This is a genomic window from Shimia sagamensis, assembly GCF_900182745.1.
In the GTDB taxonomy this organism is placed as follows: Bacteria; Pseudomonadota; Alphaproteobacteria; order Rhodobacterales; family Rhodobacteraceae; genus Shimia; species Shimia sagamensis.
In genome coordinates, this window is record NZ_FXTY01000005.1 from 170976 (window position 1) to 283791 (window position 112816).

At 57.3% G+C, this 112816-nt stretch carries 119 protein-coding genes (1 of these 119 running past the window's edge); 58 read left to right on the top strand and 61 right to left on the bottom strand.

Annotated features, from left to right (window positions below; all coding sequences use genetic code 11):
* Positions 1-43: 43 nt before the first annotated feature.
* Positions 44-790, bottom strand: a complete 747-nt coding sequence (locus tag QOL67_RS13940) for an FG-GAP repeat domain-containing protein (RefSeq protein WP_430458955.1) — start codon at positions 788-790, stop codon at positions 44-46.
* The gene (locus QOL67_RS13945) at positions 790-1113 is read right to left on the bottom strand and encodes a 2Fe-2S iron-sulfur cluster-binding protein (protein WP_283426585.1); all 324 of its coding nucleotides are present in this window, start codon (positions 1111-1113) and stop codon (positions 790-792) included. Before QOL67_RS13945 ends, QOL67_RS13940 begins: the two co-directional genes overlap by 1 nt.
* Before the next feature lie 125 nt (positions 1114-1238).
* On the opposite strand from QOL67_RS13945, the gene QOL67_RS13950 reads away from it, so the two are divergent.
* From QOL67_RS13950 to QOL67_RS13960, 3 genes are read left to right on the top strand one after another with little or no spacing between them, the layout of a single operon-like run.
* Entirely contained in the window at positions 1239-1640 is a 402-nt protein-coding gene (locus tag QOL67_RS13950) for an OB-fold nucleic acid binding domain-containing protein (protein WP_283426586.1), read from the top strand.
* A gap of 58 nt (positions 1641-1698) precedes the next feature.
* Positions 1699-2259: a peptidoglycan-binding domain-containing protein gene (locus QOL67_RS13955; RefSeq protein ID WP_283426587.1), complete on the top strand. Its 561-nt coding sequence runs from the start codon at positions 1699-1701 to the stop codon at positions 2257-2259.
* Between the two features lie 40 nt (positions 2260-2299).
* Entirely contained in the window at positions 2300-3106 is an 807-nt protein-coding gene (locus QOL67_RS13960; RefSeq protein ID WP_283426588.1) for a penicillin-binding transpeptidase domain-containing protein, read from the top strand.
* Between the two features lie 78 nt (positions 3107-3184).
* On the opposite strand, the gene QOL67_RS13965 is transcribed toward QOL67_RS13960, so the two are convergent.
* The 5 genes from QOL67_RS13965 to QOL67_RS13985 all read right to left on the bottom strand — a co-directional run bounded on the left by QOL67_RS13965 (position 3185) and on the right by QOL67_RS13985 (position 7239).
* On the bottom strand, positions 3185-4579 hold the full coding sequence (locus tag QOL67_RS13965) for a Do family serine endopeptidase (protein WP_283426852.1): 1395 nt from the start codon (positions 4577-4579) through the stop codon (positions 3185-3187).
* A gap of 246 nt (positions 4580-4825) precedes the next feature.
* A complete protein-coding gene (locus QOL67_RS13970; RefSeq protein WP_283426589.1) occupies positions 4826-5302 on the bottom strand; it encodes a hypothetical protein in 477 nt (158 codons plus the stop codon).
* The gene (hemP, locus tag QOL67_RS13975; RefSeq protein ID WP_168591412.1) at positions 5299-5457 is read right to left on the bottom strand and encodes a hemin uptake protein HemP; all 159 of its coding nucleotides are present in this window, start codon (positions 5455-5457) and stop codon (positions 5299-5301) included. Before hemP ends, QOL67_RS13970 begins: the two co-directional genes overlap by 4 nt.
* A 238-nt stretch (positions 5458-5695) precedes the next feature.
* The gene (locus QOL67_RS13980) at positions 5696-6283 is read right to left on the bottom strand and encodes a transglycosylase SLT domain-containing protein (RefSeq protein WP_283426590.1); all 588 of its coding nucleotides are present in this window, start codon (positions 6281-6283) and stop codon (positions 5696-5698) included.
* 74 nt (positions 6284-6357) lie between these two features.
* Positions 6358-7239: an AEC family transporter gene (locus tag QOL67_RS13985; protein ID WP_283426591.1), complete on the bottom strand. Its 882-nt coding sequence runs from the start codon at positions 7237-7239 to the stop codon at positions 6358-6360.
* Between the two features lie 83 nt (positions 7240-7322).
* Between QOL67_RS13985 and hspQ the strand changes: the two genes are divergently transcribed.
* Complete coding sequence (gene hspQ / locus QOL67_RS13990) at positions 7323-7649, top strand: heat shock protein HspQ (protein WP_164645364.1); 327 nt, start codon at positions 7323-7325, stop codon at positions 7647-7649.
* A gap of 59 nt (positions 7650-7708) precedes the next feature.
* Here the strand turns inward: hspQ and QOL67_RS13995 are convergent, their stop codons facing one another.
* The 4 genes from QOL67_RS13995 to QOL67_RS14010 form a co-directional block, all read right to left on the bottom strand.
* Positions 7709-8095, bottom strand: coding sequence for a rhodanese-like domain-containing protein (locus QOL67_RS13995; protein WP_283426592.1), 387 nt, complete (start codon positions 8093-8095; stop codon positions 7709-7711).
* A gap of 3 nt (positions 8096-8098) precedes the next feature.
* Positions 8099-9676: a gamma-glutamyltransferase gene (gene ggt / locus QOL67_RS14000; protein ID WP_283426593.1), complete on the bottom strand. Its 1578-nt coding sequence runs from the start codon at positions 9674-9676 to the stop codon at positions 8099-8101.
* Between the two features lie 84 nt (positions 9677-9760).
* Complete coding sequence (locus QOL67_RS14005; protein WP_283426594.1) at positions 9761-10195, bottom strand: ATP-binding protein; 435 nt, start codon at positions 10193-10195, stop codon at positions 9761-9763.
* 32 nt (positions 10196-10227) lie between these two features.
* Complete coding sequence (locus QOL67_RS14010) at positions 10228-10557, bottom strand: STAS domain-containing protein (protein ID WP_283426595.1); 330 nt, start codon at positions 10555-10557, stop codon at positions 10228-10230.
* A 195-nt stretch (positions 10558-10752) separates the two neighbouring features.
* Between QOL67_RS14010 and QOL67_RS14015 the strand changes: the two genes are divergently transcribed.
* Positions 10753-11925, top strand: coding sequence for a thiolase family protein (locus QOL67_RS14015; RefSeq protein WP_283426596.1), 1173 nt, complete (start codon positions 10753-10755; stop codon positions 11923-11925).
* Positions 11926-11990: 65 nt separating this feature from the next.
* Here the strand turns inward: QOL67_RS14015 and QOL67_RS14020 are convergent, their stop codons facing one another.
* From QOL67_RS14020 to rpiA, 5 genes are all read right to left on the bottom strand, one after another.
* Entirely contained in the window at positions 11991-12188 is a 198-nt protein-coding gene (locus QOL67_RS14020; RefSeq protein ID WP_164645370.1) for a DUF2065 domain-containing protein, read from the bottom strand.
* Complete coding sequence (hflC, locus tag QOL67_RS14025) at positions 12188-13057, bottom strand: protease modulator HflC (RefSeq protein ID WP_283426597.1); 870 nt, start codon at positions 13055-13057, stop codon at positions 12188-12190. Before hflC ends, QOL67_RS14020 begins: the two co-directional genes overlap by 1 nt.
* Before the next feature lies 1 nt (position 13058).
* The gene (gene hflK / locus QOL67_RS14030; RefSeq protein WP_283426598.1) at positions 13059-14201 is read right to left on the bottom strand and encodes an FtsH protease activity modulator HflK; all 1143 of its coding nucleotides are present in this window, start codon (positions 14199-14201) and stop codon (positions 13059-13061) included.
* A gap of 81 nt (positions 14202-14282) precedes the next feature.
* A complete protein-coding gene (gene gor / locus QOL67_RS14035; RefSeq protein ID WP_283426599.1) occupies positions 14283-15638 on the bottom strand; it encodes a glutathione-disulfide reductase in 1356 nt (451 codons plus the stop codon).
* 14 nt (positions 15639-15652) lie between these two features.
* Positions 15653-16441 carry a ribose-5-phosphate isomerase RpiA gene (gene rpiA / locus QOL67_RS14040; RefSeq protein WP_283426600.1) on the bottom strand — a complete coding sequence of 263 codons (789 nt, stop codon included), beginning with the start codon at positions 16439-16441 and terminating at the stop codon, positions 15653-15655.
* A gap of 257 nt (positions 16442-16698) precedes the next feature.
* On the opposite strand from rpiA, the gene QOL67_RS14045 reads away from it, so the two are divergent.
* Entirely contained in the window at positions 16699-18072 is a 1374-nt protein-coding gene (locus QOL67_RS14045; protein WP_283426601.1) for an L-serine ammonia-lyase, read from the top strand.
* A gap of 2 nt (positions 18073-18074) precedes the next feature.
* On the opposite strand, the gene QOL67_RS14050 is transcribed toward QOL67_RS14045, so the two are convergent.
* On the bottom strand, positions 18075-18899 hold the full coding sequence (locus QOL67_RS14050; protein ID WP_283426602.1) for a lytic transglycosylase domain-containing protein: 825 nt from the start codon (positions 18897-18899) through the stop codon (positions 18075-18077).
* 345 nt (positions 18900-19244) lie between these two features.
* Between QOL67_RS14050 and QOL67_RS14055 the strand changes: the two genes are divergently transcribed.
* The 26 genes from QOL67_RS14055 (at position 19245) to QOL67_RS14180 (ending at position 42725) form a co-directional block, all read left to right on the top strand.
* Positions 19245-19445: a hypothetical protein gene (locus QOL67_RS14055; protein ID WP_283426603.1), complete on the top strand. Its 201-nt coding sequence runs from the start codon at positions 19245-19247 to the stop codon at positions 19443-19445.
* An 83-nt stretch (positions 19446-19528) separates the two neighbouring features.
* Entirely contained in the window at positions 19529-19729 is a 201-nt protein-coding gene (locus QOL67_RS14060) for a hypothetical protein (protein ID WP_283426604.1), read from the top strand.
* 82 nt (positions 19730-19811) lie between these two features.
* A complete protein-coding gene (locus QOL67_RS14065; RefSeq protein ID WP_283426605.1) occupies positions 19812-20012 on the top strand; it encodes a hypothetical protein in 201 nt (66 codons plus the stop codon).
* Between the two features lie 86 nt (positions 20013-20098).
* Positions 20099-20299, top strand: coding sequence for a hypothetical protein (locus QOL67_RS14070; protein WP_283426606.1), 201 nt, complete (start codon positions 20099-20101; stop codon positions 20297-20299).
* A gap of 200 nt (positions 20300-20499) precedes the next feature.
* Entirely contained in the window at positions 20500-21369 is an 870-nt protein-coding gene (gene cpaB / locus QOL67_RS14075) for a Flp pilus assembly protein CpaB (RefSeq protein WP_283426607.1), read from the top strand.
* A 243-nt stretch (positions 21370-21612) separates the two neighbouring features.
* Positions 21613-23007, top strand: coding sequence for a type II and III secretion system protein family protein (locus QOL67_RS14080; protein ID WP_283426608.1), 1395 nt, complete (start codon positions 21613-21615; stop codon positions 23005-23007).
* Between the two features lie 14 nt (positions 23008-23021).
* Complete coding sequence (locus QOL67_RS14085; protein ID WP_283426609.1) at positions 23022-23675, top strand: OmpA family protein; 654 nt, start codon at positions 23022-23024, stop codon at positions 23673-23675.
* Positions 23676-23960: 285 nt separating this feature from the next.
* Positions 23961-25199, top strand: a complete 1239-nt coding sequence (locus tag QOL67_RS14090) for a CpaE/TadZ family protein (protein WP_283426610.1) — start codon at positions 23961-23963, stop codon at positions 25197-25199.
* Between the two features lie 15 nt (positions 25200-25214).
* A complete protein-coding gene (locus QOL67_RS14095; RefSeq protein WP_283426611.1) occupies positions 25215-26693 on the top strand; it encodes a TadA family conjugal transfer-associated ATPase in 1479 nt (492 codons plus the stop codon).
* 6 nt (positions 26694-26699) lie between these two features.
* Positions 26700-27668, top strand: coding sequence for a type II secretion system F family protein (locus QOL67_RS14100; RefSeq protein WP_283426612.1), 969 nt, complete (start codon positions 26700-26702; stop codon positions 27666-27668).
* A gap of 12 nt (positions 27669-27680) precedes the next feature.
* A complete protein-coding gene (locus QOL67_RS14105) occupies positions 27681-28655 on the top strand; it encodes a type II secretion system F family protein (protein ID WP_283426613.1) in 975 nt (324 codons plus the stop codon).
* A 28-nt stretch (positions 28656-28683) separates the two neighbouring features.
* A complete protein-coding gene (locus QOL67_RS14110) occupies positions 28684-29247 on the top strand; it encodes a tetratricopeptide repeat protein (protein ID WP_283426614.1) in 564 nt (187 codons plus the stop codon).
* A 31-nt stretch (positions 29248-29278) separates the two neighbouring features.
* Positions 29279-30127: a tetratricopeptide repeat protein gene (locus QOL67_RS14115; protein ID WP_283426615.1), complete on the top strand. Its 849-nt coding sequence runs from the start codon at positions 29279-29281 to the stop codon at positions 30125-30127.
* Between the two features lie 9 nt (positions 30128-30136).
* Positions 30137-30670 (top strand): A24 family peptidase, encoded by a 534-nt coding sequence (locus QOL67_RS14120; RefSeq protein ID WP_283426616.1) that lies wholly within the window; start codon positions 30137-30139, stop codon positions 30668-30670.
* Positions 30671-30785: 115 nt separating this feature from the next.
* Positions 30786-32093 carry an ATP-binding protein gene (locus QOL67_RS14125; RefSeq protein WP_283426617.1) on the top strand — a complete coding sequence of 436 codons (1308 nt, stop codon included), beginning with the start codon at positions 30786-30788 and terminating at the stop codon, positions 32091-32093.
* 59 nt (positions 32094-32152) lie between these two features.
* Positions 32153-32401 carry a membrane protein insertion efficiency factor YidD gene (gene yidD / locus QOL67_RS14130; RefSeq protein ID WP_283426618.1) on the top strand — a complete coding sequence of 83 codons (249 nt, stop codon included), beginning with the start codon at positions 32153-32155 and terminating at the stop codon, positions 32399-32401.
* Between the two features lie 90 nt (positions 32402-32491).
* Complete coding sequence (locus tag QOL67_RS14135; protein ID WP_283426619.1) at positions 32492-32995, top strand: hypothetical protein; 504 nt, start codon at positions 32492-32494, stop codon at positions 32993-32995.
* A 351-nt stretch (positions 32996-33346) separates the two neighbouring features.
* Positions 33347-34216: a tRNA 2-thiocytidine(32) synthetase TtcA gene (gene ttcA / locus QOL67_RS14140; protein WP_283426620.1), complete on the top strand. Its 870-nt coding sequence runs from the start codon at positions 33347-33349 to the stop codon at positions 34214-34216.
* A gap of 61 nt (positions 34217-34277) precedes the next feature.
* On the top strand, positions 34278-35828 hold the full coding sequence (locus QOL67_RS14145) for a putative bifunctional diguanylate cyclase/phosphodiesterase (RefSeq protein WP_283426621.1): 1551 nt from the start codon (positions 34278-34280) through the stop codon (positions 35826-35828).
* 143 nt (positions 35829-35971) lie between these two features.
* Complete coding sequence (gene yidC, locus QOL67_RS14150) at positions 35972-37795, top strand: membrane protein insertase YidC (RefSeq protein WP_283426622.1); 1824 nt, start codon at positions 35972-35974, stop codon at positions 37793-37795.
* Positions 37795-38538, top strand: coding sequence for an MOSC domain-containing protein (locus QOL67_RS14155; RefSeq protein WP_283426623.1), 744 nt, complete (start codon positions 37795-37797; stop codon positions 38536-38538). Before yidC ends, QOL67_RS14155 begins: the two co-directional genes overlap by 1 nt.
* Positions 38538-39191 carry a ribosome biogenesis GTP-binding protein YihA/YsxC gene (gene yihA / locus QOL67_RS14160; RefSeq protein WP_283426624.1) on the top strand — a complete coding sequence of 218 codons (654 nt, stop codon included), beginning with the start codon at positions 38538-38540 and terminating at the stop codon, positions 39189-39191. Before QOL67_RS14155 ends, yihA begins: the two co-directional genes overlap by 1 nt.
* Before the next feature lie 3 nt (positions 39192-39194).
* Positions 39195-39560 carry a DUF2946 domain-containing protein gene (locus QOL67_RS14165; RefSeq protein ID WP_283426625.1) on the top strand — a complete coding sequence of 122 codons (366 nt, stop codon included), beginning with the start codon at positions 39195-39197 and terminating at the stop codon, positions 39558-39560.
* Between the two features lie 74 nt (positions 39561-39634).
* Positions 39635-41047 (top strand): PepSY-associated TM helix domain-containing protein, encoded by a 1413-nt coding sequence (locus QOL67_RS14170; protein WP_283426626.1) that lies wholly within the window; start codon positions 39635-39637, stop codon positions 41045-41047.
* A 48-nt stretch (positions 41048-41095) separates the two neighbouring features.
* Entirely contained in the window at positions 41096-41908 is an 813-nt protein-coding gene (locus QOL67_RS14175; RefSeq protein ID WP_283426627.1) for an NAD(P)-dependent oxidoreductase, read from the top strand.
* 121 nt (positions 41909-42029) lie between these two features.
* Positions 42030-42725 (top strand): CDP-alcohol phosphatidyltransferase family protein, encoded by a 696-nt coding sequence (locus QOL67_RS14180; protein ID WP_283426628.1) that lies wholly within the window; start codon positions 42030-42032, stop codon positions 42723-42725.
* On the opposite strand, the gene QOL67_RS14185 is transcribed toward QOL67_RS14180, so the two are convergent.
* Complete coding sequence (locus tag QOL67_RS14185; protein WP_283426629.1) at positions 42726-43178, bottom strand: methylated-DNA--[protein]-cysteine S-methyltransferase; 453 nt, start codon at positions 43176-43178, stop codon at positions 42726-42728. It lies immediately after the preceding gene.
* A gap of 73 nt (positions 43179-43251) precedes the next feature.
* Positions 43252-46158 carry an isoleucine--tRNA ligase gene (gene ileS, locus QOL67_RS14190; RefSeq protein WP_283426630.1) on the bottom strand — a complete coding sequence of 969 codons (2907 nt, stop codon included), beginning with the start codon at positions 46156-46158 and terminating at the stop codon, positions 43252-43254.
* 231 nt (positions 46159-46389) lie between these two features.
* Between ileS and QOL67_RS14195 the strand changes: the two genes are divergently transcribed.
* Positions 46390-46797 (top strand): group III truncated hemoglobin, encoded by a 408-nt coding sequence (locus tag QOL67_RS14195; RefSeq protein WP_283426631.1) that lies wholly within the window; start codon positions 46390-46392, stop codon positions 46795-46797.
* Between the two features lie 99 nt (positions 46798-46896).
* Here QOL67_RS14195 and QOL67_RS14200 read toward each other — a convergent pair whose 3' ends face one another.
* From QOL67_RS14200 to QOL67_RS14215, 4 genes are read right to left on the bottom strand one after another with little or no spacing between them, the layout of a single operon-like run.
* Positions 46897-47613, bottom strand: coding sequence for a VIT1/CCC1 transporter family protein (locus QOL67_RS14200; RefSeq protein ID WP_283426632.1), 717 nt, complete (start codon positions 47611-47613; stop codon positions 46897-46899).
* A gap of 60 nt (positions 47614-47673) precedes the next feature.
* The gene (locus QOL67_RS14205; protein WP_283426633.1) at positions 47674-48678 is read right to left on the bottom strand and encodes a YcjF family protein; all 1005 of its coding nucleotides are present in this window, start codon (positions 48676-48678) and stop codon (positions 47674-47676) included.
* A complete protein-coding gene (locus QOL67_RS14210) occupies positions 48675-49130 on the bottom strand; it encodes a GNAT family N-acetyltransferase (protein WP_283426634.1) in 456 nt (151 codons plus the stop codon). The genes QOL67_RS14205 and QOL67_RS14210 overlap by 4 nt, the downstream gene beginning before the upstream one ends.
* Positions 49127-50539 carry a YcjX family GTP-binding protein gene (locus QOL67_RS14215; protein WP_283426635.1) on the bottom strand — a complete coding sequence of 471 codons (1413 nt, stop codon included), beginning with the start codon at positions 50537-50539 and terminating at the stop codon, positions 49127-49129. Before QOL67_RS14215 ends, QOL67_RS14210 begins: the two co-directional genes overlap by 4 nt.
* 108 nt (positions 50540-50647) lie before the next feature.
* Between QOL67_RS14215 and truA the strand changes: the two genes are divergently transcribed.
* The gene (gene truA, locus QOL67_RS14220; RefSeq protein WP_283426636.1) at positions 50648-51415 is read left to right on the top strand and encodes a tRNA pseudouridine(38-40) synthase TruA; all 768 of its coding nucleotides are present in this window, start codon (positions 50648-50650) and stop codon (positions 51413-51415) included.
* 184 nt (positions 51416-51599) lie between these two features.
* Positions 51600-52721 carry a beta-ketoacyl-ACP synthase III gene (locus QOL67_RS14225; RefSeq protein WP_283426637.1) on the top strand — a complete coding sequence of 374 codons (1122 nt, stop codon included), beginning with the start codon at positions 51600-51602 and terminating at the stop codon, positions 52719-52721.
* 399 nt (positions 52722-53120) lie between these two features.
* Here the strand turns inward: QOL67_RS14225 and QOL67_RS14230 are convergent, their stop codons facing one another.
* Complete coding sequence (locus QOL67_RS14230) at positions 53121-54002, bottom strand: helix-turn-helix transcriptional regulator (RefSeq protein ID WP_283426638.1); 882 nt, start codon at positions 54000-54002, stop codon at positions 53121-53123.
* Between the two features lie 3 nt (positions 54003-54005).
* Entirely contained in the window at positions 54006-54464 is a 459-nt protein-coding gene (locus tag QOL67_RS14235; protein ID WP_283426853.1) for a hypothetical protein, read from the bottom strand.
* Positions 54465-54884: 420 nt separating this feature from the next.
* Between QOL67_RS14235 and QOL67_RS14240 the strand changes: the two genes are divergently transcribed.
* Complete coding sequence (locus tag QOL67_RS14240) at positions 54885-55475, top strand: thymidine kinase (RefSeq protein ID WP_283426854.1); 591 nt, start codon at positions 54885-54887, stop codon at positions 55473-55475.
* A gap of 64 nt (positions 55476-55539) precedes the next feature.
* Here QOL67_RS14240 and QOL67_RS14245 read toward each other — a convergent pair whose 3' ends face one another.
* From QOL67_RS14245 to QOL67_RS14260, 4 genes are read right to left on the bottom strand one after another with little or no spacing between them, the layout of a single operon-like run.
* On the bottom strand, positions 55540-56493 hold the full coding sequence (locus tag QOL67_RS14245; RefSeq protein ID WP_283426639.1) for a 2-hydroxyacid dehydrogenase: 954 nt from the start codon (positions 56491-56493) through the stop codon (positions 55540-55542).
* Positions 56490-56831 (bottom strand): tRNA-binding protein, encoded by a 342-nt coding sequence (locus QOL67_RS14250; protein ID WP_283426640.1) that lies wholly within the window; start codon positions 56829-56831, stop codon positions 56490-56492. Before QOL67_RS14250 ends, QOL67_RS14245 begins: the two co-directional genes overlap by 4 nt.
* Positions 56824-57639, bottom strand: a complete 816-nt coding sequence (gene proC, locus QOL67_RS14255; RefSeq protein ID WP_283426641.1) for a pyrroline-5-carboxylate reductase — start codon at positions 57637-57639, stop codon at positions 56824-56826. Before proC ends, QOL67_RS14250 begins: the two co-directional genes overlap by 8 nt.
* Positions 57640-57670: 31 nt before the next feature.
* On the bottom strand, positions 57671-58171 hold the full coding sequence (locus QOL67_RS14260) for a type III secretion system chaperone family protein (protein ID WP_283426642.1): 501 nt from the start codon (positions 58169-58171) through the stop codon (positions 57671-57673).
* Positions 58172-58425: 254 nt separating this feature from the next.
* On the opposite strand from QOL67_RS14260, the gene QOL67_RS14265 reads away from it, so the two are divergent.
* Positions 58426-59259, top strand: coding sequence for a PhzF family phenazine biosynthesis protein (locus QOL67_RS14265; protein ID WP_283426643.1), 834 nt, complete (start codon positions 58426-58428; stop codon positions 59257-59259).
* Between the two features lie 3 nt (positions 59260-59262).
* On the opposite strand, the gene QOL67_RS14270 is transcribed toward QOL67_RS14265, so the two are convergent.
* The 4 genes from QOL67_RS14270 to QOL67_RS14285 form a co-directional block, all read right to left on the bottom strand.
* On the bottom strand, positions 59263-60498 hold the full coding sequence (locus QOL67_RS14270; RefSeq protein WP_283426644.1) for an efflux RND transporter periplasmic adaptor subunit: 1236 nt from the start codon (positions 60496-60498) through the stop codon (positions 59263-59265).
* A 4-nt stretch (positions 60499-60502) separates the two neighbouring features.
* The gene (locus QOL67_RS14275; RefSeq protein WP_283426645.1) at positions 60503-62908 is read right to left on the bottom strand and encodes an ABC transporter permease; all 2406 of its coding nucleotides are present in this window, start codon (positions 62906-62908) and stop codon (positions 60503-60505) included.
* Positions 62871-63596 carry an ABC transporter ATP-binding protein gene (locus tag QOL67_RS14280; RefSeq protein WP_283426646.1) on the bottom strand — a complete coding sequence of 242 codons (726 nt, stop codon included), beginning with the start codon at positions 63594-63596 and terminating at the stop codon, positions 62871-62873. Before QOL67_RS14280 ends, QOL67_RS14275 begins: the two co-directional genes overlap by 38 nt.
* 142 nt (positions 63597-63738) lie before the next feature.
* Positions 63739-63984 (bottom strand): accessory factor UbiK family protein, encoded by a 246-nt coding sequence (locus QOL67_RS14285; RefSeq protein WP_164645417.1) that lies wholly within the window; start codon positions 63982-63984, stop codon positions 63739-63741.
* A gap of 122 nt (positions 63985-64106) precedes the next feature.
* On the opposite strand from QOL67_RS14285, the gene lgt reads away from it, so the two are divergent.
* From lgt to QOL67_RS14315, 6 genes are all read left to right on the top strand, one after another.
* Entirely contained in the window at positions 64107-64979 is an 873-nt protein-coding gene (lgt, locus tag QOL67_RS14290) for a prolipoprotein diacylglyceryl transferase (RefSeq protein WP_283426855.1), read from the top strand.
* Complete coding sequence (locus tag QOL67_RS14295) at positions 64976-66043, top strand: class I SAM-dependent methyltransferase (RefSeq protein WP_283426647.1); 1068 nt, start codon at positions 64976-64978, stop codon at positions 66041-66043. Before lgt ends, QOL67_RS14295 begins: the two co-directional genes overlap by 4 nt.
* Positions 66033-66791, top strand: a complete 759-nt coding sequence (pgeF, locus tag QOL67_RS14300) for a peptidoglycan editing factor PgeF (protein ID WP_283426648.1) — start codon at positions 66033-66035, stop codon at positions 66789-66791. Before QOL67_RS14295 ends, pgeF begins: the two co-directional genes overlap by 11 nt.
* Positions 66792-66944: 153 nt before the next feature.
* Entirely contained in the window at positions 66945-67085 is a 141-nt protein-coding gene (locus tag QOL67_RS14305; protein ID WP_283426649.1) for a hypothetical protein, read from the top strand.
* A 220-nt stretch (positions 67086-67305) separates the two neighbouring features.
* On the top strand, positions 67306-67797 hold the full coding sequence (gene purE, locus QOL67_RS14310) for a 5-(carboxyamino)imidazole ribonucleotide mutase (protein WP_283426650.1): 492 nt from the start codon (positions 67306-67308) through the stop codon (positions 67795-67797).
* Positions 67790-68860: a 5-(carboxyamino)imidazole ribonucleotide synthase gene (locus QOL67_RS14315; protein ID WP_283426651.1), complete on the top strand. Its 1071-nt coding sequence runs from the start codon at positions 67790-67792 to the stop codon at positions 68858-68860. The genes purE and QOL67_RS14315 overlap by 8 nt, the downstream gene beginning before the upstream one ends.
* On the opposite strand, the gene QOL67_RS14320 is transcribed toward QOL67_RS14315, so the two are convergent.
* Entirely contained in the window at positions 68857-69327 is a 471-nt protein-coding gene (locus QOL67_RS14320; protein ID WP_283426652.1) for a GNAT family N-acetyltransferase, read from the bottom strand. The genes QOL67_RS14315 and QOL67_RS14320 overlap by 4 nt on opposite strands.
* Positions 69328-69460: 133 nt before the next feature.
* Entirely contained in the window at positions 69461-70345 is an 885-nt protein-coding gene (locus QOL67_RS14325; RefSeq protein WP_283426653.1) for an esterase/lipase family protein, read from the bottom strand.
* Positions 70346-70406: 61 nt separating this feature from the next.
* On the opposite strand from QOL67_RS14325, the gene QOL67_RS14330 reads away from it, so the two are divergent.
* Positions 70407-70874 carry an NUDIX domain-containing protein gene (locus tag QOL67_RS14330; RefSeq protein WP_283426654.1) on the top strand — a complete coding sequence of 156 codons (468 nt, stop codon included), beginning with the start codon at positions 70407-70409 and terminating at the stop codon, positions 70872-70874.
* A 2-nt stretch (positions 70875-70876) separates the two neighbouring features.
* Here the strand turns inward: QOL67_RS14330 and QOL67_RS14335 are convergent, their stop codons facing one another.
* From QOL67_RS14335 to QOL67_RS14355, 5 genes are all read right to left on the bottom strand, one after another.
* The gene (locus QOL67_RS14335) at positions 70877-71710 is read right to left on the bottom strand and encodes a DMT family transporter (RefSeq protein WP_283426655.1); all 834 of its coding nucleotides are present in this window, start codon (positions 71708-71710) and stop codon (positions 70877-70879) included.
* A gap of 185 nt (positions 71711-71895) precedes the next feature.
* Positions 71896-72459 carry a chalcone isomerase family protein gene (locus QOL67_RS14340; RefSeq protein WP_283426656.1) on the bottom strand — a complete coding sequence of 188 codons (564 nt, stop codon included), beginning with the start codon at positions 72457-72459 and terminating at the stop codon, positions 71896-71898.
* A gap of 114 nt (positions 72460-72573) precedes the next feature.
* The gene (gene rsgA, locus QOL67_RS14345) at positions 72574-73665 is read right to left on the bottom strand and encodes a ribosome small subunit-dependent GTPase A (protein WP_283426657.1); all 1092 of its coding nucleotides are present in this window, start codon (positions 73663-73665) and stop codon (positions 72574-72576) included.
* A gap of 239 nt (positions 73666-73904) precedes the next feature.
* Positions 73905-74789, bottom strand: a complete 885-nt coding sequence (locus QOL67_RS14350) for an alpha/beta fold hydrolase (protein ID WP_283426658.1) — start codon at positions 74787-74789, stop codon at positions 73905-73907.
* A 67-nt stretch (positions 74790-74856) separates the two neighbouring features.
* On the bottom strand, positions 74857-75603 hold the full coding sequence (locus QOL67_RS14355) for a hypothetical protein (RefSeq protein WP_283426659.1): 747 nt from the start codon (positions 75601-75603) through the stop codon (positions 74857-74859).
* Between the two features lie 220 nt (positions 75604-75823).
* On the opposite strand from QOL67_RS14355, the gene QOL67_RS14360 reads away from it, so the two are divergent.
* The 6 genes from QOL67_RS14360 (at position 75824) to QOL67_RS22025 (ending at position 81264) form a co-directional block, all read left to right on the top strand.
* Complete coding sequence (locus QOL67_RS14360; protein WP_283426660.1) at positions 75824-76747, top strand: homocysteine S-methyltransferase family protein; 924 nt, start codon at positions 75824-75826, stop codon at positions 76745-76747.
* A gap of 146 nt (positions 76748-76893) precedes the next feature.
* Positions 76894-78177 carry a tetratricopeptide repeat protein gene (locus QOL67_RS14365; RefSeq protein WP_283426661.1) on the top strand — a complete coding sequence of 428 codons (1284 nt, stop codon included), beginning with the start codon at positions 76894-76896 and terminating at the stop codon, positions 78175-78177.
* Between the two features lie 178 nt (positions 78178-78355).
* The gene (locus tag QOL67_RS14370) at positions 78356-78586 is read left to right on the top strand and encodes a hypothetical protein (protein WP_283426662.1); all 231 of its coding nucleotides are present in this window, start codon (positions 78356-78358) and stop codon (positions 78584-78586) included.
* Between the two features lie 173 nt (positions 78587-78759).
* The gene (locus QOL67_RS14375; RefSeq protein ID WP_283426663.1) at positions 78760-79047 is read left to right on the top strand and encodes a co-chaperone GroES; all 288 of its coding nucleotides are present in this window, start codon (positions 78760-78762) and stop codon (positions 79045-79047) included.
* Between the two features lie 35 nt (positions 79048-79082).
* Positions 79083-80735: a chaperonin GroEL gene (groL, locus tag QOL67_RS14380; protein ID WP_283426856.1), complete on the top strand. Its 1653-nt coding sequence runs from the start codon at positions 79083-79085 to the stop codon at positions 80733-80735.
* A gap of 217 nt (positions 80736-80952) precedes the next feature.
* Positions 80953-81264, top strand: a complete 312-nt coding sequence (locus QOL67_RS22025) for a phage tail protein (protein WP_346770611.1) — start codon at positions 80953-80955, stop codon at positions 81262-81264.
* Positions 81265-81301: 37 nt separating this feature from the next.
* On the opposite strand, the gene QOL67_RS14390 is transcribed toward QOL67_RS22025, so the two are convergent.
* The gene (locus QOL67_RS14390) at positions 81302-82054 is read right to left on the bottom strand and encodes an NAD(P)H-dependent oxidoreductase (RefSeq protein WP_283426664.1); all 753 of its coding nucleotides are present in this window, start codon (positions 82052-82054) and stop codon (positions 81302-81304) included.
* Positions 82055-82206: 152 nt separating this feature from the next.
* Positions 82207-82890, bottom strand: coding sequence for a DUF2161 domain-containing phosphodiesterase (locus tag QOL67_RS14395; RefSeq protein WP_283426665.1), 684 nt, complete (start codon positions 82888-82890; stop codon positions 82207-82209).
* A 119-nt stretch (positions 82891-83009) separates the two neighbouring features.
* Between QOL67_RS14395 and QOL67_RS14400 the strand changes: the two genes are divergently transcribed.
* Together QOL67_RS14400 and QOL67_RS14405 are read left to right on the top strand one after the other, a co-directional pair.
* Positions 83010-84029 (top strand): TraB/GumN family protein, encoded by a 1020-nt coding sequence (locus tag QOL67_RS14400; protein WP_283426666.1) that lies wholly within the window; start codon positions 83010-83012, stop codon positions 84027-84029.
* A gap of 110 nt (positions 84030-84139) precedes the next feature.
* Positions 84140-85054, top strand: a complete 915-nt coding sequence (locus tag QOL67_RS14405) for a manganese-dependent inorganic pyrophosphatase (RefSeq protein WP_283426667.1) — start codon at positions 84140-84142, stop codon at positions 85052-85054.
* A gap of 68 nt (positions 85055-85122) precedes the next feature.
* Here QOL67_RS14405 and QOL67_RS14410 read toward each other — a convergent pair whose 3' ends face one another.
* The 12 genes from QOL67_RS14410 to QOL67_RS14465 all read right to left on the bottom strand — a co-directional run bounded on the left by QOL67_RS14410 (position 85123) and on the right by QOL67_RS14465 (position 98623).
* Positions 85123-86052, bottom strand: a complete 930-nt coding sequence (locus QOL67_RS14410; RefSeq protein WP_283426668.1) for an alpha/beta hydrolase family protein — start codon at positions 86050-86052, stop codon at positions 85123-85125.
* On the bottom strand, positions 86052-86513 hold the full coding sequence (locus tag QOL67_RS14415) for a MarR family winged helix-turn-helix transcriptional regulator (RefSeq protein WP_283426669.1): 462 nt from the start codon (positions 86511-86513) through the stop codon (positions 86052-86054). Before QOL67_RS14415 ends, QOL67_RS14410 begins: the two co-directional genes overlap by 1 nt.
* Positions 86514-86665: 152 nt before the next feature.
* A complete protein-coding gene (locus QOL67_RS14420) occupies positions 86666-88603 on the bottom strand; it encodes a beta-galactosidase (protein ID WP_283426670.1) in 1938 nt (645 codons plus the stop codon).
* Positions 88600-89460: an SMP-30/gluconolactonase/LRE family protein gene (locus QOL67_RS14425; protein WP_283426671.1), complete on the bottom strand. Its 861-nt coding sequence runs from the start codon at positions 89458-89460 to the stop codon at positions 88600-88602. Before QOL67_RS14425 ends, QOL67_RS14420 begins: the two co-directional genes overlap by 4 nt.
* Entirely contained in the window at positions 89457-90062 is a 606-nt protein-coding gene (locus QOL67_RS14430) for a 2-dehydro-3-deoxy-6-phosphogalactonate aldolase (RefSeq protein WP_283426672.1), read from the bottom strand. The genes QOL67_RS14425 and QOL67_RS14430 overlap by 4 nt, the downstream gene beginning before the upstream one ends.
* A gap of 4 nt (positions 90063-90066) precedes the next feature.
* On the bottom strand, positions 90067-90957 hold the full coding sequence (locus tag QOL67_RS14435) for a 2-dehydro-3-deoxygalactonokinase (RefSeq protein WP_283426673.1): 891 nt from the start codon (positions 90955-90957) through the stop codon (positions 90067-90069).
* 3 nt (positions 90958-90960) lie between these two features.
* Positions 90961-91722 carry an SDR family NAD(P)-dependent oxidoreductase gene (locus QOL67_RS14440; protein ID WP_283426674.1) on the bottom strand — a complete coding sequence of 254 codons (762 nt, stop codon included), beginning with the start codon at positions 91720-91722 and terminating at the stop codon, positions 90961-90963.
* Entirely contained in the window at positions 91722-93431 is a 1710-nt protein-coding gene (locus tag QOL67_RS14445) for an IlvD/Edd family dehydratase (RefSeq protein WP_283426675.1), read from the bottom strand. The genes QOL67_RS14440 and QOL67_RS14445 overlap by 1 nt, the downstream gene beginning before the upstream one ends.
* On the bottom strand, positions 93428-95482 hold the full coding sequence (locus tag QOL67_RS14450; RefSeq protein ID WP_283426676.1) for an alpha-galactosidase: 2055 nt from the start codon (positions 95480-95482) through the stop codon (positions 93428-93430). The genes QOL67_RS14445 and QOL67_RS14450 overlap by 4 nt, the downstream gene beginning before the upstream one ends.
* Before the next feature lie 8 nt (positions 95483-95490).
* Positions 95491-96339, bottom strand: coding sequence for a carbohydrate ABC transporter permease (locus tag QOL67_RS14455; RefSeq protein ID WP_283426677.1), 849 nt, complete (start codon positions 96337-96339; stop codon positions 95491-95493).
* Position 96340: 1 nt separating this feature from the next.
* Positions 96341-97267 (bottom strand): carbohydrate ABC transporter permease, encoded by a 927-nt coding sequence (locus QOL67_RS14460; RefSeq protein WP_283426678.1) that lies wholly within the window; start codon positions 97265-97267, stop codon positions 96341-96343.
* 99 nt (positions 97268-97366) lie between these two features.
* On the bottom strand, positions 97367-98623 hold the full coding sequence (locus tag QOL67_RS14465; protein WP_283426679.1) for an ABC transporter substrate-binding protein: 1257 nt from the start codon (positions 98621-98623) through the stop codon (positions 97367-97369).
* Positions 98624-98770: 147 nt separating this feature from the next.
* Between QOL67_RS14465 and QOL67_RS14470 the strand changes: the two genes are divergently transcribed.
* Together QOL67_RS14470 and QOL67_RS14475 are read left to right on the top strand one after the other, a co-directional pair.
* Positions 98771-99565, top strand: a complete 795-nt coding sequence (locus QOL67_RS14470; protein ID WP_283426680.1) for an IclR family transcriptional regulator — start codon at positions 98771-98773, stop codon at positions 99563-99565.
* Complete coding sequence (locus QOL67_RS14475) at positions 99562-100620, top strand: ABC transporter ATP-binding protein (RefSeq protein WP_283426681.1); 1059 nt, start codon at positions 99562-99564, stop codon at positions 100618-100620. Before QOL67_RS14470 ends, QOL67_RS14475 begins: the two co-directional genes overlap by 4 nt.
* An 89-nt stretch (positions 100621-100709) precedes the next feature.
* On the opposite strand, the gene QOL67_RS14480 is transcribed toward QOL67_RS14475, so the two are convergent.
* The 6 genes from QOL67_RS14480 to QOL67_RS14505 form a co-directional block, all read right to left on the bottom strand.
* The gene (locus tag QOL67_RS14480; RefSeq protein WP_283426682.1) at positions 100710-101063 is read right to left on the bottom strand and encodes an H-type lectin domain-containing protein; all 354 of its coding nucleotides are present in this window, start codon (positions 101061-101063) and stop codon (positions 100710-100712) included.
* Between the two features lie 114 nt (positions 101064-101177).
* Positions 101178-101573: a F0F1 ATP synthase subunit epsilon gene (locus QOL67_RS14485; RefSeq protein WP_164645453.1), complete on the bottom strand. Its 396-nt coding sequence runs from the start codon at positions 101571-101573 to the stop codon at positions 101178-101180.
* An 11-nt stretch (positions 101574-101584) separates the two neighbouring features.
* Positions 101585-103009, bottom strand: a complete 1425-nt coding sequence (gene atpD, locus QOL67_RS14490; protein ID WP_283426683.1) for a F0F1 ATP synthase subunit beta — start codon at positions 103007-103009, stop codon at positions 101585-101587.
* Between the two features lie 20 nt (positions 103010-103029).
* On the bottom strand, positions 103030-103902 hold the full coding sequence (locus QOL67_RS14495) for a F0F1 ATP synthase subunit gamma (RefSeq protein ID WP_283426684.1): 873 nt from the start codon (positions 103900-103902) through the stop codon (positions 103030-103032).
* Between the two features lie 14 nt (positions 103903-103916).
* Positions 103917-105455 (bottom strand): F0F1 ATP synthase subunit alpha, encoded by a 1539-nt coding sequence (atpA, locus tag QOL67_RS14500; protein WP_283426685.1) that lies wholly within the window; start codon positions 105453-105455, stop codon positions 103917-103919.
* Positions 105455-106015, bottom strand: a complete 561-nt coding sequence (locus QOL67_RS14505) for a F0F1 ATP synthase subunit delta (protein ID WP_283426686.1) — start codon at positions 106013-106015, stop codon at positions 105455-105457. The genes atpA and QOL67_RS14505 overlap by 1 nt, the downstream gene beginning before the upstream one ends.
* A gap of 432 nt (positions 106016-106447) precedes the next feature.
* On the opposite strand from QOL67_RS14505, the gene QOL67_RS14510 reads away from it, so the two are divergent.
* Positions 106448-108046, top strand: a complete 1599-nt coding sequence (locus tag QOL67_RS14510) for a hypothetical protein (protein WP_283426687.1) — start codon at positions 106448-106450, stop codon at positions 108044-108046.
* A gap of 11 nt (positions 108047-108057) precedes the next feature.
* Here QOL67_RS14510 and QOL67_RS14515 read toward each other — a convergent pair whose 3' ends face one another.
* Entirely contained in the window at positions 108058-108804 is a 747-nt protein-coding gene (locus QOL67_RS14515; RefSeq protein ID WP_283426688.1) for a class I SAM-dependent methyltransferase, read from the bottom strand.
* Between the two features lie 61 nt (positions 108805-108865).
* Between QOL67_RS14515 and gloB the strand changes: the two genes are divergently transcribed.
* From gloB to QOL67_RS14530, 3 genes are all read left to right on the top strand, one after another.
* Positions 108866-109633, top strand: coding sequence for a hydroxyacylglutathione hydrolase (gene gloB / locus QOL67_RS14520; protein ID WP_283426689.1), 768 nt, complete (start codon positions 108866-108868; stop codon positions 109631-109633).
* Between the two features lie 224 nt (positions 109634-109857).
* The gene (gene clpA / locus QOL67_RS14525) at positions 109858-112185 is read left to right on the top strand and encodes an ATP-dependent Clp protease ATP-binding subunit ClpA (protein WP_283426690.1); all 2328 of its coding nucleotides are present in this window, start codon (positions 109858-109860) and stop codon (positions 112183-112185) included.
* Positions 112185-112816, top strand: partial view of a M23 family metallopeptidase gene (locus QOL67_RS14530; RefSeq protein WP_283426691.1) — the 5' portion only. 331 nt of this gene lie beyond the right edge of the window; 632 of the gene's 963 nt are visible here — the first part of the coding sequence; its start codon is at positions 112185-112187; its stop codon lies beyond the right edge, outside the window. The genes clpA and QOL67_RS14530 overlap by 1 nt, the downstream gene beginning before the upstream one ends.

A 112816-nucleotide genomic window follows, 5' to 3' on the forward strand; every position in this document is an offset into this window, starting at 1 on the left:
GCAGGCGCGCAATTCACCCCGGGATACTTTGGGAATGAGAAACCTAAGGCGTTTTGCACTCCAGCGCATGCTTTAGGGACGTCTGGTTTTTGAAGGGGCCAAGGGGGCGGGGTGATAAGGTATTACCATCAAAGCGGGTTGCCATGACCTCTGTCCAGTTGGCATTGACCGTGATCATCTCCGGGCCTTGGCCACAGTCGCGGATGCCACCGGAGATGAAGTCTTCGCCGATGCGGTGATTGGTCAGGCCGGTTTCTGAGGCCACTTGGGTCAGTTTGTTGTCCTGAAACCGCCAGACACGCAGGGTTTTGGCCAAATGCGGCCGGTCAATATAGGCCACCTCGATAAAACCGTCGCCATCCAGATCTGCGACCCCGATGGGCGCGAGCCAGCGGTTGCGCTGGCCGATGTGGGGTGTCGCGGCGCGCAGGCCGCTTTCGTCGTAAATGACGAGGCGAGCGCCGCCAGTTTGGCTGCTTTCAACCACAATCACTTCAGGCGCGCCATCCCCATCCATATCCACCAGACGCGGCGCGATGTCTTCAAAAACGCGGTCCTGGGGCAAGCTCAAGGCGAGGCGTTTGCCATCTATCAGGGTCAGTTCAAGGGTGCCATATTCGATGGCATCTCCAAGCACCCCATGGGCATAGCGCGTTGTCGGCGCGGAGTAACGGGCGGCGGTGATCTCCGCCACCACAGGCGCCGCCATCAGCGCCAAGCCCACCGCAAGCGTTGCGCGACGCGCGGAACAGCGCAGCGTGTGTAACAGAAGACGCTGCGCCATAATCATCAGATTTGCTTTTCTGGCAGCTTCACCACCAGACCGTCCAGCGCATCGGTGACCTTGATCTGGCAGGTCAGGCGCGAGGTGTCCGGGTTGGGCTCATAGGCAAAATCCAGCATGTCTTCTTCCATGTCGTCTTTGGCCGGAATTTTTTCCACCCAGGACGGATCCACATAGACGTGACAGGTTGAGCAGGCACAGGCGCCACCACAATCGGCTTCGATGCCGGGGACATTGTTGTCGCGTGCGCCTTCCATAACGGTCAAGCCGTTGGCTACCTCGACAACATGCTCGGTACCGTTGTGCTCGACATAGGTGATTTTGGCCATGTCTGGCTCCTTTGAGAAACTGTTCGCATTCCTAGTTAGGTCAGGGCCTGCGCCTCTTCCACCCCCATTTACGACCAGCCCCCCTTCCCCTTGCGACAAATTTCAAATGTTCTATATTTGTTCTCATGCATATTGCGACATCCCACTCAATATCGCCACGGCGTGGCCACCCCCGGCATGTGGATTGGCCGCGCCCACCGGCAGCCCTGACCGCCAGCCGATTGACGGAACCGCCCAACGGGGCACGTATCGCTGTGGCGGGTCTCGTGATTCTGCGCCAACGGCCCGGCACTGCCAAAGGGGTGATCTTTCTCACCCTGGAGGATGAGACCGGCGTGATAAATATTATTGTCTGGCGCAGCCTGTATGAGCATTTCCGCCGGGCGGTGATTGCCGGGCGGCTGTTGCGCGTGACGGGGCGCATTCAGCGGGAGAACAATGTCACCCATGTGATTGCCGAGCGCATCGAGGACCTCTCCCCCCTGTTGGACAGTTTGGTCACACCGCCAGCACCCTCGGATACATGACGAGTTTCGCTGCGGCGCAAAACGCGGTATGACAGGGCAAAACACATGAGGCGCGAGCATGCCCGCAGATTTTGCCGCACGATCGGTACTTGCCGCCACGGCGCTTTTGGCGCTGGGGAGCCTGACCGCATGTGAAGAGCAAATTGCCTCTGCACCCTATCTCGCAGCGTTCAACGAGCCGGAAATATTGCGCGCAGAAGACGCCGGCGCGCCGCCCAACGCGCGGCCTGGCAGTTGTTGGGGACGTCACGTGACGCCAGCGGTGGTGGAAACGGTCAGCGAACAGATCATGGTGCAGCCTCCAGAAGTTTTGGCGGATGGGACTGTCATTGCGCCGGGAATTTTCCGCACAGAAACGCAGCAACGCATTGTGCAGGAACGGCGGGAATTATGGTTTGAGACACCCTGTGCAGAGGTTTGGACCGAAGACTTCACCGCCTCTTTACAACGCGCCCTGAAGGTGCGCGGCCTGTTTTACGGCAGCATCACGGCAGCGCCGGATGCCCGCACCCGCGCCGCCATTCGCCGCTATCAAAGTGCCGAGGGGCTGGACAGTGCGATCCTGTCTTTGGAAAGCGCACGACGGCTTGGATTGGTCGCGGTGCCACGCGAAGAATAAGGCATAAGCAAAACGCTCTTTAACCGCTGAGGACATATCCATGTGGCACAAACTCGCTCCGCTGATGCTCTCTGTTTTGTGTTTGACAAGCGCAGCGCCAGCACAGGCAGATATTGCCTGCACGTTGGTTCACAAGGTCGGAGACAAAAATCCGGTTTTCCAACAAGGACAGCACTGCGATACCGCATTTTCCCCGGCCTCCACCTTCAAACTTCCCTTGGCGCTGATAGGGTTTGAAGAGGGAATATTACAATCCCCTGACACGCCCGCGGTCACCTATGACCCGGACCTAAACGCACCGTTCAAGAGTTGGCGGCAAACCACCACACCGCGCACTTGGCTAAAGTTCTCCGTTGTGTGGTACTCTCAATGGCTCACCCGCCGATTGGGCGCCAGCGCGTTTCAGCACCATGTCGACAGGTTGAACTACGGCAACAGGGATCTGAGAGGCACGCCGGGAAAAGACGAAGGGCTTACACATGCCTGGCTGAGCAGCTCATTAAAGATAACCCCAACACAGCAGGCCGAATTCTTGCAGAGGCTGGTGTTACAAGATCTGCCTTACACACAACGCGCCATGGAGCAAACCCTTGCCACCAGCCAGTCGTTTTCGGCATCCACAGGCCACAGGCTTAAAGGCAAAACCGGAAATGCATGGGCGGTGGATTCACAATCCAAACGCCTAAAGGAACAACATGGCTGGTTTGTCGGTTGGCTAACGCACCAGGAGGCACAATATGTGTTTGTACACCTGATCGTCGAAGACGGTGCCGCAAGCGGTTTTGCCAGCAACCGCGCCCGAAAATATGTCTTGTTCCGCCTTCCGGAGTGGCTGGAGGGCCAATAAGAGGCTCTGAAGATCTCTCCATATCAGCAAAAAGGGCGCCACACCGGGCGCCCTTCTCAATTTCATTTGAAGTGACGGTCACTCTTCGATGTTGAGCGCCACAAAACGGGGTTCCCCAGCGCGGCGCACCAGAAGCAACAGAGACTTGCGGCCCGCTTCTGTGGCCTCCGTGATCCGATCTTCCAGATCCGCGATGGAGGTCAATTTCTGCTGGCCTGCCTCAGTCAGCACATCACCAGCCCGCAGGCCTTTTTCATAAGCTTTGGACAGCTCATCTACATTGCTCACCACCAGGCCATCGGTACCTTCAGACACACCCAGCTCTTCGCGCATCTCGTCGGTAAGTTCCGTCACAGTCAGGCCGAGGATTTCTTTCTCCACCGGTTCACTAGAAGGAGCAGGCTGGCTCGCAGGAACCGCACCTTCGGCTTCTTCACGGCGACCAAGCGTGATCTGAAGCGTCACTTCACCACCTTCGCGCAACACAACCATGTCAACAGTTTTGCCCACATTGGTGTTGCCAACCGTGCGCACAAGACCACGCACATCCTTCACGGCTTGCCCATCAAAGCTCAGAATCACATCACCAGACAGGACCCCGCCTTCGAGAGCAGGCCCCTCCGGCACATCGGTGACCATGGCCCCCGCGGCGGATTTTAGTCCGTCAACCGCATCAACCATGTCTTCGGTCACGTCCTGAATACGCACACCCAGCCAACCGCGGCGGGTTTCGCCAAACTCTTTGAGCTGGTCGACCACTTTGGTGACCACGTTGGAGGCCATAGAGAAGCCAATACCAATGGAGCCGCCGTTAGGGGACAGAATTGCGGTGTTCACGCCAATCACATCGCCGTCCATGTTGAACAGGGGACCGCCAGAGTTGCCGCGGTTAATGGCAGCATCTGTTTGGATGTAGTCGTCATAGGCCCCGGACAAAGACCGGCCACGCTGGGACACGATACCAGCAGACACCGAGAAGCCTTGGCCCAATGGATTGCCCATCGCCATGACCCAATCGCCCACACGGGCCGTGTCGCTGTTGCCAAATTTTACAAAATCAAGCGGTTCATCCGACTCGACCTTCAACAGCGCGATGTCGGTGTTTTTATCAGTGCCAATGACCTTGGCAGGCAACTCGCCGCCTTCAAAAAACTCGATTAGGATCTCGTCTGCGCCTTCGATCACGTGGTTGTTGGTGACCACAAACCCATCAGCGGAGATCACAAAACCGGAGCCCAAGGCGGAAGTACGGCGTGGCTGGTCGCCCTCATTGCCTTGCCGATCCTGAAACTCCCGGAAGAAATCCTCAAAGGGGGAGCCTTCGGGCACAATGCCCTGTGGGCCGCCGGTGCGACCGGCAACAACTGTGGATGTGGTGATGTTGACAACGGCTGGGCTGATGTCTTCAGCCAGCTCAGCAAAACTGTCTGGGCGCGCTTGGGCAATCAGCGTTTGCGCCATGACAAACAACATCGCCAGAAACGTCAGCCCCGCGATGCGCCAGCTGCGCTGTTGTGCGTCGGGGTACGTAAGGGTGTCAGAAAACACTTTGGGTTCTCCTTTGGTGTACTTGAAACCTGCCGGGTGGTTCCCGGCGTCTGAGGAGAAGTGTGGGCATTTCACGCAGCGAAGGCAACCGCATGCGCGTCGCGTCGCCTAACATACGTGTGATCGTCCTGTGAAAAAAGTGAACAATCCGCCACGGTCTGGCCACAGTGATTAATGTACTGTGGCCAAAACCTGTGTCGAGACCTGAGGGCGCGCAGGTGCGGCGCGGGCTACTTTGTTCAGAGCCATGCCAAATTCGGCCGCAAGACCGGCAAAGCACATGGCCATATCAGGGCGCACAACAAGCGACGCCAACAGCGCGGCATCTTCCTGTTCGCCACATGCACCAGCTTCGATCAGATGGGCAAACACCGCCTCATCCGCACCAAGGCAGCGACAATGACATCCGTGACGACAGAGCGCGCGGCGCCCATACTGGCGGCCAACTTCCATCAGGTCTTCAAAAACACCTTTGATATTGCGCGCTTGGTCCGCGCCCAAGCCCACTGTCAGCGTGGCCTCTAAATGGGCAATCCCAACCGGATCCCGATCCCAGGACCGCAGCCAGCGCACCGCAAGACGCTCAACATCGCCCAGATCGTCAAGCAGCCCAACGCGCTGTGCCCCTCTGTTGTGGGCGCCGCTCATTTTGTCAGGATCAATTTGCCAGCGCGGGTGATGCGCAGCGTGTAGAGCTGATCGTTCAGACGAATATGGGCCAGTCCGTTGTCACCGGTCAGTTGGTTGGCGTCATGGACGGGCAGCGCGTTTGCCATTTCGGGAGCTTGCATTTGCAGGGTCATGGGACTCTCCGTTGGTCCGTATCAATGTATTGGCTTCCCTACTGGGTGGCTGCTGGCGTTATTTCTGATTGTTTTAGTCGGAATTGTCAAGTGACGAATTTTCTCCTTTTGCGCGAGGTCTCCAAGCTCATATTCGCCTTAGTTACAGGCGCGCGCCCGACACTCTCACCCTTGGTCCACGCAAAAGGCGCTCCAAATTAGGAGCGCCTCACAAAACCATCACAACATGGTGTGGGAATCACCGAAGCCGTGAGCAACTTCTGAGCTGGGATTGGTATTTGGCAGATCGACTCGCGACATCGTCAGCCACTTTTACCAGCCAGGCTTTGTTACGATAGTTGCCGCGGGCATAGCCCGTGTGGCCTTCATGGTAATTCAAATACTGCGCGCGTGCGTCACTCAGAGCCACACCATTGCGGTCCCGGGATTCATTAAAATACCAGCCCATAAAGTCGGCGGCATCTTTGACGTTATCACGTTTTGCGCTGCGGTTTCCCGTTTCCCGGCGGTATTGGTCCCATGTACCATCCAGCGCTTGCGCATAGCCGTAAGCACTGCTTTGACGCCCCATAGGCAGGATGCCCAACGCATATTTATGGGGGGTGCGTGCATCGCCAATAAACTTACTCTCCTGATAGAGCACCGCCATCTGTACATGCACAGGCACGCCCCATTTGCGCTTGGCAGAGCTAAAGGCCCGCCTAAAATGCGGTTTTTCTTTCAGGATCGCACAGGCGTTTTCCAGGTTACGGGGCGCACTGGTATCCTTCTTGCCGCAAGACGCGACAACAAGCACAACCATCAGCGCGAAGAGAACTCTGCTCATTTGCCTCTCGCTCGTTCTTTGTTTTTTGGCACTTTAGCGGATTTTCCAACAAAGGGTAAATCACAAAGCAGCAATTAGAGCAGCAATGCTAAGAGAATTGGCAAACCAATCACTGACACCAGTGTGGACACAACCACGTAGCCGGCCACTGCGCTGCTGTCAGCCTCGTATTTTTCCGCCAAAAGGTAAGCCGTTACCGCCACTGGCATTGCCATTTGCAGAACCAATACGCCAAAGAGTGTGCCTGTAAGTCCAAAGGCCAGACCAATGCCCCACCCAATGGCGGCGCAAACCAGCAATTTAACCACCGAGAGCCAAATCGCGGTCACAACCCGCCCCGGTGTCAGTCGCGCCACCGCGACCCCAAGGGTGAGCAACATCATCGGGATCGCCATCTGGCCTATCAAATCCAATGTGTTGGTGAGAACCACGGGTGTTTCCCAATCCATAATAAGGAAAACCGCACCAAGCAGCGTGGCCCAGATCATCGGCTCTTTGATCATTTTGCCAAAAGCCCCTTCCCCGGCAACTATCCAGATGCCCCAGGTGAAAGAAAGGATGGCGGACACCGCCAACATGACAACAGCCGCCTCAAGACCCGGTTGACCAAAAGCAAACAGCGCAAGAGGAATCCCTAGATTGCCGGTGTTGCCAAAAATGACCGGGGCAAGATAGGTGCGCAGGCTCAGGCCGGTGGCTTTCAGAAGCCCCCAGCCAATCACACCGACCGCAAGGTAAGCTGTGGTTCCGGCCAGTGTCAGCTTGGCCAGATCTGCGAGATCCGCCTCGGTTTTCATCAACGCAGTGAAGATCAGGCACGGCACCGCAAGCGTCATCGCCAAGCGGGTGACAAACTGAATGCGGTATTCAAACCCTGCCTTCACCCAGGCAAAACCAACGCCAGCTACAAGAAACACCGGCGCGACAATTTCCAGAACTGTTAAGATTAAGTTCACAGACTGTTTCCTGTTAAATTTCGCCTAAAGTTGGACAAAGCCCCCTTGCAGCGTCTACCCTTGGGATGTAGGGGCTGCAATACATGCTAAAAACACGCGCAAAATATTACCTCGGTCAAGTTGTCCGTCACAGAAAGCACCCGTTCCGGGGTGTTGTTTTTGATGTCGACCCTGAGTTCTCAAATACAGACGAGTGGTACGAAGCCATTCCCGAAGACAGCCGTCCGATCAAGGACCAGCCGTTTTACCACCTGCTCGCAGAGAATGATCAGAGCTACTATGTCGCGTATGTCTCTGAGCAAAACCTGATTGCCGACTATTCCGGTGAACCGGTGAGCCACCCCGATTTGGACGATATGTTTGGGCCTTTTGAAGATGGGGCCTATCCACTGCATTACGCGCTGAACTAAGCGCACATCCAGAACGGATGGGAAACGCCGGGCGGCAAGGGTCCGGCGTTTTTTGACGTCTAGTCGATCACAATCGGCGCACCGCGCTTTTTCCAGCTGGAAAATCCCCCCTCCATCTCAGCGATGTTGTCCACGCCCATATCCTGCAGTGCCTTCACGGACAAAGCCGAGCGCCACGCGCTGGCGCAGAACAGGATCAGGGTTTTGTCGGTGGCCAGCGCGCCTTTGTGATAGGGGCTATCCGGCGCGATCCAGAACTCCAACATGCCGCGCGGCGCATGAAAGGCGCCCTCGATGCGGCCCTCGCGGGTCAACTCACGTGGGTCGCGGATGTCGACAAACAGCGCTTCCCCTGCTGCAACTTTGGCTTCAGCCTCTTCTTGGTCGAGACTGGTGATCTCCGACTTTGCGGCGGAAACCAGTTCTTTGATTGGCGTAATGCCCATGGGTCAATATCCTATGGCTGCGCCGTCTTTGCGCGGATCAGAGGCGCCCTCAAGAACGCCGTTTTTGTGAATACGGATCGCCTGCGCTCCGCCAATGGGCATGTCCGGCACCACAATTTTGTGGCCTATGTCCGCCAACTCCTGTTTCACGGCATCGCTATAGCCGCGTTCCAGCTTAAGCTCTCCGTCCTCCACAAATGACCGTGGCGAATCCAACGCAGTCTGAGGATCCATGCCAAAGTCTTCCATATTGGTCAGCACACGGGCGTGACCGTTGGGCTGATAGTGACCACCCATGACACCAAAGGGCATCTCCACACGCCCCTCGCGGCGGATCATGCCGGGAATGATGGTGTGCATGGGGCGTTTGCCGCCCTGCATTTCGTTGGGATGGCCTTCTTGGAGTGTGAAGCCTCCACCGCGGTTTTGCATCAAGATGCCAAACTTGTCCGACGCAATGCCGGAGCCAAACGCATGGAAGACCGAGTAGATCATCGAGACCGCCATGCCGTCTTTGTCCACCACCGACAGATATACTGTGTCTTTGTGGACCGCTTCGGTCAGCGGTGCAGGCGCGGCCATGGCACGTTTTGGATCAATCAACGCCGCCAGTTTGTCCGCTGTGGCCTGAGACAACATATGGGCGGTGCGCGCGGTGTGATCCGGATCGGCAATCAAGCGATCCCGCGCATCATAGGCCAGTTTGGCGGCCTCGGCCTCGATGTGGGTGCGCTGCACGCCAAACGGATCCATCGAGGCGAGATCAAAGTGCTTCAGTATGTTCAGCAGCAAAATGGCGGTTGCACCCTGCCCGTTGGGCGGATGCTCCAACAGCTCCGCGCCTTTGTAAGTGCCGCTGATTGGCGTAGCTTCGTTGCCTTCGGTCGCGGCAAAATCTTCCAGGGTGTGCACGCCGCCCATGGCGCGCAAAGTGGTGACCATGTCTTCCGCTATTTCACCTGTGTAAAAGGCGTCTCGACCTTTTGCAGCCACACGGCGCAGCACCTCGGCCTGACCGGGTGCACGGAATATGTCACCTTGTTTAAGTGGCTTGCCGTCCCGCAAGTAGTGACGCCTGCCGTGACCTTGCAAATTGCTTTGAGTTTGCTGCCAATCAAAAGCGGACCGTGGTCCCACCGGAATACCGTCTTCTGCATAGTGGATCACCGGAGCGAGGCTGTCAGCGATACCAAGTTTTCCGAACTTTTCAGACAGAGCGCAGAAGCCATCAATGGCGCCAGGCAGCGTCACGGCCTCCACGCCAAAGAGCGGCACAGCGTCCAACCCTCGGGCACGCAAGTCGGCCGCGCTCGCGGCGGCGGGCGCGCGGCCAGAGCCGTTGAAGGCAAAAACCTCTTCGCTACCCGCAGGCGACACCAACGTGAAACAGTCACCACCGATGCCTGTTGAGGCTGGTTCACAAATGCCCAGCAGAACAGATCCGGCAATCGCCGCGTCCATGGCATTGCCGCCCTGGCGCAGGATGTCGACCGCCACTTGTGCAGCCAAGGGCGTAGACGTGGCGCACATACCATTGGTCGCCATCACTGGTGACCGGCCCGGAAAATGAAAATCTCGCATGATGCCTCCCTACTTCACATGTGAAGTTTATCGGGAGTTACGCTTTATGCAACCAGTTGGCCCACGCAGACCCAAAAACGTTGCTCAGTCAGGGACACGAAAGCTGAGTTCATTGTGCCCAGTTGCGTGGCGATTGTAGCCAATGTCCTGTGCCAAGGACCGCACAAGCCCCCAGCCAAACCCACCTTCAGGCATGTCCAGCAGGTCGCGATCCAAATCAGGCATAACCCCATCCGGAAGTTGGCTGTCAGGCATTTCGGCACCGTTGTCACGCACTTCCACAAACCAACATTGGTCCGCGTAGTTGCAGGCAATCACAATTTGGCCATCACTGCGCCCGGCAAGCGCGTGTTCCACAACATTGTTCAACACTTCGGCCAGCACAATTTCGAGCACACCCGCATTGCAGGCTGCAAACTCTTGTGCCGTCAACTTGTGACGCAGAGTCTCGAGCGCGTTGCGCACCTCCGTAGGAGTGCCCTTAAGCTCGATGTGGATATCAGCCTTAGGTTTAATCAATCTGGGGTGTGTCCCTAACATCAGACCAAAAGTCAGACGACAATCGCGTCATCTAAAGAATTGTGAATACGGAACACAGTGTCCATACGGGTCAACCGGAAAACTTTATCAACATTTTCGTTAAGTCCAGCCAGTTCCAACGGATTTTTCCCGCCCAGCTGCTTCATGGCCGCCACAATAGCGCCGAGGCCACTGGAGTCGATGAAATCCACCTCGGACAGGTTTAGGACCACGCGACCATCTGCCGCGTCGGTTTCTTCGCGCATGCGATCTTTGAATTGAATGGCCACGGATGCATCAATCCGTGTTTCGTGAACAGATACCACCAGGGCATCACCCTCTGCCTTACTCGACAGATTCATATGACGTCTCCTTCACCTTTCGTCCTTGGCACAGTCTAGGCCGCAATGGTTACCAATGTATGAGCACGCCCCGTGGATCTACGGAATTGCGCACCCGCCCCAATTGGCGCAAAGAACTTTGTAACATCCTTGCAAAGATTTTCGGGCAAGGCCAAGAGCAATTGATTGTGACGAGGCTGCGGAGGAGCAAAAACCATGAAAAAAGTAGTGATTGCAGGGGCGTCCAGGACGCCCATGGGTGGTTTCCAAGGAGCGTTTGACGGCGTGGAAGCGGCCGAGCTTGGCGGCACCGCGATTCGCGCAGCGCTTGCGGACGCCGGGACCACCACGGCAGACGAAGTGCTGATGGGCTGTGTTTTGCCCGCAGGTCAGGGGCAAGCGCCAGCACGGCAAGCGGGCTTCAAAGGTGGTCTGGGTGAGGACGTGCCTGCCACAACTCTTAACAAGATGTGCGGCTCTGGCATGAAGGCGGCGATGATGGCGTTTGACAGCGTCGCGCTTGGCGATCGCGACGTGATGATTGCGGGTGGTATGGAGAGCATGACCAACGCGCCTTATGTTTTGCCAAAGATGCGTGGCGGGGCGCGTATTGGGCACCAGCAAGTGGTGGACCACATGTTCCTCGATGGCCTGGAAGATGCTTACGACAAAGGCCGCCTGATGGGCACTTTTGCCGAAGATTGCGCCGAGAGTTTCCAATTCACCCGTGAAGCGCAGGACGAATATGCGCTGAAATCCCTGGCAAACGCTCTGGAAGCACAAAAATCCGGTGCCTTTGAGGGCGAGATTGCGACGGTGACACTAAAAACCCGCAAGGGTGAGCTCGAGATTGCCACGGACGAACAGCCGGGTAATGCGCGTCCGGAGAAAATCCCGCAACTGAAACCGGCCTTCCGCAAAGATGGCACAGTGACGGCTGCAAACAGCTCGTCCATCTCTGACGGTGCTGCCGCGCTTGTAGTGGCTTCCGCAGAGGCTGCTGAAGCGCAGGGTCTGAAAGTGCGCGCAGAGATTGTCGGCCATGCCAGCCACGCGCAAGCCCCCGGCCTGTTCACCACAGCGCCGGTGCCTGCCGCGCAGAAGCTGCTCGCGAAGATCGGCTGGAAGAAAGAAGACGTAGACCTTTGGGAGGTCAACGAAGCCTTTGCCGTGGTGCCCATGGCGTTCATGCATGAGATGGGCCTGAGCCGCGACATTGTAAATGTGAACGGTGGGGCCTGTGCGCTGGGTCACCCAATCGGGGCTTCTGGCGCGCGGATCATGGTCACCTTGCTGAACGCGCTGGAGAAGCGTGGCTTAAAGCGCGGCATTGCCGCGATTTGCATTGGCGGCGGCGAAGGCACCGCTATTGCCATCGAGCGGTCCTAAGCGTCACCACATTTTATCAATACAAAACGCCGCGAGACATTCTCGCGGCGTTTTTGTTTTGTGTCTTAGGCACCCAGCGCTTTGGCGATCCAAACCACCAAGACGCCCAGCGCCACTGCCATCAAGCCCATTGTACGGCGTTGGCCCTCGCTAAAGCTGCGCAGCATTTCCAACAGCTCTTCAACGATAGAAGGGGCCAGTGCGTACACCAGCCCCTCCAATACCAAGACCAGCCCGAAAGCCAGAAGTGCGGTCTCAACCATCAGCGACCTTGAGAGTCGCCGAAGTAGTTGAAAAATTCGCTGTTCGGAGACAGCACCATCGAAGAGGTGCCACCGGTCAACGAAGCACGGTAAGCATTCAGCGAGCGGTAGAATTCAAAGAACTCCGGATCCGCACCAAAGGCTTGCGCAAAGATGGCGTTGCGTTGCGCATCCGCTTCACCACGAGAGATCTCAGACTGACGTTTTGCATCAGACACAAGTTCTACCACGGTACGATCGGCTTGCGCACGTTTACGCTGCGCGGCTTCTTCACCACGGGCAATCTCATCAGCAGCTTCCCGTTCACGTTCAGCGCGCATACGAGAGAAGGTGGCCTCCAAGTTGGCTTGTGGCAGGTCGGTACGCTTCAGACGCACATCGATCACCTCAAGGCCCAGCGAACGCGCTTCGGTGATGGCATTGTCACGGATACGGTTCATCAGGCTTTCACGCTCTGTGGAGAGCACCTGATCAGACCGTACTGAACCAAGAACTTCACGGGTTTGCGCCCGCAAGATGTTGTCCAGCCGACGTTCCGCCAGCTCGACACCACCAGCACCAACGGCCTGTCGGAACTGGGTTACATCAGCAATGCGGTAGCGCGCAAAAGCGTCCACAACCAGACGTCGGTCGTCCAGCGGTGTCACCTCAAGTGGGCCAACTTCTCGGCTCAGGATGCGGTCGTCATAGGTCACCACTTCCTGAATGAGCGGAATTTTGAAGGCCAGGCCAGGATCTTCTTTCACAGTGACCACACGGCCAAACTGCAGAACCAGCGCTTTTTCACGTTCATCCACGATGAAGACTGAGGACAGGACGCCAGCCACCACGATCACCAAGATTGGCAACAGATACGTTGTCTTTTTCATATCAGTTGCTCCCCTTGCGCAGCTCGTTCAGCGGCAGATACGGCACCACACCAGAGCCCCCGGATTGTTCGTCGATGATCACCTTGTCGATGTCACCAAGAACCTCTTCCATGGTCTCAAGATACAGACGCTTTCGTGTCACTTCAGGAGCCTTTTGATATTCGGTCAAAACCGCCGAGAAACGACTGGCTTCACCTTCGGCTTCGTTCACAACCCGCGCGCGGTAGGCTTCAGCTTCTTCCAGAATTTGCGCCGCTTCACCACGGGCACCCGCGGTTACTTGGTTGGAATAGGCATCCGCCAGTTTCTCCAAACGGTCCCGTTGCTGAGAGGCCGATTGAACTTCGCGGAACGCGTCTTTTACTTCCTCGGGGGGATCGGCACCGTCAAAGTTCACCCGCACGATATTCACGCCAGAGTTATACGTGTCCAAGGTCACTTGGATGGATTCTTGCAGACGGTCGGTGATCACACCACGGTCCCGGTTAAGGATCGGCGCAAGCTCAGACTGCGCAATGATTTCACGCATCGCGGATTCAGACACAGCGCGAATGGTCTCGCGTGGGTCACGCAGGTTAAACAAGAACTGCGCTGGGTCAGAGATATTCCAAACCACCTGATAGTCGATGTCGACGATGTTCTCATCACCGGTCAGCATCAAACCGTCTGTGCCACGTCCAGGAATCTCTTCGGTCTGCTCGTTTGTGACTGGCAGCACTTCGGCGGTGACCAAAGGCCATGGCGCAAAGTTCAGACCGGGCTCACCCGTTGCGGAGTATTTTCCAAGGAACAGCTCAACAGATTTCTCTTCCGGTTTTACGGAATAGAAACTGGTGAAGCCCCAGGCCACTACGGCTAGCCCCAGGCCGGCCAGCACAGCGCCACGGCTGATGCCAGGGCCACCAGAGCCACCGGCGCCGCCGCCATTTTGACCGCCACCGCCTTGACCACCGCGACCGCCCATAAGCACGCGCAGTTGATCCTGACCTTTTTTCATCAGGTCATCGATATCGGGGATCTGTGGGCCATCGCCCTCAGGGGGACGTTGTCCACCGCCGTTGTTGCCGCGATTGCCACCACCTTGGTTGCCTCCGCCTTGGTTGTTGCCGCCCCCTCCCCAGGGGCCGCCGCTGTTTCCTGCCATTCGGGATCTTCCCTTTCTAAATCGTATGTGGCGCTCCCCTAAACCTGAGGGTTGCGCCAAAAAAATCAACCCATGTACAGCCTATAGGCTGCGCACAGGGGCTTTCATAGTGACCAACTCTTCCGACATGGTCGGATGCACCGCGACCGTCCGGTCGAAATCCTCTTTGGTGGCACCCATTTTCACGGCAATGCCCGCCAGCTGGATCATCTCACCGGCACCCGGTGCCACGATGTGACAGCCCAGCACCTTGCGCGTGGCTTTGCTGACAATCAGCTTCATCAGCACGCGCTCTGCACGGCCAGCAAAAGCTTGCTGCATCGGTTTGAAGCTGGTGGAGTATACCTCAATGGGCTCCTGCTCCGCGGCTTCCTCTTCGGAGAGGCCCACAGTGCCCATTTCCGGCTGTGTGAAAATCGCGGTTGGGATCAGCTCGTGATCCACGCGCGTCGGGTTGCCTTTGAACACAGTTTCCACAAAGGCCATGCCTTCACGGATTGCCACAGGGGTCAGGTTCACACGATCGGTGACATCGCCCACAGCATAAACAGATGGCACGCCAGTCTGGCTGTAATCATCCACAACCACTTCGCCTTTGCGGCCAAGCTTCACGCCAATCTCTTCGAGGCCCATGTCATCTGTGTTGGGTGTACGACCGGTGGCAAACATGACCTGATCAAACAGACGCTCTTCGCCGTTGGTTGCTTTCACCCAGATCTTGTCGCCCTCTTTGCGCATCTCCAGCACGTTGGTGCCACAGTGGATATCGACACCGCGCTGCTTCATCTCTTCCGCAACCAGCCCACGCGCCTCATCGTCAAAGCCCCGTAGAATTTGCGCGCCGCGATAGAATTGCGTGGTTTTCACACCAAGACCGTTCATGATGCCCGCAAACTCTGAGGCGATGTAGCCGCCGCCGACAATCAGAATGCTCTCAGGCAGCGTCTCAAGGTGGAAAATCTCATTGGAACTGATGCCCAGCTCTGCCCCAGGCATATCCGGCCAGACCGGACGCCCACCCATCGCCAACAAAATGTGCTTGGCGGTCTTCTGCGTGCCATCAGACAGCTCAACCGTGTGCGCGTCCACCATCTTGGCCCGCAGATCAAAGCTTTCGACACCGCTGTTCTTCAGCAGATTGCGATAGATGCCTTCGAGGCGGTCCAATTCGGCGTGCAATTTGCCTTTGAATGCATCCCAGTCAAACGCGCCCGGCTTGATGTCCCAGCCATAGGCCTGTGCATCCTCAACCATGCCCGCGTACTCAGAGGCAAACACCATCAGCTTCTTGGGCACACAACCGCGGATCACACAGGTGCCGCCATAACGGTCTTCTTCCGCCAGTGCGACTTTTACACCTTCGGCTGCCGCAACACGCGCAGCCCGTACACCACCGGAACCACCGCCGATGACAAAGAGATCATAATCAAAGGACATGATGTGCCTTTTTGTTAGTCCACCAGATCGGTGAACAGATTGTCTGTTTCTGCGAAGTCGAGCATCGCCTCTTCGATTGTGCCGGCGTTGATGTCGCGTACTTCCACGCGCCCATCGCCATAGCCCACAACCACCGCATCACAAATATCGATGAACAATCCGTTTTCAACCACACCCGGCATCTGGTTGATCACAAGTGCGAGTTGGCGCGCATCACCAATGCGGTTGAGATGCAGATCAAGGATATGGTTGCCCTCATCCGTGACAAAGGGTGCATCACCATTCATACGCAACGTGCTGTTGCGGCCCAAAACATCCATGCTGACAAGGGTTTCTTCAATCAAGGCCTGCGTGGTCTGCCAGCCAAATGGCACCAACTCTACTGGCAGAGGAAACGCGCCCAGCGTTTCGACCTCTTTGCCCACATCAGCAATCACAACCATTTGATCTGATGCCGTCGCCACAATCTTCTCTTGCAGAAGAGCGCCACCGCCGCCTTTGATCAGGTTGAGGTCAGCATCAAACTCGTCAGCCCCGTCAATGGTCACGTCCAACCATTTGGCTTCGTCCAAGCTGATGACTTCAATCCCGACGTCGCGGGCGAGTTGGGCCGTACGTGTGGAAGTTGGCACACCTTTGATGCGCAGACCCTGGTCACGCACCATTTCACCAAGGCAGCGTACCAGCCAAGCCGCGGTCGAGCCCGTGCCCAATCCCACGCGCATGCCATCTTCGACATAGTCGGTGGCGCGTTTGGCGGCGACAAATTTGGCCTTGTCGATGGGCGACAACTCTCCGGTCATTGCGGCAACTCCCTGCATGCTTTGAGACTTTATAAGAAAGAAGGGCGTCGGGCGCGAGGGGAGAATGTCGGAAAATGCACGACCGGAGCGCCTGATTGCCCCGCCGCTTCACAAACAAGAGCACAGGACAGGCGGTTGACCCTTCCGCCCGCGCGTGTTTCCTATCGGAAACGTCGTTTTTGCACTGCTGAAAACCCAAGAAGCAAACTAAAACGTCCCCAAGTACAGCGCGCGCAGGCCGAAGGACCACTTACCCTATGTTTCTCTCTGTCTTTGATATGTTCAAAGTGGGCGTTGGCCCGTCGTCATCACACACCATGGGGCCAATGGTAGCAGCCGCGCGTTTCCTCGACACAATGCGTGCGTCGCCATTCGAATTCCATGGGCTGCGCGGTTCTCTCCACGGATCATTGGCTTTTACCGGCGTCGGCCACGCCACCGACCGCGCGACTATTCTTGGCCTCGCCGGGTTCCTGCCCGACAGCTATGACCATGAGCAAGCGGAGGCCGCTCTGGACCATATCCGCGAGACCGAAACGGTGCAGCCAGAAGGCTTACCGGTTCTGAAGTTCAATCCGCGCGAAGATCTGAAGTTTGACTTTGGCCCCAACCTGCCAGGCCATGCCAATGGCATGATCCTGATGGCGACCGACGCGCAGGGCGACGTGACCCTACAAGAGACCTACTACTCGATTGGCGGCGGCTTTATTCTCACCGAAGCAGAACTGGCAGAAGGCAAAGCCACCGACGAAGGGGCGCCAGTGCCCTACCCGTTTAAGTCTGCGCTCGAGATGCTGGAGATGGCGGAGCATTCCGGCAAGACAATTGCCGAAATGAAAAAGACCAACGAAGTGGCTCGCGGTTGTCATGAGAGCCTATCCAAAGGCTGCGCCCGTATCTGGCAGGTGATGAATGATTGCATCGACCGCGGGCTGATCACCGACGGCACTTTGCCTGGAGGTCTGAACGTACGCCGCCGCGCCAAGGCGATCCATGATGCGCTTCAAGCCGAACGCGGCATGAACCTGAACGCACCGCACACCATAAATGACTGGATGAGCGCCTACGCTATGGCTGTGAATGAAGAGAATGCCGCGGGCGGCCAAGTGGTGACTGCGCCAACCAATGGCGCCGCGGGCGTGATGCCTGCAGTGATCCGCTATTGGCTGGATCATGTGCCCGGCGCAACGGCATCACGCGTGGATGAGTTTCTGCTCACCGCCGCCGCGATTGGCGGCTTGGTAAAGTTCAACGCGTCAATCTCAGGTGCGGAAGCAGGATGTCAGGCCGAAGTTGGCTCAGCTGCCGCCATGGCCGCCGCCGGATTATGCGCCGTGATGGGCGGCACACCGGAGCAAGTGGAAAACGCTGCCGAGATCGCATTGGAACATCACCTTGGCATGACATGTGACCCTGTGAAGGGGCTGGTTCAGGTGCCGTGTATCGAGCGTAACGGGCTGGGTGCCATTAAAGCCGTCTCCGCAGCCTCGCTGGCGTTGCGCGGGGACGGACAGCATTTTGTGCCACTGGACGCGGTTATCGAAACCATGCGTCAAACGGGTGCAGACATGCATGAGAAGTACAAAGAGACCTCTCTGGGTGGTCTCGCCGTGAACGTGCCGAACTGCTGATCTTATGGCTGCGCAAACACGCAGCCATCCGAAATCAGCTCCGGGGGTGTCATACATAAAGCCCGTGCGACCTGAAACGCGGCAAGCACTTTGGGGACATAGGCACGGGTCTCCGCGTAGGGCGGCACCCCCGCGTGCTCCGCAATGCTGTTCTCCCCGGCATTATATCCGGCCAGTACCAGAATCGGGTCGGACTCAAATTTCTCCATCAGGAAATCGAGGAACTTCGCCCCCCCGGCAATATTGTCTGACCCGGCAAAACTGTCGTCCACCCCAAAACGCGCGGCGGTATCTGGCATCAACTGCATCAGCCCCTGGGCACCGGCACCGCTGACGGCATCAGCCTCCCCCCCAGATTCGACGGCAATCACAGCCAACACCAACGCGGGCGAAACTTGCGTGCCAATCGTGCTGCGCAGTATGTCGATGCCGTGGCTTTGAACAATGGTTTGCAACGTGGTCAAGCGAGGCGTGGGCACGCCGTGCCCTGTGGGCGGCTTGGACACCTTGTTCAAGGCGTTCTCCAGACGACCCGGACCGGAGTCCTCCAGGTTCGGTGAGACCTCCTCCCAAAACCACGCCATTGCACCTACGGCTGTCTGAGACGGGGAATCCTCTGCTGATCCCGCATCCTGTGCCTCGGGCACGACCACGGTTGGCGTGATTTGGACATTGATACGGTTGCCTTGCCCTGGCTTGGGGGGCTTCACCCGTTTGGCCGAGAAGTCGGGAAAAGGCTTGGGCGCCTCGGCAAAAGCCGACTCACCGGCCGCAAAACCTACCAAAACGGACAGCGCTGCGGCCCACACACTCTTTTGTACCAACATGTTTATTGCCTGCTCGGGTCATTTTGCGCCAGTTTCGCAGATTTTGGGCGTTCAGGCCAGTTTTGCTGCCTCATTGCTGCCCAAGTCTCGCGATTCGGCCCCATTCCCCCCACAAACGAGGCCGACATTAATAAAACATGAACATTTATTATCATATCTTTCAATGCGTTATGCGGCAATCAACAACATTCCGCTTTTGATCCAAAATCGAACCACTTGCGCCCAATTCCCGCCCCATTCGAAGGGGATATTGCTGTCATACCAAGTCGAGCAGGCATGAGAGAGACACGCCAACGAGGCCCGACACGGTGACACAAATTATCTGATCCTTTGGAGGGACACATCATGATCAAGTTTTTCAAAAACTTCCGTAAAGACGAAGCTGGCGCCGTAACTGTTGACTGGGTTGTTCTGACCGCAGCCGTTGTTGGCCTGGCCGTTGCAGCTTTCACCGCGATCGAAAGCACAACTTCCACACTGACAACCGAAGCTGCCGTAGCTCTGAACGCTGCTGATGCATCTTCCGGCGCGATCGCCACAGAATAATAGCAGCCTAGATCTGCAGGGTGTGCAGGCCTGATTGGCCTGCCCCCCCATTTGCCAAACACATCTATTTCTGGAGAATTCCAATGATCAACTTCATCAAAAACTTCCGCAAAGACGAAGCTGGCGCCGTAACTGTTGACTGGGTTGTTCTGACCGCAGCCGTTGTTGGCCTGGCCGTTGCAGCTTTCACCGCAATCGAAAGCACAACTTCCACACTGACCACCGAAGCTGCCGTAGCTCTGAACGCTGCTGACGCATCTTCCGGCACCATCGCCACCGAATAATAGCAGCCTAGATCTGCAGGGTGTGCAGGCCTGATTGGCCTGCCCCCCATTTGCCAAACACATCTATTTCTGGAGAATTCCAATGATCAAATTCATCAAAAACTTCCGCAAAGACGAAGCTGGCGCCGTAACTGTTGACTGGGTTGTTCTGACCGCAGCCGTTGTTGGCCTGGCCGTTGCAGCTTTCACCGCAATCGAAAGCACAACTTCCACACTGACTACCGAAGCTGCCGTAGCTCTGAACGCTGCTGACGCATCTTCCGGCGCGATCGCCACCGAATAATTCGGATGATTTTCTAAAAAGGGCGCGATTACTGCGCCCTTTTTCCAAACCGAGGACATCCCCTCACCTATTTCTGGAGAACGCACATGAAACCGTTCATCAAAAACTTCCGCAAGGACGAAGCTGGCGCAGTCACGGTTGACTGGGTTGTGCTGACCGCGGGCATCGTGGGGCTGGCCGTCGTGGTGTTTGCCGCCATTGAATCCGCAACCGCGACACCGGTGACCGCCGCGGCCGTCACAATCAACGGCGCCGATGCGAGCACAGCTGCCTTTGCAACTGAGTAAACACCGAACTCTTGAATTTTAGAGCATTGCACAGGCGCCCAGAACGGGTCGCCTGTTTGCGTTTTGGTGGCGCTGATGTTTCCAATTGCCCTCAAACCAGCGCCGTGACTCCCAGAATTCGCCACATTTGCCACTCAGACTGACAATTGAACCATTCCCTTTGCGCCTTTGCGCGGGAATCAACAAACGAGGTGGAACCCATGCGTGCTATTTTTGCAGCCGTTATGCTTTTTGGATTGGGGATCGCTGGATTCGCAGTCTACATGGCGCAGAATTATATCAAGGGCTATGAAAACGCCCTGGAACAGCAAAAATCCGAGAGCCCAACCGTGGAGTTGGTGGACGGGTTTGTTGTCGCGCGCCCAATGAAATTTGGCGAAAAGCTCGCCCTGAAGGATGTGCGCCGCGTACAGTGGCCCAAGAAGGCCGCCCCCGAAGGCATGTTCACAGACGCCGAAGTTTTGTTCCCAGACGGCAACAACCGGCAGCGCGTGATTTTGCGCTCCCTGGAAAAAGGCGAGATCCTGCTGGCAGCCAAGGTTACAGAGCCTGACGAAGAAGCCGGTATCACTTCACGTCTGAAAAACGGCGAGCGTGCCTTTACCATCAAAGTTGACGTGACCAGCGGTGTTTCCGGCCACATCCGTCCAGGTGACCGCGTGGATATCTATTGGACCGGGCGAATTGAACGTGACGAAACCAACCGTGGTGAGTTCACCAAGCTGATCCAAGCCAATGTGAAACTGGTGGCCGTGGATCAGTCCGTGAATGAAGAGCAAGCCGAAGCTAAAGTTGCCCGCACTGTCACCGTCGCCGCCACAACCGAGCAGGTGCCAGCCTTGACCCAAGCGCAAAGCTCCGGTCGCCTGTCCCTGTCATTGGTGGGCGCAAACGACAACACTGTCGCGGAAGTCATCGAGGTGGATCAGCGCATGTTGCTTGGCATCGAAGAAGTGGAAGACGCCCCGGAAGTTCGGAAAATCGTCCAGGTTCAACAGCCAAAAGTCTGCACAATCAAGAACCGCAAAGGCGCGCAGGTTGTGGAAATTCCGATCCCCTGCACCAACTGACGAAAATTTTAACGATCTGATCGTTGTTCAGTTTTCAAAGGCGCCCACCACCTCGGGCGCCTTTGTTTGTTTGGCCAGATCCGTTTTCTTGCCTTGTGGCCTGTGACACTTGTCCCACAGGGCGGCACCTCAACAAACCGCCGGAAGCCATTGATTCTTGCAATATTTCGCCACGTGGCGCAGAGTGGCCGAAAATGTGGGCAAAAGACCCACGAACCGAGGCGTGATCGAGAGGCAGGTCACATGACACTAAAAAGTATTTTTGGGGCGGCCCTTTTGGGAGTCGCCGTTGGGGTTTTGCCAATGATGGCACCCCCGTCATTCGCGGACTCTCTGCGTGTGGTGCGAAGTGGAACATCCTCTTCGCTCAGCGTGCCGATGAACCGCGCGGTTGTGGTGGAAAGCGACGTTCCCTTTGCGGAACTGTCCATTGCCAACCCAGCCATTGCGGACATCTCGTCCCTGTCTGACCGCACAATATACGTGCTTGGCAAATCACCAGGGCTGACCACGCTGACCTTGTTGGATGCCACAGGTAAACTCATCACCAACGTGGATGTGCGCGTGGCGCCGGATCTCTCAGAGTTCAAAGAACGCCTGAAGCAAATCCTGCCCAACGAGCGGATCGACGTGCGGTCCGCCAATGACGGTATTGTCATGTCTGGGACGGTATCTTCCTCCCAACGCCTGCAACGGGCCTTGGATCTGGCAGAGCGTTACGCGCCCGAACGCGTGTCCAACTTGATGGTTGTCGGTGGTGTACAGCAGGTCATGTTGAAAGTGCGCTTTGCTGAGATGCAGCGCAGTGTCGCAAAATCCCTGAGCGCCAACTTACAGATTCAGGGGGACGGGACCTACATCGGGAGCGGCGCATTCCTACAGCCTCGCAACGACACTGGCGGTCTGGTTGTGGACGGCAGCAAGCGAACTGGCCTATTTTCCTTCGATGCTGGCGCTTTTCAAATCGAATTGCTTTTGCAAGCACTTGAGACCAAAGGCATGGTTCGCACGCTGGCAGAACCAAACTTGTCAGCATTGTCCGGGCAGGAAGCCAAATTCCTTGCCGGTGGCGAATACCCAATTCCAGTTGCACAAGATGGCGGAGAAATCTCTGTTGAATTCAAACCCTTTGGTGTTGAGCTGAATTTTGTACCGCGGGTTGTCGATGGTGATTTGATCAACCTCGAATTGGCAACGGCTGTCTCTGCGCTGGACCAAGCAAACGGTTACTCCGACGGCACCCTAACAATTGCAGCCTTCAGCCGCCGGGAAACTTCGACCACTGTCGAATTGCGCGACGGCGAGAGCTTTGCAATTGCCGGTCTGCTGCAGGACAATTTCCTGGATAACAACTCTCAACTGCCGTGGTTGGGGGATGTGCCAGTTCTGGGTTCACTTTTCCGCAGCGTGGATTACTCGCGTTCCCAATCCGAATTGGTTGTCATCGTGACCGCACATTTGGTGACGCCAACCCGTGGCGAAGCCTTGGCACTGCCAACAGATCGGATCAAACCACCTACCGAGCAGGAACTGTTCCTGTTTGGCCATGTCACCAGCGGCGCCAAAAAGCAACGCGGGGCGGCTGGCGAAGTTGCCAAACAAGACTTCACCGGCTCCTACGGCTACGTGATGGACTAAGGAAAGGCTGAGACATGTATAAAAAACTCGCCGCACTTGCCCTGTTGTTGATCACTGCTTGCTCAGACGGTGACAACAGCGCAGTGCCCTCTTGGGTCCGTGAATCTGGCTCCGTCATTGACAGTGGCACCTTTGGATCAGCAACGGCCAACAACATTGGCATTCAAAATGGCGATAAGTCATACGTGCTGAGCCTCGCAACCCGGTTTGCCGAAGAAGTGCCAACCATGGTGAACTTCGATTTCGACAGCTCCGTGCTTGATCAAAATGCGCGGACTGTTCTACGCCAACAAGCCGAATGGATCCGTCAATTCCCGGAAGTGCGCTTTAAGGTCTACGGACACACAGACGCGGTGGGCAGCAACAGCTACAACAAATCGCTTGGCATGCGCCGTGCGCGCGCTGTTGTGTCTTACCTGTCCAGCCAGGGCATTGGCCGCGATCGCCTAGAAGCCGTTGTATCTCTTGGCAAAACCCAACCCCTGATTGCAACAGGAAACCGCGAACGCCGCAATCGCCGTACAGTGACCGAAGTTACCGGCTTTGTGTCTAGACATCCAAACATCTTGGATGGACGCTATGCCTCGGTCATCTACCGCGAATATGTCGCAAGTGCTGTGCCGCCGACCAAGATTACCGGCCTGTCGATCACCAGCGGCAGCGAATAGCCATACAAATCAACGCGCTAACAAGAGCCGGCCCCTGGGTCGGCTTTTTTGCGTTTCAGAAACGATCCGTCGAATTTGAGAGGATCGTCGCACAATACCGCACAATTTCGGCTTTTTGGCCCCAATGTTGCCCAAGTTGGGGGTGATCTTCAGTCCCGAGGCAAAGTGTGTCTGACGCGAGTCGGGCTGCCGGCAATCGGGGTGATTGACCGGACAATGCCAAAAGAGGTGGGCACCTCTGCACAACAAAAGGCGCAAGATGCGCCAGAGGACTTGAGGCTGAAGATGAGTAGCGAAGCGCTGCAAACCGATCAAAATCCAATCCTGGCATGTACAATCTGCCGGGATGTGCAGAATTTTGAACTTCTGATCGTGGATATGGAAGAAGCTCTTGGGGAACAATGGGGCGATCTCGGTTTTGAGGACGCCGTGCCATTCATGGCGCAACCCGAAGCGGAGAAGCTTGAATTCATAGCCATCGCCATGGATGACATGGATGAGGATTCGCTGGATGAGCTCACCGAGATCATCACGGAGGCACGCAATCGCAACATTCGCACCCTCTTGATCGCTGAAGACGTGACCCCGGCGTCTCTGCACACATTGCTGCGCCACGGCGCTGACGAGTTTATTCCCTACCCGCTCCCACCAGGCGAGCTGCAAGCCGCCATCGAAAAAATTCGCACCGCTGCAAAGGCGGCAGAGATCCCTGCGGCGGCGCAAGTGAAGCTCGCCTCTACCGAAGATTCGCGCGAAGGCGTATTAATCGCAGTGCACGGCTTGGCCGGAGGCACAGGCGCCACCACTTTGGCGACCAACCTTGGATGGGAGCTGGCCACAACAGGCAAGGATGCCCCCAGCGTATGTCTGGTGGATTTGGACCTTCAGTTTGGCACTATGTCGACCTATCTGGATATGCCGCGGCCAGATGCTGTGTTTGAACTTTTGACAGACACCGAAAGCATGGACAGCGAGAGCTTTGGCCAGGCGTTACAAACCTACGAAGAGAAACTGCATGTTCTGACGGCCCCTGCCGAGATCATTCCCTTGGATCTTGTCAGCCCGGATGACATTGCACGCATGCTGGAGATGGCGCGCAAACATTATGACTATGTGATTGTCGACATGCCATCGACGCTGGTTCAGTGGTCTGAAGTCGTGCTGCAGGCGGCACATGTCTACTTCGCCACCATGGAAATCGACATGCGCTCGGCGCAAAACGCCATGCGCCTCAAGCGGGCGTTACAAGCTGAAGACTTGCCATTTGAAAAGCTGCGCTACGTCATGAACCGGGCGCCAAAATTCACCGATCTGGCAGGCAAAAGCCGCGTGAAACGCCTGGCGGAAAGCCTGGGCATCTCAATTGATTTGAATATGCCGGATGGCGGCAAGCAGGTGACCCAATCCTCGGATCACGGCCAACCTCTCGCCATCAGCGCCGCAAAGAACCCGCTGCGCAAAGAAATTGCCAAACTCGCCGCCAGCCTGCACGCGCTGGATCAATCCAGCGAAAAAGCCGCGTAAAAAAGGACCATCGTAATGTTTTCCCGCTACAAAAAGTCCGATGCAAAGCCTGATGCGGCAGTTGCCCAAAAAGCCGCCAAGGTTGACGCGAAGAAGGCCGAACCCGCACCAAAACCTACCGCTGCTGCCCTTGAGGCAGCTGTCGCAGAGAAAAAGGTCATGCGCCGCCCGATTGTTGAAAAAACTGCGGGTGTTGTTGTCGCCGGTGACAAGGAGCGCCGCCGCAAGGAGCGCCTGGGCGAAATCAAGCTGGAGCTGCACCGCGAGCTGCTGGACAACCTGAACCTCGCCGCCTTGGACAAAGCCTCCGAGCGTGAGCTGCGGGCGGAAATCACCGCTATTGCCACTGAGGTGCTGCAGGAAAAAGCAATTGTTCTCAATCGCGAAGAGCGCACCACGGTGTTTCAGGAACTCTACGACGAGGTCACCGGCCTAGGTCCGCTGGAAACCCTGCTGCAAGACGAAACCGTCAACGATATTTTGGTCAACGGTCCCAAACAGATCTTTGTCGAACGCGCTGGTAAGCTGGAACTCACAGACATCGTCTTCAAAGACGAGCGTCACCTGCTGCGCATCATCGACAAGATTGTGTCTGCGGTGGGCCGTCGCGTCGATGAATCCAACCCGTATGTGGACGCCCGTTTGGCAGATGGATCACGCTTCAACGCCATGGTGTCCCCCATTGCGGTGGACGGCTCGCTGGTCTCCATTCGTAAGTTTAAGAAAGACAAACTGGGCATTGATGACCTGGTGAAGTTTGGTGCGTTTTCCGAAGAAATGGCCGCCTACTTGCAGGCTGCAGTGTCCACCCGCCTCAATTTGATTGTATCCGGCGGTACCGGCTCTGGTAAAACCACAACATTGAACGCGCTGAGTTCGTTCATCGACAACGCTGAGCGCATCCTGACCATCGAGGATACGGCGGAACTCCAGCTGCAACAAACCCACGTTGGCCGCATGGAAAGCCGCCCGCCAAACGTCGAAGGCAAAGGCGAAGTGTCCCCACGCGACTGTCTGAAAAACGCCCTGCGTATGCGCCCTGACCGCATCATTGTGGGTGAGACACGTGGCGAGGAAGTGATCGACATGCTGCAGGCCATGAACACCGGCCACGATGGTTCCATGACCACAATCCACGCCAACAACGCCCGCGACGGTATTTCTCGACTGGAAAACATGATTGCCATGGCCGGGATCGAGATGCCCCTCAAGGCGGTGCGTTCTCAGATTTCTTCGGCTGTGAACCTGATTGTGCAAGCCTCCCGTTTACAAGATGGGTCGCGCCGTATGACCTCGATCACAGAAATCACCGGCATGGAGGGGGACGTAATTTCCATGCAGGAAATCTTCCGCTTCCAGCGCACCGGCCTGACACCGGAAAACAAGATTGTTGGCCATTTCACCGCGACCGGCGTGCGCTCGCACTTTTCCGAGCGTTTCCGTCTCTGGGGTTACGATCTGCCGCCTGAAATCTATGAACCGTCTGCGGGGTAATCAGACATGCCATTTTCACCCGAACTTATTGTTTATGGACTGATTTTTGTCGGCGTCTTTGTCTTGGTCGAAGGTGTCTACCTGACAGTGTTTGGCAAATCTATCAGCCTCAACAGCCGCGTGAACCGACGGTTGGAGATGCTGGATAAAGGTGCCAAACGTGACGAAGTGTTGGAACAGCTCCGCAAGGAGATGAAACAACACAGCGAGAGCAAAGGTATTCCGCTCTATTCGGCGCTCGCAGAAAAGGCACAAAAGGCGGCCATTGCGTTTACGCCCTTACAATTGATCCTCATCATGGTTGCGGTCACGATCTTTGCGTTTCTGGGCCTGACCGTGGGCACCCAAACCGGCGTGATCACACGCGCAGGTATTGCGGTGATGATGGGCGTTGGTGGTGTGTACACTTGGGTGTCGATGAAGGCGGGCAAGCGCATCTCGATGATCGAAGAACAACTGCCCGATGCCATTGAATTGATGGTGCGCTCCCTGCGGGTCGGTCACCCGTTTTCTGCCGCGCTACAGATTGTCTCTAAAGAAATCGACGATCCGCTGGCAACCGAATTTGGGGTGATCTCAGACGAGGCCGCTTATGGCCGCGATCTCGGGGAAGCACTGAAAGACATGGCGGAACGCCTCGACATGCAAGACATGCGATTTTTGTCGGTTGCCGTGACCATCCAGCAGCAATCCGGCGGTAACCTCGCCGAGATCCTCGCCGGTTTGTCCAAAGTGATCCGTGCGCGCTTCCGGTTGTTCCGTCGTGTGAAAGCGATTACGGCTGAGGCCAAATGGTCCGGCAAATTTCTATCCGCCTTCCCGGTGCTCGCGCTGATCGCGATCAACGTGATGGACCCAAATTACTATGACGAAGTGAAAGATCACTGGCTCTACATTCCAGGCTGTATCGCCGTGGGCGTGTTTCTGGGCATGAACCTCATTGTCATGAAAATTCTGACCAACATCAAAGTTTAAGGAGATCCCGCGATGACCACTTTGGAAGCCCTAAACATGATGCTGACCGATATGCTTGGACCACGTGGTCCGATGATAGCGATCCTGGTCTTGGGTTTGTTCTTTGCTCTACTTGTGGCCGCCGGCGTAATGGCGCGCCAGGACGATCCCATCTCCAAACTGAACAAATCAAAGAGCGCAAAAACCTCAGCGCGGGCCACAAAAGAAGAGCGCCTGCGCCGCAAGGCCTCTAACGCCAAGCTCGACAAATACAAAGCTTTCCTTGAACCGCAAAGCGAAGAAGAGCTGAGCTCGGTGCGCCTCAAACTGATGCAGGCCGGATACCCATCTCGCGACGCGGTCCGGGCCTTCCACCTGGCACAGATGGTGTTGGGAATTGGCGGCCTGGTTCTTGGCGTGACCTACTTTATCCTTGTAAAGCAGACCGATCAGTCCTCCACAACGGACATGTTGTTCTGGACCCTTGGCCCCGGTGGCGCTGGATATTTCCTGCCCAAATACTGGGTCACCCGCCGCGTGGAAGAACGCAAAGAGGAGATCACCTCTGGTTTCCCCGACAGCCTCGACATGATGCTGGTCTGTGTGGAAGCGGGTCAGTCATTGGATCAATCCATTGTGCGTGTGGCTGGTGAATTGCGCGCCTCTTACCCAGCCCTTGCTCAAGAGTTCGAAATTGTCGCCCACGAAATGAAGGCCGGTAAAGACAAGTCTCAGGTTTTGGCCGACATGGGCGAACGGTGCGGCGTTCAGGACGTGTCCTCCTTTGTGACCGTGCTGATCCAATCGGCCACCTTTGGTACTTCAATTGCCGAAGCGCTGCGGGTCTATGCTGGCGAGATGCGTGACAAACGTGTGATGCGCGCCGAAGAAGCGGCAAACAAGTTGCCAACAAAGATGACATTGGCCACTATGGGGCTCACTGTTCCGCCGCTGTTGATCATCTTGGTCAGCCCCTCTGTGATTGGGATCACGCAGCTTGGCCAGTGAGGCAAAAACGAGCAAAAAAGCGTCCAAAATGACACACCTCCGGGCTTTGGCCTTGATGACACTAGCTTGTGCTGTAGCCGCCTGTGACCCAGGCGGCTTTGGCGCGTCAAACGACAGCCCTTACGCCCCATCCGTGGATCACGGAGGCGAAGCGGTTGATGGGCTGGTTGTTGGCTGGCGGCTGATGGAAGCTGGCGAAAACGAGCTGGCAATGGATGCCTTTGTGCGTGCAGGACTTGAGCAGGGCCGCACCCCGGATGTGCTTGCGGCGGTGGGCACTGCGAACCTTGTGATGGGGCGATTGGGCCAAGCCGAAAACCTTTTGCGGGAAGCCATCGAAGCGGACAATTCCCAGCCTGAGACATGGAACAACCTTGGCATCACGCTCTTGGAACAGGGCAAGTTTGGCGAAGCGGAACAGATCCTGCGCCGCGCATATGCGCTGGACAATGGCGAAAGTGACGCAATCCGCGATAATTTGCGCTTGGCACTCGCAAATTCGAATCAACCCGTCTATGGTGACGTAAAAGAACAAGAATATAAATTGGTGCGGCGGGGTAGCAGCGACTACGTGATCCGCCAGACGCCATAAATTGAGAGCAAGAGCAGCAAAGGACGCAAACATGCGCCATCCTGTTTTGGGGACAATTTGTGTGGCCGGGCTAGTCGCGTTGACAGCCTGCGCTGATAAGAGTGACGAAAGCGTTGAACGCGCCATTCAGGACGTGAATGCCGTGGATGAGGCCAATCTGTCAGACGTGATGTTGACGGTTGCCGATCCCAACGAAGGCATCGCCTATTTTCATCGCACCCTAAAAGACAATCCCAACCGCATTGATCTTCAACGTGGACTGGCTGTTTCTTATGTGCGGGCCAAGCGCTTCACCGAAGCTGTGCCGGCATGGAAACAAGTGATCAAACACAAGGACAGCACCGCCAACGATCGTGTGGATATGGCGGACGCACAAATTCGCGCTGGCATGTGGGACGATGCGGAGAAAACGCTGGACGGCATTCCTCCGACCCATGAGACTTTTAAGCGCTACCGCCTTGAAGCGATGATTGCTGACAGCAACAAAGAGTGGAACCGTGCAGACAGTTTCTATGAGATCGCTGTAAGTTTGACCACGCGCCCGGCCGGCGTGATGAACAACTGGGGCTACTCCAAGCTGACCCGCGGGGATTATGCCGACGCGGAACGTCTGTTTGGCGAAGCCGTGCGTCAGGACAGCACACTGTTCACCGCCAAAAACAACATGGTTTTGGCACGTGGCGCACAGCGTCAATACACGCTGCCAGTGATCCCGATGGTACAGACCGAGCGCGCGCAACTTCTACACACTCTGGCGCTCTCTGCGATCAAGCAGGGCGACACCGAAACTGGAAAAGTGCTGTTGCGCGAGGCGGTGGAGACCCATCCGCAACACTTTGAGGCTGCGGTACGCGCCTTGGATGCGCTTGAAAGCAGCTAAGGTTTCTTGATGCAGGTTTCCAGCACATTTGCGCTCTGGGCTTTACTCCCGGCGTTGCCGCTTTGTGTCTACATTTTTTGGGTGGATATGAAGCACAAAAGGATCAGCAACGTGTCCGTCTGGGCGCTGTTTGCGATCTTTGTTGTGGTGGGTCTAGCCACTTTGCCAATCATGGAATTTGCCTGGCGTTTCGCCAATTATGGTGTGGTGTTTGCGGTGCTTTTGCTGATGTGGATGGCACGGCAAGTGGGCGCTGGCGATGTAAAAATGGCAGCCGTGGCCGCACTTTTTGTCGACAAAGGTGATGCCAGCTACATGCTGATCATCACATTTGCATCCATTGCCGTGGCCGTCTTGGCCACGTTGATTGTCCGCGCCACCCCCTTGCGCAAACTGGCACCGGATTGGGCCGCTTGGAAGCTCAAAGCCTCTGAGAACAACATCAATGTTGGCAAAGGTGATCAGATCACCATTCCGATGGGCACCGGCATTGGGTTGGCCCTTTGCACCTATCTTTTGTTGGGCGTTCTACATGGCCACTAGACAACGTCGATCTTGATACTGGCCCGATGCGGCCCAAAAATCGCCACCTTTTGATTGTTTATGAGATGGAAACAGACCGAGGACCAAACGGCCCTCTTTCAGGAGAGTTTCGTCGATGAACATGCAGACCGCCAACGTGATGGCCCCTCCACCGCCCAAGCGGATCGAGGAGATGAAACTGCCGCTGGTAATGATGCGGGATATTCTTCTGAAAACCATGTTCCGCAAAAACGTGGATATGGTCACCGACATCTCCAAAGCCATTTGCCTGCCCTCTGCGGTGACGCAAGAGTTGGTAGATATGGCACGGGAGCAAAAGCTGCTTGAGGCCACTGGCACCTTGAACGCCAATTCCGGCAATGAAATGGGTTATCAGTTGACCGACGCGGGCAAGAACCGCGCTTTAGACGCTTTGGCCCAGTCTGAGTATTTTGGCGCGATGCCGGTGCCGCTCGATGTGTACCGCGAGCAGGTGAAACGCCAGTCTATCCGCAACATCCAAATATCCCGTGATCAACTTACAGGCGCGATGGGGCATCTGATCCTGCCGCCGGACCTTCTGGACCAGCTTGGCCCGGCTGTGGGCGCAGGCCGTTCAATCTTGATGTACGGCCCTCCGGGCAACGGTAAGTCTTCGATTTCCAACGGCATTCGTGATGCCATGGGCGACAAAGTTTATGTACCACACGCCATCGAATACGCCGGTCAGGTGATCACCGTCTATGACCCGATTGTGCACTCTGCCGCTGAAGGCGATGAGCAAGACATGTCGAGCTTGCGCCGCGTTGCCCGCTTTGACAGCCGTTATGTAAAATGTGACCGCCCAACTGTGATCACCGGGGGCGAATTGTCCCTGAACATGCTGGACTTGGTCTACAATCCAACCGCGCGCACCTATCAGGCGCCTCTGCAGCTCAAATCCACCGGCGGCATCTTTATCGTGGACGATCTGGGCCGCCAGGAAGAGTCGCCTCAGGCCTTGGTAAACCGCTGGATTGTGCCGCTGGAAGAAAGCAAAGACATCCTCGCCCTGCAATCCGGCGAAAAGTTTGAAGTGCCCTTTGACACGTTGGTGATCTTCTCCACCAACTTCCATCCCAATGAGATTTTTGACCAAGCGGCCCTGCGCCGGATCTTCTACAAAATCAAAATTGATGGCCCAAGCCAGGAAAACTTCCTGAAAATTTTTGCGCTGGTCGCCAAGAAAAAAGGTTTACCACTGGATGAAACATCGCTCATTCACCTGCTCAAAACCAAATACCCCACCATCGACAATACCTACGCCAATTATCAGCCGGTGTTCCTAATCGATCAGATCATCTCAATCTGTGAGTTTGAGGGGATTCCCTTCCAAATGCGCCCCGATTTGATCGACCGTGCTTGGGCCAATATGTTTGTGAAAGACGAGCACATCGTGAAGTAATCCAAAAGGCCGCATCCCGCGGCCTTTTTTATGCGCGCCACTTCGCCTACATAACGCGCATGCCGCCGCTCGCTCATATCGCCGCCCTACCCGTTCGCTTGTATCGCTTGGTGTTCAGCCCGTGGGTTGGATTCAACTGCCGCTATCAACCGACATGTTCGGCCTACGCGCTGGAGGCGTTAGAAAAACACGGTGCCGTCAAAGGCAGTTGGTTGACCCTGCGCCGCATTGGTCGCTGTCATCCCTTTGGCAGCAGCGGATATGATCCCGTCCCCCCTTGCCGCTGCGACAGTGAAGACAAGCCATAAATCTGCGGTCGAACGCGCACGAACACATCTGGACACCCGCCATAAGAGTGCTAGCCTGATGCCATTCTATTGTCCTTCAGGAGATTTCCCATGCGCCTTTCTCACATTCTGGCCACAACGGCCGCATTGACCCTTGGCAGCACCGCCGCAATGGCCGACAAATTTGTCGGATACGGTGCGGTTGATGGCTGGAACGTGCACATCGACACCGAAAAAGGCACGTGTATGGTGGAAACCAAAGACGGCTTGGACAACGTCATCCAAATGGGCCTAACCAAAGATCGCGCCATTGGCTACATCGGCATTTTCACAAAGGCAGACACCAACATCCGCACCGACGTCAAACAGGATGTGGCACTGTTGATTGGCGAAAACCTCTATGTTGGCGAAGCCACCGGCATGCGCGGCAACATCACCAAAGGCTACAGCGGTGGCTATGTGCTGACCGACGACCCAGAAGTGTATGACGCCATCCGCCGTGCGCCCACCATGACCGTGTTCCCGGAAAAGGAATACTCCTTCATCGTCGATCTGGCCGGTACCGCCAAAGCGTTGGATCTGGCCAAGAAATGCAACGAAGACCAACTTCAGTAATCGGTAAATCATAGGCTGTGCGTGGTTTGAAAAAGCGCGCAGCCCCCCCCTCCATGGGGAAACAGACTGTTTCCCTGAGACCCTTCAAGTTCATGCAGCCAAACCTCTCCCCCCTCAGCCCCGTTTGAGAGGACAATAAAATCGGCGCTGACGCTGCGGAAGCCCAATAAAGGCAGGGTTTCGCAACACACTGTCTTTATCGAACAACCCTGCAGCTCATCGCCATGGTATCGTGTGCCTCAAATCACACGGGGTCTGGTTTTCCTTACGAGCGCTTGCGGTCCTATGCCAACCTGTGGATATCCTTGGGGATAGATTGACCCTGGACGATCCCTTCGCATAAGGCATGGCATGTTAGACGACCTCAATGATATCCATCCGCTGTTTCAGGGCGCCCCTTCTTCAACCAATTTCAAGAAGTTGCGCAAACGAATCGTGCGTCAAACGCGTGAGGCGATTGAGCAATACGGCATGATCGAACGCGGTGCGAAGTGGCTAATATGCCTCTCCGGCGGTAAGGATTCCTATACCCTGCTCGCAATTTTGCATGAGTTGAAATGGCGTGGTCTACTGCCTGTTGAACTCTTGGCCTGCAATCTGGATCAGGGACAACCCAACTTCCCAGCCACGGTTCTGCCGGCGTTTCTGGAAAAGATGCAGGTGCCGCACCGCATCGAATACCAAGACACCTACTCGATTGTGAAAGACAAGGTGCCAGAGGGACGGACCTTTTGTGCGCTGTGCTCACGCCTGCGTCGTGGCAACCTCTATCGCATCGCCCGCGAGGAAGGCTGTAGTGCGGTGGTTCTTGGACATCACCGGGATGATATCCTCGAAACCTTCTTCATGAATCTATTTCACGGTGGCCGTCTGGCCACCATGCCGCCCAAGCTTGTTAACGAAGAAGGCGATCTATTTGTCTATCGCCCGCTGGCACATGTTGCAGAAGCGGATTGTGAGAAGTTTGCCAAGGCGATGAATTACCCCATTATCCCGTGTGATCTTTGTGGATCGCAAGATGGCCTGCAGCGTCAGCAGGTCAAGCAGATCCTCGATCAGTGGGAAGCCAACAGCCCCGGCCGCCGACAGGTGATGTTCAAGGCCTTAACCAACATCCGTCCGAGCCACATGATGGATCCAAAACTGTTCGATTTTGCCGGATTAATTCGAGAATCAGTAAAATTTGAGGAAAATTCGGATACCATCCCTAAGCTACGTTAACTGAACACTTAAGAGAATCGATGACACTAAACTGAGATTTATGCGTCATAGGACACCACATATGCAGTCTCGACTGGATACATTCTTGGCTTCGTTCCGGGCTTACTGGGCTCGGGAATCTTCTGTGCGACGTGTGGTGCCTCTCTTGTTTCCTCTGGTGACGTTGGCGGCCTGGCTTGGGTTTGGCGAGATAGGTCTTTTGGTCTGTGCGTTCCTGTTGCCAGTGCCGTTTTTGATGCTCTCTCCGTTTGCGACAGGCAAACGGCGTAAAAAGAGCGAAGTGGACGGTTTGACCGGGCTGCTCACGCCGGCTGGTTTTGAGCGCCAGATGCAGGAAAAAATGGAAACCCTTGAGGAAGACGGGCGCACCACCGCTTGTTTCTCAATCAAGATCGACAATTTTGCACGCCTGCGTGAAAACCACGGGGATCAAGCCGCCGAAGAGGTGCTGCGCTATGTCGCTGAACGCCTAAAAAATGCGCTCCGGTCCGGCGATTTGGTGTCTCGTTCTGGCGATGCGTCGTTTGCCGTGGCTTTGGAGCCCATTGCCTTTTTTGACATCGAAAGCGGCATTCAGATGGCAACACGCTTTCAAACCGCAATCGAAGAGCCCATGCCGCTGCAGATGGCGTCCATTTACGTCAGCTGCTCCATTGGTTTCTGCCTGTCCTCCCGCCTAAACCGCCCCTCCGCGACGGCGATGGTTCAGGCCGCGGACATGGCCATGTGTGAAGCCCAACTAACCGGCGACAGCAACATCCGCGCCTATTCCACAGATATGGGCCGCAAGGTGATTTCCCGCCGCAAAACCCAAAGCGAAGCAGCGCGCACACTCCAACGTGACCAAATCCGCGCCTGGTTCCAACCACAGGTGTCCACGGACACAGGCCTTGTCACCGGCTTTGAGGCGCTGGCGCGCTGGGAACACCCTGAACGAGGCATTCTTGCCCCAATTCAATTCTTGGATGTGCTGCACCAAACCGGCCAAATGGGCCAATTGGCGGACCTGATGCTGCGCCAGTCGCTTGATGCGGTGCGCGCCTGGGACGACGCCGGGTTCACGGTGCCAATGGTGGGCGTGAACTTCGCTGGCGAAGAATTGCGCAGCCCCACTTTGGTGGAGCGTATCCAGTGGGAATTGGACCGCACAGAGCTCGAAGCAAAGCGCCTTGGCATCGAAGTACTTGAAAGCGTGGTTGCTGGCACACCAGATGACATGGTGGTGCGTAACGTCGAAGCGATCAGTACTTTGGGGTGCACCGTTGATCTGGACGACTTTGGTACCGGGCACGCCTCAATTTCTTCAATCCGTCGCCTGCCAGTGAAACGCATCAAAATTGACCGTTCCTTTGTGACCAACATCGACAAGGACCCCGATCAACAGCGCATGATTGCTGCAATTGTCACTATGGCGGAGCGTCTGGGCTTGGAAACCTTGGCGGAAGGTGTTGAAAACTCAGCAGAACACGCAATGCTGGCACAGCTTGGCTGTTCTCATGTGCAGGGTTATGGAATCGCCCGCCCAATGCCGTTTTATGAGACCATCAAGTGGATGACCGAGCATCGAGAAAAGATCGGTCCCGCGCTTCAGATTGGCAACAAGCCGCATTAAGCGCCACGACGCTATTGCATCCCCCATGTTCACACACGCAACGAACCGCTGCGTTTCGTGCCAATTGGGCCGAATCCCCTTGACCTTTGGTCGCCACCTCTGTTGAACCTCCCCAACCTTTCAATGACAGATGGCTTGTGGCAATGGACGATCAGAACAAGAACCTCATCCTCGCGACGGCGCTCAGTTTTGGCGTCATCCTGATCTGGTTCGTATTGTTTCCCCCTCCTGAGGCCACTCAGGACCCTAATGCGCCGCTCGCTGTCGAAAGCACTGACGCGGTCACACCGTCTACCGCACCGGCCACCGCGACCACAGATGCCGCCAACTCAGGCGCCGCCACATCTGTGGAGGCAACTGCCGTTGCCAATGCGCCGCGCGTGGATATCGACACCGCGCGCCTGTCCGGTTCTGTCTCTCTGCTGGGCGGCCGTCTGGATGATCTGAAACTCAACGACTACCGCGAGACTCAGGACCCGGAGTCACCCATCGTGACCTTCCTGTCACCCAACGGTGAACCAAACGCCTATTACGCCCTCTATGGCTGGGCACCCGGTGCCGGCCTGTCGCTGGATCAAGTTCCTGGGTCTAACACGCTTTGGGCGATCGAAAGCGGCGACACGCTGACGGTTGAAACACCCATCACTCTGAAGTGGGACAATGGCGCAGGCCTGATCTTCCGCCGCACAATTTCGGTGGACAAAGACTACATGTTCTCCGTTGAACAGACCGTGGAAAACACCGGTGCTGGCACTGTGGCTCTGGCCCCATATGGCGTTCTGGCACGGTATGGTGAGCCGGATGATCTGAAAAACTTCTTCATCTTGCACGAAGGCCTGATCTCCATGGCTGACGGTGAGTTGACCGAAACCGACTATGACGGCATGACCGACTACACCTTCGATCAGCGCGAAGGCGCGCCAGCGGAAGTGTCCCAAGTCGAAGCCAACGGCTGGATCGGTTTCACCGATCACTACTGGATGGCCACATTGATCCCTGAACAGGGCAAGCCGTTCAAATCCGTGGCAAAATACGACGCCTCCCGTGACATCTACCAAACCGAAGCTGTGATGCCGACCATCCAGCTGGCCGAAGGCGAAACAGCCTCCGCCAACTCGCGTTTGTATGCTGGTTCCAAAGACTGGGGCAAAATTCGCGCCTACCAGAACGACGAGGGTGTTGAAGGCCTGTTGGAATCCATCGATTGGGGCTGGTTCTCCTTCCTGACCAAACCGATCATGTGGCTTCTGATGTGGCTCTATGGTGTCATCGGCAACATGGGCTGGGCGATTATCGCACTGACCGTGGTTCTGAAAATCATCGTCTTCCCGCTGGCCTATAAATCTTATGCCTCCATGGCGAAGATGAAAGAGCTTCAGCCGCAGATGGAGAAGCTCAAGGAAAACGCCGGCGATGACCGTCAGAAGATGCAGCAGGCGATGATGGAGCTATATAAGAAGGAAAAGGTCAATCCGGCGGCTGGCTGTCTGCCAATCCTGATCCAGATCCCGATCTTCTTCTCGCTCTACAAAGTGATCTTTGTGACCAAAGAACTGCGGCACGCGCCATGGTTTGGCTGGATCACCGACCTCTCCGCGCCAGACCCAAGCTCGATCTTCAACCTGTTTGGCATGCTGCCTTTCGGCGTTCCAGAACTGGGCTTCTTTGAGATCTTCTCGCTTGGCATCCTGCCGATCCTGTTGGGTATCTCCATGTGGCTGCAGCAAAAGCTGAACCCGGCCCCAACCGATCCAACTCAAAAGATGATCTTTGCCTGGATGCCTTGGGTCTTCATGTTCATGCTTGGCAGCTTTGCTTCCGGCCTTGTGGTCTACTGGATCACCAACAACGTGATCACCTTTACGCAGCAGTACGGCATCATGCGCATCCACGGTTATAAACCGGATGTGTTTGGCAACATCACCTCCAGCTTCAAGAAGAAGCCACCGGAAGGGGACGCCAAGTAATGGGAACCGTCTCCGCACTCTGGCGACACCCGATAAAGGCCCACGGACGCGAGTCCGTGGGTCATATCTCTTTGGTGGAGGGACACACCTTCCCATGGGATCGTCGCTACGCCGTGGCGCATGAAAATGCCAAAACCGATGGCGGCGAATGGGCCCGCTGCGTGAACTTCTCTCGCGCTGCAAAGGCACCAGAATTGCAAGCCATCACCGCCAAGGTTGATGAGGCCACTGGTAAAATCACATTGCAGCACCCTGATCTGTGGGAACTGACCTTTGACCCAGCCACCCAAGGTGACAAGCTGATTGAGTGGGTGCGCCCGATCATGCCAAAAGACCGCGCCGCCAGTGCCAAACTGGTGCCTGCGGGTGAATATGGCATGACCGACAGCCCTTTCCCCTCCATCGCCATCCACACCACAGCCAGCCACCGCGCCATCGAAGGCCGTCTGGGCCGCACGCTCTCCACCGAGCGCTGGCGTGGCAACATCTGGCTGGACGGTTTTGCGCCTTGGGAAGAGTTTGATTGGATCGGCAAAACCCTTCGTATTGGCGACGCAGAAATCGAGGTGCGCGAGCGCATCACCCGCTGCCTTGCCACCACCGTCAACACCGACACCGGCAAACGCGACGCGGATACACTGGGCGTTCTGAACGAAGCCTTTGGCCATCAGGACTTTGGCGTCTACGGTGTGGTGACCAAATCCGGCGACATGTCTGTCGGCAACACAGCAGAGGTGCTCTGATGCAGCTTCCCTTCCCCTTTGTCGAAGATCCTGAACCCATCGCCTATGAGCGTGGCCGCAAGCTGTTTGATGGCTCCAACTCAGAGTTCCTCAAAGGTGTGGTGGCCATGGATGGCCTGCCTGCGGGGGATCGTATTGAGGTCTGCTTTGCGGGCCGCTCCAACGTGGGCAAGTCCACGTTGATCAACGCGCTGACCAACCGCAGCCGTTTGGCCCGTGCCTCCAACACGCCGGGACGGACGCAAGAGATCAACTTCTTCACTTTGACAGAGAGCCACTATCTTGTGGATTTGCCCGGCTATGGCTACGCCAATGCCCCTTTGGCAGTGGTGGAGAAATGGCAGCGTCTGCTGAAACGCTATCTCTCTGGCCGTGCCAACCTGCGCCGGGCTTTTGTGCTGATTGACACCCGTCACGGCATCAAAGATGTCGATGAAGAGATCATGTCCCTGATGGACAGCTCTGCCCTGACGTTTCAGGTGGTGATGACCAAGGCTGACAAGGTCAAAGAGAAAGACCGCGAGAAGACTTTCAAGCAGGTCCGTGAGAAGCTCTCCAAGCACCCGGCGGCCTTTCCCGAGATAGTGCTGACCAGCTCTGAAAAAGGCGACGGCATCGCCACGCTGCGCTCCATTATCGCCGGTCTTGAATAAAACATGCGTTTTCTGACGTCTTTGGTACTTCTGCTGGCCGTTTTGGCCTCAGCGGCCATCCCTGTGGGATGGATGCCAAAGACGTTGGGTGATGGCCAGATGGTGCTTGTCCTCTGTACCGGTGACGAGATGGTCGAAGTGCTTGTGGACCACACCGGGGCGCCTGTGCCACTGCATGAGCAAACCGAGGATAAGCGCAGCCCCTGTGCTTTCTCCACCATTGCCGAAGCTGTTCAGGTTCTGAACGGCCCCTTCCCAATGCCACTCGCGGCATCCCTGACCGACCGCTGGCAGCATCTGGATTTCACCCACAATAGCGCCGGCTTTCACCGCCGCTACGACGCCCGCGGTCCCCCAACTCTCTCCTGAGTTTCCAACACAATCAATCAATACATAAGCCATCCCGACGTTTCGGGTGTGGCCCATCAGGAGATGTTTATCCCATGGCCAAGGACAGCCAATTTGCCGACGTGCGCACAGAGCAACCCAGCGCAACGTCTCTTTCTCAAAAACTCTATTTCGCCGCCTGGCGCTGGCATTTCTACGCCGCGCTTTATGTGGTGCCGTTCATGATCATGCTGGCCGTGACCGGTTTGATGATGATGTTCATCACCCAGTTTGACGGGCGCGATGGCGAAAAGATCGCCGTCACCCCACAAAGCACCGCGTTAAGCGTCACGGACCAAGCCGCCGCCGCCACATCCGCGGTGCCCGGTGACGTGGTCGAATACATCGGCCCCAAATCCGATGCGCTCGCCACCGTGTTCCGCATCAACACCGGCGACACTCACCAGATGGTGGCCGTAAACCCCTACACTGGCGATGTGCTGGGCAATTGGGACCGCCGCACCGGCTGGTATGATTTTGCCGACAATGTGCACGGCTCGCTTTTGCTGGGGGATACCGGCGACCGTTTGATTGAAATCGCAGCAGGCCTTGGCCTCGTGCTGGTACTGACTGGTCTCTACCTGTGGTGGCCGCGCGGTGGCGACACCTCGGTGTTTATCCCAAACCTCAAAGCCCGTGGTCGCACACTTTGGAAAAGCCTGCACGCGGTCACCGGGTTCTGGATCTCTGCCTTGCTGGTGGTTTTCCTGATCTCTGGTTTGGCTTGGGCCGGCATCTGGGGTGGCAAATACGTTCAGGCCTGGTCCACCTTCCCGGCGGAGAAGTGGAACGACGTGCCCCTGTCAGACAGCACCCACGCCAGCATGAACCACGGCAACCAAAACGATGTGCCTTGGGCGCTGGAACAAACGCCTATGCCTGCCTCCGGCTCTGATGTGGGTGTGACCGGCACTGCGGAAGGCGCGCCAGTTGATCTTAACAGCCTCGTGGCCTTGGGCCGCGACCTGGGTCTCAAAGGCCGCTTCCGAGTCGCTTATCCACGCGATGAAACCGGCGTTTGGACCATCAACCAAGACAGCATGAGTGGCGACAGCGCGACCCCAACGATTGATGCAACCATTCACGTGGATCAATACACCGGCAAAATCCTCGCCGAAGTCCGTTTTGCAGACTATTCGGTCGCGGGCAAATCCATGGCGGTGGGCATTCCGCTGCATATGGGCCTTATGGGGCTGTGGAACCTGCTCTTGAACACCGTGTTCTGCCTCTTGGTGATCTTTGTCTGTGTCTCCGGCGTGGTCATGTGGCTCAAACGCCGCCCGTCCAAGGCTATGCGACTGGCCGCGCCTCCCGCGCCAGCGGACATGCCCCTGTTCAAAGGCGTGCTGTTGATTGCGGCCTTGCTCTCTGTGGCTTTCCCGCTGGTTGGCGTGACCCTGCTGGCTGTGCTGGCATTTGACGTGTTAGTGGTGGGCAACATCCCCGCGCTCAAACGCGCTTTGTCCTAACCCTCCCGCCCCGTCCGCACCGGTGGGCGGGGCACTTTTGGAGAGCACATGAACCTCACAGGAATTGGTGTCGCAGGTTGCGGCCGGATGGGCGCGCCAATGTTGGCTGCCCTGCGCTCTGCCGGATTTGACGCCACAGGTTTTGACGTGCGTCCACCCGCAGACTTTGGCGACCTTACCCCACATATGCGAACCCTAGAAGGCTTCCGCAACGACCTGCGCATTCTCATCACCGTAGTACGCGACATCACCCAAACCGACGACGTGCTGTTTGGTGCACAAAACCTCATCCACACCGCGCCCAACCTGCAAACCGTGATCGTCTCCTCCACACTCTCACCCAAATATGTGCGTGCCCTACGCGACCGCGTGCCAGATCACATCACCCTGATTGACGCGCCCATGTCCGGCGCTGCCATTGCCGCAGAAGAAGCCCGCCTGTCTTTCATGCTGGGCGGCGACACCGACGCGCTCAAACAACACCAACCGCTGTTTGACGCCATGGGGGCGCACTTCCACCACATGGGCAACTACGGCGCAGGCATGCAGGTCAAGGTGCTCAACAACTTGCTCGCCGCCTCCAACACCGCCATGACGCGCTTGGTACTTGACTGGGCAGATCAGGCTGGCATTGACGAAGACGCGCTGCTCAATCTGATCCACACCTCCTCAGGCCAGAACTGGCTGGCTTCCGGGTTCACCAATATCGAATTTGCCCGCGATGGCTGGGACGCGGACAACACCATTGGCATCCTGACCAAAGACGTGGCCTCCGCACTCGATGCCGCCCCTGACGATGCCGACACCACGCTGCCGGAAACTGTGCGCCAGGCAATCTTTGCGCTCAAACCACGACCCTAGCACGCACCTCTTCATTTGACCAAAAGTATCCCCGCCGGAGGCTCCCGTCCGTGCACCCCTCATTCCGCAGCAGGGGCGCACAACCGTTGCACTCATGCGGCAATTCCGGCATGACACCCCCATGAACATTCGTACCCGCGCCCTCGCCGTCCATCTCCTCACCGCCACGGGCGCAGTCTTTGCCATGTTGGCCATGCTGGCCGCTGTAGACGGCAAATGGAGCCTGATGTTCCTTTGGCTGGTGGTGGCCTTTTTTGTGGATGGCATCGACGGGCCTTTGGCGCGTCACTACCACGTGAAGAAAAACGCGCCGGAGTTTGACGGGGTTCTGCTCGACCTGATCATCGACTATCTGACCTATGTTTTCATCCCGGCCTATGCGCTGTTCAAATCCGGGCTTATGGACGGCTGGACCGGCTGGTTTGCGATCATCATCATCACCTTTGCCTCCGCGCTCTACTTCGCGGATACGCGCATGAAAACCAAAGACAATTCCTTCTCCGGCTTCCCCGGCTGCTGGAACATGCTGGTGATTGTGATCTTTGCGGTGGAGCCCAACTTCTGGGTCAGCCTCGCGCTTGTGACCGTGCTTGCTGTCACCATGTTCCTGCCGATCAAATTTGTGCACCCCACCCGCACCGAACGCTGGCGGTTTGTCACCTTCCCAATGGCCTTGGGCTGGACCTTCTTTGCCGGTTGGGCCGCCTGGGTGGATTTCCATCCGGAAAGCTGGGCGCATTGGGGGCTGGTTGCCACCTCGGTCTACCTGACGCTCGCAGGTGCCGCGCAGCAGCTCATCTACCGCGAAACGCTTTGATTAGATTAGCAAGCCGCCAGCCCGCTCGTGTTTGAGCAACCAAACCTTGGTCTCCACACCGCCAAGACCGGAAAATCCACCGAGCCCGTTTGCGCCTAACACACGGTGGCAGGGAATGATCACCGGGATGGGATTGCCGCCACAGCCTTGCCCTATCGCTTGCGCCGGCACACCCAGGTCTTTGGACAACTCGCCATAGGTGCGGGTTTCCCCAAGCGGGATCGCCAACATGGCGTCACAGACACGTTGTTGAAACGCGGACGCCTCCACCTTCAGGGGCAGATCAAATCCCTGCACGGGGTCGTCAAAATACGCCAGCAACTGCGTAGCGGCTTCGCGCAACAGAGGCGTATCATCAACACCGCCGCTCTCCCATTCGGCGCGCACAATCGCGCCGTCCTTCTCGCAAAGGGTCATCGGGCCGGTCGGCGTGTCTACGGTCAACTTCAACATGACGCCACACTGCCCAAGCAAAAGGCGCCCCGCAAGCGGGACGCCTCAGAATGCGCATCATTTGGAGCGCAAATTAGCTCAATGCGTCGTTACACCGACCACAGACACCGGCGTGGCTGTGCTGGCCCACATCCGGCAGGATTTTCCAGCACCGCTGGCATTTCTCACCATCGGCTTTTTCAAACACCACACCCACACCTTCAATTTCCGGCAGGCGGAAAGCTTCGGCAGGCATCGGGTCGTTGCTCACCTCGATGGTGGAAGTGATACAGATGTCGGCAAAGTTCACCGATTTCAGCGCCGCAACCACATCCGCGTCACGCACGTGCACAACTGGTGCCGCCTCAAGCGACGCGCCAATCACTTTGTCCGTCCGCTGGATTTCCAATGCGGCGGTCACAACACGGCGCACATCGCGCACCCCAGCCCATTTTGCGGCCAACGGCTCGTTGAGCCAATCCGCAGGAGTCTCAGGGAAGTCGATCAGGTGCACAGAGCTGTCATCACCCGGGAAGCGCTCCAGCCAGACCTCTTCCATAGTGAACACCATCACCGGCGCCAACCAAGTGGTCAGACGGTGGAACAGGATGTCGAGCACGGTACGCGTCGCGCGGCGGTTCAGCGTGTCGCCGTCACAATAGAGCGCGTCTTTGCGCACATCGAAGTAGAAGGCTGACAGCTCTACCGTGGCAAAGTTCAAGACCGACGACACAACCCCTTGGAAGTTGAACTCCGCATAGCCTTTGCGCACTTGCTGATCGAGCTCTGCCAAACGGTGCAGCACCCAACGTTCCAACTCCGGCATATCGGCCGCGTCCACACGGTCGGCTTCGGTGAACTCAGAGAGCGATCCGAGCATAAACCGCATGGTGTTGCGCAGACGGCGATAGCTGTCCGCCACACCTTTCAGGATCTCCGGACCAATGCGCTGATCTGCGGTGTAGTCGGTTTGCGCCACCCACAGGCGCAGGATATCTGCACCGTACTGCTGCACGATCTTCTCTGGCACAATGGTGTTGCCCAAGGACTTGGACATCTTGTTGCCTTTGGCGTCCAGCGTGAAGCCGTGCGTCACAACATTGCGGTAGGGCGCGTGGCCTTTGGTGCCACAGGCCTGCAGCAGCGAGCTGTGGAACCAACCCCGGTGCTGATCGGTGCCTTCCATGTAGACGTCGGCAATGCCGTCGGCCACGCCGTCCTCACGGTCGCGCAGCACAAACGCGTGGGTGGAACCTGAATCGAACCACACGTCGAGCACGTCAAACACCTGCTCCCATTCATCGGCACTGTAGCCGTCGCCCAGGAAGCGCTCTTTGGCACCATCCATGTACCAGCAATCCGCACCCTCTTCTTCAAAGGCCGCTTTCACACGGGCGTTCACCTCAGGATCACGCAGCAGAAAGCCTTCGTCGGTTGGCAGCAGGCCCTTTTTGACAAAACAGGTCAGCGGCACGCCCCAGGCACGTTGACGCGACAGCACCCAATCCGGGCGGTCTTCGATCATCGAGTACAGACGGTTGCGACCCTTTTGCGGAGTCCATTTCACCAGCTCATCAATCGAGCGCAGCGCGCGTTCGCGGATGCTGTCGCCCATCTCGCTTTTGCCGTCATCCAGCTTGCGATCTACAGACGCAAACCACTGGGGCGTGTTGCGATAGATGATCGGCGCTTTGGAACGCCAGCTGTGCGGATAGCTGTGCTTGATCTTGCCACGCGCCAGCAGGCCGCCAACTTCGACCAGCTTTTCGATAATCTTTTTGTTGGCGTCGCCTTCCTTGCCCTTGCGGTTCAGGATGTAAGTGCCACCAAAGAACGGCAGCTCTTTACGGAAGCCCCCATCGTCCATGACGTTGTATGTCAGAACCTGCTCCAGCATGCCCAGATCACGGTAGAGTTCAAATTCCTCCATACCGTGAGACGGCGCACAATGCACAAAACCGGTGCCTTCAGTGTCGGTCACAAACGACGCCGCGCGGAAATCGCGCAGATCATCCCATTCGCCTTCGCCACCCTCTGCGCCATGCAGCGGGTGCTTCAAGTCCAGACCGGACAGTTCGTCAGCAGAAACATCACGCACGCGGGTCCACATGTCTGCGTCCAGACGCGCGCGTGTCATCACATCGCCGGCAAGATTGTCAGCCAGCAAGAAGCGGTCACCAACATTGGCCCAGCTTTCTTCTGGCGTGCCAGTGACTTCATAGAGGCCATACGCAATGTCCGCACCATACACGACCGCCTTGTTGGACGGGATTGTCCAAGGCGTCGTGGTCCAGATCACAACCTGCGCATCTTTCAGATCGCTGTCTTCGTTGGCGACCTTAAACTTCACCCAAATCGTGAAGCTCTCTTTGTCGTGGTATTCCACCTCAGCCTCGGCCAGCGCGGTTTTCTCCACCGGCGACCACATCACAGGCTTGGAACCCTGATAGAGCGTGCCGTTCATCAGGAACTTCATGAACTCATCGGCAATGACGGCCTCGGCGTGATAGTCCATGGTGATGTAGGGATCAGGCCAGTTGCCGGTGATGCCCAGGCGTTTGAATTCCTCACGCTGGATGTCGATCCAGCCTTCCGCAAACTTGCGGCATTCCTGGCGGAACTCAACAATATCAACCGCGTCTTTGTCTTTGCCTTTTTTGCGGTACTGCTCCTCGATCTTCCACTCGATTGGAAGCCCGTGACAGTCCCAGCCCGGCACATAGCGCGCATCGCGGCCCATCATCTGATGGGAGCGTACAATCATGTCTTTGATGGTTTTGTTCAGCGCGTGACCGATATGCAGGTGGCCGTTGGCATAGGGCGGACCGTCATGCAGGATAAACGGCTCGCGGCCTTCTTTCTCACGCAGGCGGTCATACACGCCCATCTTTTCCCAACGCTCCAGCCACGCGGGCTCGCGCTTGGGCAACCCAGCGCGCATTGGAAAATCGGTTTTAGGCAGGTTCAAGGTTTGTTTGTATTCAGGTGTTTCGGCACACATCTGTCCGGTCCTTCTCGGGCGGTCTTAGCGGAAAATCGAGGGGCGGCGCGGCAGTCCATGCGCCTTGTCCCGGCGGCTCGTAGGTTCAGAGCGCCGGGCTGATAATTCGAATAATAATTGCGAATATCTGCGTCATAAGCGCCTTATAGGGCGCTCTGTGCATATGGTAAAGCGGCGATGCTTGTCGCCGGCGCACCGATCCCCTATCTCTCCCGCAACAGGGAGAGACCTATGGCACCACTGCCCCCCAAATTTGATGTGACCCGCGACGAGATCGCTCGGGTTGTGGCCGCGTTTTACGAAATGGTGCGGCAGCATCCCGGCTTGGGGCCGGTCTTTGCTGTGCATATTGAAGATTGGCCCAAGCATGAGGCTAAAATTGTGAATTTCTGGGCCAACGCGATCCTGTATGAGCGCTCCTATGATGGCAATCCGCTGAAGGTACACCGCGACGCAGGCAATGTGCGGCCGGGTATGTTTGATGCGTGGTTGGGGTTGTTTGATCTGACCCTGCGCACTGAGCTGCGCCCGGATCAGGCCGCCGCATGGTCCGCGCTGGCGCATCGCATCGGACGTAGCCTACGCGCGGGTGTTGTGGAACAGATGAAGGGCCCCGGCGGCGTGCCGATTCTAAGATAACAAATGGTGCCGTGCTGCAAGCACGGAACGCGCCCGACCCTCCCCACGGGAGGGCGCTTTCAGCCCCCACCCAGGGTCAGGCGCCTCCCTCAGCGATTTTCATCCTCCGTTGAACAAACTGCCCACCCCATAGGCGATCGCCGCTGCCACACCGCCAATCGCAAGTGTCTCCAACCCAGAGCGCCACCACGGATCCAGCGACCACTTGGCTTTCATTGCACCGATGCAAAAGAAGGTGGCGCAGGTCAGTACAGCTGACACCCGAAACGCCTCGGGCACACCAAACAAAAACGGCAAAAGCGGGATCAGCCCCGCAACCAGGAACGCCAGAAACGTTGCAATCGCCGCCCGATTTGGGTGCGGATCAACTCCTGCCAGCCCGTATTCGCCCTCCAGCATCAACTGAACCGCCGCTTCTTCCTTGGCAAGAATGGCATCAGTCGCCGCTTCCAGCACTGCGCCGTCTAACCCCTTCAGCCGCAAAATCTCGCGGATTTCCCGCCGCTCGCCGCGCGGATGCTCCAGCAGATGCCGCTTCTCCACCGCCCGCAAACGCTTGGCGTCGTCCAGTTCCGCCTTGGTCCCCAGAAAGTTGCCCGCCGCCATGGAAAACCCGTCCGCAAGCACATTGGCAATGCCAAGCGCCACAATCACAAACGGCGACAATCCAGCCCCGGCCACACCCGCCACAATCGCAAAGGTCGTCACCGACCCGTCAATGCCGCCATAAACGACGTCACGCAAAAGCCCCCGCCCCGGCGGGTTTGCGATCCGATTTTCGATCTCTTTCTGGCTATGCCCATGGGACTGGCTCATACCGCAAGCCTATCAGGTGCCGCCCCCCATGTATTTGCGCCCAATCAAATGGCGGCCGGTTTACACCCCGCTTTCACTCTTTGAAAACAGCCCGGTCAGCGCCCGCTTCACCAAGCCCGCCACCGAGGGCCGACGCCCCACACCAAACGGCAGTGGACGGCATACCTCCATCGCGGCGACGCCAACCCGCGCGGTCAATGCGCCATTGACCAGTCCTTCCCCAAAGCGACGGCTCAGCTTCGCCAAAGCCCCGCCACCTGCGATGGTCCCAATCAGGTCATCGCCCGCGGCCACAGCGCCGGTGGCCACCAAATGTGTCATCACCGCGCGAAACAGCCGCCAGCTGCCCAGTGTGCCTGAGCGCCCACCGTAAATCTCCGCAATCCGCCGGATCATGCGAATGTTGGACGTCAAAGCCGCAACCACATCCGCCAACGCCAACGGCACCAAGGCCGTAACAGCCGCCACTTGCCGCGCCGCCGCCTCGACCTCGCGCTGCGCTGCCTGATCCAGCGGTGTCATCAATTCACGCTCCGCCAAAGCCATCAACGCATCCGCATCCAGCACGTCATTGCTATGCTTGGCCAAGCTGTCCCGCCCCCAGGCGAGATCCTCGCGCCCGCGATAGAACCGCAAAAGCTCGTCAACAATGTCCCGCGCCTGCCCCATCTCGTGGCTCTGCGTTGCCGTATCCGCCCGCGCCTTCAAGCCGTCCACCCGCTTAAGCCGGGCCAGTCCGGCCAGCTCTTTCAGAATGATCAGCAGCGCCAGCAAAAGCGCCGCCCCGCCAATCGCCGTCACGGCCCAGCCGAGGTATTGATTGCGCGCCACCATGCCTGTGGCAAAATCCCAGGCCGCCATAGACACAGCGGCACTCAAAAACATCCCAACCAGCGCCCAGAACCACCGCGTCAACCGGCTTGGCTTACGCGCCGCCAACTGCGCCGCCACCTGCATGGCCTGCCCGCTTGGCGCAGGCGCATGTAGCTCCGGCACCGGCGCAGCCTCCGCCACCTCCGGCGCCGCCTGATCCTCAAGCTCAATCAAAACCGGTCCGTTGGTCATTGGCTCATCTCCTGCGCTCTGCGCCACACAAACCTTATGTCCGGCAACTTCTCATCGTTGCCTGCGCCATCGGTAACCTCTTCCACCACAAAGCCGTGACGTTCATAAAACCGCCGTGCGCCCTCATTGTTCTGAAAACACCAAAGCTGGAGCGCATCACGCCCAACGCTGGCCTCGGCCAGCAACGCACGCCCGATCCCACGGTCCCGCGCCTCCGGCGCCAAATACAACGCCGTAACCCAATCCTTGTCCCGCGCCAGAAAGCCAGTCACCTCCCCTGCCTCCTCAGCCACCCAGCAATCCGTCGCTTTCGTTAAGTGCCCACAGAACGCTTCTGTATCTGCCAGTGTATGTAGGACTGGCATCCAGGGCGTGTCCTCCAACCAGCTTTGCAGGATTGCCGCCATCTCTTTGGCATCGCCTTCTTCTGCTTCTCGCAGCGCAACACTCACAACATATCTCCAATCAAAAACTGCGCCGCACGGTCCATCCGGATATGGGGCGGCCCATCTCCAGGCCGCAACGTGTTCGCCGCAGGGGCAAACTTCATCACCTGATAGTCCTGCTCAAGCCACTTTTCCGCGCCGTCTTTGGCCGGGTTCAGCAGCGCGTTGGCATCCAGCGGCAAAGCGCCCGGATAAAACGCCGCCTGCCGCCCATCCTCCAACAAACGCCCCCGTACACAGTTCAGCTTATGCCCCTCGTGCGTCACGGTCTCCTCCACTGTGGCCCGCAACGACGCCAAGGAAAGCGCCTCAGTGCTGGCACCGGCAAACTGCGCCCGATCCGCCGCCTCTCGCGTCAACGCCTGCATGATGTTGGTCAATTGCGGGTGCTGGCTGTGGTGCAAGTGATCCGCCTTGGTCGCCGCAAACAGGATTTTCTCCACCCGCTTGCCCATCAACAACCGTCTCAGAAACGCATTCCGTCCAGGTCGGAACGCCGCCAGCGTATCCGCCAGCCCCCCGCGCATATCCTCCACCGCGCGCGGCCCCGCATGGATCGCACCCAAGACATCTACCAAAACCACCTGCCTGTCGATCCGTGCAAAATGATCGCGGAAAAACGGCTTTACGACCTGCGCCTTATAAGCCTCAAACCGCTTCTCAAAGGTCCGCCACATAGACCGCCGCACCGGCTTTCCCACCGCGGCCAAAGGCGCAAAAGTCAACACGGGCGAGCCTGCCAAGTCGCCGGGCAACAAAAACCGCCCGGGTGTGCAATCGGAATACCCCGCGCCCCGCGCCGCGTGCAGATACTCGGTAAAAGCCGCCGCCAAGGCCTGCGCTTTTGGCTCATCCAACTCCGCCGCGCCATCCATGGCTGCCACCAGCCCTAGATACTCCGCCGCCTCGTCACGCCCAGCAATGCGGTCCAAAACCTCCGCACTCCACTGCGCAAAACTTTTGTCCATCAAGCCAAGGTCCAGCAGCCACTCCCCAGGATAGTCGACAATATCCAGATGCACCGTGCGGGCGCCCTGAAGTCCGGACAACAGCCCATTGGGCCGCACCCGCAGAGACACCCGCATTTCGCTGATTGCCCGCGTACTGTCCGGCCAATGCGGCGTTTGCCCGGTCATCGCTGCCAAGTGGGTCTCAAAATCAAATCGCGGCACAAGGTCATCCGGCTGCGGCTGCAAAAACGCCGCTTCAATGCGGCCTTCGGCATTGGCCACCAGCTGCGGCATCCGCCCACGATCGAGCAAATTAGCCACCAAGGAGGTGATAAACACCGTCTTGCCGGACCGTGCCAAGCCGGTCACACCCAGCCGCACCACCGGCTCAAACACGCCCGTGACGCTGTCAGTGACCGCTTCGATTTGACGGGCCACCCCGTCTGCAAGTGTGGAAATGACCAAGCTTTTGGCCCCTTTACATGGTTCGCCTTCAACCTATGCGCGGCCCAGCGTCATTTCCAGTGGGCAGAAAGGCTTCAATTTCCCCGCCCGATGGGCTATCGCACGCCCATGCCCAGATACGCCTTGCAAGTTGAATACCACGGAGCCCCTTTTGCCGGATGGCAAAGGCAGGCAGACCAACCTTCTGTGCAAGGCGCGATTGAGGCTGCCTTGGCCAAATTGGAGCCCCGCGAGCACACCATTGCTGCTGCGGGCCGCACCGACGCAGGCGTACATGGCTTGGCGCAAGTGGCGCATTGCGACATGGAAAAGGATTGGGACCCGTTTCGCCTCTCAGAAGCGTTGAACTTTCAGCTCAAACCAGCCCCCGTGGCGATCACCAACTGCGCCAAAGTCGCCGATGACTGGCACGCGCGGTTCTCGGCCACCGAACGCCGCTACCTGTTCCGCATCCTGATGCGCCGTGCCCCGGCCACCCATCAGGCCGGATTGGTCTGGCAGGTCAAACATGATCTGGACCCCGAGGCCATGCAGGCCGGGGCGGATCGCCTGATTGGCAACCACGACTTTACCACCTTCCGCAGCTCGATCTGTCAGGCCGCCAGTCCACAAAAAACCCTCGACGCGTTGCGCATCGAGCACATCGACACCATAGGCGGTCCGGAAATCCACTTCCACGTCCGCGCCCGCTCGTTCCTGCACAATCAGGTGCGCAGCTTTGTCGGCACTTTGGAACGGGTTGGCGCGGGCACTTGGTCCCCCGACGATGTGACCGCTGCGCTGGAGGCCCGCGACCGCGCCGCTTGTGGCCCGGTCTGCCCGCCACAAGGTTTGTACCTGGCAGGCGTCACCTACCCGGACGCGCCTTTCCTTTAAGCCAATTTCTCATTCCCCAAATATCTCGGGGGTGCGCTTGCGGCTGCAAGCAAGGGGCTGGCCCCTTGCTCCCTCGCAGATCAGCGAAACAAGGCCGACGCCGGATCTGCCCTAGGGGAAACTCTTGACCTTTTGGCGTAAATACCGCCTAGCTGCGCCCCACCAGAACTTTGTGAGGCCAAGTATGTTTAAGCCTGCCATCACCGGCACCGGTGTTTTCACCCCCGAGCAGATCATCACCAACGACGAGCTTGTGGAAGCCTTCAACGCTTACGCGGACAGGATGAACGCGGAGAACGCCGAGGCGATTGCCGCAGGCGACATGGAGGCACTGCCACACTCCTCCAGCGAATTCATTTTTAAGGCCTCCGGCATCGAACAGCGCCATGTTCTGGACAAAAAAGGTGTGCTCAACCCAGAGGTCATGCACCCGCAACTACGCCAACGCAGCGATGACGAACCCGGTGTGATGACTGAAATGGCATTGGATGCCTGCACAAAAGCCCTCGCCAAAGCTGGTATTGACGCCTCCGAAATCGATCTGGTGATCTGTGCCGCCTCCAACATGGAACGCGCCTACCCGGCCGTGGCCATTGAAATTCAAAAAGAATTGGGTGCTGGCGGCTTTGCCTTTGACATGAACGTCGCCTGTTCCTCCGCCACCTTTGGTCTACAAGCTGCCGCCGACATGATCCGCTCAGGCTCCGTGCGCAAAGCTATCGTGGTGAACCCGGAAATTTGCTCCGGCCATTTGGAGTGGCGCGACCGCGATTGTCACTTCATTTTTGGCGATGTCTGCACAGCAACGGTGATTGAGCGCGATGAGGACGCCAAAGGCGACTACTTCGAGATCATCTCCACCCGTTGTGCCACACAATTCTCCAACAACATCCGCAATAACAATGGTTTCCTGCGCCGCTCCCGCCCGGATGGCGTGGTCGACCGTCGTGACATGCAGTTCATGCAAAACGGCCGCAAAGTGTTCAAAGAGGTGGTGCCCATGGTCTCTGCCCACATGTTGGCTCACATTGAGGCCGAAGGGGTGGCGCCAGACAACCTGCGTCGCCTCTGGCTGCATCAGGCCAACAAGTCGATGAACGACTTCATTGGCAAAAAGGTGCTTGGCCGCACGCCAGATGCAGATGAGCAACCAAACATCCTGCAGGACTACGCCAACACGTCGTCTGCTGGCTCTATCATCGCTTTCTCCAAGTATTCCGATGATTTGGCCCCCGGAGACTACGGTGTGATTTGCTCTTTTGGTGCCGGATATTCTGTAGGATCCGTGCTGTTGAAGCGTCATTAACAGGCGAACGATTCGAATTTCTCGGTATGCCGCGGTGCACAGACTGTAATTTTTAACAGTTAATCCAATAAAACCTATCGTAATTGGCAGCTATCGTAACGATGGTTGCTAAGTTGTGCACAAGAGACAGCCAGACCAATTTGCGCTAGCATGGTCTTTGGAGGGAGCCGTTGTCTCGTCGTGATGCTTCCCCAGGCATTCTGAGACAATGGGTTCGAGAGGTGATTTTCTACTGATCCCCTTCTACTCTGCGCTGTCCCGTGCGGAGGTTTGTATGCACACCCGTGCACTTTTTTCCCTAAAGGTCTTTTCATGACGCTAGGGTGGCCCAGATCACTGGGCCACCTTATTTTTTGGTGCCCTTGGTTTTTGATTGCACAGCCTCTTGTTTCGCGGCCTCTATTGTCTCCGATGCCGGTACCGGGTCTTGCCCATTGTCGGCACTCCCATTTCCACCAGGATGCTGCCATCATCGTCACTCATGCGATGCAATGGGTGCTCGACCAGCCCTGCGCTCATCGCCAAAGCCGCCAAATCAGCCCGATTGGACAGGCCGGTTTTACTCAGGATATTGTTCATTCGCTGCCGCACGGCGGACACAGACACGCCCAACCGCTCCGCTATCACCTTATCCTGCAACCCAGCACCAATCATCTCAAGCAGCTCACGCTGTTTGTCGGATATCTTATTCCGGTCGGTAAATTCTGCAGCAAAATGGCCATGATAGGCTTGGTGTCCCATGGTCGCGACCGCTTGTAGAACCCAGCCATGAGTCTGAATGATGTGCTTCATCTCCCGCTTGCTGTGGTCCCCACAAAAGGTGATCAGCCCCGCCTGCGGGGGCGCGTGCCATCGCAACGGGATGGAAAATCCCGCGCGTATGCCGCGCCGCGCCGCCTCTTGCAGCACAACATGGCGCGCCTCTGGCATGTGATGGTATTCGTCGACAAATTCGATCCCCACGGCAACCGGCGTGAGATGGTGCACCGCATGCGTTCGGAAGTAACTCCACTTTGAGACATCCGGGTCTTCATTCACCTTATTCAGCCAGGTGCTGTCATATGACGTGCGAATGAAGAGCGTCTTTTTCCAATCCGCAAAATTACTCGCAGAAATGAAATCAATGTAGGGCAGATTCAATGTCCGCCCCACCTCAACAATTAGGGTCCACACCTCCGCCGAGCTCTGCGTGGTTTCCAGATCCACCAGAAACCCTTGCAGCAGCTCCGGAATGTGGCGTTCGGCCTGTAAAAGTGGCCGACGCCGGGAGGGGTCGCGCATGGCTTAGACCGATTCTTCTTCCAGATGCAGCTTCATGTCCACAAGCACCTGCTGCAACGCCACGGTTTCGCGCAAAAGGCGCTTGGCTTCATTCATGGTGATAATGCCGTCTTCGATAGACTGGTTGTATTCGCCCATCAACATCGCAAACCGCTGGCTCAAAGCGATCACGTCAGAGTTGACTCCACCTTTGTCCGCAGAATTGCGCCGCCGGTTGTCATGGCTCAATGAGTTGCCCTTGAGCTCCGCCAGAGCTGCTGTGACATGTGGATAAGACGCGGCCTCTTCCAATGCGGCAACCGCGTCAATTGGCATAAACCGATCCGCGTGTTCGTCATGACTGGAATAATAACGGCCCAGCGTGGCCTTGGATTTCCCGGTCAGCTCACAAGCTGCCTCAATTCCTACGTCTTTAACCAAAGCCTCGGAGTGCTTCTTTAGATAGCTGTCCACCACGCTCATATGCTTAATTCCCAAACCGTACATTAAGTGGCCTCCCCCCAAAAATGCGCGGTCTGACGCCCGAGGGGGAAAGCGGTCTTTCTTTTCCCATACATCGCTTACCCCGAATTTGGCATTTGAGAAAGACCGGATGCATTACATCCGACTGTGAGTGACTCGGATACTTATCCGAACGTATTAGTTTCCGGCGGGTGGGGCCGGACCCAGGAAAGCGGTGTGTGATCTGTCACTCACATTCCGCTGGCCATTTGGCCACGCGACCCGGCCTCATCATCCCCATGGCAATGCCACGATGTGACGGGTCGCGTTTCACATTTAAGATGCTCAAACCGAGACCCCAATACGACGCTTCAAATTTTCCGCAACGATCTGAGCAGCACAGCCTTGATCCCCACAGCAAATGCGGATTATCACGCGGCCATGGCCAAACTTTACTACAACTACTCCACCATGAACGCCGGCAAATCGACTTTGCTTTTGCAGGCATCTTACAACTACCGCGAGCGCGGCATGGACACCTACTTGCTGACGGCTCAATTGGATAGCCGCGCGGGGGAAGGCCACATTGCCTCCCGCATCGGAATTTCTGACAAAGCGGATACGTTTGATGCCAACTCCAACCTGCTCGACACCATCAAGACCAGACTAACAAAAGGGCCTGTGGCCTGTGTGTTCATTGATGAAGCGCAGTTTTTGAACGAGGATCAGGTCTGGCAATTGGCCCGCGCAGTGGACGACCTAAAAGTGCCGGTCATGTGTTACGGGCTGCGCGTCGACTTCCAAGGCAAACTTTTTCCTGGCTCCGCCGCGCTTTTGGCTCTGGCAGATGAAATGCGCGAAGTGCGCACCATTTGTCATTGCGGCAAGAAAGCCACCATGGTTGTGCGCCAAGACGAACACGGCAATGTGCTTCAAGAAGGCGCACAGGTGCAGATTGGTGGCAATGAAAGCTATGTGTCGCTGTGCCGCCGCCATTGGCGCAAAGCCATGGGCGACACGCCTGAGGCATGATCTTTTCCGCAGGACCGGACCAGCCTCAGCCTAACGGAGAGGTTTCAGGCCACTTGACCTAAGATCAGACCAGATTGGGCGGGGTTTCCCCTTGCTCATAGGCCAACAGGTTGCCCACTGCCATCAGCCCCATTTGCGTGCGAATTTCCAAAGCTGCAGTGCCGAGATGCGGCAACAAAGTAACGTTGTCGAGCTTGCGCAGCGCATCTGGAACACGCGGCTCAAATTCATAGACGTCCAGACCCGCGCCACCAATTTCGTTGTTTTGCAACGCCGCAACCAAGGCACTTTCCTTGACCACTTCGCCGCGGGAAATATTGATGAAATGCGCATGGCTTTGCATGACGCCAAAGATCTCCGCATCAAACAAATGTTGGGTCTCCGCCCCGCCTGGCACTGCCGCAACCAGCACATCCACCTGCGCCGCCAAAGCGCTTAGGCTCTCTAGGCGTTCTGCCGCAAAGGGCAGGTCTTTTTCTGAGCGGTTCCAGTATTTCACCGCCATGCCAAAGCCATAATGACAGCGTTGCGCAATCGCCTGTCCAATGCGCCCCATGCCAGCAATGCCGACGGTTTTACCGCTCACATGCATGCCCAACATCTGGGTTGGGTGCCAGCCCTTCCACTGACCGGCGCGCACCAGACGCTCCCCTTCACCAGCCCGCCGCGCACTCATCAAGATCAAGGTCATGGCCACATCTGCCGTGGCATCGGTCACAGCCCCCGGAGTGTTGCTCACCAACACGTTGGCCTTGGCCGCCGCTTCAACATTGATGTGGTTGTAGCCCACACCAAAATTGGCAAGCAGCTTACACCGCGGCGCAGAAACATCCGCAAACACCTGCGCATCAAAGGCATCCCCCAACGAGGGCAGGACCAAATCAAAATTGCGCAGCGCATCCCGCAACTCGTCGCTCTGCATCGGCATATTATTCAGGCGCACCGTGGTCTGAAAGGCCCCACGGGCTTTCTCCAAAACCGCATCTGGCAGTGGGCGTGTGATCAAAAGGCTTTTCAATGTAGGCGTCCTCCATTTGGGACCGGCCCATCCGGGCCTATCAAAGAAATTTCACCGGTGTCATCCGGCAGTCCAAGCACCAGCACCTCGGACATGAATTTTCCGATTTGCCGCGGTGGGAAATTCACCACAGCCAGCACTTGTTTGCCCACCAAGGAGGCGGGATCGTAGTTGGCGGTGATCTGCGCGGACGTCTTGCGTGTGCCAAGCTGCTCACCAAAATCCACCCAAAGTTTGATCGCCGGTTTGCGCGCCTCTGGAAAAGGCTCCGCCTGCACAACCGTCCCGACACGCACGTCGACCTTCAAAAAATCGTCAAAGTCGATTTCATCAGTCATTGCCCAGCTCCCGGCTGCGCTCTGCGGCCGCACCCACGGTTTTGATCATCAGCGGCGGCAATCCGTCCGACGTGTCCATCAACACCTCCAACCCCGCCTGCGTGGTGCCATTTGGGCTGGTCACGTTCACACGCAACTGTTCCGGCGTTTCATCCGCCACCTCTGCCAGCGCACCCGCACCGGCCACCGTGGCTTTGGCCAATGCCATGGACAGCTCCGGGGACAAGCCCTGCGCTTCACCAGCCGCAGCCATGCATTCAATCATATGGAAAACATAGGCAGGCCCAGAGCCGCTCAAGCCAGTGACCGCGTCCATCTGACCTTCGTTGTCCAAGCGCACAACCTGCCCCACCGCTTTTAACAAGCCTTCGGATGCATCCAGCCCAGCTGCGCCCGCCGGGGCATTCCCGACAATTGCCGTGATGCCTTTGCCCACCGCTGCGGGCGTGTTGGGCATGGCACGCACAATCGGTGTCTGCGCCCCCAGAATGTCTTCATATGTGGCAATCGACACGCCCGCCGCGACAGACACAAACAACGTCTCACCATTGCCCATCGCCGCCAAAACCGGCAGCGCACCCGCCATCATCTGCGGCTTCACAGCAATCAACACAATCGCAGGAGCCGTTGGCAAATCGGCGTTCACATGCACGCCGCTGCCTTGCACCCAGTCACTTGGATAGGGGTCTTGCACCCACACGCTGCTGGCAGGCAATCCATCCGCCAACCAACCTTGCAGCATGGCAGATCCCATCTTGCCACAGCCCAAAAGTACCAGACCGCGTTTGGCCACATCTGTGATGTTCATGAAAGCCCCCTCTGTTCCTCAGGGGCAAGTGTTACGCCCGCCCGTAGGCCTCTGCAATGGCAACTTGCATTGCATCTTTCACAGTTCTCTCACCCCAGACCACAAGCTGAAACGCCGGGTAAAACCGCTCGGAATTCTGAATGGCTTCACGGATCAACGCATCAATTTGATCCGGGCTGGCAACCTGTCCGCCGGCGAGTACCAAACCATAGCGATAGATCATCAGCTGCTGTTTGCCCCAATAGGTAAACGCCCCCGCCCAGCACTCATCGTTTACGGCATTCAGGGTCTCATAAAGCGCGGGCAGCCGCTCCTTGGGCGGCTGTGCTTCGTGCGAACACACAAGCTTCAACGTCTCATCATACGCAGACCAGGCCAAGGTGATGGAATAGGTCTTCCACTGGCCTTCCACTTCCATGGCAATCTGATCGTCCGCAATGCGCTCAAAGGTCCAGTCCCGCACCCCGGCAATATGCTCGACAATGTCGATCGGGTGCAGATCTTCCTCGAGAAACTGCTCGGATAATGCCATGGCGCCACCTCTTTTTGTTATCGCGGTGAGGGAGTGGCAGCTCCCTAACGCTTGGTGTCTGCTCTAAGACCTGTGGATAAGTCCACATTCATTACAACATATGGTGGTGGGCCAAGACTCGCCTGTAAAGCAAAATATCTGTGGATAACGCAATAAGTTGTGGATTAAACTAAGTTACACACAAGTTTCCGCCCTTGGGTCGGAGACCCAAGGAGAGACTTTCTCAAATCCTCCCCAATCCAAGTGATGATGCCATGACCGCTGTATTTCCGTTTTCCCAAGTTGATGTGTTTTCTGATCACACCAGTTTCGGCAACCCATTGGCCGTGGTGGCGGATGCAGAACGGCTGGAGCAAACCCAGATGGCGCAGTTGAGCCATTGGACCAATCTCAGCGAAACCTGTTTTCTATTGCATCCGACAGACGAGGCTGCCGACTACCGCGTGCGCATTTTTACGCCACTGCAAGAACTGCCGTTTGCCGGTCATCCAACCCTTGGCGCCTGTCACGTCTGGCTGGCCCAAGGAGGGCAGCCACAGGGCGACGACGTGGTGCAACAATGCGGCGCCGGTCTGATCCACATTCGCCGCGACACCGGGCGGCTGTTTTTCTGTGCCCCACCTTTGCGACACAGCGGTCCGCTTGAGACCGACTTAAGCGCACGTGTCGCTGCTGCGCTTGATTTATCGCCGTCAGACGTTGAAGCCGCCGCATGGGTCGACAACGGCCCCGGCTGGGCTGCGCTCCTGCTGAAGGACCGCCAAACGCTGCTGCAAGCCAAACCAGACTATGCGGCCCTCAAAGGCATGCGCATTGGATTGGTGGCCCCGGTGGGCGAAACAGGTCACGGATTTGACTTCGAAGTCCGCGCCTTCTCCGCGGGGGGCTTCGAAGATCCCGTCACTGGCAGCCTCAACGCCGGCATCGCACAATGGCTGCTGGCCGACGGCATTGCCGACGGAAACTATATCGCGGCCCAGGGCACGCTTCTCGGCCGCAAAGGCCGGGTGCATGTTCATCAAGACGGCGGTGATATTTGGGTTGGCGGCGCAGTGCAGGACGGCATTACCGGCACACTCACCCTCTGAGACTTATTGCGCCACGCGCGGCGCAACCTTGGTGCCATCGATTAACCCAGCTGAAGGATACAGAACCACTTCCGTGCCAACCTCCAAACCTTGCAAAACCTCGGCCTCAATCCCATTGTTGCGCCCCGGCGTCACGGATTTCAGCACCGCCACTCCACTGTCATCGGCAACAAATACTGCCCAGCCACCATTCTGACGGAACAAAGCGCTCGATGGCACAATCAACGCGTCTTCGGCCTCCCAGACCACAATCCGCGTCTCCACCCGGAACCCGTGGCCCAGTGTTGCCCGCGCTTCTGGATCATCGGTGAACTGGATCACCGCGTTCACCCGCTGCTCTTCCACGCCCAGCGCCGAATATTTGGTAAAGCCCCACGGATCGATCCGCTCCACTTCCCCCTCCAAATCACCTGCGCCGCCCCAGTTGGTGATCAGCACCCGGTCGCCCACATCCACGCGCACCGCGTCAGTGGACAACAACTCCACAACCACCTCCAGGTCACTTTGCGTGTCACCCACTTCCAAAATCGGCGCCCCAGCACCCAAGGTGGTCTCGCTCTTCTGAATGACCCGCAGCACCCGGCCGGAAATTGGACTTGGCAAATCAATTGGCGTCGCATCCGCGCCTGTCGCCGCATCATACAGCCCTTGATCGTCAAAGCTGATCAACCGCGCCCGCGCATTTTTCAAATCCGCCACCCGCATGGAAATTGCCGCCCGCGCCGTATCGACAATAGCATTCATACTGCGGGCTGTGCCTTCCAGACGATCCAATGCCGCCTGAGAAATGGTGTCCTGCGCAAACAGTTTGCGCCCGCGCTGCACATCATCATCCGCCAGATCGCGATCCGCCATGGCTTTGTTGAGGTCCGCCTCCGCCACACGCAACGCCGCCTGCGACGCCGCAATCGCCGCGTTGGCCTGCTCCCGTGTGCGGATATCCAGCGCTGCCGGATTAGTTGGCAACATGCGCGCCACTACGGTTTTGCCTTTCTCAACAAAATCCCCCGGCTCCAGCGTCACCCGCATCAACCGGCCCGCAATGGGCGTGCTCACCACATAAGGATCACGCACCTGTGTGCGCGCTTCCTCATCCACGGTGATCATCATCGCCCCGCGTTTCACCTCTCCCATATCCACCAGCATCGGCTGCGGCCAAAACGCCGCTGCCAGCCCTGCGCCCACAACAGCTGCCGCCACAAGTGTCAGCCCTTTGCGCGATTGTCGCCGCTTTGCCATGCCCTCACTCCCTCGTCTTCAGCGTAGCCACAAGGTCCACCCTGCCAATTTCTCGTTTCACCAGCCAGCCACTGATCACAGCCGCCAACACCACCGCCGCACCGGCCACGCCATAGGCATCCGCCTTAAATTCGGTGGGGATTTGATAGAGGTCCGTGCTGAACCCTGCCGCCACCAAAAACGACAGCCCATAGCCAATCAGCACGCCCACCGGGATCGCCAAGATCACCACCAGCGCCAGTTCACCCAACAGAATGAAGCTCGCCTCACCCTGACTGAACCCCATCACCCGCAAGCTGGCCAAATCGCGGCTCTGCTCGCCAAAACTGATCCGCGCCGAGTTATACACAATGCCAAAGGTGATGATCCCGGCAATCGCCGCCATCACAAACCGCATCGTGCCCGCGCCCGCATCCATCAGCTTTTTCATCGCTGCACGCGCATCATCCTTGCGTGTCACCCCCGCCACTTTCGGCACATCCTTGAGCGCTGCAAACAAGGCCGGATAAGCCTCTGCGTCCACACGCAAAAATGCGCCAGAAATCCGCCCCGGCTCGTTCATTGCCGTATTGAGCGCCTCAAGCTGCATATAGGCTGGCGCACCCAACAGCGTGTCCGCAATCCGCGCCACATGCAGCTCCAGCACAGGCCGCCGCCCTTCGAGCACCTCCACCGTGATGGTCCCACCCGGCTGCACATTCAAAATATCGGCCAACGCCTTCGCCAACACGATGCCCCGCGTCGGCATTTCAATATCCGCGCCGTCTTTATCCAACGCACGCGACAACTTCGCGCCAGGCACCAACCCCGTGATCCCGCCACGATAGTATTCCGGCCCGTGGCGCAGCACAGCGCTGACCGCGCGTGTTGGCTCCACCTCGATAACCCCCGGCAGATGTGCCAGATCAAACGCCGTCTTTTCCGGCATCTGCTCAAAGAACGTCACCGCCACATCGCTGCGATCCACCACGCCATAGGTCTTATCCAACACGTCGTTAAATCCCGACATGACCGACAACTGTGCCGAAGAAAGCCCCATGCCCGCCGCAATCCCAATCACCGCGCCAAATACCCGCCCCGGATTGCGCATCACCCGCCGCAGCACCATGCGGCTGGGTTGATCAAGCCACCGCTTGAGTGAGTCTGAAATGGCGCCGGAGCGCGAGAAATCCGCAGGCGCCGGTGGCCGCATCGCCACCGCTGGTGTCAGGGCAAACACCCGGCGCAACACAGACGCCCCACCGACGACGGCCGCCAAGACGCTCACCAGGATACCCGCAGCAAAGCTAGATGGCTCCACGCGAAAGACCAAAAACGGGAAGTGGTACAGCGACTGATAAACCCCAGCCAACAATCGCCCGGACCAAACGCCCCCCAGACAGCCCAACAAAGCGCCAGTCAGCGCGATCACAATCACCAGCTTCACATAATGCAGCGCCACCTCCACATCGGTGTAGCCAAAGGCCTTGATCAATCCGATCTGCTCGCGCTCCGCCTGCACCATGCGACTAATCACGATGTAAAGCAGGAACGCCGCGACTCCCATGAAGATTGGCGGCACCGCCTTGGCCGTGGCATTCAATCCCTTGATTTCCTCGCTCAGGAACCGATTGCTCATCTGATCACCCACGCCATAGGCGCCCAGCCCGCCATAGCGCGCCAGAAGTGCATCCACCGCCGTCAGAACCGGCTCCACCTGCGCCCCGCGCTCAAGTGACAGCAACGCTTCATTAAACGCGCCTTTCAGGTCAAACGCCGCCTCAAGCGCCTCTTCGTTCATCCACAGAACGGCAAAACGGTTGTCATCTGGCACAAACTCCCCCGCAGGCACGTTGAACAAAAACTCCGGCGCCTGCGCAATTCCAACAACGCGAAAATCGCGCCGGTTGCCATGCATCGTTGCGGCCAATCGGTCGCCCAGCGCCAGATCATGCGCCTTGGCAAAGCTGCGCAGGATCAGCACCTCATCGTTGCGCCCCGCCTGCGGCATCTGCCCTTCGGCCAGATAGACACCGTTCAAACGCGGCTCCCGCCATTCCGGCAGCGAGACCACCTGCGCCCGCACCGGCAGGTCCTGCCCTGCCATGTCCACCAGAGCGCCACCCTGAATGCGGCCTTCCACAGCATCCACGCCGGGGATTTCCGCCAGCCGGTCCAGCATCTTCTTGGGGGCGCGCGTCACCGGTGCAAATACGTCCGCCAGCCGATAGCGCTCATAATAGGTGGTCCGCGTTTCCTCGAGCGAGGAAATCATGCCAGACATCATCACCAACAACAGCACGCCCACTGCGACAACCAAAGCAATCGCCCCGGCCTGTCCCTTGATGCGCCACAAATCGCGCAGGAGTTTCTGATCCAGCGCCCGCATCACATCACCAATGAATCTCATCAGGGCTAAGGCGCGTGTCATTTTCCACCACCTCTCGGATCGCCCCATCTGCAAAATGGATCACCCGATGCGCCATCTGCGCTGTCGCCGCGGCGTGGGTCACTATCATCACTGTGGCGCCCAAATCCCGGTTGATGTCATTGATCACATGCAGCACCTGCCGCCCTGTTTTACTATCCAGCGCCCCGGTGGGTTCATCACAAAACAGCACCGTCGGGTTTTTCGCAATTGCCCGTGCAATCGCCACACGCTGCTGCTCTCCGCCCGACATTTGCGCCGGAAAGTGATCCATACGTTCGCCCAGCCCAACCAGCCGCAACGCCTCTTCCACCTCCATCGGATCATCGGCAATCTCGGTGACCAGCTCAACATTCTCCCGCGCGGTCAGGCTTGGCATCAGATTGTAGAATTGAAACACAAACCCCACGTGGTCTCGCCGATAGAGCGTCAGCGCGCGGTCGTTCATCTCGCTCAGGTTCTGATCCTGAAAAAACGCGGCGCCATCTGTCGCCCGATCTAACCCACCGATGATATTGAGAAGCGTTGATTTCCCAGACCCCGACGGGCCCAGCAGAACCACCATTTCCCCTTTGGGAATGGTCAGGTCTACCCCACGCAAGGCATGCACAGCAGCCGCCCCCTCGCCGTAGACTTTGGTCAACCCCCGCGTGCGGAATGTCGGAAGTTGGGATGTGTCATCCTTGGCCATGGCCCTCTCCTTGCGCGCAGCCTAGCGGCACAACCAAGGGGTGTCCATGTGGTGAAATCACCGTTTTGAGGAGGTGAGCCAGGCACAAAAAAAGGCCAGCGTTTTGCGCCAGCCTCCTTCAAATCAGCACTGTCAGGGCCAATCAGCCCGCTTTGCCTTCCAGCGCCTCAATCCGCGCTTTCAGGGCTTCGTTCTCTTCGCGGGCTTTCTGCGCCATGCCCCGCACCGCATCAAACTCTTCGCGGGTGACAAAATCCCGATCCGCCAGCCAACGATCCAGCATCGACTTCATCGCGTTGTCGGCCTCATCTTTGGCGCCCTGAGCCACACCCATGGCGTTGGTCATCAACTGAGACATGTCGTCCATGAACTTGTTCCGGGTTTGCATCGCTCTCTCCGCATTGTGATCCTGACTGCCTATATGGGCACCATCCCGCTCAGACACAAGGTTGACTTTGTCGCAAGGGAAAGGCCACTTGTGGCGCAAACACACGCGCATGGAGCAGTCCCATTCAGTTCCCAAACATCTCGCCGGAAATCTTCACCATCTCCGCCTTTGGCATGGAGTTTGCTCTGCGCTGGTACGCCTTGGCCTACATCGTTGGCATCCTGATCGGCTGGCGCATTGTGGTCGCCACTGTGAACCGCCCCGCGCTTTGGCCTAATGATACCGCCCCCATCACCGCCCGTCAGATCGAAGACCTACTCACCTGGGTCATTCTTGGCGTGATCGCCGGGGGCCGCTTGGGCTATGTGCTGTTTTACAAACCCGCCTTCTACCTCGCCAATCCCGGCGACATCATCCGCATCTGGGACGGCGGCATGTCATTTCACGGCGGCATGTTGGGTGTCATCGTGGCGGGTTGGCTCTATTGCCACAAACACAGCCTGATCAAACTACAAGTTGGCGACGCGATGGCGCTTGGCGTGCCAATCGGCCTGTTCCTGGGCCGCATCGCCAACTTCATCAATGCCGAACTCTGGGGCCGCCCTACCGACCTGCCATGGGGCGTGATCTTCCCCGGCCACGCCGCACAAGACTGCGGCCAGCTTGCCGCCCTCTGCGCCCGCCACCCGTCGCAGCTGTACGAAGCCCTGATGGAAGGTCTGATCCTCGGCGTCGCCCTGCTCTACCTCGCCTATCGTCGTGGCGCTTTGAAAGCCCCCGGCACCATCACCGGCACGTTTTTTGTTGGTTACGGCCTTGCTCGTTTCATTGTCGAGTTCTTCCGCCAGCCAGACGCGCAGTTCATCTCCGAAGGCAACCCGCTTGGCCTCGCCCTGCAATTTGGCGGCTATGGCTTCACCATGGGCCAACTGCTATCCCTGCCGATGATCGCCCTTGGCGCGTATCTGATCCTACGTGCCAAGCGCCACCCATGACCGACCTCGCCCAACACCTACTGGCGCGTATCGAAGCCCACGGCCCCATGACCGTGGCCGACTTCATGGGCGAAGCGCTGCTGCATCCCACGCTGGGTTACTACACCACACGCGATCCGCTAGGTGCCGAGGGCGATTTCACCACCGCGCCAGAAATCAGCCAGATGTTTGGCGAACTTGTCGGCCTCGCGCTGGCGCAAAGCTGGCTCGACCAAGGCGCCCCCGCGCCTTTCACACTGGCCGAACTTGGCCCCGGTCGCGGCACACTTATGGCTGACATCCTACGTGCCACCCGCGCCGTGCCCAACTTTCACGCAGCGGCACAGATCCACCTTGTCGAAGTCTCGCCCACCCTGCGCGCCAAACAACGCGAGACCATCGCGGTTGACCTAACGCACCACGATACAGTGGACACCTTGCCACTGCAGCCGCTCTTTCTAGTGGCCAACGAATTCTTCGACGCACTGCCCATCCGTCAATTCCAACGCGGCCCGACCGGCTGGCACGAACGCCTGATTGCCATGCGCGATGGCGCCCTGACTTTTGCATTTGGTCCCGAACTGCCGCAGCCACAGCTCGAACACCGCCTCGCGGACACAACGCAGGACATGATTGTCGAAACCTGCGCCCCGGCCTTTTCCGTTGCCAACGAAATCGGCACCCGCATCCGCGATCATGGCGGCGCTGCGCTGCTCATCGATTACGGCGACTGGCGCTCAAGGGGCGACACCCTGCAGGCCCTGCAAAACCACGAATACGCAAACCCGCTCGCCGCCCCCGGCGACGCGGACATCACCGCCCATGTTGACTTTGAGGCCCTTGCCCAAGCCGCCCCCTGCGCCCACAGTAAACTGACCCCGCAAGGCGTGTTTCTGGAGCAGCTCGGCATCACGCCCCGCGCGCAATCCTTGGCCACCAAACTCGCAGGCCCCGCCCTGCAATCGCACATCGCCGCCCATCGCCGCTTGACGCACCCCGAGGAAATGGGAAACCTGTTCAAAGTGCTCGCGCTCTTTCCGGAAAACGGCACCCCTCCACCAGGATGCACCACACATGACGCTTGAGATTCTGACCTCGGACTTGCTTGCCCCCGTGCGCCACGGGTTCTTCACCCGTCGAGGTGGCGCGTCTTCTGGTGTTTTTGCCGGTCTCAACTGTGGTGTTGGCAGCTCTGACCAGACTGAGATTGTCACCATCAACCGCCAGCGCGTAGCCAGCGCTATGGATGTCGACCTGTCGCACCTTGCTGGCGTGCATCAAATCCACTCTGCTGACGTGGCCACGATTTCGGCGCCCATCGACGGCACGCGCCCCCGCGCTGACGCCCTTGTCACCGCCACCCCCGGCCTTGCCCTGTCGATTCTCACCGCAGATTGCCAGCCAGTGTTGTTTTGCGACGCCGAGGCCGGTGTGATTGGCGCGGCGCACGCCGGATGGCGCGGCGCTCTGGACGGCGTACTTGAGGCCACAGTGGACGCGATGGAAGCCCTCGGCGCGCATCGCGCCAATATCAGCGCGGTGATTGGCCCCTGCATCAGCCAGCCAGCCTACGAAGTGGGTCCAGAATTTCTCGACGCCTTCCTCGCAGAAGATATCTCCAACAACCGATTCTTCGCGGATGACGGCGGCGACCGCAAGTTTTTCGACCTGCCAGGCTACGGATTGCATCGTTTACGCTCTGCAAACATCGGAAACGCAGCGTGGACGCGCCATTGCACCTATTCGGATCCGGATAAATTCTACTCATACCGCCGCACAACCCATGCCAAAGAAGCTGACTACGGTCGCCTGATCGCATCTATCAGACTGTAAACAAATAACTTTCCCGGATAACTCAAATTTGACGCGCTATTTTCCTCAAATCTGACCAATCCTGCCGCATCTCCGCCCCATTTCGACACGAAACTGATCTCAAGTTGGAAACAATGGTCCACAAGAGACCAAGACATGCCAAGGAGAGCAGACATGAAAACCCAGAGCCGCTTCGTAAAATCCGTTGTTGCAGCATCCAAAAAAGACGCGCCACAAATGCCTTGGGCCCGTGGCACACGCCGCGCCGCTTTCATCGCAAAGCGCAAAGGCGCCCCGCTGAAGCAGGCGGCCTAAAAGCCCCAAAAGCGCCCGCCTTACCTCGCATTTCCGCAAAGCATCTTGCAATTTGGCAGGGTGCTTTTGCGTTTTTTAAGTAGCTAGCATTTGCACTAATACCGCAACCAAAAGCACTTCAGGTAGGTCATTTGGCATTTTTTGCAGATCCAACCCGCCGCATTGCTTAAATCCTTGAACCGTCTATAACGCGATCCAAATTCTCATCTCAGAGGCGCATATGACGGACACACCTCAAGTTGGAATCATCATGGGCAGCCAGTCTGACTGGCCCACGATGAAAGAAGCAGCCACCATCCTTGAAGAGCTGGGCATTTCTTACGAGAAAAAGATTGTCTCCGCCCACCGCACCCCGGACCGCCTCTGGACATACGGCAAGGAAGCCGCAGGTCGTGGTTTGCAGGTGATCATCGCAGGCGCAGGTGGCGCCGCCCACCTGCCGGGTATGATGGCGTCAAAAACCCGCGTGCCTGTGGTCGGTGTGCCGGTACAAACCCGCGCGCTTTCCGGTGTCGACAGCCTTTATTCCATTGTGCAGATGCCCAAGGGTTTCCCTGTTGCCACCATGGCGATCGGTGCCGCCGGTGCCGCCAATGCGGGCCTAATGGCCGCCGGCATTCTGGCGCTGCATGACGCTGACCTGGCCGAACGTCTGGACGCCTGGCGCGACGCCCTCTCCGCCTCCATCCCGGATGAGCCGCAAGATGACTGAAGCGCTTAAACTCGGCGCCACCATTGGCATCCTCGGCGGTGGCCAGCTTGGCCGCATGTTGTCCGTCGCAGCCTCCCGTCTGGGCTACAAAACCCACATCTTTGAGCCCGGTGCCAACCCGCCGGCAGGGGAAGTGGCCAATGCCGTCACCACCGCGTCTTATGAAGACGCTGACGCCCTGCGCGCCTTTGCGGCCTCTGTCGATGTCATCACCTATGAGTTTGAGAACATCCCCACGGCGGCACTGGACATTCTGGAAAGCCAGAAGCCCATCCGGCCAAACCGCGAAGCGCTGCGCATTTCTCAAGACCGCTTGACGGAAAAGGCTTTCCTGCAAGAACTTGGCCTCAAAACCGCACCTTTTGCGGATGTCACCAACGCGGACGACATGGCCAAAGCGGTTGCCGAAATTGGCGCGCCTTCGATCCTGAAAACCCGCCGCTTCGGCTATGACGGCAAAGGCCAGGCCCGCCTGAAAACCACCGCAGACGCCGACGCAGCCCTTGCCGACATGGCTGGCGCTCCAGCGCTGCTGGAAGGCTTTGTCGACTTCTCCCACGAGGTCTCGGTGATTGCCGCCCGCGGCATCGACGGTCAGGTCGCCTGCTTTGACCCCGGCGAAAACGTGCACAAAGATGGCATCCTTGCCACCACCACCGTGCCCGCCCGCCTGTCGGCTGGTCAGCGCATGGACGCAGTGCTGCTCGCCGCCAACATTCTGAACAAACTGGATTATGTCGGAGTCATGGGCGTGGAGCTGTTTGTTACCAAAGACGGCCTCATCGTGAACGAAGTGGCCCCTCGGGTGCACAACTCCGGCCACTGGACCCAAAATGGCTGCGCTGTCGATCAGTTTGAACAGCACATTCGCGCTGTCACCGGCCTGCCTCTGGGCGACGGCCAACGGCACAGCGATGTGGTCATGGAAAACCTGATTGGTGACGACATGGACCAGCTGCCAGCTCTGCTCACCGAGCGCGACACCGCGGTGCACCTCTACGGCAAAGCGGAGACAAAACCGGGCCGCAAAATGGGCCACGTCAACCGCATCAAACGCGACTAACTCTTCGTATCCAGCAAAAACCGGCGGAAGGTCTGCCCGCCATAGCGGACCTCCCCCACCTCCTTGGCGCCCATCCGCGCCAAAGCTTTCACCGACCGCCGCGTCGGGGCCAACAGGAACTGCACCACCTCAATCCGTGCATCCTCCCGCGCAAAGGCCAGTGCCTGCCGCGCGATCGCCTGCCCCTGCCCAAAGGCCTCCGGTGTCAGCACCAGCCCAAAGTCCCAGACATCATCCTCTTTCTCAAAGCCACCCCAGCCGAGAAAGACTTCACCTTGCCAAATCGCCCAATGGCCCAGCCCGTCCTGAGCCCAGCGCTGCGCTTTGCCGCGCAAGAACGCCTCCAGATCAAATCCGCCATCTAACAGTGGCAGATGCTCCGCCACGCGCGGATCTGCCATCTGCGCCGTCAGCAACGCCCGCGGCACCTCCTGCAAATCACCAAACTCAAAATCCCGCACCGACATGTGCATTCGCTTTCTCTAAAAATCCTGGGGAGTCACCGCCCTGCGGTGACGGGGCAAAGCCCCGCACCCACAAACAGCGCAGCGACGTGGCCAGCCCCAAAGCACACCTCAACACCCTGCAAAACGAAATCCGTCAGTCCTTGGTCACACCGCTTTGGTCCGCACTGTTTGGCCCCATGATCTCGCTCCATATGCGATTCCAAAGATCATCTTCTTGCTTGGCTTCCGGGTCGCCATCCACATCGATAAGGCGCTGCAATTCGCGCAAAGTTGCATCCGCATCGCCCCACTCCAGCGCATGGTCAAACTTCCCGTGCTCCAAAAACTCACGCACTTGCACAATCACCATAGGGTTGTTCATCATAAACGTATGGGTGACCGGCAACACAATATGATCCGACATGCCGTCCACCTTGGTGCTTTTCACCGAGACTTTGCCGTCATCCGGCCCGGCAATCAGGCTGCTGTAATAAGGGTTGAGCGACTTGTCCCCGGCAATCACCCCCAGCTCGAAATCCACCGCTGGCAGGTTCGCAGGCAGCCCGTCGGTGCCAAGCTGCATACCGGCCGGGCCGTTGAGCCACACAAACGGCTCCAGATAACTGAACTCGTCGACCAATTCAGAGCCTTGGTTGGGTGGCCCCAACATCACCACACGGCCCAATTCCGGCGGCCGGTGCGCCTCAAGCCACACGCGAGTCAAAATGCCACCCATCGAGTGGGTCACAAAATGCACCTTGGTCCAACCGCATTGCGCCACCGCTTTGGGCAGCGTCATATCCGCGAGGCTTTCGATCTCTTTCTTCGTTGAAGGATACCCAAGGCGCACCACTTTGTAGCCGTAACGCTCCAACGCCAGTTCCATCAGCACAAACGAACTTTCTGAGCGCGCCAACCCATGCAGCAGGATCACACACTCCTGCGGCTCAAAATCCGCCTCTACCGCCGGCTGTTCCGCCAAACTCTGCGTGCTCCACCCAAAGGCCAGCGCCGCCGCTATTTTCAAAAATCGTACCATAGACTTGAGATAGGGCCGAAACGCCCTCTACAAAAGGAAAAACCTTACGGAACCCGAACGCATGGCACCTCTTCGCCCACCAAAGTCGCGCCCGTTGCGCCTCGCCGCCCGCGCCATCATCCTGCATGAAGACCGCTTGCTGCTGGTCAACGCCTATCCTGATCACAAGGGGGATCTGTGGTGCGCCCCCGGCGGCGGCGTGGAAAAGCACAGCAGCCTGGCGGACAATCTGATCCGCGAAGTCTATGAGGAATGTGGCCTCACCATCTCGGTTGACGCGCCCTGCCTGATCAATGAGTTTCACGATGAAGACAGCGACTTTCACCAAGTCGACCTGTTCTTTCGCTGTTCCATCACCGGCGGAACACTGGACGACAGCTGGCAAGACCCAGAGCATGTCGTGTCAAAACGCCACTTTTTCAGCCGTACAGAGTTGGAACAGCTCTCCTTCCGCCCGCTCAGCCTGCCCGACGTCGCATGGGGCAACGGTGTGCACTACGACGCTTTGGAGCCGCTGCTGAAATTCTAACCTCACGCCTTGCGCATCGACACCAACACGCCGCTGATCACCAGCACCGCCGCGCCCACAAAGCGCAGCGTCAGCGGCTCGCTCAACACCACCATACCACCGGCCATGGCAATCACCGGCACGGACAGTTGTGCCACCGCTGCCCGGCTCGCGCCCAAACTCGGCAGGATCGCATACCACAGCGCATAGCCCAGACCAGAGGTCACCACGCCTGACACCACAGCCAGCGCCGCTCCGGCCGCTGACATCTCCATGTCCATACCCAAAGCAGCGCCAAGCGCCAAAGCCACCGGTGCCGCCAACATGAAATTCATTGCCGTGGCCTGCGTCGCATCGACCTCTTTGCGCCCTTGCAGCGAATAGATGCCCCAGCCAAGCCCCGCGCCCGCCATCATGGCCACATGCGGCACCGATATCGCGGGGCCACCGCTTGGCATCAACAGCCAGACCAACCCGCCCAGCGCCAGACCAGCCCCGGTCCAGCGCGTGGTTGGCACCTCTTCCTGCGCCGCCACAGCGCCGCCAAACATGGTGATCTGCACCACGCCAAACAGCACCAACGCGCCCAATCCCGCGTCCAGCCCCCGATAGGCCAACGAAAACCCAAAGATGTAAGCCAGCAACCCCATAACGGCGACGCAACGGCCAATGCCGCCCAGAGCAAAGCCGCGCTTTTGCCAAGCCACCAGGGCTGCCAGCGCCAGGGCCCCGCTGAGCAATCGCAGCACGCCAAAATCCACCGCCTCCATACCGGCACCACTCACAGCAGCCCGGTTGAGAACGGAGTTCGCGGCAAAAGCCGTCATTGTCACAGCGGTCAGAAAAAATAATTTCATGGGGTCTTACGTGACACGTGTGACCCGGCGGAGCAAGCAAGCCGGGTCACACGCTTGCCCCGCCTTCGAAGGACCAAACTCTCAGGCGGGGTCGATTGGCCTGTCAGTGAAATTGCACCCGTTTTCCGGGCACCATGGAAAGGGAACCATAGTGCTGGGGATAAAAGAGGGGCCGGAAACGAGTGCTATTTCTGACGGGCCAATACCTGTTGCGCAAAGCCGCGATCCCGCGCCTTGTCGCTCAACCAGATCGCCATATAGCGATCCCGAATACCATTATGCTGCAATGTGCAGGTGCTCTGACCGTTCACCCAGAACTTCAGCACATTTCCGCCGTTCGGCGATGCCACTATCCTGTCGCCCGGTTGAATATCACGGTAGCAAGCCGTCAGCTTTTGCTGGATTTGCCCATGATCGGATCTCTCACCTTCAATCCGTATCATCTCGTCCATGCTGGCTTTCAGCAAGATTTTGCGTTTGATCTTACGGGCGTATTCGATTTCCAGCGCATAAGCCCCGTTGCGATCAAACCCCTGCCCCTGTGGCGCAAACAACTGCGCCTCATAGACTTTGAAACCCAGCCACCGGAACTGCCCTGCCCCCAACTCCTGCGGTTGGCCCAGCAGGCTTCGCACTTCCGGCGCCGGTGTTGCGGGATTGGCCGAGGCATTTGCCGCCCACCCCAACAACACAGCGCCGCTCAACAGCGCCATCAGAACCCGTTCACGTACTGGCAATCTCATATGCATCCGGCCCGCGCCTCCCGTCGCCTGTCAGGATGAATTATTTAGGATACGCAGCAAAACGGCGCCCGGATCACTCCGCACGCCGCAATCGCCTGATCAATCCACCGTCAAAGCTGCTTAGCGCCGCCCCTTGCGGCCTTTGTGCGCTTTGGTCACGGTCTTGATCATCTTGCCGAAGTTTTTGTCATAAGCCCGCTTTTCCGCCAAAGACGCGGTGTTGTGCCGCTCTTCCGCTTCCAGCTTGCGCCACCGTTCAAAGCGATCCGCGCCCAGTGTGCCGGCCTCAATTGCCGCCCGCACGGCACAGCCTGGCTCGCTTTCATGCGCGCAATCACGGAACTTGCACTGCGTCTCCAGCTCCACAACATCCGCAAACAAATCCGCCAAACCGCTGCCCGCTTCCGCCAGCTGCAACTCCCGCATGCCCGGCGTGTCCAGGATGCCCAAGCCGTTTTCCGTGAAATGCAACTGTCGGCTGGTGGTGGTGTGCCTCCCACGACTGTCATCTTCGCGGATCGCCCCGGTTTCAGCCTGCTCTGTGCCAAACAGCGCGTTCACCAAGGTGGATTTGCCCACACCTGACGTGCCGAGAAAGGCAATCGTCTGCCCCGGCGTGCACCAAACCGCGAGCTTCGCCGCTGGCTCCTCGCTTTTGGCATTCAAAAGCACCACCGGCACCCGGTCCGAAATCGACTGTGCATCCGTCACATAAGCCGCTGTGTCCTCACACAGATCCGCCTTGGTCAGCAAAATCACCGGCGTCACTTCCGCCTCAAATGCCAACGCCAGATACCGTTCAAGCCGCGCCACGTTAAAATCGTCATTACAGCTGGTCACGACAAACGCCGTGTCCACATTGGCCGCAATCATCTGAAGGCTGCGGTCATGTCCCGCCGCCCGCCGCTTGAACAGACTCTTGCGCTCCAACACAGCGCTGCGCATCGGCAACTCCGCATCATAGAGCAACCAGTCCCCCACCGTGGCGTCCGGCCCCGGTGGCACCAAGGCGTCAATACCGTCGCCCCGCACACGCAATCCGTTGCGGTGTACTTCCACCACCCGAACCGGCGGCGTGGCGTCCAAGATATCCAGATCCGTTTGCTGGGCAAAAAACGATTGCCAGCCAAGGATATCCAGTGGAGCGCGTTTGGGTGTTTTGGCTTCGGATGTGCCAGATGTTGGCAAAAATTGGGAATAGTCCCGTGTCATTGTTGAGGTACTCTCATGGATTGGCCACACCTGTTTTGGCTTGGCCATAACGTATCAGAAAAAAGGAGAGGCACAAACCAACCGCCCAGCGCAATTGCGCAGGTTTCGCTGTTTTGACTGTGCATCGGGTGGGCGCTCTGCCACCCGCCAAAATCAGGCATCCAGTTTCTGGGCCATAAAACCTCCATCAAAGTTGGCATAGATATAGGGCTGCACCGCAGCGCCAGCAACCCACGCCCCTACCCCGCGCGACGGGTGATGAAATCCTGCATCATCTCCACCAACATTGACGCCTGTTTCGGCGTGATCACATGCCCCATGCCTTCAATCAGATGGTGGTCACAATTTGGGATCAACCCGGCAATCTCCGCGCCAGCCTCCGGTGGGATCAGCGTGTCTTGTTCCCCATGAATAACCTGACACGGCAGTGCCACTTTGGTCAGATCCTGCCGCCGATCTGTGGAGGCAATCACCGCCAGCACCTGCCTATTGATGCCTTCCGGATCAAACGCCCGATCATAAGCCTGCGCCGCCTGCATCGCGATTTCATCCTGGGTCATTGGATAAGCTGGACTACCCCAATTGATATATTCCGCAATGCAATTTTTAATGTGAGTTTCACGGTCGACATCCCGCGCCAACAAGGTTGCCAACCACTCCGCATTGCCGCCCCGCTCTGCAAAGGTCCGTGCAGTGGCCATCACAATGGTTGCGCTCAACAGGCGGTCGGCATGATCGATGCACAAAAGCTGCGTGATCGCCCCCCCCATCGACATGCCAAACACATGCGCTTTCGGCAGTCCCAGCGCGTCCATCACGCCCACGACGTCTTTCGCCATATCGTTCAGCGTATAGGCCGCAGGCACAGGCGCCCCAGCCAACGCCGCCGCCGTGATCTCCTCCGCCCCGCTCGCCACACCGTCTTTGGGACAGCGCTGCGACAAGCCCACATCCCGGTTGTCAAACAGCACCACGCGATAGCCTTGCGCCGCCAGCCCTTCGTAAAGCTCCGCGGGCCAATGGATCAGCTGCGAGCCCAACCCGCGAATGAACACCATCGGTACACCGTCCTGCGGACCAAAGGTCTCTACCTCAATCTGAATGCCATTTGCGGTGATCTGCATGTCGTGCCTCCTGCTCTCCCCCAAACCAAAGGCCAGGTGATTTGTAATTCACGTTGCGCACCGGACGTCATTTGCCGCGCGTGAACAAGTCCCCGGTTTTTGTACAATCTTCCCAGATAGGGTCCAAGCCCTGTAAGACCTGCATGTGAGAGGCCACATCTCGCAGTCCCAATGCGAGGGCAGGCTGCGATTGCTCGATCCTCGGAAGCACCCTCTGCAACATCCGTTTGTCATCGCTGTCAAAAGGCTCCAAATCCTCTCCGATCTCAACGGTCGACAGGCCATTCGCCACCATACGGAGCGCCTCCGCCAGGGTGGCAGCATGAGCACAGACACATGGCCCTGCCAGTAAATGAGCAGCGCTGCTTTCAGATAATGTCTGTGGCAGCGCGGCAAGACATGCGTCCGCAATTTCGATTTTGTGCCCCAAAAACCAGTCGCGCGGTCCAGACAGCACATTCATATCATCCCACGTCAGTAAGATGTCTTGCGCCAACCATTTATGCGCATGTGCCGTGACGTCCAAATCCAACCCATTCAACGCGTCACCATCCGGGGCAGTTGCGCAAAACAACACCTGCGAGAAAAAGTCTAAATTGGCGGCATCTTTGGGAGCAATTTCCCAAAGCCATGGCAGCGCCGCATAGGTCACGGGATAGAGCGTTTCTTGATGATGGAGACGCTCCCAATACAGGTCATCGGCCACAGCTTGTTGCCAATCACACGACAAACTTTCGAGAGTAGACGCCACAGGTTGCACCCCATAAGGCCCATACAGCCGGGTCCAAATTGGACCATCCAAAGATAGTTTCAACGCCAAACCTCCAACAACCAACAAAGGGGCATACTTGTGTTCTAATCTGCCCTCGCCAAGGGCTACACGCAATCTCGTAGGATCACTTAACTTCTTAAACCTGTGGTCGACCTATTCTTTTAATAGCGCAGCGCCCCCAACACCATTCGACCAACCAATAGTCTATAGGATGGCTACCCCAAAACATGGTAAGTAGAATTATCGCCAACAAGGATCACTCATGCCCCGCCCCCTGCCGCATCAAGGTCCCAAAACCTTCCTGACCTATACCGGCATGGAAACCGATCTCATCTTCACCCAGGGCATCGACCTGCCAGGCTTTGCCAGCTTCCCCCTACTGCAAACGCCAGAGGGCCGCGCGCATCTCACCCGCTATGCCACCGACCTCGCCGCCATCGCATCTCGCGCAAACCTCGGCGTAATCCTGGAAAGCGCCACCTGGGTGGCCAGCGCCGACCGCGCCGCGCCTTTGGGCTATGACGCCCGCGCCGTCGCAGCCGCCAACCTCGACGCCATTGCCCTTCTGTCAGAGCTCCGCCCCACGCTTGGCGACCTCCCCACCTTGATCAGCGCCAACATTGGCCCGCGCCATGACGCCTATGCGCCCGAAACCCAGATGACAGCCGACGAGGCCGCCGCCTACCACATCCGCCAAATCGCCACGCTTGCCGCAACTGACGCGGACCTGATCACCGCCTACACCATGGCGGACCCAACTGAAGCCATTGGCATTTTGCAGGCCTGCCGCGACTATTACATGCCCTGCGTGATTGCCTTCACCGTGGAAACCAACGGCCTGCTGCCAACCGGCGGCACATTGGAGGCCGCAATCTCACAGGTCGATGCCGCCACAAACGGTTACGCCGCATACTACATGATCAACTGTGCCCACCCGGACCATTTCACGCATGTCCTGACCGACGCCTCGTGGGCCCGCCGCGTCGGCGGTATCGTGGCCAACGCCTCCCGCTGCAGCCATGCGGAATTGGACAACGCCTCAGAGCTGGACGCGGGAAACCCGGCAGAACTTGGCCGACAGTTGGCCAACCTGCGCCAGACCCACCCGCACCTACGTGTTCTCGGCGGTTGCTGCGGCACTGACATGCGCCACCTTGATCACCTCGCACGCTTTTTGGCGTGCTAAGCTTTCTACTGCGCACCAAAAATGCCTTCCTAAAGCTGGCCCGCCTGCTAGTGTGCAGCAACTTCAAGTACGGGGCCACAAATTTCATGAAAGCACTAAATAACGCGGCGCGAGCTTTGGCGCTGTCCATCGTGTGACTTGGCCACGTGACCACACCCGTTGGCGCACAAACCGCCGACGCCACCGAACTGGCCTTTTGGGAGTCTGTGGGCTCATCGGGAAATTTGGAATTGCTTCAGGCCTACTTGGCCGCCTACCCCGAAGGCAGTTTTGTCGCGTTGGCGCAGATCATGATTGCCGACCTCGGCGGCACCGTAAACCCGCCGCCCGTGGAAAAAACCGCTGTCGTTCCCACCACTGAAACGCCATCCCAATCCCCTTCCGCAGACTTGCTGGCGATTGGCGATCGCTGCGAAGAACTGGCCGCCCACCCCAACGATGAAGCCAGCAATTTCCCCGGCTTGACCTCCTCTGGCATCGCGCAACATGTGGATGCGGCCATTGATGCCTGTTTACGCGCCACAGAGATTGGCGACCCGAGATACCATTTTGCACTGGGGCGGGCATATTACGTCAACAAAGATCCGGCCAACAATGAAAAACACTTCCGCATTGCCGCCGACAAAGGCCACGTGCTTGGCACCTATTGGTTGGCCATGGGATATATTTTTGGCGATTTTGGCACCCCTCAAGACTGGCCCAAAGCGGCGAGACTTCTAGAGCGACCAAGCCAACAGGATCACGGCCACTCACTCTTGTTTCTGGGGCAGTACTATGCGTTTCACGCCAAAGAATCCGGCCTGAGATCCAAGGCAATACCCTTGTTTGAGAGAGCTGGCGAGTTGGGCCGTGCTGATGCCTACGGCCATTTGGGCTACATGTATGAAACCGGCATAGGCGTGCATAAGGACCAATTGTTGGCTCAGATTCACTACGAAATGTCCATTGCACTGGGCGGTGCCGACGCCCGGACAGCTAAGTTTTATTACGCCCGGATGTATTTTTCCGAGATCGAGAAAAAATCATCAGGTCTGTCCTACATGTACGTCGGCTCGTTTAGGCGTGAACGCCAGAAAATGCTGGGCTACCTGAAAGACAGCGCTTCGGTTTTCAAAGAAGCCTACGACATACAGGTCACTGAAACCGCGCGTTTTTATCACGATGTCGTAAAGTTTTCGGTAGACCAATTTGAACTGAACCCGGACCAAACTCCTGAGCACTTGAAATTGGAGGTGGAAAACGCCTTCAACCTGCGCTCAGAGCTGCTTTCTGATCTGCGGCGTGCACTGCTTGCCCGAGAAGCCACCCCCCCCCAAATACACGAAGTTCTCCCAACAAAACATGGAGGCAGACCTCAAAACGATCCGCGCCACAACATCCAATATCGACCAAACCCTCCTGGACGCGCGCCACAGAATTGCATCGACTAATTCCTATCTTAAGGATCATGACGCCGGTAAAAAATGTGCCAAAATCACGTCCCAGTACAAGCACAATTACTTTGGCGCCAAAGTGCGAAATTCCTGCGCAATCGATCTCGAGTTTTCATTAGATTTTGTTGTGAACATCGGAAGCGGAAAGCCAAAACTGGAAAATAGGAGATTCACGGTGAACGCCGGCGAAACCTACACGACAAAAGTCGCCACCAAATCTTTGGGTGGCACATCCTCCGAGATGACCGGCAATATGTGTCCCGTCTCGCAGAGAAACGAAGTGAAAGCAGATGGCACGCTAAAATGTGCTTTTTCAAACTCGATTGACTTGGTGAAATCACAAATGTCTGAGGAACTTCAAAAAATCCACTCCGTCTTATTAAAATTTGCCGTCGTATCCCGGTAACAACGGCCCGCGCAGCACAGCGCCATGCCGTTTGCCTCAAAAAATGTCACGCAACGCCGTTGACTCCCCCCGATTGCACCCCTACCTCTTTCGCCGTTAGCACTCGCCTACGGGGAGTGATAACGACTCCGCTGAGGAGTCAGGGAGACACTCTAGTTTAGGGAAACCTAGTCATGGCTTTTACACCACTGCACGACCGCGTACTTGTACGCCGCGTTGAAAGCGACGAAAAAACCGCCGGCGGTCTGATCATTCCAGAAAGCGCCAAAGAAAAACCAGCCGAAGGCGAAGTTGTATCCGTGGGCGCTGGCCTGCGTGACGACAAAGGCGCACGCGTCGAGCTCGACGTCAAAGCAGGCAACACTGTCCTGTTCGGCAAATGGTCCGGCACCGAAGTCACCGTTGACGGTGAAGAGCTGCTGATCATGAAAGAATCCGACATCATGGGCATCATTGCCTGATCGTCTGACCGACATTTACGAATTTAGGAGCCAATATCATGGCAAAAGACGTCAAATTTGACACCGATGCGCGCAACGCAATGCTGCGCGGCGTGAACGTACTGGCAGACGCCGTTAAAGTGACCCTCGGCCCAAAAGGCCGTAACGTTGTTCTGGAGAAATCCTTCGGCGCACCACGCATCACCAAAGATGGTGTTTCTGTCGCCAAAGAGATCGAACTGGAAGACAAGTTCGAGAACATGGGCGCACAGATGGTGAAGGAAGTTGCTTCCCGCACCAACGACGAAGCAGGCGACGGCACAACCACCGCGACTGTTCTGGCTCAAGCCATCGTCAAAGAAGGCCTGAAGCAGGTTGCAGCTGGTCTGAACCCAATGGACCTGAAGCGCGGCATCGATCTGGCGACTTCCAAAGTTGTTGAGAGCATTGTTGCTTCCGCTCGCGAAGTAAAAGACTCCGACGAAGTTGCGCAGGTTGGCACCATCTCCGCCAACGGCGAAGCTGAAATCGGCCAGCAGATCGCAGACGCGATGCAGAAAGTTGGCAACGAGGGTGTTATCACCGTTGAGGAAAACAAAGGTCTGGAAACAGAAACCGATGTTGTTGAGGGCATGCAGTTCGACCGCGGCTACCTCTCCCCATACTTCGTGACCAACGCTGACAAGATGATTGCAGACCTCGAAGACTGCATGGTTCTGCTGCACGAGAAGAAACTCTCTTCCCTGCAGTCCATGGTGCCACTGCTTGAGCAAGTGATCCAGTCTCAGAAGCCTCTCTTGATCATTGCTGAAGATGTTGAAGGCGAAGCCCTGGCAACTCTGGTTGTGAACAAACTGCGCGGCGGCCTGAAAATTGCTGCTGTCAAAGCCCCTGGTTTCGGCGACCGTCGCAAAGCCATGCTGCAGGACATCGCCATTTTGACCGGTGGTCAGGTGATCTCCGAAGATCTCGGCATGAAGCTTGAGTCCGTGACCATGGACATGCTGGGCACAGCCAAGAAAATCGAAATCACCAAAGACGAAACAACCATCGTTGACGGTGCTGGCGAGAAAGCTGAGATCGAAGCACGTGTGGCTCAGATCCGCACGCAGATCGAAGAAACTTCTTCCGACTACGACCGTGAGAAGCTGCAAGAGCGCGTTGCCAAACTGGCAGGCGGTGTTGCTGTGATCCGTGTTGGCGGCATGACCGAAGTTGAAGTGAAAGAGCGCAAAGATCGTGTTGACGATGCTCTGAACGCAACCCGCGCTGCTGTCCAAGAAGGCGTGATCGTTGGTGGTGGCGTTGCTCTGATCCAAGCTGGCAAAGCTCTGGAATCTCTGGAAGGCGCAAACGCTGACCAGAACGCTGGTATCGTGATCGTGCGTAAAGCCATCGAAGCGCCTCTGCGTCAGATCGCTGAAAACGCTGGTGTTGACGGTGCGGTTGTTGCGGGCAAGATCCGTGAATCTTCCGACAACAACTTTGGCTTCAACGCTCAGACCGAAGAATATGGTGACATGTTCGCATTTGGTGTGATCGACCCGGCCAAAGTGGCACGCACAGCTCTGGAAGACGCAGCCTCCATCGCGGGCCTGCTGATCACCACCGAAGCTATGGTTGCTGACAAGCCAGCCAAAGACGGCGGCGCAGCCGGCGGCGGCATGCCTGACATGGGTGGCATGGGCGGCATGGGCGGCATGATGTAATCATACTTCGCTTTGCGAAGTGTGACAGCGTCAGGCGATTGGCCCTCGGGCCAATCTGCCGAAAGCAGCTCACCGAATATTATGAAAGGGTCGCCTTCGGGCGGCCCTTTTTCCTTTGGGAAGCCCTCCTCAAAGGCCATTCCTGAAATAGTTCGCCCAATCACAGGAGCCAGCGCTAAGGTATGATCACTCGCACAACCACACCAAGGGATCACCGATGATCAAACACCTTACTCTCGCTGCCACCGCTGCCGCCGCACTTTTCACAACCGCACCCGCTCAGGCAGGCGATGGCGACTTCATAGGCGAAATTCTGATGTTTGGTGGCACGTTCTGTCCCCGCGGCTACATCAAGGCAGACGGCCAAATACTTCCCATCGCAACGAACCAAGCCCTGTTTAGTCTGTATGGCACGAACTATGGCGGCGATGGGCGCACCACCTTTGGTGTCCCTGATCTGACGAGGTTTGCACCGGATGGCATACTCTATTGCGTGGCCGATCAGGGTATCTATCCATCGCGCAGCTAAATTTGCCCGGAGTGTCCAGATCGGGCACTCCGACGCGCTACCGGATGAACGCCGAAAAACCCTCTACCCCGGCCTTCAACCGCCCGTACTCATCAAAGTCGCTATCCGCGTTAAACCGCATCAACGCGCGCCCCTCCAATCCGGCCACAAGCTCCGCCTGCCCTTCCAACACGCCCGCCAGTCGCGCCTGCAATTCTGCCTCTTCAGAGCCCTCAAAATACCCATGCACACCATGCACCACCTCGGGCTGATACACGTCAAACCCCAGATACCGCAGCGTATAGGCGGACGGCCACAGCAGCAGGTTCACGTCCCCTTCTTTGCCGCCCGGTCCGCACTCCGCCGCGCTCGCCCCGGTGGTCACACAAAACAGCGCCCGCTTTCCGCGGCAACGACCTGTGTCAAACCGCTCCTCCACCGTGTGCAAGTCGCCGTGTATCAACGCACGATCAAACCAGCCTTTCAGAACCGCAGGCGGCGCAAACCACCACAGCGGGAAGTGAAAGATGATCTGATCCGCCTGCCGGATCTTCTCCGCCTCTGCCGCCATATCCATCGGCACAGTACCCGCAGCCACTGCCGCCTCATGGGCTTTCAGTGGATCAAACGGCCCGGCCGCGTCCTGTCCAAAATGGCACGCGCCTTCGATGGCCTCAAATTGATGCGCCGACAGGTCGCTCCACAACACCTCATGTCCCGCCGCCGCGCAGGCTGCTGCCGAGGCCTCCGCCCAGGCACCGGTAAAAGACTGTCGGCTGGGGTGGGCCAAAACGATGAGCGTGGTGGTCATGGGCTGTCCTTCAAAGTCGTCCCAAACCGCCTACACCTGTTGCGCCAATTTGCGCAACACCGTGCGGGGCGCAAACGCTTAAAGGCGTTCTTTCTCCCCGAAATATGCACCTCTGCAAAACAGTCGCGATACAGACGTGATACCGACGTGGATTATGACCGTAAAAACCTCGGTAAATTGCCACCATGCGACAGTGCAGACACCCCGGTCTCGCTCAGCATGTAGACGCCCTTGTCGACCTTCTCAAACCAGCCATAATGATTGTCGCGCATCATCGTCGTGGCTTTCTCAACGCCCGTACCTTGGGCCACGTCGCGCCCACGCGACGCCCCGTTTTCATTGAGAAACACCGCGCATTTTTCGGCGTCCTGCCGATACACCGTGACTTTCTCGCCCCGCATCCCGCCGGTGTTGGGATCACCTTCAAGACGGGAAAAATCCTTCAAAAGCCGCGCCTTACGGACCTTCGACTTACGCGGTTGAAATGGCGCAGGATCGCAATGCACTTCCACAGCGCTGTCTTTGACCCGCACCGAAAGCACCCCAAGCCCCAGCCGCTTGCACAGACCGATGTTGCCGGAAAACGCCTTCCACCCGGTGCGCCCTTTCCAACGCGGCACAGCCACATAAACCGCATCCGTCACCGCCTGACGCGCGACGGCCTGTTGCAACAACACGAGCGAGAAAGAGGTTTTTAATTCAATGATAACAGGCTCTTCGCCATCTTTCATCGCAACAACATCCGCCGCGCCAACTTCGGCCTTCACTTCAAAGCCCCGCGCCTCCAGCCACGTTTTGACCGGCGCATAAAGTTCGGTTTCTGCTATCTTGCCCATGCCCTTTGGTAACGCCAAACACCCTTGTTGCCCACATCATTTGCCCTGCCCAAGCCATTCTCCCTTGAGCCTCCCCAAAGCCCTGCTACCTTGGCCCAAATTCCGGTTGCGAGGTTCTGATGCGATTTTTGACTACACTTTTGTTTTTACTGTCCTTTTCAAGCATCGCGTCGGCCAATTGCACGGGACCAAACCTTTACGCGTCCCTGCCAGACAGCGAACGCCAAGCACTGGAAACCAAAGCTGCCCAAGCCCCTTTTTCCGAAGGCGTGCTCTGGCGGGCAGAGAAAAACGGAATGGTCAGCCACATCATTGGCACCTTCCACGTACACCTGCCCCAACACGCCGCCATGGTCGCGCGTCTGCAAGAGCTAACCCCCCGTGCTGAAAAGGTTTTTCTGGAACTCACTGACGAGGATCAACTTGGGTTCCAACGTCATCTCACAGACAACCCGGACAGCTACCTGATCCAATCTGGTCCCTCGTTGATTGACCGCCTTGGCCCGGATCTCTGGGATCGCGTAGTGGTGCAACTACAGGAACGCGGCATGCCGCCGTTCCTCGCCGCCCGCTACCAACCCTGGTTCCTCGGCATGACCCTGATGCTCCCACCCTGCGCCTTTGAGATTGTAAAGTCAGGCAAAAAGGGCCTCGACCAACAGATCGCCGCCATGGCCAAAGCCAACAATTTGCCCACACAATCTCTCGACAGCATCGACGGGCTACTGACCATGCTGGCCTCCGACCCGCTTGAGGAGCAGATGGAAGACCTGCGCTGGAGCCTATCGCTGAACACAGACCCCGCGGCCCCAGATCTGATTGCCGCGATGATTGCCATGTATCTGGAGGAAACCATTCAGCTTATTTGGGAGTTCAACACTGCCGAAACGTTTAAAAATGCTGGCACGGACAAGGACAAAGCCCGCCTCGCTGAGCTCCTCAAACAAGCCGAGGACGATCTGATCGTCACCCGCAACACAGCCTGGACAAAGGTGCTCACCAAAGAACTGGCGCAAGCGCCCGCCCTTGTGGCCGTTGGTGCTCTGCACCTGCCCGGTCAAACAGGCGTACTTGCCCAACTACAAAACGCCGGTTTCACCCTCACACGCGTGCCCTTGCAAGCCGCTGACAACAATTGACCACCGCGCCGCGAAGTCGCAGGCACAACCCCAGTCGTGACAAACGTCCTGCGCCCTTCTATAAGGCGCGCAACTTCTCCGTTTTTCTTTGTTTTTAAGGACGTCGCGACATGACAATTCAGGTTTTTGGCCACAAATCCCCCGACACTGATTCCACCGGTTCTCCAATCATCTGGGCGTGGTATCTGTCTGAAATCAAAGGCACAGCCGCCGAAGCAAAGCTGCTGGGCGAGCCCAACACCGAAGCCGCATGGCTTCTGAACCGTTGGGATCTGCCAAAGCCAGCGATCATCGAAGACGTGGCTGACGATGCAGCGGTTGTGATCGTGGACACCAACAACCCGGCTGAGCTGCCTGCCAACATCAACGGCGCAGACGTGCAGGCCATCATCGACCACCACAAACTGGTGGGCGGCCTGGAAACCAAAGGCCCGATCGACATCACCATCCGTCCGGTGGCCTGCACCGCAACTATCATGTTTGACCTGATGGGCGACATCGAGATGCCAGATTGGATCAAAGGCACCATGCTGACCTGCATCCTGTCTGACACGCTGGAATTCCGCTCCCCAACCACCACCGACCACGACAAAGCGGTTTGTGAGAAACTGGCAGCAGATTTGGGCATCGACATTCCGTCTTATGCGGCTGAAATGTTTGCCGCAAAATCCGACGTGTCGTCTTTCTCCGACGCGGAACTGTTGCGCATGGACTCCAAGGAGTACGCTGTCGACGGCACCAAGTTCCGCGTGTCTGTGCTGGAAACCACCAGCCCCTCCACGGTACTGGACCGCAAGGCGTCCTTGATGGACACCATGACCACCGTGGCATCCGAGGACGGTGTGGCACAGGTTCTGTTGTTTGTCGTGGACATCCTGAACGAACAGTCCACCCTGCTGGTGCCAAACGATCTGGTGAAAAGCGTAGCGGCCAAGTCTTTTGACGTTGAAGCCTCCGGCGATACCGTCGTGCTGCCGGGTGTTGTGAGCCGCAAAAAGCAGATCATTCCAAACCTGAAGGTCTGAGTGTGATCTGATACAAATTCAAAGGCCGGCTCCGTTGGAAGCCGGCCTTTTTTTGTTGGACACCGCCTTTAAACTGATCCAGAGGCCCCTCCTGAAGGCAACTGTCCATGTTGCGTCTCCACAGGCAGGAGGCCATCCACCAGCCAGTCCCACAACTCGTCCCAAAGCACTTCATGCCCTTTGCGAAACGCGCCGTCGTGGCCAATTTTTCCGGCGCCCAAATGCTTCGGTGTGCGCACCTGCAAGTGCGTCTCCGCTTGGCTGTAATGGCTCAGCGTGTCCCTGCAGGCAGTGATCGTTGCAATGGGGTCGTCACTCATGACCCAGGCGCTGATTGGGCTGCAGGGTTCATCAAAGTGATGCGGATATCGCCCGGACACCAAGTCCGGCAGCAAGTAGCTCCGCCGCGCGCTCCATCGCCGCCACGTGCGAAACACATCCGGCGGCAAAGCTTCGCCCCCCCAAAGGCCGCCCGACGGAATGAACCCGTACCGCGCGAGGCAATACGTGCCATACCCCCACCACCAAAACAATTCCAACGGGACATTGCGCGGCTTATGTACGCCCCAATGTCCATTGCCAACTGCTACAAATGCATGGCGCGCGACCTTGTGATGGTTCTGCGTAAACCCCACAAACTGCCCGCCAATGCTGTGCCCCAATGTGGTCAATGGCACACCAGGTGCAAGTTGTTCCAGACACCCAAGCGCAGCCGTCATATCCAGCCGTCCCCAGTCCGGATAGTCGATTCCACTGACTGCCAGGTCCTCCGCGCCGGACTCGCCAATGCCCCGGAAATCATAGGTCAGCACAACCGCGCCCCGGTGCGCCAAATAGGCTGCTGCATGGCGATAGAACCTGCGGGGAAATCCCGTGCCTGCGGATATCAGAACTGCCACGCGCGGGGCGGCACCGCGATACACGGTGCCCGCCAACTCCCAACCGTCCTCAGCTTGAAACCGGACCTCTTCACTTGCAACATCGCCTTGATCTAACATCACTCGCGCTCCTCGGGCAAATCCACCTGGTCGATTACGCTCTCGGCGTTCTCCGCCAGATGGGTCAAAAACCGGCCTATGACCTCCTGCTCCACCGCATCAAATGGCGCCAGTAACAGACCGTTCACATGCTGAACAAAGGGCACCGTGCGTTGCACTAAGTTTTCTGCAGCCAGTTCCAGGTAAATTCTAACAACGCGCCCATCCTCAGCGTCTTTCTCGCGGCGCACAAATCCACGATCCACCATGCGATCAATCAATCCGCTCAAACTGGATTTGCGCATCGACAACGCTTTGGCCAATTGCGTCACCGTTTGCCCATCGCGCTTGGATAGGAGAACCAGAACGCCATGTTGGGGCATCGATAGCTCCGCCAGCGCTTTGGTTTTGCGTTCGGCCGCCCGTGCGATCGCCGCATGGGCACGGTTAATCAGCAAAAAAATCTTGGGAGGGTTTGCCATGTTTGGTTCGCATCCGAATTACTTCACTTAATTCGTATACGAACTTTACACTGGATCAAGCCCCCTACCACATGACGTCGCGGGAAGCTGCAAAACAAAACGGGCGCTACCAACGCAACGCCCGTCTCTATTCTTCTTTTGGTGCTTGTCGGTTAGCCCGAGCTTAGGTCACAGGCCACCACCGGCGCACCACCTTCAAACACCAGCACACCACAGGCAGGCACACGATGCCCCTGCACGCTTGCGGAGAAGCTGTTGTAGTTGACCACAAAATCATAATCACCAAACCGACGACGGCGCACACCATCCTGCATCGGTGCCATCACAACCCCGGCCTGCTCGCAGGCCATTGACACAACCCGATCCCAAAGTGCTTCATCCGGGAAGCTGCCCAGATACCAACGATCATTCTGCCCCATAAGCACCGGCGCACCGTCCTGTGTCTTGAGAAACACCTCTGCAGCACCGGACAACCGCTCATGCCAATGTTCCACCTTGCCGCCGCCGGACACATCCATACCCGCATGCGGTGGCAGGCTCTCGATCAAGTCCACGCGCACGTCCAGATTTGACACCCCTGGACGGCCATTGGGCGGGATCATGAACTCGTCGGTGATGGCCCCTGCACGTGGCCCCAGCACTGCCAGCGCCCCCGCCTCTGAAATCGCGGAAACCAGCGTCGGATCAAGCGTGGCCACTCCCGGCGCAAACACCGCTTTGTAGCCTGAAAAGGCACGACAGTTGGTACTTACAAAGTCTACGGAAAGTCCCGCACGCCGCAATCCGCGATACGCCGCGAACACCAATCGAAAATAGTCAAACCCCGCGCCCTGGGGCTGCGTTTTCCACGCCCAATCAGAAGCATAGTCATACACGAGTGCCACGTCCGCCTGCTGAGTGTCCTGCTCCTTGAGCATGTCGAGCACATCAGCAACCGCCCGCGCCTCATCCATGCCGGGGGCCTCACGCCCATCTGGCGCTTGCAGCCCCGCGTGCATCTGTTCCTGAGCAAACGGCGCCTGACGCCAACGGAAGTAACTCACCACTTCCGCCCCATGGGCAAAGGCTTCCAGCGCCCACAACGCCACCATCCCTGGCAATGGCGCCGGATTATAGGGGGCCCAATTCACCGGCCCCGGTTGCTGCTCCATAACCCACCAACGGCCTTTACCAACCGCGCGGTAAAGATCGTGGTGAAACGCCTGCATGTCCGGATCACCTTGCCGCAAGAACCGCGCTTTGTGCTCGTCTGACGCTTCCAAGCGATCCGACAGGAACCCAATTGGGTAACTGTCCCAGCTCGCTATATCCAGGTCTTCGCCCACGTCAAAGTGGTCAAATTCCAAAATGCGACCCATGTAGTTGTGGATCAACGGTGCATCCGTGTGGGCCTTTAAGATTTCAGTCTGCACCTTGTTGAACGCCACCACTTGATCGCTGGAGAACCGCCGGAACGCCAACACATGCGCCGGATTTGGATCAGTCACTGTCAGATTGGGCAATTCGATTTGTTCAAAGGAGGCATAGTCCATCGACCAAAAGATATTGCCCCACGCCTCGTTCAGCGCCTCAACGGTTTCATAGCGATCGCGGCACCAGCTTTGGAACGCCATTTTGGCAGTTTCGGAATAGCTGATGACCGTATCGTGACAGCCATATTCATTATCCGTCTGCCAGGCGACCACATGTGGGTTCTTGCCATAGCGCTCCGCCACAATCTGGGTGATCCGTGCACATTCGTCGCGATAACCCTGATGGCTGAAGCAATAGTGCCGACGGGAGCCAAACTTGCGCGGCGCACCGTTTTCATCCACCGCCAGCATGTCGGGATGTTTGTCGACCATCCAGCGGGGTGGTGTTGCCGTTGGTGTACCCAACACAACCTTTAATCCAGCCGCACCCAGCGTCCCAATCGCACGATCCAGCCACTCCAGCGTTACCTGACCTGGCACAGCTTCCATGCGGCTCCAGGCAAACTCACCAATCCGCACCCAGCGGATGCCAGCTGCGACCATATCCGCCGCATCCTTAGCCCACATGTCTTCCGGCCAGTGCTCCGGATAATAACAAACGCCCAGTTCTTGCTTCATAAAATCACCCGTGGTTCCGCCACCCCTTGGGCGGCGTTGTCTATGGCAAAGACCATGCCGTTCTGCGGCGTCTCTGCCAATGTCTTTTCGTCGATGCCCTCACGGGCCGAGGTCACAAACAAGGTGGTTAAATCATCGCCGCCAAACGCCGGGCAACTGCTGTGCTGCCCGCCCACGGCTACGGATTTCAGAAAGTTGCCCTCAGGGTCATAGGCGGCCACACGCGCCGCCCCCCATTGCGCGATCCAGACGTTGCCCTCGGCATCCACAACCGCGCCGTCGGGGTTCAATCCATCCTCATTGAGGCCGAGATAGACCTCTGCTTTTCCAATTGGCCAACCGGTCTCCGCATCCAAGCCCTGACGCATCACCAATTTTGTCAGCGTATCGGTGTAGTAGGCACGGCCACGTTCTTTATCAAAACAAATCGCATTGGAGATTGTCACGTTCGAGACCAGCTTGCGCAACGCACCGTCAAAGTAACGATAGATCGCCCCCGCCTTGCGTTCCGCATTTTTCCCCATGGTGCCAATCCAAAAACCGCCCCACGGGTCTGCGCGTCCGTCATTGGAGCGTGTCACCGGATTGTCCGCCTCCAATGAACACAGGTATTCTTGCTCTTCCGTGTCGAGGTAAAACTTCCAAAGGCCCGTCTCAGACGCAAGGATAAGCGTATCCTGGTCGACCCAACCAGCCGCAGACACGTGTTCATCAAATTGCCATTCCAGTGGTTCGCCATCAGCTTGGCTCATCATACGTTTGCCAACAATATCAAACCAAAACAGCTGCTTGCGTTCGGGGTGCCACAGCGGCCCCTCGCCCAACGCACACGGCCGGTCATCAAAAATAATACTCATGCATATGCCTCGTCATAAGCGACCACAATGGCCTCTGCCCGCTGACGCACATCCTCCACGCTCATGCCCACTTTGTAAATTGCTGAGCCAATACCAAAGCCATCTGCGCCGGCGGCAATCCACTCGCCAAAATTCTCAGGCCCAGCGCCACCCACGGCGTATACTTTGCTGTCTTTGGGCAGCACCGCCCGCACGGCTTTTAGGCCACCCGGCCCCGCCATATTCCCAGGAAAGAGTTTTAACCCTGTGGCACCAGCTTTCAATGCAGCAAAGGCTTCCGTCGGCGTAAACACCCCTGGCCAGCTTTCCAAGCCAAGTTTGGCGGTATGCACTATCACGTCGGTATCGCAATTGGGCGAAACAATCAGCTTGCCGCCCACACCAGCCACCGCATCCACCTGTGCAACCTCAAGCACCGTACCCGCCCCAACAAGCGCGCGATCCCCAAAACCTTTTGCCAAAAGCGCAATGCTTTCCAGTGGATCAGGCGAGTTGAGCGGCACCTCGATCTTATCAATACCCGCTGCAATGATGGCATCTGCCATGTCTTCGATCTCACGCGGGGTCACCCCGCGCAAGATGGCAATAATCGACCGGTTCATGTTGTTACCCCAAAAGGTTGCGCGCGGCAGACAGCCCCGCAAGTGTCATGTCCTGACAGTCCACAACGGTCACCCAACCGCCCTGGGCCTTCAAGGCCTCTGCATAGACATCAGAGAGCCGCTGCTCCCCGATCACAGCAATCTGCTGTCCGAGCCAATACGGCCGCGACGCTGCCAGCTCTGCGCCCACTAACAATCCTGACAAGCGAGACCGCGCCACCGCAGATGGCGTGGCATTCAGCAGATCACTGGCGCGAATACCAAACAACTCAGAGGCCAGGTTTTCTGGCCGCGACAGGGTTACATCCATGCCCGCCGCAAAGGCCTCGTCGTCCCAGCCTTCTCCAACCGAATGCTGCAAAACCGATTGTTTACTCAACAACGAGAACAGTTCACCGGTCATGAAGGTGCGGAAACTCACAACCTCATCGGCACTCACATGTGCCCATTTGGTGTGGGTGCCCGGAAGGCACAACACCCCATCCCAGCTCGGGTTACGCGACAAGAACCCCGCAATCTGCGTCTCTTCTCCACGCATCACGTCAGCTGGTTTGGTCTGTTTCAATCCGGGCACAACATGCACGCGAATACGGGCATCTGTATTGGGGACCATAACCGGCTTGGGCGCCAACGCGGGCGCAGGCACCGCTGTATAAGGCGCCTCAACCCAACCTTGGCGTGCCCCAACCATGCCGCAGGCGATCACATCCGTCGGACCATCACCAAGCCAGCCCTCAACCAGCTCCAACAAAGCCGCTTCAAAGCCGCCAGCCACCAGCCGCGCCATGCCTTTGTCCGACTGCGCCGTCGCCAAAAGTGTGTCACCCTCCATGGCAAAGGCGCGCAGCTTTGACGTGCCCCAATCCACTCCGATCCATTGTGCTTGCACAGACATATCTTACCCCGAAACCACAACGCCGCCGTCAACCGCCATGCATTGCCCCGTCATCATTCGGCTGGCGTTTGACGCCAAATAAAGCGTGGGGTCAATCATATCTTCCGGCGTCAAATGCTCTTTCAAACACTGCCGCTCCAAATGCGCCGCCAATCCCTCCGGATCTGCCCACATATCCAGCTGCTTCTGGGTCAGCACCCATCCTGGTGCCAATGCATTCACGCGGATGCCCTTTGGTCCCAACTCCCGCGCGAGCGAGCGCGTCATACCGGTGATCGCCGCATTGGCGCTGGTGTAAATCGGATAGCCCGCGTTGCCCATGATATAGCTGATCGAGCTATAGTTGATGATCGAGCCGCCACCAGCCATTTGACGCGCGGCTTCCTGGCATGCAAAGAAATACGCCTTCTGGTTCACGGCCTGCATCCAGTCGTAGAACTCTTCATCCACCTCATCGAGCGCATGACGTTGATCATTGGCGGCATTGTTCACCAAGACGTCCAAGCCGCCATGTTGACCCACCGCCTGCTGAATGGTCTCCCTGAGGCGCGGAATGTCAGAGATGTCCCCCTGCATAAAAAGCGGCGTTGCGCCGTGTTTGATCTCCATCTCTGCGATGAAATCGTCTGCCGCCGAGCGCCCGATGATCGCCACTTTGGCACCCTGCGCCATAAACCCATCGGTCAAGGCTGCACCAATGCCGCTGGCCCCACCGGTGATGTAAACGGATTTGCCTTTCAGATCAGGAAAAATCGTGCCGGTCATCAGTGGCTCTCCCGTGTGACAAGCCGCGTGTCTTTGCCCACAAGGAAATCCAGATCGGCCCCCTTATCGGCCTGCAACACGTGGTCGTAATAGAGTTTTGCGTACCCGCGTGTGTAGTGCTCCGGGTCCGGTTCCCAATTTGTGCGACGCGCTTCAAGCTCCGCCTCATCCACCAGCAGTTCCAACACGCCACCTGACGCCGAGACTTTGATCCGGTCGCCAGTTTTCACCAGAGCCAAAGTGCCTCCGGCCTGCGCCTCTGGGCTCACATGCAAAATAACCGTGCCATAAGCCGTGCCAGACATCCGCGCATCCGACACACGGATCATGTCGCGCACACCTTCTTTCACCAGCTTGCCTGGGATCGGCATATTGCCCACCTCTGGCATGCCTGGATAGCCTTTCGGGCCGCAGCCTTTCAGCACCAAGATGGTGTCGGCAGTCACCGGCAAGTCAGGTTTATCGATGTTGGCCTTCAGGTCCTCGATATTCTCAAAAACATAGGCCTCGCCTTCATGTTCCAACAGATGGTCGGTGGCGGCAGACGGCTTCACAATCGCACCGTTGGGCGCAAGGTTCCCGCGCAGCACGCGCAACCCCGCCGCAGGTTTCACGGGATTGGCTAGCGGACGAATGACGTCGTCGTTATAGATCTCCGCGCCCTCGTGATAGGTGCTGATATCTTTCCCCAGCACCGTATTGGCCGGACGCACATGCTCTTTGATCTGGCTTAACACCGCTGGCACGCCGCCTGCATAACAAAAGTCTTCCATCAAATACTTGCCCGACGGCATACAGTTCACCAGCAGCGGGATGTCGGAGCCAATCTCAAAATCCTTAAGCGTCAAATCGACCCCCACTCGACCTGCCATCGCCAAAAGATGCACCACCGCGTTGGTGGACCCGCCCACAGCGGCATTGGCCAAAATCGCATTCTCAAACGCTTCTTTGGTCATCACATCGGACGGTTTCAGATCCTCATCCACCATCTCCACAATTCGCTTGCCCGTCAGATGTGCCAAGGCCATCCGGCGCGCATCCACCGCAGGCAGCGCAGCGTTGGTGGGCAACGACATACCCATCGCTTCAACCAGCGACGCCATGGTCGAGGCCGTGCCCATGGTCATACACACGCCCGCGCTGCGGCTCATGCCACTTTCCGCCTTCATGAAATCCTGCAAGGTCATCTCCCCCGCACGCACTTCCTCAGAAAACTTCCAAACATCTGTGCCGGAGCCAATGTCCTTGCCTTTGAACTTCCCGTTCAGCATCGGCCCAGAGCTCACCACAATGGATGGCAAATCCACCGACGCCGCGCCCATCAATTGCCCCGGCGTGGTCTTGTCACACCCACCAAGCAGCACAACGCCGTCAATACCGTAGGCGCGGATGCTCTCCTCGACATCCATCGCGAGCAGGTTGCGGAACAGCATGGCAGTCGGCTTCATCTGTGTCTCGCCGAGGCTCATCACCGGGAACTCCACCGGGAAGCCACCTGCCTCCCAAACCCCACGCTTCACGCCTTCAGCCAGCGTCCGCAGGCCAGAGTTGCAAGGCGTCAACTCGGACCATGTATTGCAGATGCCAATGATCGGCCGGCCGTCAAATGCGTGATCGGGAAATCCCTGATTTTTCATCCAGCTGCGGTGAATAAATCCGTCTTTGTCTAGCTTGCCATACCAGTGCTGGGAACGACGCTTCTTGCTCATTTTTTCTTTCCTTCGATCACCCACATCCGGTCCGGAAAGGACCAAGGCAATATGAGACCGTGTTGCATCAATAGCTGACCACTCAGGGTCACAGGACCGTCTTTCAATGGCGTCTCACGGCGCGACAAATGATGCGCCTCGTCCCGGTTGATCAGCTCAATTTCATATGTGGCACCCGGCTCCAATCCGGTCAGCCGCAAGGGCCGCGGCATGATTTGCGTGCCCGTGGAAGCTTTGCCAACAAACACCACAAATCGTTTTTTGTCTTGTGACAGTTGCTGCTCAGCAATCACACTTGAATCAGCCGTGTCCAGCCGTAGGATATCCGCCGTCTGCCGCCAATTGCGATTGCCTTTCCACCAGGCCGTGACCTGCGACAGCACCACCGCCTCTTCTTCGGTCAGCTCACGCGGGTCCATCTCAAACCCCATATGCCGCTGCGCCGCCACCCAAGATCTGAAACGGATATCATGCACCCGCCCCGAAGTATGACACTGACGCGGCCCCACATGGCTGCCAGTGATTGTCATCGGCAACATCAGCGCCGCGTCATGTTGAATACGCAGCCGCTCCTGCGCATCGTTGCTGTCGCTTAACCAAATTCGCTGAGTGTGTTCCAAAATCCCGGCATCAATGCGTCCGCCGCCAGAGGCACAGCTCTCGACTTCAACATTCGGAAAGTCCCGCCGTAGGCGGCCAAGCAAGGCATAAACACCACTGGTCTGAGCCACGCTGGCCACAGGCAAAAGCCTATTGTGATCCCACTTGATGTAATCAATGTCGTGAGACGCAAGGATTGCCGCAATCTTTCTATAAAGGTGGTCGCGCACCTCTGGATTGGCCACATCCAGCACACGCTGCTGCCGCCCTTCCACTTGATCCACAGGCCCCAAAATCCACTCCGGATGCGCACGTGCCAGATCACTGTCCATATTGACCATCTCCGGCTCAAACCAGAGACCAAACACCATGCCAAGCGACTTTACGTGTTCGATGATCGGCGTCAGCCCATCCGGCCATTTGCGCGGATCGACGTCCCAATCGCCCAACGAAGAGGTGTCATCGTCACGCTTGCCAAACCAGCCATCATCCAGAACAAACCGCTCAGCGCCCAGCTTCACAGCTTGGTCCGCGATGTCCTTCAGAACCTCGACACCATGGTCAAAATACACGGCTTCCCAGCAGTTATAATGCACTGGTCGCGGCCGATCTGGATGGGGCCAGGTCACCACTTGATCTCGCAAATGTCTCTGGAACGCTGTCGCGCAGCCATTCAAACCCATTTCAGACACTGCCAAATACAGCTTAGCGGTCTCAAATACCCGTCCACTGACACGGGTGCCAGTCGCATGGCCCCACTGAATCTGGCGCCGCCCATCCGACAGCTCTTCGGCATACATCACATGACCGCCAGACCAACCGTAGTGCATTGCAAATACAGCGCCAGACGTATTCTGCGCCCCGCTTTCCGGGAAATACGCGATTGGCGGATGCTCATGCCCGGAGCGCCCGCCGCGCGCTTCGCGCATGTGAACGCCTGCACGCCAAGGCGCACGCTCCAACTGAAACTCACCAATCCACCGCCCAGAGAAATCTAGAATATCCGCGCCATACTGCGGCCCCGGCATCACGGGCGCCGCCAGATGGTGCACGGTGATCTCCGAGTCAGCCTCAAGCGTCGTGCTTGCTGCAATCACATCACCCTCAACGGCAAAGTCAAAGGTGATCGACAATCCAAGCGCCGCGTCTCGACAAACAAACTGACTGCCGTCCACTCCAACCAGTGCAAACCTTGGATAAAGTGGTTGCCCATCACGATAGGCCACCAACCCCGCCTGCCCCTGAAAGCTTTGCCCCGCTTCCGGACACAGCGACACGTCTGGCAAACGATCAATCATCCCACCAGTCACATCCCGTGCAGCGATCAGGCCAATTTCCGTCAGGTCCTGCCCCCCTGGCAACGCAGCTCCCCAGTAGAGCGCGCTGGGCACGCCGCCATCTGAGGCCAGAACCAGGGTCTGACCCGGCGCATCAATGCGCCAGGTTTGCATCTCTTTTCTCACTTCACGGCTCCAAGTGTCAGCCCCGCGATGAAGTGTTTCTGCATCAGGAAGAACATCGCCACCGGCGGCAAGGCTGCCACAATCGAACCCGCGCTCATCAAGTGATAAGCCGCTCGGAACTGTGCATTAAACGAGGTAATCCCTGCGGTCACGGGCTGACTCTCGATGCCTTGTGTCAACACCACCGCCCAGAAATAGTCGTTCCAAATGAATGTAAAGATCAGCACCGACAGCGCCGCTAAAGCAGGTTTCATCAGCGGCAGCACCACATACCAGAAGATGCGCCATTCACTCACACCTTCCACCCGCGCCGCTTCGATAAGCTCAAACGGCAGCGCCCGGATGAAATTGCGCATAAACAACGTACAGAATCCGGTTTGAAACGCCACATGGAACAGCACGAGGCCAGTCTTGGTATTGTAGAGCCCCAACTCCAGTGTCAGGTCACGCACTGGCACCATCAGGATCTGAAACGGCACAAAGTTCCCGGCGACGAACATGAAGAAGATCCAGAGGTTGGCGCGAAATTTGTAGATGCCAAGCGCAAATCCGGTCATTGCGCTCAGCGCCACAGCCCCAATCACCGTTGGCACAGTGATCATGAAAGAGTTGAGCAAATAGCGGGGCATATCCGAGTTGAAGAACACTTGGCCATAGTTGGCCGGCCCTTCAAAGCTTGATGGCAGTCCCCAATAGTTGCCCGAAGTGAAGTCCGCATCCGGCTTCACAGAGAACAGTGCGACCGCCAACAAGGGTGCGAGCCAAAACAGAAGTGCAACTGGCAGCATGGATTTGTAGGCGACCTGCGCGGCTTGGGATTGTTTTTCAATGGGTTTCGGAAACATCTCAGTGCCCCTTCTCTTCGCGATACATCGACCAAAGGAAATAGGCGATAAAGCACAGCATAATCAGGAACAGCACCACAGCGATGGCCGCGCCGTAGCCCATACGGAAGCCATATTCCGACAGCGCCACTTCAAACATGTAATAGGCCAACACCCGTGAGCTGCCAAACGGGCCGCCCTGGGTCATGATGGAAATCAAATCAAACGAGCGCAACGCGCCGATGATCGTCACTACGAAAGCAATAAACGTTGCCGGTCGCAGCTGTGGCAGGATGATGTTCCACAACATCGACCAGCCTTTGGCCCCGTCCAACCGACCCGCTTCGATCTGCTCGGGGTCCACGGCATTGAGGCCCGTGAGATAGAGGATCATGCAATAGGCTGTCTGCGGCCAAAGCCCTGCCGCCACGATGCCATAGGTGACCAGATGTTCATTGCCCAACACATTGATTGGTCCCATGCCAACCCAGCCCAGCATCGTGTTCAGCAGGCCAAAACTTGGATCATAGAACCACGTAAATACCAGCCCAACCACCACTTGTGAAATCACAAACGGGAAGAAAAACAGGGATTTATATAAACGAATGCCGCGCACGGTTTGGTTCAAGAACAGCGCAATGAACAATCCGGCGGGAATGGCCAGCAGGTAGAGAAACAGCCACATCACGTTGTTCTTCAACGACGTGAAAAAGGCGTCTCGATCCACATACTCCCAATAGAGGTCTTCGTAGTTGCGCATCCCCACATAGGTCTTTTCGCCCAACCCATCCCATTCATAAAGTGACAGGTTGAACGACTGGAAAACCGGAGCGATTACGTAGACAGCAAAGAACAATATGCCGGGCGCTAAGAAGAGCCACGGAGCAATGCGTTGTTGGTTGCGATGGAACCAGCTTTCCGCTTCAGGGATGTCAGAAGATACGGTCATAATAGGGCCCGAAATTTGAGGGTGGAAAGGCGGAAGAAATCCTCCGCCTCACCGTTCAGGTGTGATGTCAGGACGCCAGAGCGCCCTGACACAGATTTATCACTTGTAGATACGACCGCGCGCGCGCTCGAGTTTAGCAAGGATTTTGTCCAATTCACCCGGCTTAACCATGAACTCCTGGAAACCTTCCATGGAAACCTTGGCCATCTCTGCCGGTGCATCGCGGTCCCAGAACTGGGCCACACCGCCGGTGGAGTTGGTGGACAGCATCTTGAAACCTTGCTGCAAGAACTTGTCATCATCAACGGAGGACGCCGCGTTCACAGGCAGTTGACCGAGGTTTTTGCCGTTGTTGATGATGGTTTGCTCTTCGGCCGACGTTGCAAAGCGCAGGAACTCACGAGCCGCTTCTTTGTTTTTTGCGTTGGCCGGAATGTGGAAGGTGTCCGTTGGAGCATCTTCTGACAGTGCGACATCCGGGTTGATGGTCGGGAACTGGTAGAAGTCCAGCTGATCGTCGGTCAGGCCAGCCTCACGCAGTGGCGCCACGGCAAAGTTGCCCATCAGGTAGGCCGCCGCTTCCCCTTTGACCATAAACGGCAGCGCTTCCTGCCAGCTGTAGGTCTGGTGGTCAGCAATAAAGCCGCCCATGTCGATCAGCTCTTTCCAGTTCATGAACGTCTGCTTCACGCGGTCGTCTTCCCAAGACACGTTGCCTGCGGCCAGATCCATGTGGAAATCAAAGCCATTGGTACGCATGTTCATGTAGTCGAACCAACCGCCAGCGGTCCAAAGGTACTTGGTCCCGATGGTGTAGCAGGCACGACCAGATGCAACGATCTTTGTGCAGTTGGCCTTTTCTTCTTCCCACGTGGTTGGCTCAGACAGCCCCAGTTCAGCAAAGATATCTTTGCGGTAGTACACGCCCCACTGATAATAGGTGTAGGCGACGCCCCACTGTTTGTCGTCGATGGTCAGAGCACCTTTGGTGGAGCCAAGTGCTTCGGCGATCTCAGGTTCTGCATAAAGATCGGAAACGTCCTCAAACAGTCCAGCCTCAACATAAGGACGCATGCGATTTGCTGCGTACCATGTGGCGACGTCTGGCGCATTTGCGGTCAGGAAGTTGCGGATCTGTGTCTTATAGGCCTCGCGATCAATCACTGTTGTTTCGATAGCCAGATCGGGGTGCTTCTCCCCAAAGCGCGCGATCATTGCCTCCATGGTGGCGCGCGGCGCCGGATTGGACGTGTCCAAGAAAATTGTCAGATCGCCGGTCAGCTCCGCAGATGCTGGTACTGCAAACGCAGAGGTAACCGCAACGGCGGCAGCGGTGGTTTTCATTTTGGAAAGCATTTGTTCCTCCCTGTCTCCAAAATTATGTATTTTTTAGTTCCATTATTTGAAACCATGTTTTACATATTGAAATCTACACACAGAGTCGATTAGGTTGTCAACAGATTCCTGCCGACCGGCGGATTCTATGGAGGAGAAGAAACCCACATGTCTGGAGACGGAACAGTTGGCAAAGCCCTTGATGTGCTTGAACAAGTCGCGGCTTTTGAACGCCCGGTGCGCTTTGGCGAATTGCAGGAAAAAAGTCCTTACCCAAAGGCGACGCTGTACCGATTCCTGCAAACGTTGACCAACCAAGGCATGTTGTCTTACGAACCGGAGCGTCAGACCTACGCTATGGGTATGCGCCTTGTGCGACTGGCGCACGCGGCCTGGACAACCAGCTCTCTGGCCCCAATTGCCCGTCCCTATTTGGACCAACTCTCTGCTGAAACGGGCGAAACAGTGCATTTGGCACAGCTTGACGCATCACAGGTGCTTTATGTGGACAAACGCAACGCCAAGAACCCGGTCGAGATGTACTCTCAAGCTGGCAAAGTTGGCCCCGCTTACTGCACAGGTGTTGGCAAAGCCATGCTCGCGTATGTGGAAGGCGAAGCTTTGGAACGCGCCATTGCGCAACAAAGCTTCCACCGTTTCACCCCAACAACTTTGGCAGACCCCGAAAGCCTTCGCAAAGAGCTCACAGAGATTCGCGCCCGTGGGTATGGGTTTGACCGGGAAGAACATGAACCGGGCATTGTGTGCATTGCGGTGCCTATCCTAACCAATGGGAATCGCATGCTCGGCGCCCTCTCCGTGACTGGCCCAACCAGCCGCACATCCCTCGACCAACTCGAAAACCTCGCTCCTCGCATTTTGGAAACCGCAAAACGCATTGGCGAAGAGGCGGAAGCCTGGCGCTTCCCGGAAACGCGACAACAAAAGGTAGAAACAACATGACCGGTGTAACCCTTCAAGGTGCCATCAAGAAATACGGCGAAACACAGGTCATTCATGGCATTGATCTGGAGATTGAGGACGGTGAGTTCTGTGTGTTTGTTGGCCCTTCAGGCTGCGGTAAATCCACATTGCTGCGCATGATTGCCGGCCTTGAGGAGACCACCGATGGCCAAATCAACATCGGCGCACGAGATGTCACCCATATGGATCCTGCCAAACGCGGCGTGGCGATGGTGTTCCAGACCTATGCGCTTTACCCGCATATGACCGTGGCAGAAAACATGGGCTTTGGCCTGCGCATGAACGGCTACCCAAAGACAGAAATCGAAGAGAAGGTGCAAAGAGCCTCTTCGATCCTGAAGCTGGACCCATACCTCAAACGAAAACCCAAAGCGCTTTCCGGTGGCCAACGCCAGCGCGTCGCGATTGGCCGCGCGATTGTACGTGGCCCCGAAGTATTCCTATTTGACGAACCCCTCTCCAACCTCGATGCCGAACTGCGTGTCGACATGCGCGTCGAAATCGCCCGCCTGCACCAGGAAATTGGCGCAACCATGATCTATGTGACCCACGATCAGGTAGAAGCCATGACAATGGCCGACAAGATCGTGGTCCTGCGAGATGGCCGTATTGAGCAAGTTGGCGCACCGCTGGAACTTTATCGCAACCCAAGCAACCGGTTTGTCGCCGGTTTCATCGGCTCTCCGGCGATGAACTTTCTGGAGTGTGACGTGGTTGACGGAAAGCTGGTGCATCCGGCGTTTTCAGCCCCTCAGGATTGCCCAATTGCCCTGCCGTCCGGCCTGACAAAAGTGACTGTTGGCGCCCGTCCAGAACACATCGAACTTGACCATAACTCCAACCAACTCAACATCGACCTCACCGAAGCGTTGGGCGGCGTATCTTACTGCTATCTCGCTGGGCCTGACGGCAGTCGCCTTATTGTGGAAGAACGCGGCGACGCTCGCAGCTCTGAAGGCACAACCGTCGGCCTCTCAGTCCCTACCGAACGATTATATTTGTTTGATCCTGACACCGGATTGCGTTTGCGCTGATCCGACCACCACTCACTCGCGATCAAACGCAAAACGCCCGACGGAAAATTCGTTGGGCGTTTTTGTTTCTAACGGCTTTTCGGCTGACGTCAGTCCTCAATCACCCAGTCGTCCGCAAAGGCCAGCTCGCCAATTGCCAGCCAAGACATGCGAACCCGTGCGACGCGGCTGTCACCCCATGTGCGGAACACCAGATGAAACCCAAGGTTAGTCACTTCTTCAGCCACCACTTCAGCCCGAATATTGGCCTGTGCATCCATATCCCACAACGACAGGCTCACCTGCACAGTCGGTGGCACCCGATACTTGGAGGAAAACTTAATCAGTTTCCGACGTTCGCGTGTTCCGTTTCCGGTCCACATCTCGCCGTCTGATTCAAAGTCCGAGAACAGGGCTTCGTCGCCCTGATCGATTCCGACGTAATTGTTGCGTATGCGTTTCATCGCGGGCCAATCTGAAAGGCAAATGCGCCGCTTTCAAGGCCTTTCTTCCCTGAAAATGCAAAAGGCCCCGCCTGTGTCGGCGGGGCCTCTCTAATCTTCCAATCCGTGAGAGGATCAGACCATGTCGTGCATCAGGTGCTCGAGGTCGGACACGAATTTCTCGGCCCCATCCTTGTGCTCTTCACCCGCGTCCGCAGCAGCTTTGCGGGCGTCAGCGATAACGTCCTCAAGATCAGCTTTGGTCACGTCTTCGCCTTTATGCGCATGCTCTGCGATCACCGAGATCGATTCAGCTGAGACTTCCGCGAAACCACGGGTCACAACAAAGTCTTTCTCACCATCCGCCGTCTGAACACGCACAACGCCAGGGCGCAGCGAAGTCAGCAGGGGCGCATGGCCGGGCATGGCGGTCAAGTCGCCATCAGCACCGGGGATCTGCACGGAGGTTGCCTCAAGCGAAGCAAGGCTCCGCTCAGGGCTAACCAGATCAAATTGCATCACGTTTGCCATTATGGGCCTCCTTAGGCCGCTTCAGCAGCCATCTTTTCGGCTTTTGCGATCACTTCGTCGATGCCGCCAACCATGTAGAAGGCTGCCTCAGGCAAGTGGTCGTATTCGCCAGCCACAACGGCTTTGAACGACGAGATGGTGTCTTCCAGCGGAACCTGAACACCGTCAGAACCGGTGAACACTTTCGCAACGTCAAACGGCTGAGACAAGAAACGCTCAATCTTACGCGCACGGGCCACGGCCAGTTTGTCTTCTTCCGAAAGCTCGTCCATGCCGAGAATGGCGATGATGTCCTGAAGCGATTTGTAGCGCTGCAGAATTTGCTGCACGTCGGTCGCAACAGTGTAGTGCTCTTCACCAATCACCAGCGGATCGAGCAGACGCGAAGTCGAGCCCAGTGGATCCACAGCAGGATAGATACCTTTTTCTGAGATCGAACGATCCAGAACGGTTGTCGCATCCAAGTGCGCAAACGATGTGGCCGGCGCAGGGTCAGTCAAGTCATCCGCAGGTACGTACACGGCCTGAACCGAGGTAATCGAACCGGATTTGGTGGAGGAAATACGTTCCTGCATCGCGCCCATGTCGGTTGCCAGAGTTGGCTGATAGCCCACAGCGGAAGGAATACGACCCAGCAGAGCCGAAACCTCAGAACCCGCCTGCGTAAAGCGGAAGATGTTGTCCACGAAGAACAGAACGTCGGAACCAGATTCGTCGCGGAATTGTTCCGCCAGAGTCAGACCTGACAGCGCAACACGCATACGCGCACCGGGAGGCTCGTTCATCTGACCGTAAACCAGCGCAATCTTGGATTTCTCCAGATCGTCAGGCACGATAACTTCGGATTCGATCATCTCGTGATACAGGTCGTTACCTTCACGCGTACGCTCACCAACACCCGCAAACACGGACACACCGGAGTGCACCTTCGCAATGTTGTTGATCAGCTCCATGATCAAAACGGTTTTGCCAACACCGGCACCACCGAACAGACCAATTTTACCACCTTTGGTGTAAGGCGCCAGCAGGTCGATAACCTTAATGCCGGTGGTCAGGATTTCTGTTTCGGTCGACTGTTCGGAGAACGCAGGAGCGTCGCCGTGAATCGCACGTGTTTCAGTCGATTTGACTGGGCCTTTTTCGTCCACTGGCTCGCCGATCACGTTCATGATCCGACCCAGTGTCGCGGTGCCAACTGGTACCGAAATTGGGGCGCCTGTGTCTGTCACATCCGCGCCACGGACCAGACCTTCGGTCGCATCCATCGCAATGGTACGTACAGTGTTTTCGCCCAGGTGCTGAGCCACTTCCAGAACCAGGTTCTTGCCATTGTTGTCCGTGTTCAGCGCGTTCAGGATTTCCGGCAGGTCATCCTCGAATTGCACGTCTACAACGGCGCCGATGACCTGGGTCACTTTGCCTTTTGCATTAGCCATGTTTCGTCTCCGGTTGTCTCTTAGAGCGCCTCAGCGCCCGAAATAATTTCAATCAGCTCGTTGGTGATCACAGCCTGACGCGAGCGGTTGTACTCAATTGTCAGCTTGTCGATCATCTCACCCGCGTTGCGAGTGGCGTTATCCATCGCGCTCATCCGGGCACCCTGTTCAGAGGCACCATTTTCCAGCAGTGCTGCAAAAATCTGTGTCGCAACTCCGCGCGGCAGCAGGTCAGCCAAAAGGGCTTCTTCGCTGGGCTCGTAGTCATACAGAGTGCTTGCACCGTCCGCATCCGCGTCAAACGCGGCCGGAATGATCTGCTGTTCAGTTGGGATCTGGCTCACAACGTTTACGAACTTCGAATAGAAGATCGTCGCAACATCGAATTCTGCTGCGTCGAAACGCACAAGAATGTCACGGGCAATGCCTTGAGCGTCGTCGTAGCCCACGCGTTTGACCTCAGTCAGGTCAACGTGGCCTACAAAATCTTCACCCAAGTCACGCTTGATCGCGTCACGGCCCTTTTTGCCAACGGTCAAAACCTTAACGGTTTTGCCTGCAGCTTTCAGTTCCGCAGCTTTCGCACGTGCCAACTTAGAGATGTTCGCGTTGAAACCACCACACAGCCCCCGTTCTGCAGTCATCACCACCAACAGGTGGGTTTGATCGCTTCCGGTGCCTGAAAGCAGCTTCGGTGCTGAATCAGATCCGCCAACAGAGGCCGCGAGCCCACCCAGAACAGCGTTAAACCGTTCTGTGTAAGGCCGCGATTGCTCAGCAGCTTCCTGCGCGCGGCGAAGTTTCGCCGCGGCAACCATTTGCATGGCTTTGGTGATCTTACGCGTGTTTTTCACGCTTGTGATCCGGTTTTTTAGGTCCTTGAGATTTGGCATCTGTGAGACCTTTCTTACGCGAAGTCAGCGGCGAATGCGTCCAGCGCTGCTTTGACTTTATCTGCGGCATCACCCTTGATCTTAGGATCTTCGTCGGTGATCCACTGAAGCAGATCCGCGTTTTTGGTGCGCAGGTGTGTCAGCATCGCTTCTTCGAAACGCCCCACGTCGGACACGTCGATTTTGTCGAGGTAGCCGTTCACACCAGCAAAAATCACGCAAACGATTTCTGCATTGGTCAGCGGCGAGTACTGTGGCTGTTTCATCAGCTCGGTCAGACGTGCACCACGGTTCAGCAGCTGCTGAGTTGCGGCATCAAGGTCGGAACCAAACTGCGCAAACGCAGCCATTTCGCGGTACTGAGCCAGGCTCAGTTTCACCGGACCGGCAACCGAAGACATCGCTTTGGTTTGGGCAGACGAACCAACACGCGACACCGACAGACCGGTGTTCACAGCTGGGCGGATACCTTGGTAGAACAGTTCGGTTTCCAGGAAGATCTGACCGTCGGTGATCGAAATCACGTTGGTTGGAATAAACGCGGAAACGTCGCCACCTTGGGTTTCGATGATTGGCAGCGCGGTGAGCGAGCCAGAACCGAAATCTTCGTTCAGCTTCGCGGAACGCTCAAGCAGACGTGAGTGGAGATAGAAAACGTCACCAGGATAAGCTTCACGTCCGGGTGGACGACGCAGCAGCAGGGACATTTGACGATAAGCCACAGCTTGTTTGGACAGATCATCATAGATGATCAGCGCGTGCTTGCCGTTGTCACGGAAGTACTCAGCCATCGCAGTCGCAGCGTAAGGTGCGAGGAACTGCAGCGGTGCAGGCTCAGAAGCGGTAGCGGCAACAACAATGGAATATTCCATTGCGCCGGATTCTTCCAACTTCTTCACCAACTGAGCAACGGTCGAGCGTTTCTGGCCGATCGCAACGTACACACAGTACAGCTTTTTGCTTTCGTCGTCGCCAGCAGCTTCGTTGTAAGACTTCTGGTTCAGGATCGCGTCCAGAGCCACAGCCGACTTACCAGTCTGACGGTCACCAATGATCAGCTCACGCTGGCCACGGCCAATTGGGATCATCGCGTCAACGGACTTCAGACCAGTGGCCATTGGTTCGTGTACGGATTTACGTGGAATAATGCCAGGCGCTTTCACGTCTGCAACGCCGCGGGTGTCCGATTTGATCGGGCCCTTGCCGTCCAGCGGGTTACCCAGACCATCAACAACGCGACCCAGAAGGCCTTCGCCTGTTGGAACGTCCACGATGGAGTTGGTACGCTTAACTGTGTCACCTTCTTTGATGTCACGGTCGGAACCAAAGATAACAACACCAACGTTGTCGCTCTCAAGGTTCAGCGCCATGCCTTGAATACCACCAGGGAATTCAACCATCTCACCGGCTTGAACATTGTCCAGACCGTAGACGCGCGCAATACCGTCACCGACGGAAAGCACACGGCCGACTTCGGCCACTTCGGCCTCCTGGCCAAAGTTTTTAATCTGCTCCTTAAGGATCGCAGAGATTTCGGCTGCTTGGATACCCATTATCCGACCTCTTTCATTGCATTCTGGAGGGAAGCGAGCTTGGAGCGGATCGACGTGTCGATCATCTTCGAGCCCACTTTAACTACAAGACCGCCAACGAGGTTCTCGTCAACGGTCGCGTTAATTTTGACGTCTTTGCCCACACGAGCTGCCAGCGATTTCGCCAGCTTGTCGCTCTGGGTTTTGGTCAAAGCTTTGGCGGTGGTGACATCTGCGGTCACTTCGCCTTTGTTCTCGGCAATCATTGCCTGCAGGTGCTCAATCAGCTGCGGCAGCACAAACAGACGGCGTTTCTGCGCCATCAGAGCCAGCGACTTGCTTAGCACCGGCTGCAAAGCCAGTTTGGAGGCGACTGCGCTGATCGCTGCTTCCTGCTCATCACGGCTGATCAGCGGCGAATGAATCAGGTCACGCAGCTCGGCGCTTTCGCCCAGGGCTGCGTTGAGGTCTACAAGACCGCTTTCCAATTTGGTCAGCGCCTTGTTCTCGAGTGCGATCTCAAAGACCGCAGTGGCATAGCGTTCCGCAATGCCGGAGGAGATCGAAGCTGGTTCGGACACGTCCACCCTTCCGCTCGCTTGCCTCACGCTCTGCATACAATTGTATGCATACCGCAAGGACGTTTCATTACCTCGGGACTAACGAGGCGTTAAATTCCGTCGCGGGTGTAGCAGAGGCTTGCGCAGCTAGCAACATTGTTTGATGTAATCGCCTATGGCGGGAAAGCCCTATTTTATAAGGCTTTGGGCCAAGTGCGACCCTTTGCCTGTTAACTCTGGGGCAAAAAGTGTTTCCCAAACATCCGTTTTTGTCGAATCCCGCCTGCCAAACGAACCTGACAAAAACCTGACGTAGCGACAATTTTCTCTACTTCAGATCCCGTGAAGGTCCATTCACCCCCCTTAAACTCGGCTTCATCAACACATTCTCAATCCAAATCGGAACTTAATACCCATGGGGATTTAGTACCTGATTCTAAGTGTGGGGATATTATGGGACCTTTAATTCTATTGTCGTTGCTGGGCCTCGGTGCCGCCACAGCCTTTGTTGACGTAGGCGAGACCGAAACGCCTGGGGATCCCGTGCGAGACAACACGGATTCTGATGACACCGAAATACAATCCGAAGACCAGCAAGCCGCCAACTTGGTTGATCTGGTTGGAACACCGGAAACAGGTGAAGGTGTTGATCTTGTGCAGCCGGAGTTTGCGCCGGACGAGGCTGAACTGGACAGTCCAACCACCTACGGCACTGATGACAACGACACGATGTATGCCCGTGGCGAAGAGAACGTTGACGCGGGCGCCGGCAACGACACCCTCAAGTCCTTCGGCGAAGGTATGATCCTTGGGGGCGAAGGCAACGATGTATTTGATCTTGGCGGCACGGCCGAAGGTCACGGGGGCGCGGGTGAAGACTACATGCACATTTCTGATGCAGCCTCCGGCTTTGGTGGCGACGGCGATGACACTTTCTTCCTCCAACACAACAACTCGGCGGACGACGGTGCGGCAACCGCAGATGGCGGCGACGGGGACGATACTTTCCTTATGAAGCCTCTCTCTGGCCTACCGGAAGAATCCGTCTCTCATATCCTGACTGGCGGTGAAGGGGCAGACGTCTACGCCTTTGATATTGACGGCGCCACAGCGATCCGGCCCGGCGATGAGGATGACAACCAGATCATTGCGACCATCACTGACTTTGACCCTGACGAAGACATGCTGTTACTTGATCTGGGTGCAAAGCCCAGTTTCGACGATGTTGTCGAGTTGCCTCTTCCAGAGGTATCCACCACCGAAGATCCGGACGGCGCGTTTGTGGATGTCCACTTCAGCTGGACCAACCCGCTCAACGACGACAACGTCGAAACCCGCACCGTCCGTCTGGAAGGTTTATCCGAATTCGACACCAGCGACGTCCAGTTGACCAGCGTGTTTGATCCGGACAGCCATCATAACGAAGACGACACCGGCGACTCTGACGCACACCACCTCTATGCCCTGACGCCAACCGAGGGTAGCGATGATGACGACGCGCTGACGCTCAGCGAAGACACCGCCACTGTTTTGAAAGACGGCGATGACACGGTCGAAATCACTGATGGTACGCATCTGATTTACGGCGGCGAAGGCAACGACAGCATCGAAGTTACCGAAGCCGGCGATGGCGCGGCACAGCTGTTTGGCGGCGAAGGTGACGACGTTATGACCGCAGATCTGATCCAAAACAACGACACCGCACTCTTTGGCGGAGACGGTGACGATTCCATCACCTTTGGCATGGGTCACTATGTAGAAGGCGGCGAGGGCAACGATACGTTGGTGTTGAATTTGCATGAAGACGCGATGGATCAAGGCCCTGCCGTGATCAAACAACTGAGCGGCAACCACCTCACTATTAACATCCCTGCCGGACTGGACGGCGAAGTTGACGTGGTCAACCACACCTACAGCAACGGCTTTGAAGTCGCCTATTCAGAGGTGTTTGTCGGTGATGTTTCCATCCTGAAAGTAATGGAAGAAGACTTCGCCACCGGCGTTGGCATCGCAGAAGAGGATCCTCGCTTGGAAATTCTGCGCGCCGCCTAAGCCCTGCAGCCTTAAGCCGGAGCCACCTCCGGCTTGGGGTTCAATACACTCAAAGGTTTCCTGACCCGTGCAGACACGCCGGGTCCGCTGGGCGCGTGAACCCGCTTGCTGGCTTCCACAATCAGCACTCCTCCCGCCATGACAGGCGAAACAGTTTTGCCAATCCCTTCCCAAAGCGCACCGGTTTTACGCCAAAACCGCTTATGACTTGGCGGTTGATACAAGGTCGCGCGGTGGCGCTCCGGCATAAACCCATGCTCGCGCAGCTGCGTTTCCAATTGCCCGGCTGAATATGGTCGACCAAAGCCAAACGGTGTCTTGTCACTGCTCGACCACATACCGGTGCGATGCGGCACCACAAACAAGGCACGCCCGCCCGGCCCAAGCACCCGATGCGCTTCGGTCAACACATCGCTGGGCCGTTCGCTTGTTTCCAGGCCGTGCATCAACACCAGCCGATCGACCCGCCCCGTATCCAACGGCCAAAGCGTTTCTTCACACAGCACCGACACATTGGCCATGCCCGCAGGCCAAGGCATCACGCCTTGTGGTCCCGGCATGAGGCCAATCACCCGCCGCGCTTCCGGCAAATACGGTCGCAGCAACGGCACCGCAAAGCCAAACCCCGCCACGGTTTGCCCTTTGACTTCGGCTTCTGGCCAAAGTTCCAACACCTCATCACGGACAGCCTTTTGGGCCGCGCGCCCCAAGGTGCTGCGGTAATAAAAATTTCGAAGATCCTGTACGTCAAGATGCATTGCACCCGGCTCCACGATAGGCAAATCTAGAGCTAACATAACAACACAGAGGCGGATTTCCATGCCCCATGAGATTGTCACCATCCCCTGCCTATCCGACAACTACGCCTTTCTGATCCATGACCCGATCTCCGGAGCCACCGCGCTGGTGGATGCACCGGAACCTGGGCCCATTTTGGAAGAACTCAAGGACCGCAATTGGACCCTTACCCACGTTTTGCTCACCCACCACCACTGGGACCATATCGACGGTCTGCCTGACATCCTTGCTACCCATTCTGCCAAAGTGATCGGCGCCAAGGCAGATGCCCATCGCTTGCCTGCTCTCGATCTGGCCGTCACAGAAGGTGAGACCTTCAACTTTGCAGGAGAACCTGTCTCTGTCTTGGATGTGTCCGGTCACACCGTAGGCCACATCGCGTTCCACTTCCCGGATACCGCCGCCGTTTTCACCGGTGACAGCCTGATGGCCATGGGCTGCGGCCGCCTGTTTGAAGGCTCCCCGGCGCAGATGTTTGACAGCCTCACAAAACTCGCGGCCCTTCCAGACGAGACCACCGTGTGCTCCGGGCACGAATACACCGCCGCCAACTGCGCTTTTGCCGCCTCACTTGGAGACAACATAGAGGACGTCGCCAACCGGATCGCCGACACCACACACATGCGCGCGCAAAACATCGCAACCGTTCCTTCAAACCTCGGTTTGGAAAAACGCACCAATCCCTTCCTGCGCAGCGCCGATCCTGATTTGCAAAAGGCCCTTGGCATGCAAGGCGCTGCCCCGGTCGACGTATTCACCGAGGTGCGCAAACAAAAAGACTCCTTTTGATCCGACACACCAAAACAGACGCAAACGCCAATACAGACACGCCCGATAGACCGGCGGTTCACGTGCAAGTGACCCAACCAGAAGATGAATAGACAGAAATCTGCATCAAATTTTGCAGAAAGTCCTTGAAGACCGCCGTCAATCGACCAAACTTTAATACAACGACCCTATGGTGAAGGAAGGGCCACCCGCCTTCATCGAACCCCGGAGGGAGCAGTCACACCGTGCCGTCATTTTCGAACTCACTAGAACAAGCCATCCACGCCGCGCTCGCGCAGGCCAACCAGCGCAAACATGAATTTGCCACGCTGGAGCACTTGCTCCTGTCGCTGCTGGATGAGCCCGATGCCCTGCGCGTGATGCAAGCTTGTGGCGTGAACGTCGACGAGCTGCGCAAAGACCTTGAGGACTTCATTGACGATGACCTGTCCAATCTGGTCACCGACATTGAAGGCTCTGAAGCTGTGCCAACAGCCGCATTCCAGCGTGTAATCCAACGCGCTGCTATTCACGTTCAAAGCTCCGGGCGCACCGAAGTGACCGGCGCCAACGTACTGGTCGCCATCTTTGCTGAACGCGAATCCAACGCTGCCTACTTCCTGCAGGAGCAGGATATGACCCGCTATGACGCGGTCAACTTTATCGCGCATGGTGTTGCCAAGGATCCGGCCTTTGGCGAAGCCCGCCCGGTCAGCGGCGCAGACGACGAGCAAGAGCAGCGCATCGAGGCCACTGCAGAGGGCGGCGAGGCTAAGGAAAGTGCTCTGGCCAAGTACTGTGTTGATTTGAACGTGAAAGCCAACAAAGGCGACGTCGACCCACTGATTGGTCGCGATCATGAAGTTGAGCGGTGCATTCAAGTGTTGTGCCGCCGCCGCAAAAACAACCCGCTGTTGGTGGGTGACCCAGGTGTTGGCAAAACCGCAATTGCCGAAGGTCTCGCCCGCAAAATTGTGAACGGCGATATTCCAGAGGTTCTGTCCGAAACCACGATCTATTCCCTCGACATGGGCGCGCTGCTCGCAGGCACCCGCTATCGTGGCGATTTTGAGGAACGCCTGAAAGCAGTGGTCACCGAATTGGAAGATCACCCTGACGCCGTGCTGTTCATCGACGAAATCCACACCGTGATTGGGGCTGGTGCCACATCCGGTGGTGCGATGGATGCGTCCAACCTGCTGAAACCTGCTCTTCAGGGCGGCAAACTGCGCACTATGGGCTCCACCACTTACAAAGAGTTCCGCCAGCACTTTGAGAAAGACCGCGCGCTGGCCCGCCGCTTCCAAAAAATCGACGTGAATGAACCCAATGTGCCAGACAGCATTAAAATTCTCAGAGGCCTCAAAGAGTACTTTGAAGAACATCACAGCGTGAAATACACCGCTGATGCGATCAAAACCGCCGTGGAACTTTCCGCGCGCTACATCAACGACCGCAAACTGCCGGACAAAGCCATCGACGTGATCGACGAGGCTGGCGCGGCGCAGCATCTTGTGGCCGCCTCCAAGCGCCGCAAAACCATTGGTGTGAAAGAAATCGAGGCTGTGGTGGCCAAGATTGCACGCATCCCGCCAAAAAGCGTCTCCAAAGACGACGCCGAAGTGCTCAAGGATTTGGAAAAATCCCTCAAGCGCGTGGTGTTTGGTCAGGACAAGGCAATCGAGTCGCTGTCCTCTGCCATCAAACTGGCCCGTGCAGGCCTGCGCGAGCCTGAGAAACCCATTGGCAACTACCTGTTTGCTGGCCCAACTGGTGTGGGTAAAACCGAAGTCGCAAAACAGCTGGCCGACACGCTGGGTGTGGAACTGCTGCGCTTTGACATGTCCGAATACATGGAGAAGCATGCGGTCTCCCGCCTGATCGGCGCGCCTCCCGGCTATGTTGGCTTTGACCAGGGGGGATTGCTTACCGATGGCGTAGATCAACATCCGCACTGTGTGCTGCTGCTCGACGAGATGGAGAAAGCCCACCCCGACGTCTACAACATCCTGCTGCAAGTGATGGACAACGGCGAATTGACCGACCACAACGGCCGCACCGTCAGCTTCCGCAATGTGGTTGTGATCATGACATCCAACGCCGGCGCGTCAGAACAGGCTAAGGCTGCCATCGGATTTGGTCGCGACCGTCGCGAAGGCGAGGACACCGCTGCCATTGAGCGCACCTTCACACCGGAGTTCCGCAACCGTCTGGATGCGGTGATCTCCTTCGCACCACTGCCCAAAGAAGTCATTTTGCAGGTGGTCGAGAAGTTTGTGTTGCAGCTTGAGGCACAGCTGATGGACCGCAACGTGACCATCGAATTGACTCCAAAAGCTGCGCAATGGCTGGCTGACAAAGGCTATGATGATCGCATGGGCGCGCGTCCACTTGGTCGTGTCATTCAAGAGCACATCAAAAAGCCGCTGGCCGAGGAGCTTCTGTTTGGCAAATTGGCCAAAGGTGGCGTGGTCAAGGTGAAGGTCAAAAACGGCGAGTTGCTGCTTGATCTGGCCGGCCCTGACAGCCCCCGTATCACAGGTGACAAGCCTCCGCTGCTTACGGCGGAGTGATGCAGACACATAGTCTTGCACTGATTTGCGCGCTCGCAGCCTTTCCGGCTGCGGGCGCGCCGTCGTTTTCATTGCCCGTCGACTGCGAGTTGGGTGAAACCTGCTTCATTCAAAACTACGTCGATCATGATGACAGCGATGGTCACCTCGACCATACCTGTGGACCGCTCTCATATGACGGCCACAAAGGCACCGATTTTGCCCTGCCCACCACGGATGCTATGGACGCGGGCGTAAATGTGTTGGCCGCGGCCGATGGCGTGGTTCTTGGCACCCGAGACGGCATGGTCGACAAAGTGATTGCAGTCGAGAACATTCCCAAACTCAACGGCAAAGATTGCGGCAACGGGGTTTCTATCGATCACGGAGGCGGATGGGTCAGCCAATATTGCCACATGAAACAAGACTCTGTGGCAGTGGCGCAGGGTGATGAAATCGCCGCCGGACAGGTTTTGGGCCAAATTGGCCTGTCCGGTCGCACGCAGTTTCCCCATCTTCACATCTCCATCCGCGAAGGAAACCGCGTGGTGGACCCTTTTGCTCCCGAGCAACTGGGAGTCTGCGGAGACGCCCAAGACACGCTCTGGGACAATGGCATTGACTACGTTGGCGGCGGGTTGATCCGCATCGG

Bases quoted from the DNA above. Each gene is read 5' to 3' on its own strand.
- QOL67_RS14335 (WP_283426655.1), bottom strand. From the start codon at position 71,710: ATGAAATTATTTTTTCTGACCGCTGTGACAATGACGGCTTTTGCCGCG.
- QOL67_RS22025 (WP_346770611.1), top strand. From the start codon at position 80,953: ATGATCAAACACCTTACTCTCGCTGCCACCGCTGCCGCCGCACTTTTC.
- ggt (WP_283426593.1), bottom strand. From the start codon at position 9,676: ATGCGAGATTTTCATTTTCCGGGCCGGTCACCAGTGATGGCGACCAAT.
- hflC (WP_283426597.1), bottom strand. From the start codon at position 13,057: ATGAAAAAGACAACGTATCTGTTGCCAATCTTGGTGATCGTGGTGGCT.
- yidC (WP_283426622.1), top strand. From the start codon at position 35,972: ATGGACGATCAGAACAAGAACCTCATCCTCGCGACGGCGCTCAGTTTT.
- hspQ (WP_164645364.1), top strand. From the start codon at position 7,323: ATGCTAAAAACACGCGCAAAATATTACCTCGGTCAAGTTGTCCGTCAC.
- QOL67_RS14120 (WP_283426616.1), top strand. From the start codon at position 30,137: ATGCAGGTTTCCAGCACATTTGCGCTCTGGGCTTTACTCCCGGCGTTG.
- QOL67_RS14340 (WP_283426656.1), bottom strand. From the start codon at position 72,459: ATGCATATGAGATTGCCAGTACGTGAACGGGTTCTGATGGCGCTGTTG.
- atpD (WP_283426683.1), bottom strand. From the start codon at position 103,009: ATGGCTAATGCAAAAGGCAAAGTGACCCAGGTCATCGGCGCCGTTGTA.
- QOL67_RS14045 (WP_283426601.1), top strand. From the start codon at position 16,699: ATGTTTCTCTCTGTCTTTGATATGTTCAAAGTGGGCGTTGGCCCGTCG.
- QOL67_RS14170 (WP_283426626.1), top strand. From the start codon at position 39,635: ATGGCCAAGGACAGCCAATTTGCCGACGTGCGCACAGAGCAACCCAGC.
- QOL67_RS14105 (WP_283426613.1), top strand. From the start codon at position 27,681: ATGACCACTTTGGAAGCCCTAAACATGATGCTGACCGATATGCTTGGA.
- QOL67_RS14200 (WP_283426632.1), bottom strand. From the start codon at position 47,613: ATGAGCCAGTCCCATGGGCATAGCCAGAAAGAGATCGAAAATCGGATC.
- rpiA (WP_283426600.1), bottom strand. From the start codon at position 16,441: ATGACCGGAGAGTTGTCGCCCATCGACAAGGCCAAATTTGTCGCCGCC.
- QOL67_RS14135 (WP_283426619.1), top strand. From the start codon at position 32,492: ATGCGCCTTTCTCACATTCTGGCCACAACGGCCGCATTGACCCTTGGC.
- QOL67_RS14320 (WP_283426652.1), bottom strand. From the start codon at position 69,327: ATGTCGGTGCGGGATTTTGAGTTTGGTGATTTGCAGGAGGTGCCGCGG.
- QOL67_RS14240 (WP_283426854.1), top strand. From the start codon at position 54,885: ATGGCCAAACTTTACTACAACTACTCCACCATGAACGCCGGCAAATCG.
- QOL67_RS14375 (WP_283426663.1), top strand. From the start codon at position 78,760: ATGGCTTTTACACCACTGCACGACCGCGTACTTGTACGCCGCGTTGAA.
- QOL67_RS14420 (WP_283426670.1), bottom strand. From the start codon at position 88,603: ATGAAGCAAGAACTGGGCGTTTGTTATTATCCGGAGCACTGGCCGGAA.
- QOL67_RS14010 (WP_283426595.1), bottom strand. From the start codon at position 10,557: ATGAATCTGTCGAGTAAGGCAGAGGGTGATGCCCTGGTGGTATCTGTT.
- QOL67_RS14225 (WP_283426637.1), top strand. From the start codon at position 51,600: ATGTTTAAGCCTGCCATCACCGGCACCGGTGTTTTCACCCCCGAGCAG.
- QOL67_RS14470 (WP_283426680.1), top strand. From the start codon at position 98,771: ATGTCTGGAGACGGAACAGTTGGCAAAGCCCTTGATGTGCTTGAACAA.
- QOL67_RS14205 (WP_283426633.1), bottom strand. From the start codon at position 48,678: ATGACCAACGGACCGGTTTTGATTGAGCTTGAGGATCAGGCGGCGCCG.
- QOL67_RS14265 (WP_283426643.1), top strand. From the start codon at position 58,426: ATGACCGCTGTATTTCCGTTTTCCCAAGTTGATGTGTTTTCTGATCAC.
- QOL67_RS14155 (WP_283426623.1), top strand. From the start codon at position 37,795: ATGGGAACCGTCTCCGCACTCTGGCGACACCCGATAAAGGCCCACGGA.
- QOL67_RS13995 (WP_283426592.1), bottom strand. From the start codon at position 8,095: ATGGGCATTACGCCAATCAAAGAACTGGTTTCCGCCGCAAAGTCGGAG.
- QOL67_RS14020 (WP_164645370.1), bottom strand. From the start codon at position 12,188: ATGGTTGAGACCGCACTTCTGGCTTTCGGGCTGGTCTTGGTATTGGAG.
- QOL67_RS14395 (WP_283426665.1), bottom strand. From the start codon at position 82,890: ATGGGCAAGATAGCAGAAACCGAACTTTATGCGCCGGTCAAAACGTGG.
- QOL67_RS14460 (WP_283426678.1), bottom strand. From the start codon at position 97,267: ATGACCGTATCTTCTGACATCCCTGAAGCGGAAAGCTGGTTCCATCGC.
- QOL67_RS14330 (WP_283426654.1), top strand. From the start codon at position 70,407: ATGGCACCTCTTCGCCCACCAAAGTCGCGCCCGTTGCGCCTCGCCGCC.
- QOL67_RS14315 (WP_283426651.1), top strand. From the start codon at position 67,790: ATGACTGAAGCGCTTAAACTCGGCGCCACCATTGGCATCCTCGGCGGT.
- QOL67_RS13970 (WP_283426589.1), bottom strand. From the start codon at position 5,302: ATGAGCGGCGCCCACAACAGAGGGGCACAGCGCGTTGGGCTGCTTGAC.
- QOL67_RS13960 (WP_283426588.1), top strand. From the start codon at position 2,300: ATGTGGCACAAACTCGCTCCGCTGATGCTCTCTGTTTTGTGTTTGACA.
- QOL67_RS14495 (WP_283426684.1), bottom strand. From the start codon at position 103,902: ATGCCAAATCTCAAGGACCTAAAAAACCGGATCACAAGCGTGAAAAAC.
- yihA (WP_283426624.1), top strand. From the start codon at position 38,538: ATGCAGCTTCCCTTCCCCTTTGTCGAAGATCCTGAACCCATCGCCTAT.
- QOL67_RS14450 (WP_283426676.1), bottom strand. From the start codon at position 95,482: ATGCAAACCTGGCGCATTGATGCGCCGGGTCAGACCCTGGTTCTGGCC.
- QOL67_RS14060 (WP_283426604.1), top strand. From the start codon at position 19,529: ATGATCAACTTCATCAAAAACTTCCGCAAAGACGAAGCTGGCGCCGTA.
- QOL67_RS14400 (WP_283426666.1), top strand. From the start codon at position 83,010: ATGCGATTTTTGACTACACTTTTGTTTTTACTGTCCTTTTCAAGCATC.
- QOL67_RS14175 (WP_283426627.1), top strand. From the start codon at position 41,096: ATGAACCTCACAGGAATTGGTGTCGCAGGTTGCGGCCGGATGGGCGCG.
- QOL67_RS14445 (WP_283426675.1), bottom strand. From the start codon at position 93,431: ATGAGCAAGAAGCGTCGTTCCCAGCACTGGTATGGCAAGCTAGACAAA.
- QOL67_RS14230 (WP_283426638.1), bottom strand. From the start codon at position 54,002: ATGCGCGACCCCTCCCGGCGTCGGCCACTTTTACAGGCCGAACGCCAC.
- QOL67_RS14180 (WP_283426628.1), top strand. From the start codon at position 42,030: ATGAACATTCGTACCCGCGCCCTCGCCGTCCATCTCCTCACCGCCACG.
- QOL67_RS14510 (WP_283426687.1), top strand. From the start codon at position 106,448: ATGGGACCTTTAATTCTATTGTCGTTGCTGGGCCTCGGTGCCGCCACA.
- QOL67_RS14405 (WP_283426667.1), top strand. From the start codon at position 84,140: ATGACAATTCAGGTTTTTGGCCACAAATCCCCCGACACTGATTCCACC.
- QOL67_RS14195 (WP_283426631.1), top strand. From the start codon at position 46,390: ATGGCACCACTGCCCCCCAAATTTGATGTGACCCGCGACGAGATCGCT.
- QOL67_RS14015 (WP_283426596.1), top strand. From the start codon at position 10,753: ATGAAAAAAGTAGTGATTGCAGGGGCGTCCAGGACGCCCATGGGTGGT.
- purE (WP_283426650.1), top strand. From the start codon at position 67,306: ATGACGGACACACCTCAAGTTGGAATCATCATGGGCAGCCAGTCTGAC.
- hflK (WP_283426598.1), bottom strand. From the start codon at position 14,201: ATGGCAGGAAACAGCGGCGGCCCCTGGGGAGGGGGCGGCAACAACCAA.
- QOL67_RS13950 (WP_283426586.1), top strand. From the start codon at position 1,239: ATGCATATTGCGACATCCCACTCAATATCGCCACGGCGTGGCCACCCC.
- QOL67_RS14090 (WP_283426610.1), top strand. From the start codon at position 23,961: ATGAGTAGCGAAGCGCTGCAAACCGATCAAAATCCAATCCTGGCATGT.
- hemP (WP_168591412.1), bottom strand. From the start codon at position 5,457: ATGACCCTGCAAATGCAAGCTCCCGAAATGGCAAACGCGCTGCCCGTC.
- cpaB (WP_283426607.1), top strand. From the start codon at position 20,500: ATGCGTGCTATTTTTGCAGCCGTTATGCTTTTTGGATTGGGGATCGCT.
- gor (WP_283426599.1), bottom strand. From the start codon at position 15,638: ATGTCCTTTGATTATGATCTCTTTGTCATCGGCGGTGGTTCCGGTGGT.
- QOL67_RS14425 (WP_283426671.1), bottom strand. From the start codon at position 89,460: ATGAGTATTATTTTTGATGACCGGCCGTGTGCGTTGGGCGAGGGGCCG.
- QOL67_RS14435 (WP_283426673.1), bottom strand. From the start codon at position 90,957: ATGTCTGTGCAAGCACAATGGATCGGAGTGGATTGGGGCACGTCAAAG.
- QOL67_RS14410 (WP_283426668.1), bottom strand. From the start codon at position 86,052: ATGTTAGATCAAGGCGATGTTGCAAGTGAAGAGGTCCGGTTTCAAGCT.
- QOL67_RS14080 (WP_283426608.1), top strand. From the start codon at position 21,613: ATGACACTAAAAAGTATTTTTGGGGCGGCCCTTTTGGGAGTCGCCGTT.
- QOL67_RS13955 (WP_283426587.1), top strand. From the start codon at position 1,699: ATGCCCGCAGATTTTGCCGCACGATCGGTACTTGCCGCCACGGCGCTT.
- QOL67_RS13965 (WP_283426852.1), bottom strand. From the start codon at position 4,579: ATGTTGTTTGTCATGGCGCAAACGCTGATTGCCCAAGCGCGCCCAGAC.
- QOL67_RS14260 (WP_283426642.1), bottom strand. From the start codon at position 58,171: ATGGCATTATCCGAGCAGTTTCTCGAGGAAGATCTGCACCCGATCGAC.
- QOL67_RS14440 (WP_283426674.1), bottom strand. From the start codon at position 91,722: ATGACCGGCACGATTTTTCCTGATCTGAAAGGCAAATCCGTTTACATC.
- QOL67_RS14285 (WP_164645417.1), bottom strand. From the start codon at position 63,984: ATGCAAACCCGGAACAAGTTCATGGACGACATGTCTCAGTTGATGACC.
- QOL67_RS14415 (WP_283426669.1), bottom strand. From the start codon at position 86,513: ATGGCAAACCCTCCCAAGATTTTTTTGCTGATTAACCGTGCCCATGCG.
- QOL67_RS14055 (WP_283426603.1), top strand. From the start codon at position 19,245: ATGATCAAGTTTTTCAAAAACTTCCGTAAAGACGAAGCTGGCGCCGTA.
- QOL67_RS14070 (WP_283426606.1), top strand. From the start codon at position 20,099: ATGAAACCGTTCATCAAAAACTTCCGCAAGGACGAAGCTGGCGCAGTC.
- QOL67_RS14115 (WP_283426615.1), top strand. From the start codon at position 29,279: ATGCGCCATCCTGTTTTGGGGACAATTTGTGTGGCCGGGCTAGTCGCG.
- QOL67_RS14270 (WP_283426644.1), bottom strand. From the start codon at position 60,498: ATGGCAAAGCGGCGACAATCGCGCAAAGGGCTGACACTTGTGGCGGCA.
- gloB (WP_283426689.1), top strand. From the start codon at position 108,866: ATGCCCCATGAGATTGTCACCATCCCCTGCCTATCCGACAACTACGCC.
- QOL67_RS14235 (WP_283426853.1), bottom strand. From the start codon at position 54,464: ATGAGCGTGGTGGACAGCTATCTAAAGAAGCACTCCGAGGCTTTGGTT.
- QOL67_RS14305 (WP_283426649.1), top strand. From the start codon at position 66,945: ATGAAAACCCAGAGCCGCTTCGTAAAATCCGTTGTTGCAGCATCCAAA.
- QOL67_RS14485 (WP_164645453.1), bottom strand. From the start codon at position 101,573: ATGGCAAACGTGATGCAATTTGATCTGGTTAGCCCTGAGCGGAGCCTT.
- QOL67_RS14480 (WP_283426682.1), bottom strand. From the start codon at position 101,063: ATGAAACGCATACGCAACAATTACGTCGGAATCGATCAGGGCGACGAA.
- QOL67_RS14390 (WP_283426664.1), bottom strand. From the start codon at position 82,054: ATGACCACCACGCTCATCGTTTTGGCCCACCCCAGCCGACAGTCTTTT.
- QOL67_RS14295 (WP_283426647.1), top strand. From the start codon at position 64,976: ATGACCGACCTCGCCCAACACCTACTGGCGCGTATCGAAGCCCACGGC.
- QOL67_RS14125 (WP_283426617.1), top strand. From the start codon at position 30,786: ATGAACATGCAGACCGCCAACGTGATGGCCCCTCCACCGCCCAAGCGG.
- QOL67_RS14280 (WP_283426646.1), bottom strand. From the start codon at position 63,596: ATGGCCAAGGATGACACATCCCAACTTCCGACATTCCGCACGCGGGGG.
- QOL67_RS14095 (WP_283426611.1), top strand. From the start codon at position 25,215: ATGTTTTCCCGCTACAAAAAGTCCGATGCAAAGCCTGATGCGGCAGTT.
- QOL67_RS14145 (WP_283426621.1), top strand. From the start codon at position 34,278: ATGCAGTCTCGACTGGATACATTCTTGGCTTCGTTCCGGGCTTACTGG.
- pgeF (WP_283426648.1), top strand. From the start codon at position 66,033: ATGACGCTTGAGATTCTGACCTCGGACTTGCTTGCCCCCGTGCGCCAC.
- QOL67_RS14430 (WP_283426672.1), bottom strand. From the start codon at position 90,062: ATGAACCGGTCGATTATTGCCATCTTGCGCGGGGTGACCCCGCGTGAG.
- QOL67_RS14455 (WP_283426677.1), bottom strand. From the start codon at position 96,339: ATGTTTCCGAAACCCATTGAAAAACAATCCCAAGCCGCGCAGGTCGCC.
- ttcA (WP_283426620.1), top strand. From the start codon at position 33,347: ATGTTAGACGACCTCAATGATATCCATCCGCTGTTTCAGGGCGCCCCT.
- QOL67_RS14110 (WP_283426614.1), top strand. From the start codon at position 28,684: ATGACACACCTCCGGGCTTTGGCCTTGATGACACTAGCTTGTGCTGTA.
- QOL67_RS14465 (WP_283426679.1), bottom strand. From the start codon at position 98,623: ATGCTTTCCAAAATGAAAACCACCGCTGCCGCCGTTGCGGTTACCTCT.
- QOL67_RS14085 (WP_283426609.1), top strand. From the start codon at position 23,022: ATGTATAAAAAACTCGCCGCACTTGCCCTGTTGTTGATCACTGCTTGC.
- QOL67_RS14515 (WP_283426688.1), bottom strand. From the start codon at position 108,804: ATGCATCTTGACGTACAGGATCTTCGAAATTTTTATTACCGCAGCACC.
- QOL67_RS14100 (WP_283426612.1), top strand. From the start codon at position 26,700: ATGCCATTTTCACCCGAACTTATTGTTTATGGACTGATTTTTGTCGGC.
- QOL67_RS14475 (WP_283426681.1), top strand. From the start codon at position 99,562: ATGACCGGTGTAACCCTTCAAGGTGCCATCAAGAAATACGGCGAAACA.
- QOL67_RS14350 (WP_283426658.1), bottom strand. From the start codon at position 74,789: ATGCAGATCACCGCAAATGGCATTCAGATTGAGGTAGAGACCTTTGGT.
- QOL67_RS14165 (WP_283426625.1), top strand. From the start codon at position 39,195: ATGCGTTTTCTGACGTCTTTGGTACTTCTGCTGGCCGTTTTGGCCTCA.
- atpA (WP_283426685.1), bottom strand. From the start codon at position 105,455: ATGGGTATCCAAGCAGCCGAAATCTCTGCGATCCTTAAGGAGCAGATT.
- QOL67_RS13940 (WP_430458955.1), bottom strand. From the start codon at position 790: ATGATTATGGCGCAGCGTCTTCTGTTACACACGCTGCGCTGTTCCGCG.
- QOL67_RS14185 (WP_283426629.1), bottom strand. From the start codon at position 43,178: ATGTTGAAGTTGACCGTAGACACGCCGACCGGCCCGATGACCCTTTGC.
- QOL67_RS14360 (WP_283426660.1), top strand. From the start codon at position 75,824: ATGCCCCGCCCCCTGCCGCATCAAGGTCCCAAAACCTTCCTGACCTAT.
- QOL67_RS14050 (WP_283426602.1), bottom strand. From the start codon at position 18,899: ATGTTGGTACAAAAGAGTGTGTGGGCCGCAGCGCTGTCCGTTTTGGTA.
- ileS (WP_283426630.1), bottom strand. From the start codon at position 46,158: ATGTGTGCCGAAACACCTGAATACAAACAAACCTTGAACCTGCCTAAA.
- QOL67_RS14250 (WP_283426640.1), bottom strand. From the start codon at position 56,831: ATGACTGATGAAATCGACTTTGACGATTTTTTGAAGGTCGACGTGCGT.
- QOL67_RS14065 (WP_283426605.1), top strand. From the start codon at position 19,812: ATGATCAAATTCATCAAAAACTTCCGCAAAGACGAAGCTGGCGCCGTA.
- rsgA (WP_283426657.1), bottom strand. From the start codon at position 73,665: ATGACACGGGACTATTCCCAATTTTTGCCAACATCTGGCACATCCGAA.
- QOL67_RS14325 (WP_283426653.1), bottom strand. From the start codon at position 70,345: ATGGTACGATTTTTGAAAATAGCGGCGGCGCTGGCCTTTGGGTGGAGC.
- QOL67_RS14275 (WP_283426645.1), bottom strand. From the start codon at position 62,908: ATGACACGCGCCTTAGCCCTGATGAGATTCATTGGTGATGTGATGCGG.
- proC (WP_283426641.1), bottom strand. From the start codon at position 57,639: ATGAACATCACAGATGTGGCCAAACGCGGTCTGGTACTTTTGGGCTGT.
- QOL67_RS13980 (WP_283426590.1), bottom strand. From the start codon at position 6,283: ATGAGCAGAGTTCTCTTCGCGCTGATGGTTGTGCTTGTTGTCGCGTCT.
- QOL67_RS13945 (WP_283426585.1), bottom strand. From the start codon at position 1,113: ATGGCCAAAATCACCTATGTCGAGCACAACGGTACCGAGCATGTTGTC.
- truA (WP_283426636.1), top strand. From the start codon at position 50,648: ATGCCCAGATACGCCTTGCAAGTTGAATACCACGGAGCCCCTTTTGCC.
- yidD (WP_283426618.1), top strand. From the start codon at position 32,153: ATGCCGCCGCTCGCTCATATCGCCGCCCTACCCGTTCGCTTGTATCGC.